This window comes from Streptomyces sp. SYSU D01066-1 (assembly GCF_054956795.1).
The window spans coordinates 1-113,071 of record NZ_JBUDHV010000008.1 but is presented as its reverse complement, the minus strand read 5'-3'; the positions used below and the strand labels follow the sequence as shown (position 1 = coordinate 113,071).

Annotated in this window: 101 protein-coding genes, 2 tRNA genes and 5 pseudogenes (1 of these 108 cut by a window edge); 53 read left to right on the top strand and 55 right to left on the bottom strand. The window is 71.7% G+C overall.

The window, feature by feature from the left end:
• From ACY1JF_RS10745 to ACY1JF_RS10735, 3 genes are all read right to left on the bottom strand, one after another.
• Positions 1–885: the 5' portion of an alpha/beta hydrolase gene (locus ACY1JF_RS10745; protein WP_462704795.1), read on the bottom strand. It extends 108 nt beyond the left edge of the window; only the first 885 of its 993 coding nucleotides appear in the window; it begins with the start codon at positions 883–885; the stop codon falls past the left edge of the window.
• A gap of 174 nt (positions 886–1,059) precedes the next feature.
• Positions 1,060–1,530, bottom strand: coding sequence for a RidA family protein (locus tag ACY1JF_RS10740; protein WP_215167319.1), 471 nt, complete (start codon positions 1,528–1,530; stop codon positions 1,060–1,062).
• Positions 1,527–1,703 carry a DUF4177 domain-containing protein gene (locus tag ACY1JF_RS10735; RefSeq protein WP_462704794.1) on the bottom strand — a complete coding sequence of 59 codons (177 nt, stop codon included), beginning with the start codon at positions 1,701–1,703 and terminating at the stop codon, positions 1,527–1,529. Before ACY1JF_RS10735 ends, ACY1JF_RS10740 begins: the two co-directional genes overlap by 4 nt.
• A 25-nt stretch (positions 1,704–1,728) precedes the next feature.
• Here ACY1JF_RS10735 and ACY1JF_RS10730 point away from each other — a divergent pair, with 25 nt between their 5' ends.
• The gene (locus tag ACY1JF_RS10730) at positions 1,729–3,429 is read left to right on the top strand and encodes a recombinase family protein (protein ID WP_462704793.1); all 1,701 of its coding nucleotides are present in this window, start codon (positions 1,729–1,731) and stop codon (positions 3,427–3,429) included.
• A 71-nt stretch (positions 3,430–3,500) separates the two neighbouring features.
• On the opposite strand, the gene ACY1JF_RS10725 is transcribed toward ACY1JF_RS10730, so the two are convergent.
• Both ACY1JF_RS10725 and ACY1JF_RS10720 read right to left on the bottom strand, forming a co-directional pair.
• Positions 3,501–3,836, bottom strand: a complete 336-nt coding sequence (locus ACY1JF_RS10725; protein ID WP_462704792.1) for a hypothetical protein — start codon at positions 3,834–3,836, stop codon at positions 3,501–3,503.
• Between the two features lie 257 nt (positions 3,837–4,093).
• A complete protein-coding gene (locus ACY1JF_RS10720; protein WP_462704791.1) occupies positions 4,094–4,570 on the bottom strand; it encodes a transposase family protein in 477 nt (158 codons plus the stop codon).
• Positions 4,571–5,401: 831 nt separating this feature from the next.
• On the opposite strand from ACY1JF_RS10720, the gene ACY1JF_RS10715 reads away from it, so the two are divergent.
• Both ACY1JF_RS10715 and ACY1JF_RS10710 read left to right on the top strand, forming a co-directional pair.
• Positions 5,402–6,379, top strand: a complete 978-nt coding sequence (locus tag ACY1JF_RS10715; RefSeq protein WP_462704790.1) for an ArsA family ATPase — start codon at positions 5,402–5,404, stop codon at positions 6,377–6,379.
• Positions 6,376–7,878 (top strand): ArsA family ATPase, encoded by a 1,503-nt coding sequence (locus ACY1JF_RS10710; protein ID WP_462704789.1) that lies wholly within the window; start codon positions 6,376–6,378, stop codon positions 7,876–7,878. Before ACY1JF_RS10715 ends, ACY1JF_RS10710 begins: the two co-directional genes overlap by 4 nt.
• Positions 7,879–7,893: 15 nt before the next feature.
• Here ACY1JF_RS10710 and wblA read toward each other — a convergent pair whose 3' ends face one another.
• Entirely contained in the window at positions 7,894–8,232 is a 339-nt protein-coding gene (gene wblA / locus ACY1JF_RS10705; protein WP_462704788.1) for a transcriptional regulator WblA, read from the bottom strand.
• A 573-nt stretch (positions 8,233–8,805) separates the two neighbouring features.
• On the opposite strand from wblA, the gene ACY1JF_RS10700 reads away from it, so the two are divergent.
• Positions 8,806–11,118 (top strand): transglycosylase domain-containing protein, encoded by a 2,313-nt coding sequence (locus ACY1JF_RS10700; protein WP_462704786.1) that lies wholly within the window; start codon positions 8,806–8,808, stop codon positions 11,116–11,118.
• Between the two features lie 151 nt (positions 11,119–11,269).
• On the opposite strand, the gene ACY1JF_RS10695 is transcribed toward ACY1JF_RS10700, so the two are convergent.
• Complete coding sequence (locus tag ACY1JF_RS10695; protein WP_462704785.1) at positions 11,270–11,734, bottom strand: GatB/YqeY domain-containing protein; 465 nt, start codon at positions 11,732–11,734, stop codon at positions 11,270–11,272.
• Positions 11,735–11,867: 133 nt separating this feature from the next.
• Between ACY1JF_RS10695 and ACY1JF_RS10690 the strand changes: the two genes are divergently transcribed.
• The 8 genes from ACY1JF_RS10690 (at position 11,868) to ACY1JF_RS10655 (ending at position 20,123) form a co-directional block, all read left to right on the top strand.
• Entirely contained in the window at positions 11,868–12,794 is a 927-nt protein-coding gene (locus ACY1JF_RS10690) for a metallophosphoesterase (RefSeq protein ID WP_215167325.1), read from the top strand.
• A gap of 169 nt (positions 12,795–12,963) precedes the next feature.
• On the top strand, positions 12,964–13,710 hold the full coding sequence (locus ACY1JF_RS10685) for a Pr6Pr family membrane protein (protein WP_462704784.1): 747 nt from the start codon (positions 12,964–12,966) through the stop codon (positions 13,708–13,710).
• A gap of 66 nt (positions 13,711–13,776) precedes the next feature.
• Positions 13,777–13,850: transfer RNA gene (locus tag ACY1JF_RS10680), tRNA-Pro, on the top strand.
• Positions 13,851–14,691: 841 nt separating this feature from the next.
• Entirely contained in the window at positions 14,692–16,023 is a 1,332-nt protein-coding gene (locus ACY1JF_RS10675) for a sensor histidine kinase (RefSeq protein ID WP_462704783.1), read from the top strand.
• Positions 16,020–16,685: a response regulator gene (locus tag ACY1JF_RS10670; RefSeq protein WP_462704782.1), complete on the top strand. Its 666-nt coding sequence runs from the start codon at positions 16,020–16,022 to the stop codon at positions 16,683–16,685. Before ACY1JF_RS10675 ends, ACY1JF_RS10670 begins: the two co-directional genes overlap by 4 nt.
• Positions 16,686–17,600: 915 nt before the next feature.
• Positions 17,601–17,789 carry a DUF397 domain-containing protein gene (locus ACY1JF_RS10665; protein ID WP_462704781.1) on the top strand — a complete coding sequence of 63 codons (189 nt, stop codon included), beginning with the start codon at positions 17,601–17,603 and terminating at the stop codon, positions 17,787–17,789.
• Positions 17,790–17,985: 196 nt separating this feature from the next.
• Positions 17,986–18,831, top strand: a complete 846-nt coding sequence (locus tag ACY1JF_RS10660) for a hypothetical protein (RefSeq protein WP_462704780.1) — start codon at positions 17,986–17,988, stop codon at positions 18,829–18,831.
• A gap of 68 nt (positions 18,832–18,899) precedes the next feature.
• Positions 18,900–20,123, top strand: a complete 1,224-nt coding sequence (locus tag ACY1JF_RS10655; protein WP_462704779.1) for a cytochrome P450 — start codon at positions 18,900–18,902, stop codon at positions 20,121–20,123.
• A 370-nt stretch (positions 20,124–20,493) separates the two neighbouring features.
• Here ACY1JF_RS10655 and ACY1JF_RS10650 read toward each other — a convergent pair whose 3' ends face one another.
• Together ACY1JF_RS10650 and ACY1JF_RS10645 are read right to left on the bottom strand one after the other, a co-directional pair.
• A complete protein-coding gene (locus tag ACY1JF_RS10650) occupies positions 20,494–22,080 on the bottom strand; it encodes an ABC transporter permease (protein ID WP_462704778.1) in 1,587 nt (528 codons plus the stop codon).
• Positions 22,077–22,973, bottom strand: coding sequence for an ABC transporter ATP-binding protein (locus ACY1JF_RS10645; RefSeq protein WP_462704777.1), 897 nt, complete (start codon positions 22,971–22,973; stop codon positions 22,077–22,079). The genes ACY1JF_RS10650 and ACY1JF_RS10645 overlap by 4 nt, the downstream gene beginning before the upstream one ends.
• An 81-nt stretch (positions 22,974–23,054) precedes the next feature.
• Here ACY1JF_RS10645 and ACY1JF_RS10640 point away from each other — a divergent pair, with 81 nt between their 5' ends.
• Positions 23,055–23,552, top strand: a complete 498-nt coding sequence (locus ACY1JF_RS10640) for a GbsR/MarR family transcriptional regulator (protein ID WP_462704776.1) — start codon at positions 23,055–23,057, stop codon at positions 23,550–23,552.
• A gap of 63 nt (positions 23,553–23,615) precedes the next feature.
• A pseudogene (locus ACY1JF_RS10635) lies at positions 23,616–24,205 on the top strand (Uma2 family endonuclease).
• 15 nt (positions 24,206–24,220) lie between these two features.
• On the opposite strand, the gene ACY1JF_RS10630 reads toward ACY1JF_RS10635, so the two are convergent.
• On the bottom strand, positions 24,221–25,180 hold the full coding sequence (locus tag ACY1JF_RS10630) for a diacylglycerol kinase family protein (protein WP_462704775.1): 960 nt from the start codon (positions 25,178–25,180) through the stop codon (positions 24,221–24,223).
• Between the two features lie 207 nt (positions 25,181–25,387).
• On the opposite strand from ACY1JF_RS10630, the gene ACY1JF_RS10625 reads away from it, so the two are divergent.
• From ACY1JF_RS10625 to ACY1JF_RS10615, 3 genes are all read left to right on the top strand, one after another.
• Positions 25,388–26,671, top strand: coding sequence for an adenylosuccinate synthase (locus tag ACY1JF_RS10625; RefSeq protein WP_462704774.1), 1,284 nt, complete (start codon positions 25,388–25,390; stop codon positions 26,669–26,671).
• A gap of 89 nt (positions 26,672–26,760) precedes the next feature.
• Positions 26,761–26,946, top strand: a complete 186-nt coding sequence (locus ACY1JF_RS10620; protein WP_462704773.1) for a hypothetical protein — start codon at positions 26,761–26,763, stop codon at positions 26,944–26,946.
• 69 nt (positions 26,947–27,015) lie between these two features.
• On the top strand, positions 27,016–27,324 hold the full coding sequence (locus ACY1JF_RS10615; protein ID WP_462704772.1) for a hypothetical protein: 309 nt from the start codon (positions 27,016–27,018) through the stop codon (positions 27,322–27,324).
• On the opposite strand, the gene ACY1JF_RS10610 is transcribed toward ACY1JF_RS10615, so the two are convergent.
• From ACY1JF_RS10610 to ACY1JF_RS10600, 3 genes are all read right to left on the bottom strand, one after another.
• On the bottom strand, positions 27,317–27,967 hold the full coding sequence (locus tag ACY1JF_RS10610; protein ID WP_462704771.1) for a hypothetical protein: 651 nt from the start codon (positions 27,965–27,967) through the stop codon (positions 27,317–27,319). The two genes, ACY1JF_RS10615 and ACY1JF_RS10610, sit on opposite strands and share 8 nt — an antisense overlap.
• Before the next feature lie 131 nt (positions 27,968–28,098).
• Entirely contained in the window at positions 28,099–28,800 is a 702-nt protein-coding gene (locus ACY1JF_RS10605; RefSeq protein ID WP_462704770.1) for a GntR family transcriptional regulator, read from the bottom strand.
• 164 nt (positions 28,801–28,964) lie between these two features.
• Entirely contained in the window at positions 28,965–30,338 is a 1,374-nt protein-coding gene (locus tag ACY1JF_RS10600; protein WP_462704769.1) for an aminotransferase class III-fold pyridoxal phosphate-dependent enzyme, read from the bottom strand.
• A gap of 434 nt (positions 30,339–30,772) precedes the next feature.
• Between ACY1JF_RS10600 and ACY1JF_RS10595 the strand changes: the two genes are divergently transcribed.
• Positions 30,773–31,186 (top strand): serine-threonine protein kinase, encoded by a 414-nt coding sequence (locus tag ACY1JF_RS10595; protein ID WP_462704768.1) that lies wholly within the window; start codon positions 30,773–30,775, stop codon positions 31,184–31,186.
• A gap of 172 nt (positions 31,187–31,358) precedes the next feature.
• Entirely contained in the window at positions 31,359–32,900 is a 1,542-nt protein-coding gene (locus ACY1JF_RS10590; RefSeq protein ID WP_462704767.1) for a substrate-binding domain-containing protein, read from the top strand.
• Between the two features lie 160 nt (positions 32,901–33,060).
• On the opposite strand, the gene ACY1JF_RS10585 is transcribed toward ACY1JF_RS10590, so the two are convergent.
• Positions 33,061–33,753, bottom strand: coding sequence for an SLATT domain-containing protein (locus ACY1JF_RS10585; RefSeq protein ID WP_462704766.1), 693 nt, complete (start codon positions 33,751–33,753; stop codon positions 33,061–33,063).
• A 291-nt stretch (positions 33,754–34,044) separates the two neighbouring features.
• On the opposite strand from ACY1JF_RS10585, the gene ACY1JF_RS10580 reads away from it, so the two are divergent.
• From ACY1JF_RS10580 to ACY1JF_RS10570, 3 genes are read left to right on the top strand one after another with little or no spacing between them, the layout of a single operon-like run.
• Positions 34,045–34,389: a YbaB/EbfC family nucleoid-associated protein gene (locus ACY1JF_RS10580; protein ID WP_462704765.1), complete on the top strand. Its 345-nt coding sequence runs from the start codon at positions 34,045–34,047 to the stop codon at positions 34,387–34,389.
• Positions 34,390–34,448: 59 nt separating this feature from the next.
• Positions 34,449–35,048, top strand: coding sequence for a recombination mediator RecR (gene recR / locus ACY1JF_RS10575; protein WP_462704764.1), 600 nt, complete (start codon positions 34,449–34,451; stop codon positions 35,046–35,048).
• Positions 35,041–35,700, top strand: a complete 660-nt coding sequence (locus ACY1JF_RS10570; RefSeq protein ID WP_462704763.1) for a DUF5063 domain-containing protein — start codon at positions 35,041–35,043, stop codon at positions 35,698–35,700. Before recR ends, ACY1JF_RS10570 begins: the two co-directional genes overlap by 8 nt.
• A 5-nt stretch (positions 35,701–35,705) precedes the next feature.
• Here ACY1JF_RS10570 and ACY1JF_RS10565 read toward each other — a convergent pair whose 3' ends face one another.
• Positions 35,706–36,101, bottom strand: coding sequence for a hypothetical protein (locus ACY1JF_RS10565; RefSeq protein ID WP_462704762.1), 396 nt, complete (start codon positions 36,099–36,101; stop codon positions 35,706–35,708).
• Between the two features lie 82 nt (positions 36,102–36,183).
• Between ACY1JF_RS10565 and ACY1JF_RS10560 the strand changes: the two genes are divergently transcribed.
• The 8 genes from ACY1JF_RS10560 to ACY1JF_RS10525 all read left to right on the top strand — a co-directional run bounded on the left by ACY1JF_RS10560 (position 36,184) and on the right by ACY1JF_RS10525 (position 44,226).
• Positions 36,184–36,978 (top strand): helix-turn-helix domain-containing protein, encoded by a 795-nt coding sequence (locus tag ACY1JF_RS10560; RefSeq protein WP_462704761.1) that lies wholly within the window; start codon positions 36,184–36,186, stop codon positions 36,976–36,978.
• On the top strand, positions 36,975–37,157 hold the full coding sequence (locus ACY1JF_RS10555) for a DUF397 domain-containing protein (RefSeq protein WP_462704760.1): 183 nt from the start codon (positions 36,975–36,977) through the stop codon (positions 37,155–37,157). Before ACY1JF_RS10560 ends, ACY1JF_RS10555 begins: the two co-directional genes overlap by 4 nt.
• A gap of 235 nt (positions 37,158–37,392) precedes the next feature.
• Positions 37,393–38,511: a hypothetical protein gene (locus ACY1JF_RS10550; protein ID WP_462704759.1), complete on the top strand. Its 1,119-nt coding sequence runs from the start codon at positions 37,393–37,395 to the stop codon at positions 38,509–38,511.
• 83 nt (positions 38,512–38,594) lie between these two features.
• A complete protein-coding gene (locus tag ACY1JF_RS10545) occupies positions 38,595–39,173 on the top strand; it encodes a Uma2 family endonuclease (protein ID WP_462704889.1) in 579 nt (192 codons plus the stop codon).
• Between the two features lie 205 nt (positions 39,174–39,378).
• Positions 39,379–40,656 carry an aspartate kinase gene (locus tag ACY1JF_RS10540; protein WP_462704758.1) on the top strand — a complete coding sequence of 426 codons (1,278 nt, stop codon included), beginning with the start codon at positions 39,379–39,381 and terminating at the stop codon, positions 40,654–40,656.
• Positions 40,656–41,813, top strand: a complete 1,158-nt coding sequence (locus tag ACY1JF_RS10535; protein ID WP_462704757.1) for an aspartate-semialdehyde dehydrogenase — start codon at positions 40,656–40,658, stop codon at positions 41,811–41,813. Before ACY1JF_RS10540 ends, ACY1JF_RS10535 begins: the two co-directional genes overlap by 1 nt.
• A 491-nt stretch (positions 41,814–42,304) precedes the next feature.
• Entirely contained in the window at positions 42,305–42,880 is a 576-nt protein-coding gene (locus ACY1JF_RS10530; RefSeq protein ID WP_215168685.1) for a SigE family RNA polymerase sigma factor, read from the top strand.
• A 299-nt stretch (positions 42,881–43,179) separates the two neighbouring features.
• Complete coding sequence (locus tag ACY1JF_RS10525; RefSeq protein ID WP_462704756.1) at positions 43,180–44,226, top strand: hypothetical protein; 1,047 nt, start codon at positions 43,180–43,182, stop codon at positions 44,224–44,226.
• Between the two features lie 165 nt (positions 44,227–44,391).
• On the opposite strand, the gene ACY1JF_RS10520 is transcribed toward ACY1JF_RS10525, so the two are convergent.
• A complete protein-coding gene (locus ACY1JF_RS10520) occupies positions 44,392–45,216 on the bottom strand; it encodes an SURF1 family protein (protein WP_462704755.1) in 825 nt (274 codons plus the stop codon).
• Positions 45,217–45,324: 108 nt separating this feature from the next.
• Here ACY1JF_RS10520 and ACY1JF_RS10515 point away from each other — a divergent pair, with 108 nt between their 5' ends.
• A complete protein-coding gene (locus ACY1JF_RS10515) occupies positions 45,325–47,121 on the top strand; it encodes a S9 family peptidase (protein WP_462704754.1) in 1,797 nt (598 codons plus the stop codon).
• A 393-nt stretch (positions 47,122–47,514) separates the two neighbouring features.
• Here ACY1JF_RS10515 and ACY1JF_RS10510 read toward each other — a convergent pair whose 3' ends face one another.
• Positions 47,515–49,557, bottom strand: a complete 2,043-nt coding sequence (locus tag ACY1JF_RS10510) for an NAD-binding protein (protein WP_462704888.1) — start codon at positions 49,555–49,557, stop codon at positions 47,515–47,517.
• 269 nt (positions 49,558–49,826) lie between these two features.
• Between ACY1JF_RS10510 and ACY1JF_RS10505 the strand changes: the two genes are divergently transcribed.
• The 6 genes from ACY1JF_RS10505 to ACY1JF_RS10480 all read left to right on the top strand — a co-directional run bounded on the left by ACY1JF_RS10505 (position 49,827) and on the right by ACY1JF_RS10480 (position 56,431).
• A complete protein-coding gene (locus tag ACY1JF_RS10505; RefSeq protein ID WP_462704753.1) occupies positions 49,827–50,348 on the top strand; it encodes a hypothetical protein in 522 nt (173 codons plus the stop codon).
• Between the two features lie 47 nt (positions 50,349–50,395).
• The gene (locus ACY1JF_RS10500; RefSeq protein WP_462704752.1) at positions 50,396–51,919 is read left to right on the top strand and encodes a flotillin family protein; all 1,524 of its coding nucleotides are present in this window, start codon (positions 50,396–50,398) and stop codon (positions 51,917–51,919) included.
• A gap of 38 nt (positions 51,920–51,957) precedes the next feature.
• Positions 51,958–53,058 carry a PucR family transcriptional regulator gene (locus ACY1JF_RS10495; protein ID WP_462704751.1) on the top strand — a complete coding sequence of 367 codons (1,101 nt, stop codon included), beginning with the start codon at positions 51,958–51,960 and terminating at the stop codon, positions 53,056–53,058.
• A 26-nt stretch (positions 53,059–53,084) separates the two neighbouring features.
• The gene (locus tag ACY1JF_RS10490) at positions 53,085–53,312 is read left to right on the top strand and encodes a hypothetical protein (RefSeq protein ID WP_462704750.1); all 228 of its coding nucleotides are present in this window, start codon (positions 53,085–53,087) and stop codon (positions 53,310–53,312) included.
• Between the two features lie 195 nt (positions 53,313–53,507).
• On the top strand, positions 53,508–55,676 hold the full coding sequence (locus ACY1JF_RS10485; RefSeq protein WP_462704749.1) for a peptidoglycan recognition protein family protein: 2,169 nt from the start codon (positions 53,508–53,510) through the stop codon (positions 55,674–55,676).
• A gap of 74 nt (positions 55,677–55,750) precedes the next feature.
• Positions 55,751–56,431: a hypothetical protein gene (locus tag ACY1JF_RS10480; RefSeq protein ID WP_462704748.1), complete on the top strand. Its 681-nt coding sequence runs from the start codon at positions 55,751–55,753 to the stop codon at positions 56,429–56,431.
• A 606-nt stretch (positions 56,432–57,037) separates the two neighbouring features.
• On the opposite strand, the gene ACY1JF_RS10475 is transcribed toward ACY1JF_RS10480, so the two are convergent.
• The 11 genes from ACY1JF_RS10475 to ACY1JF_RS10425 form a co-directional block, all read right to left on the bottom strand.
• Positions 57,038–57,913, bottom strand: a complete 876-nt coding sequence (locus tag ACY1JF_RS10475) for an alpha/beta hydrolase (RefSeq protein ID WP_462704747.1) — start codon at positions 57,911–57,913, stop codon at positions 57,038–57,040.
• Between the two features lie 105 nt (positions 57,914–58,018).
• On the bottom strand, positions 58,019–59,230 hold the full coding sequence (gene kynU / locus ACY1JF_RS10470) for a kynureninase (RefSeq protein WP_462704746.1): 1,212 nt from the start codon (positions 59,228–59,230) through the stop codon (positions 58,019–58,021).
• Positions 59,223–60,038, bottom strand: coding sequence for a tryptophan 2,3-dioxygenase family protein (locus ACY1JF_RS10465; RefSeq protein WP_462704745.1), 816 nt, complete (start codon positions 60,036–60,038; stop codon positions 59,223–59,225). Before ACY1JF_RS10465 ends, kynU begins: the two co-directional genes overlap by 8 nt.
• A gap of 148 nt (positions 60,039–60,186) precedes the next feature.
• Positions 60,187–60,600 (bottom strand): DUF3151 domain-containing protein, encoded by a 414-nt coding sequence (locus ACY1JF_RS10460; protein ID WP_462704744.1) that lies wholly within the window; start codon positions 60,598–60,600, stop codon positions 60,187–60,189.
• Positions 60,601–60,668: 68 nt separating this feature from the next.
• Positions 60,669–61,700, bottom strand: coding sequence for a class II fructose-bisphosphate aldolase (fbaA, locus tag ACY1JF_RS10455; protein ID WP_462704743.1), 1,032 nt, complete (start codon positions 61,698–61,700; stop codon positions 60,669–60,671).
• A 102-nt stretch (positions 61,701–61,802) separates the two neighbouring features.
• Positions 61,803–62,351, bottom strand: coding sequence for an orotate phosphoribosyltransferase (pyrE, locus tag ACY1JF_RS10450; protein ID WP_462704742.1), 549 nt, complete (start codon positions 62,349–62,351; stop codon positions 61,803–61,805).
• A gap of 10 nt (positions 62,352–62,361) precedes the next feature.
• Positions 62,362–63,150, bottom strand: a complete 789-nt coding sequence (locus ACY1JF_RS10445) for an aldose epimerase family protein (protein ID WP_462704741.1) — start codon at positions 63,148–63,150, stop codon at positions 62,362–62,364.
• A 33-nt stretch (positions 63,151–63,183) separates the two neighbouring features.
• The gene (locus ACY1JF_RS10440) at positions 63,184–64,254 is read right to left on the bottom strand and encodes an SRPBCC family protein (RefSeq protein WP_462704740.1); all 1,071 of its coding nucleotides are present in this window, start codon (positions 64,252–64,254) and stop codon (positions 63,184–63,186) included.
• Between the two features lie 279 nt (positions 64,255–64,533).
• Positions 64,534–66,162, bottom strand: a complete 1,629-nt coding sequence (locus tag ACY1JF_RS10435; protein WP_462704739.1) for a polyamine aminopropyltransferase — start codon at positions 66,160–66,162, stop codon at positions 64,534–64,536.
• Positions 66,163–66,188: 26 nt separating this feature from the next.
• Complete coding sequence (locus tag ACY1JF_RS10430; RefSeq protein ID WP_462704738.1) at positions 66,189–66,833, bottom strand: DUF2617 family protein; 645 nt, start codon at positions 66,831–66,833, stop codon at positions 66,189–66,191.
• A gap of 422 nt (positions 66,834–67,255) precedes the next feature.
• Positions 67,256–67,570: a hypothetical protein gene (locus ACY1JF_RS10425; RefSeq protein WP_462704737.1), complete on the bottom strand. Its 315-nt coding sequence runs from the start codon at positions 67,568–67,570 to the stop codon at positions 67,256–67,258.
• 341 nt (positions 67,571–67,911) lie between these two features.
• On the opposite strand from ACY1JF_RS10425, the gene ACY1JF_RS10420 reads away from it, so the two are divergent.
• Both ACY1JF_RS10420 and ACY1JF_RS10415 read left to right on the top strand, forming a co-directional pair.
• Positions 67,912–68,217, top strand: a complete 306-nt coding sequence (locus ACY1JF_RS10420; RefSeq protein ID WP_462704736.1) for a WGxxGxxG family protein — start codon at positions 67,912–67,914, stop codon at positions 68,215–68,217.
• An 80-nt stretch (positions 68,218–68,297) separates the two neighbouring features.
• The gene (locus ACY1JF_RS10415; RefSeq protein WP_462704735.1) at positions 68,298–69,482 is read left to right on the top strand and encodes a pyridoxal phosphate-dependent aminotransferase; all 1,185 of its coding nucleotides are present in this window, start codon (positions 68,298–68,300) and stop codon (positions 69,480–69,482) included.
• A gap of 159 nt (positions 69,483–69,641) precedes the next feature.
• Here the strand turns inward: ACY1JF_RS10415 and ACY1JF_RS10410 are convergent, their stop codons facing one another.
• Both ACY1JF_RS10410 and clpB read right to left on the bottom strand, forming a co-directional pair.
• Positions 69,642–70,172: a YbjN domain-containing protein gene (locus ACY1JF_RS10410; protein WP_462704734.1), complete on the bottom strand. Its 531-nt coding sequence runs from the start codon at positions 70,170–70,172 to the stop codon at positions 69,642–69,644.
• Positions 70,173–70,555: 383 nt separating this feature from the next.
• The gene (gene clpB / locus ACY1JF_RS10405; protein ID WP_462704733.1) at positions 70,556–73,153 is read right to left on the bottom strand and encodes an ATP-dependent chaperone ClpB; all 2,598 of its coding nucleotides are present in this window, start codon (positions 73,151–73,153) and stop codon (positions 70,556–70,558) included.
• Positions 73,154–73,432: 279 nt separating this feature from the next.
• Between clpB and ACY1JF_RS10400 the strand changes: the two genes are divergently transcribed.
• Positions 73,433–73,609, top strand: coding sequence for a hypothetical protein (locus ACY1JF_RS10400; RefSeq protein WP_462704732.1), 177 nt, complete (start codon positions 73,433–73,435; stop codon positions 73,607–73,609).
• A 418-nt stretch (positions 73,610–74,027) separates the two neighbouring features.
• On the opposite strand, the gene ACY1JF_RS10395 is transcribed toward ACY1JF_RS10400, so the two are convergent.
• Positions 74,028–74,363, bottom strand: a complete 336-nt coding sequence (locus ACY1JF_RS10395; protein WP_462704731.1) for a hypothetical protein — start codon at positions 74,361–74,363, stop codon at positions 74,028–74,030.
• A 360-nt stretch (positions 74,364–74,723) separates the two neighbouring features.
• On the opposite strand from ACY1JF_RS10395, the gene ACY1JF_RS10390 reads away from it, so the two are divergent.
• Complete coding sequence (locus ACY1JF_RS10390) at positions 74,724–75,695, top strand: helix-turn-helix transcriptional regulator (RefSeq protein ID WP_462704730.1); 972 nt, start codon at positions 74,724–74,726, stop codon at positions 75,693–75,695.
• A 464-nt stretch (positions 75,696–76,159) separates the two neighbouring features.
• On the opposite strand, the gene ACY1JF_RS10385 is transcribed toward ACY1JF_RS10390, so the two are convergent.
• Entirely contained in the window at positions 76,160–77,203 is a 1,044-nt protein-coding gene (locus ACY1JF_RS10385) for a helix-turn-helix transcriptional regulator (RefSeq protein WP_462704729.1), read from the bottom strand.
• An 80-nt stretch (positions 77,204–77,283) separates the two neighbouring features.
• Positions 77,284–78,387 carry a substrate-binding domain-containing protein gene (locus ACY1JF_RS10380; RefSeq protein WP_462704728.1) on the bottom strand — a complete coding sequence of 368 codons (1,104 nt, stop codon included), beginning with the start codon at positions 78,385–78,387 and terminating at the stop codon, positions 77,284–77,286.
• 293 nt (positions 78,388–78,680) lie between these two features.
• Between ACY1JF_RS10380 and ACY1JF_RS10375 the strand changes: the two genes are divergently transcribed.
• Complete coding sequence (locus tag ACY1JF_RS10375) at positions 78,681–80,717, top strand: fibronectin type III domain-containing protein (protein ID WP_462704727.1); 2,037 nt, start codon at positions 78,681–78,683, stop codon at positions 80,715–80,717.
• Between the two features lie 81 nt (positions 80,718–80,798).
• On the opposite strand, the pseudogene ACY1JF_RS10370 reads toward ACY1JF_RS10375, so the two are convergent.
• The 4 genes and pseudogenes from ACY1JF_RS10370 to dnaK form a co-directional block, all read right to left on the bottom strand.
• Positions 80,799–81,245 (bottom strand): annotated as a pseudogene (locus ACY1JF_RS10370) (heat shock protein transcriptional repressor HspR); the annotation flags it as partial.
• Positions 81,246–81,250: 5 nt separating this feature from the next.
• Complete coding sequence (gene dnaJ, locus ACY1JF_RS10365; RefSeq protein ID WP_462704726.1) at positions 81,251–82,426, bottom strand: molecular chaperone DnaJ; 1,176 nt, start codon at positions 82,424–82,426, stop codon at positions 81,251–81,253.
• A 33-nt stretch (positions 82,427–82,459) separates the two neighbouring features.
• The gene (gene grpE / locus ACY1JF_RS10360; protein ID WP_462704725.1) at positions 82,460–83,134 is read right to left on the bottom strand and encodes a nucleotide exchange factor GrpE; all 675 of its coding nucleotides are present in this window, start codon (positions 83,132–83,134) and stop codon (positions 82,460–82,462) included.
• Entirely contained in the window at positions 83,131–84,981 is a 1,851-nt protein-coding gene (gene dnaK / locus ACY1JF_RS10355; protein WP_462704724.1) for a molecular chaperone DnaK, read from the bottom strand. The genes grpE and dnaK overlap by 4 nt, the downstream gene beginning before the upstream one ends.
• Positions 84,982–85,671: 690 nt before the next feature.
• Between dnaK and ACY1JF_RS10350 the strand changes: the two genes are divergently transcribed.
• Both ACY1JF_RS10350 and ACY1JF_RS10345 read left to right on the top strand, forming a co-directional pair.
• Positions 85,672–87,963, top strand: coding sequence for a (Fe-S)-binding protein (locus tag ACY1JF_RS10350; RefSeq protein WP_462704723.1), 2,292 nt, complete (start codon positions 85,672–85,674; stop codon positions 87,961–87,963).
• Between the two features lie 509 nt (positions 87,964–88,472).
• A complete protein-coding gene (locus ACY1JF_RS10345; RefSeq protein WP_462704722.1) occupies positions 88,473–89,510 on the top strand; it encodes a Yip1 family protein in 1,038 nt (345 codons plus the stop codon).
• Positions 89,511–89,592: 82 nt separating this feature from the next.
• Here the strand turns inward: ACY1JF_RS10345 and ACY1JF_RS10340 are convergent, their stop codons facing one another.
• The 3 genes from ACY1JF_RS10340 to ACY1JF_RS10330 form a co-directional block, all read right to left on the bottom strand.
• Entirely contained in the window at positions 89,593–90,090 is a 498-nt protein-coding gene (locus tag ACY1JF_RS10340) for a phosphoribosyltransferase (RefSeq protein WP_462704721.1), read from the bottom strand.
• Positions 90,091–90,112: 22 nt separating this feature from the next.
• Positions 90,113–90,688, bottom strand: coding sequence for a dCTP deaminase (gene dcd, locus ACY1JF_RS10335; protein ID WP_462704720.1), 576 nt, complete (start codon positions 90,686–90,688; stop codon positions 90,113–90,115).
• Between the two features lie 71 nt (positions 90,689–90,759).
• Positions 90,760–90,930: a hypothetical protein gene (locus tag ACY1JF_RS10330; RefSeq protein WP_462704893.1), complete on the bottom strand. Its 171-nt coding sequence runs from the start codon at positions 90,928–90,930 to the stop codon at positions 90,760–90,762.
• A 289-nt stretch (positions 90,931–91,219) separates the two neighbouring features.
• Between ACY1JF_RS10330 and ACY1JF_RS10325 the strand changes: the two genes are divergently transcribed.
• Positions 91,220–91,293: transfer RNA gene (locus ACY1JF_RS10325), tRNA-Gly, on the top strand.
• Positions 91,294–91,382: 89 nt separating this feature from the next.
• Here ACY1JF_RS10325 and ACY1JF_RS10320 read toward each other — a convergent pair.
• The 4 genes and pseudogenes from ACY1JF_RS10320 to ACY1JF_RS10305 all read right to left on the bottom strand — a co-directional run.
• A pseudogene (locus ACY1JF_RS10320) lies at positions 91,383–91,722 on the bottom strand (tyrosine-type recombinase/integrase); the annotation flags it as partial.
• Positions 91,723–91,760: 38 nt separating this feature from the next.
• Positions 91,761–92,345, bottom strand: coding sequence for a GntR family transcriptional regulator (locus ACY1JF_RS10315; RefSeq protein WP_462704719.1), 585 nt, complete (start codon positions 92,343–92,345; stop codon positions 91,761–91,763).
• An 87-nt stretch (positions 92,346–92,432) separates the two neighbouring features.
• The gene (locus ACY1JF_RS10310; protein WP_462704718.1) at positions 92,433–92,870 is read right to left on the bottom strand and encodes an ATP-binding protein; all 438 of its coding nucleotides are present in this window, start codon (positions 92,868–92,870) and stop codon (positions 92,433–92,435) included.
• 281 nt (positions 92,871–93,151) lie between these two features.
• Complete coding sequence (locus tag ACY1JF_RS10305; RefSeq protein ID WP_462704717.1) at positions 93,152–93,892, bottom strand: GntR family transcriptional regulator; 741 nt, start codon at positions 93,890–93,892, stop codon at positions 93,152–93,154.
• 81 nt (positions 93,893–93,973) lie between these two features.
• Here ACY1JF_RS10305 and ACY1JF_RS10300 point away from each other — a divergent pair, with 81 nt between their 5' ends.
• Entirely contained in the window at positions 93,974–95,068 is a 1,095-nt protein-coding gene (locus tag ACY1JF_RS10300; RefSeq protein WP_462704716.1) for a DUF1152 domain-containing protein, read from the top strand.
• A 278-nt stretch (positions 95,069–95,346) separates the two neighbouring features.
• On the opposite strand, the gene ACY1JF_RS10295 is transcribed toward ACY1JF_RS10300, so the two are convergent.
• Positions 95,347–95,730, bottom strand: a complete 384-nt coding sequence (locus ACY1JF_RS10295; RefSeq protein WP_462704715.1) for a restriction endonuclease — start codon at positions 95,728–95,730, stop codon at positions 95,347–95,349.
• 9 nt (positions 95,731–95,739) lie between these two features.
• Between ACY1JF_RS10295 and ACY1JF_RS10290 the strand changes: the two genes are divergently transcribed.
• Positions 95,740–95,925: a hypothetical protein gene (locus ACY1JF_RS10290; RefSeq protein WP_462704714.1), complete on the top strand. Its 186-nt coding sequence runs from the start codon at positions 95,740–95,742 to the stop codon at positions 95,923–95,925.
• Positions 95,926–96,310: 385 nt separating this feature from the next.
• Here ACY1JF_RS10290 and ACY1JF_RS10285 read toward each other — a convergent pair whose 3' ends face one another.
• Positions 96,311–96,640 (bottom strand): hypothetical protein, encoded by a 330-nt coding sequence (locus ACY1JF_RS10285; protein WP_462704713.1) that lies wholly within the window; start codon positions 96,638–96,640, stop codon positions 96,311–96,313.
• Between the two features lie 256 nt (positions 96,641–96,896).
• On the opposite strand from ACY1JF_RS10285, the gene ACY1JF_RS10280 reads away from it, so the two are divergent.
• A complete protein-coding gene (locus ACY1JF_RS10280; protein ID WP_462704712.1) occupies positions 96,897–97,250 on the top strand; it encodes a hypothetical protein in 354 nt (117 codons plus the stop codon).
• Between the two features lie 515 nt (positions 97,251–97,765).
• Here the strand turns inward: ACY1JF_RS10280 and ACY1JF_RS10275 are convergent.
• The 6 genes and pseudogenes from ACY1JF_RS10275 to ACY1JF_RS10250 form a co-directional block, all read right to left on the bottom strand.
• Positions 97,766–98,176, bottom strand: a complete 411-nt coding sequence (locus ACY1JF_RS10275) for a PIN domain-containing protein (RefSeq protein ID WP_462704711.1) — start codon at positions 98,174–98,176, stop codon at positions 97,766–97,768.
• The gene (locus tag ACY1JF_RS10270) at positions 98,173–98,394 is read right to left on the bottom strand and encodes a type II toxin-antitoxin system VapB family antitoxin (RefSeq protein WP_462704710.1); all 222 of its coding nucleotides are present in this window, start codon (positions 98,392–98,394) and stop codon (positions 98,173–98,175) included. Before ACY1JF_RS10270 ends, ACY1JF_RS10275 begins: the two co-directional genes overlap by 4 nt.
• Before the next feature lie 409 nt (positions 98,395–98,803).
• Positions 98,804–99,498, bottom strand: a pseudogene (locus ACY1JF_RS10265) (tyrosine-type recombinase/integrase); the annotation flags it as partial.
• Positions 99,499–99,653: 155 nt separating this feature from the next.
• Positions 99,654–103,028 (bottom strand): S8 family peptidase, encoded by a 3,375-nt coding sequence (locus ACY1JF_RS10260; protein WP_462704709.1) that lies wholly within the window; start codon positions 103,026–103,028, stop codon positions 99,654–99,656.
• Positions 103,029–104,108, bottom strand: a complete 1,080-nt coding sequence (locus ACY1JF_RS10255; RefSeq protein WP_462704708.1) for a CU044_5270 family protein — start codon at positions 104,106–104,108, stop codon at positions 103,029–103,031. It lies immediately after the preceding gene.
• Entirely contained in the window at positions 104,105–104,749 is a 645-nt protein-coding gene (locus tag ACY1JF_RS10250) for an RNA polymerase sigma factor (RefSeq protein ID WP_462704707.1), read from the bottom strand. Before ACY1JF_RS10250 ends, ACY1JF_RS10255 begins: the two co-directional genes overlap by 4 nt.
• 263 nt (positions 104,750–105,012) lie before the next feature.
• On the opposite strand from ACY1JF_RS10250, the pseudogene ACY1JF_RS10245 reads away from it, so the two are divergent.
• Positions 105,013–105,294 (top strand): annotated as a pseudogene (locus ACY1JF_RS10245) (transcriptional regulator); the annotation flags it as partial.
• Between the two features lie 174 nt (positions 105,295–105,468).
• On the opposite strand, the gene ACY1JF_RS10240 reads toward ACY1JF_RS10245, so the two are convergent.
• Together ACY1JF_RS10240 and ACY1JF_RS10235 are read right to left on the bottom strand one after the other, a co-directional pair.
• Positions 105,469–105,912 (bottom strand): PIN domain-containing protein, encoded by a 444-nt coding sequence (locus ACY1JF_RS10240; protein ID WP_462704706.1) that lies wholly within the window; start codon positions 105,910–105,912, stop codon positions 105,469–105,471.
• On the bottom strand, positions 105,909–106,175 hold the full coding sequence (locus ACY1JF_RS10235) for a ribbon-helix-helix domain-containing protein (protein ID WP_462704705.1): 267 nt from the start codon (positions 106,173–106,175) through the stop codon (positions 105,909–105,911). Before ACY1JF_RS10235 ends, ACY1JF_RS10240 begins: the two co-directional genes overlap by 4 nt.
• Positions 106,176–107,009: 834 nt before the next feature.
• Here ACY1JF_RS10235 and ACY1JF_RS10230 point away from each other — a divergent pair.
• The 4 genes from ACY1JF_RS10230 (at position 107,010) to ACY1JF_RS10215 (ending at position 110,688) form a co-directional block, all read left to right on the top strand.
• Positions 107,010–107,387 (top strand): hypothetical protein, encoded by a 378-nt coding sequence (locus tag ACY1JF_RS10230; protein WP_462704704.1) that lies wholly within the window; start codon positions 107,010–107,012, stop codon positions 107,385–107,387.
• 886 nt (positions 107,388–108,273) lie between these two features.
• The gene (locus ACY1JF_RS10225) at positions 108,274–108,882 is read left to right on the top strand and encodes a hypothetical protein (protein ID WP_462704703.1); all 609 of its coding nucleotides are present in this window, start codon (positions 108,274–108,276) and stop codon (positions 108,880–108,882) included.
• 647 nt (positions 108,883–109,529) lie between these two features.
• On the top strand, positions 109,530–110,099 hold the full coding sequence (locus ACY1JF_RS10220; RefSeq protein WP_462704702.1) for a hypothetical protein: 570 nt from the start codon (positions 109,530–109,532) through the stop codon (positions 110,097–110,099).
• Between the two features lie 130 nt (positions 110,100–110,229).
• Positions 110,230–110,688 (top strand): DUF4383 domain-containing protein, encoded by a 459-nt coding sequence (locus tag ACY1JF_RS10215; RefSeq protein ID WP_462704701.1) that lies wholly within the window; start codon positions 110,230–110,232, stop codon positions 110,686–110,688.
• Between the two features lie 812 nt (positions 110,689–111,500).
• Here ACY1JF_RS10215 and ACY1JF_RS10210 read toward each other — a convergent pair.
• Positions 111,501–112,196: a hemerythrin domain-containing protein gene (locus ACY1JF_RS10210; protein WP_462704700.1), complete on the bottom strand. Its 696-nt coding sequence runs from the start codon at positions 112,194–112,196 to the stop codon at positions 111,501–111,503.
• Between the last annotated feature and the right edge of the window lie 875 nt (positions 112,197–113,071).

The following is a 113,071-nucleotide window of genomic DNA, read 5'->3' as shown; positions in this document are numbered from 1 at the left end:
GCCGGGCAGGGTCTCGGGGTAGGCGGCGATGGCGTCGGACAGCCAGGTGGTGGAGGCGTCCAGGGCGCCGCCCAGGAACAGGGCGGGCTGCTTGACGGGGGCGCCGTGGTGTCCGGCGAGGTCGGCCCAGTCGCGGTCCATGTTCCGGTACCGGTTCAGGGCGCCGGTGAGGCCGGTCCGCTCGAACTCCCCGGCGTAGACGTCGAGGTCCGCCTCGGTCAGCCAGGCGGGCCGCCGCCCGGTGGGGAAGCGGTCGCGCAGGGTGCCGCCCCGGGCGACGAAGTGCGGGTCGGGGGCGCCGGGCGCGGGCATGGTGTCGCCGGACAGGGCGGCGTAGAAACCGGCGAGCCAGCCCCGTACGTCGGGCTCGATCTCCGCCTCGGCGCGGCCGGGCTCCTGGAAGTACGAGACGTAGAACTCCTGCCCGGCCTCCGGGCCGCCCATCGAGGCGAAGACCTCGCTCGGCCGGGGCCCGCCCGGCGGCGTGTACGGGACGCTGAGCAGGCCGACCGCCCGGAAGACGTCGGGCCGCAGCAGCGCGGAGACGGCGGCGATGGTCGCGCCCCAGTCGTGGCCGACGATCACCGCCTCCCGCCCGCCCAGCGCCTCCACCACGGCGACGTTGTCGGCCACCAGGTCGAGCATCCGGTACGCCGCCGGATCGGCGGGCCGCGAGGAGCGCCCGTAGCCGCGCACGTCGAGCGCGGCGGCACGGAACCCGGCGGCGGCCAGGGCGGGCAGCTGACGGCGCCAGGAGTACCAGGACTCCGGGAAACCGTGCACCAGGAGGACCAGCGGGCCGGTGCCCTGCTCGACCAGGTGGACGCGGCCGGCCGGGCCGGGCACGAGGCGGTGGACGGGGGCGGTCGGGGGCTGCTCGGGCATGGGTCCTCCCGGACGTGCGGAGATCGCTGTCAGGAGCCCTGTACCGGGCTCCCGGCAGCGATCCTGTGACGCCGGCCACGGGCCCGGCCAGGTTTGTTGCCGAACTGGCAACAACCCGCGCGGTACTACGGCTGCCCGGTGCTGCGCCTGCTCGGATGCCACACCCGCGCGGTCCTACGCCCCCTCGGCCAGCTCCACCTGGATCTCGACCTCCACGGGCGCGTCCAGCGGCAGCACCGCCACGCCGACCGCGCTGCGCGCGTGCACGCCCTTGTCGCCGAAGACCTCGCCGAGCAGCTCGCTGGCACCGTTGAGCACGGCGGGCTGTCCGGTGAAGTCGGGGGCGGAGGCGACGAAGCCGACGACCTTCACCACGCGCGCGACGCGGTCGAGGTCACCGGCGACGGACTTCACGGCGGCCAGGGCGTTCAGCGCGCAGGTGCGCGCCAGCTCCTTGGCCTCCTCGGGCGTGACCTCACCGCCCACCTTGCCGGTCACCGGCAGCGCGCCGTCCACCATCGGCAGCTGCCCGGCGGTGAAGACGTACGCCCCCGACCGCACGGCCGGCTGGTAGGCGGCCAGCGGCGGCACGACCTCCGGCAGCGTGATGCCCAGCTCCGCGAGTTTCGCCTCGACGGCACTCACGCCTGCTTCTCCCGCTTCAGGTAGGCCACCAGCTGCTCGGGGTTGTTCGGCCCGGGAACGACCTGGACGAGTTCCCAGCCGTCCTCGCCCCAGGTGTCCAGAATCTGCTTCGTGGCGTGGACGAGCAGCGGTACGGTCGCGTATTCCCATGAACGACGGTACGGTTCCGGCATGAAAACTCCAGAGGTGATAACAGGTATGAACTTGCATGTCGCAGGCTATACGCGCCAGTCCTACGGGCGGGCCAACGGCAGTGAGACCAGTCCTGCCAACCAGCGCGCTGCCAACCATGCCCGGTTTGAACTGTTCGCCAAGGAGTCGGCACACCAGGGCCGCGAGACCGTGTGGTGCGGTCACTACGAAGACGTAGGTGTCAGCGCCTACAGCGGAACGGAGCGCCCGGACTTTGAGCGCCTGCTGCGTGACTGCCGCATGGGGCGCGTGAACGTCGTCATCGTCTACAACATCAGCCGGTTGTCTCGGCTCGAACCGCGCGACGCTATCCCCGTCGTCAATGAGTTGCTGTCGCTGGGCGTATCCATCGTGTCCACCACCGAGGGTGTCTTCCGGCCCGGCGACACCATGGACCTGATCCACCTGATTTTCCGGCTGGACGCAGCGCACCAGGAGTCGAAGAACAAGAGCACTGCCGTTCGTGACGCTGCGGCGCTGGCCCGTTCGCTGGGCGGCTATGTCGGGGGCAAGGCACCTTACGGCAGGAAGCTGCGGCAGGAGATCAGAACTACTTCCGAGGGCAAGCCTGTTGCCGTCCAGTTGCTTGATGTGGAGCCAGCGCAGGCAGACGTCATCCGGCGAATCTGGAAGATGATCCAAGAGGGTGCAGGCAGCGCGACCAGCGGCAAGGAGGTTCCTGGCTCCATCGGTGCCGTATGCCGCGTGTTGAACGCCGATGGTGTCCCGACGCTGGGCGCAGCGCGCGGCAAGAAGTCGGCCAACAGCGCATGGCACCCCAAGACACTCATCCGGATGCTGCGCCACCCCCACCTTGCAGGGTTCGACTCCGACGCCGTTTACAACGCCCAGGGACGCGTGACCGGACAGCGCATCCGGCGCGATACCGAGGGCCGCCCTGTGGCCTCCTACGAACCGATCCTGCCGCCGTCTGAGTGGTTCGCCCTGCAAGAGTGGCTGGACGCGCGCCCCGTTCGTTCCAATGCACCGCGCAGTACTGCCCTGCTGTCCAGTCAGGGGATCATGTCCTGCGCATGCGGCTACACGATGTCAGCGAACAATTCAGCACGCCCCAGCTACTTCTGTAACCGTCCGCAGGGCAAACCTTTGAGCGCGAATCCTGGTGACCACACGGGGCGCAGCTACATCAGCCGCAGCGCGCTGGATGACTACGTAGTGCGCAGCATCTTTGAACTGATCGCGGCAGCGGAGCATGACGCCGACAGCCGCGAGATCCTGGAGCGTGTCGCAGCGCACTACGCTGAGGTAAACGAGACAGCGGAAACGGCGCAGGAACGGCGCACGGTCATGCGGGAACGGGCTGACGCCACCCGCGCGCTGACGCAGCTCTATGACGACGCAGACCTGTACCGAGGTGATGAGGTCGGCCGCGAGCGCTGGGCGAACGATGTCCGGACACAACAGGCGCGCGTATCCGCTGCTGACACCAGACTCGAAGCGCTGGGGCGTGAAGGCACGCTGACGCTGCCTGTTCATGAGTGGTGCGCCAGCGATGACCCGGAGTGGAACGGTGACCCGCTGGGCGCTGGCACATGGTGGGACAGCGCAGATCTTGAAGAGCGCCGCAGCTTCGTCGCCCTGTTCGTGAAGCGGATAACGGTGCGCAAGGCACTGCCCAGCGAAAAGAGCCGGGGCAATAAGGCTGTGGCTGTGGTCGAACCGCGAGTGATCATTGAATGGGTCTGAGTCGCTACTGCGGCGTTCGCCGCTCAATCGCGTGACCAGGGCCTTTGGAAGTGATCTTGTGTCCGGGTTCGTCATGCCGGCCCGAGTGCGGTGAGGGGCCGCAGGTGGCCTCGGGCGGTGTGGCGGAGGGCGGCTGCGATGTTGGTGTGGCCGTCCTGGCGGTGGGCGCCGACGGCGAGGTTGCGCAGGCCGGCCATGGCGCGGGGCAGGTGCCGGGTGCGGATGTGCGAGGCGTCCTCGTGGAAGGTGAGGTCGCGGACGTGGTGGAGCTGGTTCTCGATGCGCCAGTGGCCGCGGATCCAAGCAGCGAGTTCGCTGCCGTCGGCCGCGCCGGGCGGCAGGTTCGTGACCAGTTGGACGCGTTCGACCGAGAGCTTGCCCGTGCCCAGGGCCCTTCTGCGGCGCACGACTTGGAGGTCTGGCGGGCGTGCGGGTGGTCGAGGTGGGCGAACGCGGCCGTCTTCGGACGGCGGACCTCGTCGCGGTGGTGGCCCCGGCCGCGTTCGTAGTGGTCCAGGCGGACGTCACGCCAGGGCGGGCGGCGGACCTTTTCGTACGGTCCGGGTGATTCCTCTTGATCACGGCCAGGTAGTGCGCCCCGCGTTTACGCAGGCAGGTGGCGTGGTCGTGCTGGGTGTGCAGGGCTTCCGCGGTGATCACCGCGTCAGTCAGGTCGATGCCGTCGAGGAGCGGGGCGAAGGCCGGGAATTTCGTTGCTCTTGCCGTCGACCTGCCGTTGGGCGAGGACATGGCCGCGGTGGGTCATCGCGGTGATCAGAGCGATGGCCGGCCGCCTGGCGGTGCGAGAACCGCGGAATGTCTTGCCGACGACAGCGATGACCTTGCGTCCGGAGGCCGGGGCCTTGCGTCTCTGAAGGAAGTCACCGATGGCGCGGTCGAGGGCGTCACCGTCCACGGCGGCCAGGACGAGACGGATGGTCGTGGCGTGGGGCGGGCGGATCAAGCCGGTCAGCGGGTCGGGGCGGAAGCCGAGCAGGGACAGGACGCGCTGCGGGGCGTCGGCGACCCACTCTCCGATCGCCGTGATCGAGGCGGCGCCGGCCGCAACGGCGGCGGCCGCAGCGGTGAGCAGGGCCGCCCACGGGTGAAAGATGCCGCGACGGGCCCGTGGGTCAGGCACCGCGGCCAAGTAACTCCGCAGGTCAGTGGCCGTCTCCAGCGGGACAGGGGCGGAGGCGTCCCCCAGTTTCCGGAGGCGTGACTGCATGCGGGAAGACGGGTGCGCAGGCATGGACTCGCTCGGTGTTCATACGGACTCGACACCCACATGATCACCAGTGGCCATGCCTGTTCTGCGTCCAGGGGCGCTGCCGACAGAAGTCGACAAGCCATCACATCCAGCGCTCAGCAGGCGAACCGCCCACCTCGAGACTTCTCGAAGACCCTGATCCTGAGGGACACGGGTGACAACGGCCCCGGAGAGGTCACGTACGGCCCACGGACGGCCCGCTGCGGAATCCTCGGCCCCCGCGCCCTGTCACCCCAAACCTCGCGCCGGACGGACCGGAGGAGAGGAACCCTGGTCGCTCCGGAAATGGGGTGACCTTTGCGGCTGCCGCGCGGGTCAGCGTGCCATCTGGTGTGACGGCTGCTGCGGGTTTACCGGCTGTGCGCTGTGCGGGTGGACGTATAAGCGTCCGTGCCCGCTGCGTGTCGGGGGCAATGCGGAACCCGTCCGCTGGTGAGCGCCTCGTGGCGCCCCTGGAAATGTTCGGGAGCCACTACGGGGCCTGCGGTGCTCAGCGTCCGCCCAGAGCAGCGCGCAAGGCTTCCCCTGGTGCCTCCGCTACCGACGTGCTGAGCCATGAACCCCTGGTCGGCGCCCTATCTGGACGTGCCATTGCCCGTGGCGCAAGGCTCTCGTATTCCCGCTTGGTCATGGGTCGACTGTATCCGCTGTTATCCACAGCCCTCCGCGTAGGCCGGGCCCGGACTGGTTACGCTCGAATACGTGAGCAGGCTCCAGGTCGTCAGCGGCAAGGGCGGAACCGGCAAGACCACGGTGGCCGCCGCCCTAGCGCTGGCCCTGGCCACGGAGGGGAAGCGGACGCTCCTCGTCGAGGTCGAGGGCCGGCAGGGCATCGCGCAGCTCTTCGAGACCGAAGCGCTGCCTTATGAGGAGCGGAAGATCGCCGTCGCTCCCGGGGGCGGGGAGGTGTACGCCCTCGCCATCGACCCCGAGCAGGCCCTTCTGGACTACCTCCAGATGTTCTACAAACTGGGCGGCGCCGGCCGGGCCCTGAAGAAGCTCGGCGCCATCGACTTCGCGACCACCATCGCGCCCGGGGTGCGGGACGTCCTGCTGACCGGCAAGGCGTGCGAGGCGGTCCGCCGGAAGGACCGCGCCGGACGGTTCGTGTACGACTACGTCGTCATGGACGCGCCCCCGACCGGCCGCATCGCCCGCTTCCTCAACGTCAACGACGAGGTGGCCGGGCTGGCGAAGATCGGCCCGATACACAATCAGGCGCAGGCGGTGATGCGGGTCCTGAAGTCCCGCGAGACGGCCGTGCACCTGGTGACGCTGCTGGAGGAGATGCCGGTCCAGGAGACCGTCGACGGCATCGCCGAGCTGCGTGCCGCCCGGCTGCCGGTGGGCCGGATCATCGTCAACATGGTGCGCCCGGAGGTGCTGGACGCCGAGGACCTGGAGCTCGTACGGGCCCTTCCGCGTTCCTCCCTCGCCCAGGCCCTGTCCGCCGCCGGGCTCGGCGGGGCGCGGCGCGGCGGGCACGCCGAGCGGCTGGTGGACCCGCTCCTCGACCAGGCCGGGCAGTACGCCGCGCGGTACGAGCTGGAGCAGGAGCAGCGGGCCGCCCTCGGTGAGCTGGACCTGCCGCTGCACGAGCTGCCGCTGTTCGTCGAGGGCATGGACCTGGCGGGCCTGTACGAACTCGCCACCGAGCTGCGGAAGCAGGGGATCGCATGAGCCCGAGCCGACCGGAAGCGGACCGCGCCCCCGCGCAGGAGGGCGCGCGGCGGCTGTCCCCCACGCGCGCGCTGCGGATCGATCCGCTGCTGGAGGACCCGGCGACCCGGATCGTGGTGTGCTGCGGTTCGGGCGGCGTCGGCAAGACGACGACGGCGGCGGCACTGGGTCTCAGGGCGGCCGAGCGGGGCCGCAAGGTGGTCGTGCTCACCATCGACCCGGCCCGCCGGCTCGCCCAGTCGATGGGCATCGACTCGCTGGACAACGTGCCGCGCCGGGTGAAGGGCATCGACGACACGGCCGGCGGCGAGCTGCACGCGATGATGCTCGACATGAAGCGCACCTTCGACGAGATCGTCGAGGCGCACGCGGACGCCGGGCGGGCGCGGGCGATCCTGTCGAACCCCTTCTACCAGTCGCTCTCGGCGGGCTTCGCGGGCACGCAGGAGTACATGGCGATGGAGAAGCTGGGGCAGCTGCGCTCGCGCGACGAGTGGGACCTGATCGTCGTCGACACCCCGCCGTCCCGCTCCGCCCTGGACTTCCTGGACGCGCCCAAGCGCCTGGGGTCCTTCCTGGACGGCAAGCTGATCCGCGTCCTGCTGGCCCCGGCGAAGGTGGGCGGCCGGGCCGGCATGAAGTTCCTCAACGTCGGCATGTCGATGATGACGGGCGTGCTGGGGAAGGTGCTCGGCGGACAGTTCCTGAAGGACGTGCAGACGTTCGTGGCGGCGATGGACTCGATGTTCGGCGGCTTCCGCACCCGCGCGGACGCCACGTACAAGCTGCTCCAGGCCCCCGGTACGGCGTTCCTGGTGGTCGCGGCCCCGGAGCGGGACGCGCTGCGCGAGGCCGCGTACTTCGTCCAGCGGCTGGCGGCCGAGGACATGCCGCTCGCCGGTCTGGTCCTCAACCGGGTCCACGGCAGCGGGGCCGACCTGCTGTCCGCCGAGCGGGCACTCGCCGCCGCGGAAAATCTTGAGGACACCGGCATTGTGGATCAGCGCGAGGGGAAAGCTGGAGTTCGTAACTCTCCCGAAACACACGGCAGTTCCGGCTCCCCCGCGGCTGAAGATCCCGCCGGGCGGACTGTCGGCACGACCGCCGCGGAGACCGTCAGCGCGACCGCCGCGGAGACCGGGGACGCCGACCACACCGAGGACACCGGGGACGCCGAGGGTGGAGACACCACCGAGGGCGGAGACGGCACCGGATTCGACGCGGACGGCACGGGAACGGACACGGACACGGACGCAGGCACGGACCCGGCACGCTCCGTCGACCGGCTCACCGCGGGCCTGCTCCGCCTGCACGCCGACCGTATGCGGCTGCTCTCCCGCGAGCAGCGCACGCGTGACCGCTTCACCGCGCTCCACCCCGAGGTGGCGGTGACCGAAGTGGCCGCGCTCCCCGGCGACGTGCACGACCTCGCGGGGCTGCGGGACATCGGCGACCGTCTCGCGGCGGACCGGCCCGAGCTGCCCGACGCGCGGGTGTGAGGGCGGCGACGCGCCTCAGCCCACGGCCGCGTAGTCCTCGTAGATCTCGTCGTCGTCGAGGGGCATGATGCCGGCTCCTCGCTCGTACTCCGTACGCGCCGTCTCCAGGAGCCGGCGCCAGGAGGTGACGGTGGGCCGCCTGCGCAGCAGCGCGCGGCGCTCCCGCTCCGTCATGCCTCCCCACACGCCGAACTCGACGCGGTTGTCCAGCGCGTCGGCCAGGCACTCGGTCCGCACCGGGCATCCGGTGCACACCGCCTTGGCCCTGTTCTGCGCTGCTCCCTGAACGAACAGTTCATCCGGATCGGTAGTGCGGCAGGCGGCCTGCGCACTCCAGTCGGTAACCCAGCCCATACCGGCGCCGTCCTCTCCCGAATCGAGGCTCCCCCACGGCGGCAGCGGCATATTCACCGCCGCCAGTTGAGGACGTTACGGAAGGTGGGCACAGCGCAACACCCCCAGCGGGCCCAATCTTGAATGGCCCGAACGGACTATGGGGAAGCGGCAGATCACCCGGGGGAGTGAGGTGACGACATACGGGGCGAACCCGGCATCGAGGTCGTTTACGCCGCGCCACAACGGACACCATTCACCACACAAGGCCAATTCGGACACGCGCCGCACCCGCTCCGGCACGCGCCGGTACGCCCCGAATGCTCCAACCTCTCCGAACGCTCCGAACGCTCCGACAGGCCCCACCGGGTCGCCCACCACGGGCTGCCGACGGACACCGGCGGGTCGCCGGCGCGGCATCACGGGTGACCCCACCGGCGCCCCGTCGAGCCGCTGCCGGAAAAGTCGAGCGGAGGCGGAACGATCCGGCGCCACCAGGCGTATTGATACATGGCCGCGCTGCTGTGACAGTTGAGAGCAGCTTAGGCCAAGGCATATACGCGTGTCCGGCGAATGAGAACGTAGGCTGCCTCCATGGCAAAGAAGCGCTCGGGCGGTGGTCTGTCACCTGCGCAGCAGGCCGCCAAGTTCCTCGGTGTCAGTGTGCTCGCGGGAGCCGTCCTGGCGGGCATCGCGCTGCCCGCCGTGGGTGCGCTGGGGCTCGCCGCGAAGGGCTCGGTCGAGAGCTTCGACGAGCTGCCCGCCAACATGAAGACTCCCCCGCTGAGTCAGCGCACCACCATCCTCGACTCCGAGGGCGGCACCATCGCGACGGTCTACTCACGCGACCGCACGGTGGTGAGCCTGAAGAACATCTCGCCCTACATGCAGAAGGCGATCGTCGCGATCGAGGACTCGCGCTTCTACCAGCACGGGGCGGTCGACCTGAAGGGCGTGCTGCGCGCGGTCAACAAGAACGCCCGCAGCGGCGGCGTCTCCGAGGGCGCCTCCACCCTCACCCAGCAGTACGTGAAGAACGTCTTCGTCGAGGAGGCCGGCGACGACCCGACCAAGGTCGCCCAGGCCACCCAGCAGACCATCGGCCGCAAGATCCGCGAGCTGAAGTACGCGATCCAGGTCGAGGAGGAGCTGGGCAAGAAGAAGATCCTCGAGAACTACCTGAACATCACCTTCTTCGGCCAGCAGGCGTACGGCGTCGAGGCCGCCTCCCAGCGCTACTTCTCCAAGCACGCCAAGGACCTCACTCTCCCCGAGTCCGCCCTGCTGGCCGGCATCGTCCAGTCGCCCAGCCGGTACGACCCGGTCAACGACGAGGCGGAGGCCACCAAGCGGCGCAACGTGGTGCTCGCCCGGATGGCCGAGGTCGGTGACATCTCCGAGGCGGAGGCCGCCGAGGCGCAGGAGGCACCGCTCGGCCTGAAGGTCAGCACGCCGAAGAACGGCTGCATCACGGCCGTGGACGGCGCGGGCTTCTTCTGCGACTACGTGCGCGAGGTCTTCCTGAGCGACCCGGTCTTCGGCGAGACCAAGGAGGCCCGGGCCAAGATCTGGAACCAGGGCGGCCTGACCATCCGCACCACCCTCGACCCGAAGGCGCAGGAGTCGGCGCAGGCGTCGATCAAGGAGCACGTCTACAAGGACGACGAGGTGGCGACCGCCGCCACCATCGTCGAGCCCGGCACCGGCAAGATCCTGGCGATGGGCCAGTCGCGTCCGTACGGCTTCGGCAAGAACGAGACGCAGATGAACCTCTCGGTGGACCAGGCCATGGGCGGCGGCCTCGGCTACCAGCCCGGTTCGACGTTCAAGCCGATCGTCGCGGCGGCGGCCATCGAGGGCGGCACCCCGGCGACGAAGTCGTACTCCTCGCCGTACGAGATGGAGTACCCGAGCCCGATCGCCGCCTGCGACGGCAAGACCTGGCAGAACGACCCCGCCAACCCGGCGAAGCTGGAGAACGAGAACGAGTCCGAGGTCGGCCCGTACAGCATGAAGGAGGCGACCGCGAAGTCGGTCAACACCTACTACGTGCAGCTGATCAGCGACATCGGCATCTGCCCGGTGACCGAGATGGCGCAGAAGATGGGCGTCGAGCGGGCCGACGGCGGCACGATGCAGCAGGCGCCGTCCATCGCCCTGGGCACCCAGGAGATGTCCCCGCTGACCATGGCGAACGCGTACGCGACCTTCGCCTCGCGCGGCATGTACTGCACGCCGGTCGCCATCGAGTCGATCACCCAGCGCGTCGGCCAGCGGAACAAGTCGCTCGAGGTCCCGAAGTCGACCTGCTCCCGCGCCATGTCGGAGACGACCGCCGACACCATCAACACGCTGCTGCGCGGCGTGGTGGAGGACGGTACGGGTACGGAGGCCGGCCTCGGCAGCCGTCCCAGCGCCGGCAAGACCGGTACGACGGACTTCCGTTACGCGGCCTGGTTCGTCGGCTACACGCCGGACATGGCGGGCGCCGTCTGGGTCGGCGACCCGGCGCACGAACGGCAGATGGTCGACATCACGATCGGCGGCGTCCCGCACGACAAGGTGTTCGGCGGTGAGGTCCCCGGCCCGATCTGGCGCGACATGATGTCCGGCGCGCTGGAGGGCAAGCCCGCGACCGACTTCTCCTACGTCGACATCCCCGACGCCGCCGGCCAGGACAGGGGCGGCGACGACGGCGGCAACGGCGACGACGGGGCCGACAACGGGAACGGCGACGGGAACGGCGGCACCGATGGCGGCGGCACGGCGGACGGCGGCACGGGCGACGGCGGCACGGCGGACGGCGGCACGGGCGACGACGACGTGAACCTCATCGGCGACCTGACCAACGGCGGCAACTGGGGCGACATCTTCCAGGGCCAGGGCAACGGCGGAGGACGCGGCTGAGGCACCGCGCGGACGGCCGACGGCCCCTTCACCTTCCGGTTCTCGGGAGGTGAAGGGGCCGTCGGCTGTCTGCCTGTCTGTCCTGTACGCCTGTCCTACAGGTCCGTACGTCCGCCTGCTCCCGGCGGACCGTCCGCCGTCCGCCGTCCGCTCAGCCGGCCAGCAGCTTCTTGACCGCGGCGGCGACCCGGCCGCCCTCGGCCAGCCCGGCCACCTTCGGATTCACGATCTTCATGACCGCGCCCATGGCCCGCGGCCCCTCGGCACCGGCCGCCTTCGCCTCCTCGACGGCCTGCGCGACGATCGCGTTCAACTCGTCGTCACCGAGCTGCTTGGGCAGGTAGGCGGCGAGCACCTCCCCCTCCGCCTTCTCCCGCTCGGCGCTCTCGGCCCGGCCGCCCTGCGCGAAGGCCTCCGCGGCCTCCCGCCGCTTCTTCGCCTCCCGGGCGATGACCTTCTGCACCTCGTCATCGGAGAGCTCACGCTTGGTGGTTCCCGCGACCTCTTCCTTGGTGATCGCGGAGAGGGTCAGCCGCAGCGTGGAGGAGCGCAGCTCGTCACGCTCCTTGATCGCGGCGTTGAGGTCGTCCTGCAGCTTCGACTTGAGGGTGGTCATGCCGTCGATTGTCGCAGGTACGGCGGCCTGGGCGCCTGTCTGTTTACCGCGTGGAAGACGGCGGGGCCGGGCGGCGGACGGAAGTTGTCCACAGGGGGCGTGACTCCCCTCCGGCATCTGACACGATGGTCGCATGCGCGCGCGATACGGAGTGCCCTTGTCCATCGCGGCGGCTGGCGCCGCCGGTCTGGTCTACGCCGCGGGCTTCGAGGCCCGCTCCTTCCGCCTCCGAAGGGTGACGGTCCCCGTCCTGCCCTCCGGCATGCGTCCCCTCCGCGTGCTCCAGGTCTCCGACATCCACATGGTCCGTGACCAGCGCAAGAAGCAGCGCTGGCTGCGCTCGCTGGCCGGCCTGCGCCCCGACTTCGTGATCAACACCGGGGACAACCTCTCCGACCCCGAGGGCGTCCCCGAGGTCCTGGACGCGCTCGGCCCCCTGATGGAGTTCCCCGGCGCGTACGTCTTCGGCTCCAACGACTACTACGGCCCCGCGCTCCGCAACCCCGCCCGGTACCTGCTGGAGAAGCTCCAGGGCCGTCACGGCCTCAACGGCAACCCGCCGGCCGCCAACGTCGTCCACAACCCCTGGGAGGACCTCCGCGACACCTTCGACGCCGCGGGCTGGCTGGACCTCACCAACACCCGGGGCACGCTCAAGGTGGACGGCGTGTCGATCGAGCTGACCGGCCTGGACGACCCGCACATCAAGCGGGACCGGTACGCGGAGGTGGCCGGCGGCCCGTCCGGCTCCGCGGACTTCTCGATGGGCGTGGTCCACGCGCCCTACCTGCGCGTGCTCGACGCCTTCACCGCCGACGACTACCCCCTGATCCTCGCCGGCCACACCCACGGCGGCCAGCTGTGCATCCCCTTCTACGGCGCCCTGGTCACCAACTGCGACCTGGACACGGACCGCGTCAAGGGCCTCTCCACGCACACGGCCGAGGGCCGTACGTCCTACCTCCACGTCTCGGCGGGCTGCGGCACCAACCGCTACACGCCGGTCCGCTTCGCCTGCCCCCCGGAGGCGACGCTGCTGACGCTGGTGGGCCGCGAGTAGGACCGCCAGGCGCCGGGGCGGTGCGGGCGCCGCCCCGGGGCCAGGGGTGTTACAGGCACCACGGGCATTACGGGCGCCATGGCCGATGCGGGCGCTACGCCCCGGAACGCCGTAACCCACACAGCCCACCCGCATCGCCCCCTTCGCCCTCCTTCCCTACGTTGAGGGCATGACCGCACCGATACCCAGGGACATCCCGGACCTGCCCGCGGTCCCGGGCCCGCCCGCGCTGCTGCCCGCACCGGTCCCCGCCACGGCCGTGGTGACCCCGGTACGCCGCCCCTTGGTGGCCGCCTTCCGCCTGCTGACGGCCGCCCTGGCCGCGGCGGGCGTCACGATCGAACTCTCCCTCGCCGGCCCCTCCACCCCGGCCCTGAGCCACTTCACGGTGCAGAGCGGCGTCCTGCTGGCCGTCGTCCTCACCCTCTCGGCCCGCCGAGCCTGGACGGCCGCCCGCCCCCTGTCACCCGCCCTGACCGGAGCGGCCCTGCTCTACACCGCGGCCTCGGCCCTGGTGCACCACACCCTCCTCGCCAACCCCGCCAGCCCCTTCGCCCTTGCCGACGCCCCCACCGGCCGGCACGCCGTCGCCACCCACCTCCTGTACACCGCCCTCCCCCTCGCCGCCACCGCCGACTGGCTCCTCCTGACCGTCCCCGGCCGCCTCCGCCTGCGCCACACCGCCGGCTGGATGCTCTACCCCCTGGCCTACCTGGCCTTCTCCCTGGGCCGCGGCGAGCTGCTCATCCCCGACAGCACGGCCCGCTACCTCTACCCCTTCCTCGACGTCGACCAGCACGGCTACAAGGGGGTCCTCGGCAACGCCCTCCTCCTGGGCCTGTCCCTCTACGCCCTGGCCACCCTCCTCGTGGCCCTGGACCACGCCCGCCCGAACCCCCTCCGCCGGCCCTGCTGAATCGGATTTCGTCTCCGGCTCACGGTGGGCTAAAGTAAACGACGTCGCCGCGACAGCGACGACACTCGGGGTGTGGCGCAGCTTGGCAGCGCGCTTCGTTCGGGACGAAGAGGTCGTGGGTTCAAATCCCGCCACCCCGACAGAGAAGTACCAGGTCAGGGGCCTGATCCGCTTAGCGGGTCGGGCCCCTGAGTGGTTGTGGGGGCGTTTTGGGAGCCGATCGGGAGAGGCTCGGAGTCGGTTGCCGAGTACCACTCCGCAAGGCCGGGCGCCGGGTGGACACGCGCTGCCCGGCAGAACGGGTTGTCGCCTTCGTCGGGCTCAGCGGGTCGTGGCACGGGCGCGGTGGCGACGCCGCCGGTCCAGCCGCCACGACCCGCCACGGTTCCGTACGGAGGAACGGAGGGGAGGAGCCGCTCCGCGGTCCACGGCAGGATCGTGTGCGGAAGGGCGGCGATGAGGAGGGGCGGGGCGGGGGGGAGGAGCAGGGCAGGGACAGAGGGCGGTGCCAAGGGTGTGGCACCAGGTACCGGTTCTGGTACTTGTCTTGGCCAAAGCTCTGTCCGCGTCGTCGGCGTCACCGGCTTCAGCCCGTACGCCGAGACGGCCGACCGCACCCGGTCGCGCGGCGCGTCCAGCCCCGTCGGCGGCCGCCCCCACGGGCCTCGGACGCGCAGCTCGCGCCGGACATCGCCCGGTGGTCGGTCATCGCGTTCCCCCGGCCGGACGAGTGTCCGCGCGGGGCCCGTCCGACGCGGAGGTCGCCGGCCCGGTCGTCGCCGGGCAGACGGTGGGACCCAGGTGGGCCGCGTCCTGGCCGAGTCGGGCCCGCGCGACCGTACGCGGGCGGCGGTGTCCGCGCACGGGAGCGGGCTGGTGCGCCCGTCGGGCTGCTGACGCCGGTAGTACTTGAGGAGGACCCACGAGGACCCCTCTCGCTACGGACGACGCCCCGGTCCCGCTCCCCCTACGGTTCTGTACGTGACCGAGACGACCCAGATACCGCATTCCACGCCCGGCAGCCCGGAGGTCCGGCTCGCCGCGAACGCCCTGCGCGGGCTCAGGCAGGACCTGGTCCAGGACGCCTTCGCCTACCGGCCGCTGCCCCGGATGCGCGTCGACGGCCCGCTGACCCGGCGGCTGCCCGGACGGCTGCGGGAGTACGTGGGATGGGCGCCGCACGCCGCGCTGCTGGCGGCCGGACTGCTGGCCATGGCCATCGCCGGCACCGAGGTCCACGGCCACGACAACCCGCGCCGGATGCTGAACGGCGCCCTCGCCCTGGTCCCGGTCCTGCTGCTCCTGGTCCGCCCGGTCGGCGCCTTCTGGTGCTCCCTGATCGCCGCGCCGCTCACCGTCCTGTTCGCCGAGCGGTGGGAGATGTGGCCGTGGGCACCCGGCAGCTTCGCCGCCCACCTGATCGTGCTGACGGTGGTGGCGCTGCGGACCCGGCCGCGCACGGCGGCGTGGATGTGGGTCCTGACCGCCGTGTACAGCCTCGGCGCGGACACTTTGCTCGGCGGGGACTACTACAACTCCAACACCGGCCCGCTGCTGGTCGTCACCGCGCTGGTCCTGCTGGCGGTCGCCGTCCGGCACGTCCGCCGCGAGGCCCAGCAGGAGGTGTCCGCCCAGCAGACGGTGACGGCCCACGAACGCTCCCGGCGTACGTTGCTGGAGGAGCGCACCACCATCGCCCGCGAGCTGCACGACGTGGTCGCCCACCACATGTCGGTGGTCGCCATCCAGGCCGAGGCGGCGCCCTACCGGGTGGAGAACCCGCCGGAGGAGCTGGAGCGGGCCTTCGCCACGATCCGTGAGAACGCGGTGGCCGCCCTCACGGAACTCCGCCGCGTCCTGGGGGTGGTCCGCGCCGAGGACTACGAGGCCCCGGACGCCCCGCAGCCCACCCTGGCCGACCTGGACGCGTTGCTGGCCAACGTGCGCGACACCGGCCTCGACGTCTCGAAGGCGGTGACCGGGGCGGTGCGCGAACTGCCGCCCGGCGTCGAGCTGTCGGCGTACCGGATCGTCCAGGAGGCCCTGAGCAACACGCTGCGGCACGCGCCGGGGGCGAGCGCCCGCGTGGAGGTGTCCTACGTCCTGGGCGGCCTGGGCCTGCGGGTCGTCAACGGCCCGGTGCCCACGACGTCCCTGGTCAAGCCGTCCCCCGGTGCCGGGCACGGGGTGACCGGCATGCGGGAGCGGGTGTCGATGCTGAACGGCGAGATGACGGCCGGCCCGACCGACGAGGGCGGCTACGAGGTGACGGTCTTCCTCCCGGTCACGGTCACGAGCGAGGACGACGTATGACCATCCGGGTGCTGATCGCCGACGACCAGATGATGGTGCGGGAGGGCTTCTCGGTCCTGCTGAACGCGATGCCGGACATCGAGGTCACCGGCGAGGCGGTCAACGGCCGCGAGGCGGTCGCCAAGGTCCGGGAACTGGTGCCCGACGTCGTGTTGATGGACATCCGCATGCCCGAGCTGAACGGCATCGAGGCGACCCGCGAGATCGTCGCGTCCGACACGGCGTCGAAGGTGCTGGTCCTGACCACCTTCGACCTGGACGAGTACGTGTACCAGGCCCTGCGCGCCGGTGCGTCCGGCTTCCTGCTGAAGGACGCGTCGGCCCGTCAACTGGCGGACGGCGTACGGGTGGTGGCGTCCGGCGAGGCGCTCCTCGCCCCGTCCGTCACCCGTCGCCTGATCACCGAGTTCTCCAAGCTCTCCCAGGCCCCGCGCATGACGCCGTCGGCCCACGCGGCCTACGGCGACCTGACCGAACGGGAGACGGAGGTGCTGGTTCTGATCGCGCAGGGCCTGTCGAACTCGGAGATCGCCGGGCGCCTGGTCGTCGCCGAGTCGACCATCAAGACCCACGTCAGCCGCATCCTGGTCAAACTGGGGCTGCGGGACCGTACCCAGGCGGCGGTCTTCGCCTACGAGGCCCGGCTGGTGACGCCGGGGTGACGTGACGTCGGCGGAAAAGCGTGAGCGTTGCGCCTGTTGATGTCATTTGGTTGCTCAGATGAGCGATGGGATGACATGGGAGGGGGATGTGCTCACGGTTTTTCGTGGCTGACCCGGCCGGCGCCGGACATGCTCTCCCTGGTCCCCGGGCCGGGAGAGGGGCTGCCGGTCCCCGGGTGCGCGGCACAGCGTCGGTGACCGGCTCGGCCGCGAGCGACTCCGCGACATCGACGAGCCCGGTCAGGCCGTGCGTGGTGAGGATCAGCCGGAGAGGAGACGTTCGTCCCGCGTGTCCACGCGTCGGACCGCCGCGCCTCGCGCGAGCGACTCCGCTTTTCCCTCGGCGAGATCGAGGCGGGGCGGGGCGGGTGACCGTGCGCGTCGTCCCCGTCGGCCCCGTCGGGTTCGCCGGTGCCGGAACCTCGATGACATCCCGGGCGGTCCGGTGTCCCGTCTGGACACCGGACCGCGTGCCTCGCCCACCGGCATCGGTCTCTGCGACGCGGGCGCGCAGGCGCGCGGGGACGCGGGCGCGCGGGGACGCAGAGACACGGGCGCGCGGAGACGCGGAGACGCGGACACTCGGGCGCGGAGACGCAGAGACGCGAGTGCGCGAAGGCACAGGGACGCGGAGACGCGGGCGCACGGGGACGCAGAGACACGGAGACGCGGGTGTGCGAAGGCACAGGGACGCGGAGACACGGGCGCGCGGAGACGCGGACACTCGGGCGCGAAGACACGGAGACACGGGCGCGGAGACACGGGCGCGAAGACACGGAGACACGGGCGCGCGAAGACACGGGCGCGCGGAGACGCGGCTGGAGAAGCTCCGCACGCTGTCCTCCGAGGTGAGGAGCGCGGCGCTGGACCCTGTCGCGTCTCGGGACTTCATCACCGGCTGACGAGGGAGCCGCAGTGAACTGGCGGAAGTCGACGTACTCCAGTGGCGGTGACGGAGACACCCGCGTCGAGACCTCCGAGTCGCAGACCCACATATCCATCCGCGACTCCAAAACACCGGCCTGCGCCACCCCGACCGTGCCCGCCCGTTCCTCCGCCGCCTTCACCGACGCACTCAGACGCGGCTCCTGGCCGGAGCCGTGAAGCCCGGCCCGAAGGGATGCGAATACCTCTGGAGCTGCCCTCCGGTACCTCCTCCGTCACCGCCGCCGCTCCTAGGCTCGGGCTCGGCGACATCGAGAGGAAGGACGGGCAAAGCGTGCGCGAACACCGAAGGGCCACGGAAACGCGGACGGCTCCGCACCCCGCCCCCGGGCGAGGGGCGCCGCCCCTGACGGGGATGGCCGCGTTACAGCAGCGGGCGGGAAACGCGGCGGCGACCCGCTGGGTGCAGCGCGAGACGGACCCCCTGAAGGAGCACTACGCCACGAGGCCCACGGAGCATCCCGAGTGGGCGACGTACCAGGCGCTGACGAAGGCCGCGGGCATCCCCGCCGACGAGGCCGACGCCGCCTGGCAGCTCCTGCTCGGCGGGGTCGACTCGCAGGGCGCGCTGAACGCCGAGGCCGCGGCGCGGACGAGTGACCGCCAGGAGCAGCGCGAGATCCGGGCCACGAACACGTGGTACCAGGAGTCCATCAAGCTCATGACCGAGTACCTGCGGCCCGGGACACCCACCATGGCCCTGTGGGCCGGCGGTTTCGACGTCAGCGAGTACGCGCACCGGAAAGGCCACACACCGCTGGCGAACACCCGGATCGGCAGCGTGCTCAACGCCCTGAAACTGCACGCGAACTCGAAGCTGACAGGGCCGATGTGGTACATCGTGTCCAAGGCCTTCGTGTCCCTCGCGACCGGCCCCGTGCACATCTTCGTACGGGGCTACGACCCCGAGAGCATCCTCATCAGGCTGGAGGTCCCCCACCTCCACGAGGTCCAGCGGCTGAACCCGGGCGTGCGGATGATCTGGCACCCCCTGTACACCGGTCCGGACGGGGTGACGCGGGAGATCTCCAGAGACTTCCAGCTCGTGGACGAGGCGGAGTACGACAAGCGCGACACGTGCGTGAGCGTCCTCGTCCAGTACCTCAGGCTCCACCACGACCAGAGCAACAAGCACGCCCAGCCCGGTTACGAGAGCACGAAGACGCTGCTCGCCGCGAACGGCCACAAGGACGGCATCTGAGGCAGCGGCCCGGGGCACCGGGCGGGCAGCTCTGGGCAGCGGTGCGGCCGGCGCCGTATCGTCCGTCCATGACGGCTCAGTCCGACCTCGCGTTCGATCCGTGGAACCCGGCGTTCGTCGCCGACCCCTACCCCGCCTACGCCGAGCTGCGCGCCCGGGGACGGGTCCTCCACTACGGCCCCACCGACCAGTGGCTGGTCGCGCACCACGCGGACGTCTCCGCGCTGCTGAGGGACCGGCGGCTGGGACGGACATACCGGCACCGCTTCTCGCACGAGGACTTCGGCCGCACGCCGCCCCCGCCGGAACACGAGCCGTTCCACACCCTCAACGACCACGGCATGCTGGACCTGGAGCCGCCGGACCACACCCGTGTCCGGCGGCTGGTGTCGAAGGCGTTCACGCCGCGCACGGTCGCGCGGCTGAAGCCGTACGTGCACGGCCTGGCGGAGGACCTGGTGGCCCGGCTCGTCGAGGCCGGCGGCGGCGATCTGCTCACCGACGTCGCCGAGCCGCTGCCCGTCGCCGTGATCGCCGAGATGCTCGGCATCCCGGAGGCGGACCGCGCCCCGCTGCGCCCCTGGTCGGCCGACATCTGCGGGATGTACGAGCTGAACCCGTCGCGGGAGACGGCGCAGAGGGCGACGCGCGCGTCGGTGGAGTTCTCCGACTACCTGCGTGAGCTGATCGCGGCCCGTCGCGAGGCACCCGGTGACGACCTGATCTCGGGCCTGATCGCCGCGCACGACGAGGACGAGGACCGCCTCACCGAGCAGGAGATGATCTCGACCTGCGTCCTGCTGCTGAACGCCGGCCACGAGGCCACGGTGAACGCCACCGTCAACGGATGGCACGCCCTGTTCCGCAACCCCGGCCAGCTGGCCGCCCTCCGCGCGGACCACTCCCTGGTCCCCACGGCCGTGGAGGAGCTGATGCGCTACGACACCCCGCTCCAGCTCTTCGAGCGGTGGGTGCTGGACGAGATCGAGATCGACGGGACGGTGATCCCGCGCGGCGCGGAGGTCGCGCTGCTCTTCGGCTCCGCCAACCACGACCCGGCGGTCTTCGCCGACCCCGGGCGGCTCGACCTGACCCGCCGCGACAACCCCCACATCTCCTTCAGCGCCGGCGTCCACTACTGCATCGGCGCCCCCCTGGCCCGCATCGAACTGGCCGCCTCCCTCACCGCCCTCCTCGAACAGGCCCCCACCCTCACCCTCGCCGCCGAACCGGAACGCAAGCCGAACTTCGTCATCCGGGGGCTGCGGGGCCTGCGCGTGGAGGTCGCGTGACCCGTGGGCGGGCTCACCCGTTCGAATGAGCCCGTGACGACTGAGCCCGTGACGACCGTGACCTCGGCGCACCCGCCGCTCGGCACCCTGGCCGTGGCCCGGGAGGAGGGGGCACCATGACGGTCATGGCAGGGCCCGCGTCACGGGCGTCGCGGATGCCGGTGGAGGAGTTCGGCCGGATCGCGGACTTCGCGGCCGAGGAGGCCGACGACGCCGTCGGGTCCGGGTCCATCGGCGGACGGACCGGGGTCAGGTCGGGGTCAGCTCGGGGTCAAGGAGGTGCCGGAGGGCGACCGCGCCACCGTCCTGCTGTGGCCGGCGCGGCGTCGCACGCGGGCCAGGCCCGGTCCCGGCCTGGACCGCGGCGTCCTCAGCTCATCGCGTCCCGTCGCCGCAGTGCCGCCAGTCCCGCCCCCACCAGCACCGCCGTGATGCCGAGGAGGGTGGTGACCGGGGCCCAGGCCAGGGGGGCGCCCGGGAGCTTGGGGAGGTGGCCGTAGGGGGAGAGGTCCAGGACGGCGGCCGGTACGTTCAGCGCCGGGCCGACCCAGCCGAGCAGCAGCACCGCCCCGGCCACGGCCCAGGCCGCCGGTGCCGCGCGCGGCAGCAGCCCGTGCAGCAGGACCGCCGCGCCGCCGGTCACCCACACCGCCGGGACCTGCACCAGGCACGCCGCCAGGACCGGGCCGGGGTCGTGGCCGTAGCCGAGGGCGTAGCCGAGACCCGCGAGCAGCAGGACGAGCACCGCGCCGCCGAAGGCGATCACCAGGTGGCCGGCGGCCCACCGCAGCCGTCCCACGGCCCCGGCGAGCACGGGTTCCGCCCGGCCGGAGGCCTCCTCGCCGTGCAGCCGCAGCACCGAGGAGACCACGTACACCGCGGCGACCAGGCCCAGGACCCCGGTCATCGCGGCGATGAACGTGTCGGTCAGCGCGCCCTGCCCGCCCATCCGTTCGAGGATCTCGCGGCTTCCCTCGTTGTCGGTGAGGAGATCCGCCGCCCCTTCGGTCATACCGCCGAAGACCACCCCGGCGGCGAGGAAGCCGGTGCTCCACCCCAGTAGGCCGCCTCGCTGGAGCCGCCAGGCCAGCGCGCCCGCCGTGCCGAGGCGGCCGTACGCCGGTCCCGGCCGGGTGGGCAGGAAGCCCATGCCGACGTCCCGGCGGGCGGTCAGTCCGTACGCCACCGCAGCCTGGGCCAGTGCCGCGCCGGTGATCAGTGCCGGCACCCACCAGCGTTCACCCGCGAACGCGCGCAGGTTCTCCAGCCAGCCCAGGGGTGAGACCCAGGTCAGCGGCGACGAGCCGTCCGCCGTGGCCGAGTCGCCGGCGGCGCGGAGGACGAAGGCCGCGCCGAGAGCCGCCGCCGTCAGCCCCCGGGCCAGCCGCGCGCTCTCGGTGAGCTGCGCGGCGATCGCCGCCGTCGCCGCGAAGACCATGCCGGTGCCCGCGACGCCCAGCGCGAAGGCGACCGCGCCCGCCGCGCCCTGCCCGGCCAGTCCGGCCGCCAGCAGCAGGGCGAGGACGGCGTTGGCGACCGCCGCCGCCAGCAGGGCCGCCGTCAGCGGGGCGCGGCGGCCCACCGTCCCGGCCCGCAGCAGCTCGTCCCGGCCGCTCTCCTCCTCGTCCCGGGTGTGCCGGACCACGATCAGCAGGCTCATCACGGCCGCGACCACGCCGGCGTACACGCCGACCCGCCAGGCCGTCAGCGCGCCGAGCGAGTCGCCGAAGAGGGGGCCGACCATGGCGCGCAGGGAGGAGTTGGCCGCCAGCTGGACGGCCAGGTCGGCGCGTTCGGCCGGGGTCGGGTACATGCTGTCGAGGGTGCGGGGCATGGAGAGGGCCATCAGGGCGTCCACGCCGGCCCAGAGGGGGATCAGGGCGCGGTCCCGGCGCAGGGCGAAGCGCAGCAGGGTGCCGGTGCCGGTGAGGGAGCCCGCGGGACGCGGCGCCGTCATCGGGCCGCCGCCTCGTCCTGGTAGTGGCGCAGGAAGAGTTCCTCCAGCGTGGGCGGCGTCGAGGTCAGCGAGCGCACGCCGGACTCGCCGAGCGAGCGGAGTACGGCGTCGAGGTGGCCGGTGTCGACCTGGAGCCGTACCCGGCGGCCCTGGACGTCGAGGCCGTGCACGCCGGGGAGCGCGGACAGTCCGTTCGGCGGGCCCGCCAGCTCGGCGGTGACACTGGTCCGGGTCAGGTGCCGCAGGTCGGACAGCGAACCGCTCTCCACCGTCCGGCCCCTGCGGATGATGCTGACCCGGTCGCACAGCTCCTCGACCTCGCTGAGGATGTGGGAGGAGAGCAGGACCGTGCGCCCCCGGTCCCGTTCCTCGCGCACGCACCGCTGGAAGACCTCCTCCATCAGCGGGTCGAGCCCGCTGGTCGGCTCGTCCAGGATCAGCAGGTCGACGTCCGAGGCGAACGCGGCGACCAGGGCGACCTTCTGCCGGTTGCCCTTGGAGTACGTACGGCCCTTCCTGGTCGGGTCCAGCTCGAAGCGCTCGGTCAGCTCCGCGCGGCGCCGCTTGTCGAGGCCGCCGCGCAGCCGGCCGTACAGGTCGATGACCTCGCCGCCGGAGAGGTTGCGCCACAGGGTCACGTCGCCGGGGACGTACGCGATCCGGCGGTGCGCCTCCACCGCCTCCGACCACGGGTCGCGGCCGAGGACGCGGGCGGTGCCGGAGTCGGCGCGGAGCAGGCCGAGCAGGACCCGGATGGCGGTGGACTTGCCGGCGCCGTTGGGGCCGAGGAAGCCGTGCACCTCGCCGGTGGCGACGTCCAGGTCGAGACCGTCGAGCGCGTGCGTGCGCCCGAAGGACTTGTGGAGCCCCGCGACGCTGATCGCCTTCGTCATACTTCAGAAGGTACGCTTCTTTCAGAAAATTGTGAAGTTAAGAAACCGTCAAGACTGTCGGACATGCGAGATGATCGAGAGATGACGGAAGAATCCCCGGGAGGAGAGGGCCGCGACCCCGAGGCCGTGTCACGGTTCGTGGAGGGCTTCGCCGCGCAGCTCGTCGAGGCCGGCATGCAGCGGATGCCGGCCCGGATCTTCGCCGCGCTGCTGGCCTCCGACACGGGCATGCTGACCTCGGCGGAACTCGGCGAGCAGCTCAAGGTCAGTCCGGCCGCCGTCTCCGGTGGCGTGCGCTACCTCGCCCAGCAGCACATGGTGTCGCGCGAGCGCGAGCCCGGCTCACGGCGGGAGCGGTACCGGGTGCGCGGCGACCAGTGGTACGAGGCGCTCACCAACCGCGAGGCCGTCATCAAGCGGTGGCAGGCCGCCCTCGGGGAGGGCGTCGCCGGCCTCGGCGCCGACACCCCGGCGGGGCGGCGGCTGGCGGAGACGCTGGCCTTCTTCGAGTTCGTCGACGGGGAGATCGCGGCGATGATGGAGCGGTGGCGGGCGCACCGGGAGGAACGGTTCGGGTGACGGGGCTGTGACCGTCCGGATACGCCGAGTCGCGACTGGTTCGCGTCAAGGGGAGGGCGCATCATGACTGTCATGGCGGAGCGACCGACGATGAGCGGTACCGAGTCCCAGAGCTTCGGGGAACTGCTGGTTGCCCTCGACGACCTGGATGTACCCGACGGCTTCAGGGCCGAGATCATCAGGGGGAACATCGTCGTGTCGCCGTGGTCCAAGGCGTATTACCTCGACGTCATGGAGCTGGTCTGTGAGCAGCTGAGGCCTCATCTCCCCGAGGCGCATCGGATCAGCTACGGCCCGTTCCTGTTCGTGTTTCCGCACGCGGAACGGGCGTACGGACCCGACATCCACGTGACGCCTCGGAGAGCCAGCCGGACTGGTGACAACCACCTGGACGGTGAGTCCCTGTCCTTCGTCGCCGAGCTGACCTCCCCCAGTACCCGGGACGACGACCTGGTCACAAGGCAGCGGTCTACGGTCGGGCCGGTGTCCCCATCTACCTGGTCCTCGACATGCAGGAGGAGCAGGCCACGGTCCTGTGGACGCCGTCCGCCAAGGGGTACGACTCGCGCATCACCCGGCCGTTCGGCGAGAAACTCCCCCTCCCCGCCCCGTTCGACTGCCTGCTGGACACGGCCGGCTTCACGGCTCCCTGACCTGCCTCGCCTCCCTCACCGCGCCGGCAGCGTCAGCCCCCAGGCCCCCTCCCGTACCGTCCACGTCCGCGTCCCCACCGGCCCCGACTCCACCGCGTCCGCCCGGTACCGGAAGTGCGCCCCCGACACGGTCACCGTCCGCCCCCGCGCCGTCAGCGGGGACGCCGCCGCGCCGACCGACACCGGCCGCACCTCCACCTCGGCCGTCCCCGGGGCGCCCGGCGTCAGCGACACCCCCTCCACCGGCTGGTCCAGGTCCACCAGCGTCACCCCGTCGACCTCCACCCGCAGCCGCGCCGGACCGCTCCCCGGCACCGACGCGGCCCGCGCCGGACGCGGATGGGCCAGCGTTCGTACGAAGGACTGGCAGGTCCGCAGCCAGGGCAGCCGCGCCGCCGCCCCGTCGGCCGGACGGCCGTCCGCCGTCCGGCCGTCCGCCGCCCAGGCGTCCTGGGGCGGCGCCACCGGCGGGCGCGTCGGGCGGGCCGGACGCGACGTGCCCGCCGGGCGCGGCGGCAGCGGCGGGATGCCCACCGCCCCCAGCACCACCCCGTCGCTGTCGTCGACCAGCAGGTCCAGCCGCCGTTCCACCCCGTCCAGCACCGTCCGCGCCGCCGCCACCGCCCCCGACGGCACCCCGAGCGAACGGGACAGCTCCAGCTCCGGGCCGACCGGCACCAGCGACAGCGCGCATCCGGCCAGCTCGCGGCCCCGGTGCAGCAGGGCCACCGTGCGCAGCAGCGTCCGGTCGTCGCCGATCACCACCGGCCGCCGCGACCCCCGCCGTCCCAGCACCCGGGCGAACTCCTCCCAATCGTCCGGCAGACACACCTTCGTATGCGCCGAACCCGCTCTGAGCACGTCTTTCGCGATCCGGACGGACTCGCCGTCGGTCTGCCGGGCAACCGGATCGATGACCACCAGGAGCTGATCGGGCGTCGCGGACGCTCGCGCGGAAGTCGCCACCTCGGCCATGCCTCGCTTCCTCGGGTAGCATCTTTGTGCAAGAGCCCCTTGCGCGATTGCGCCAGGGGCTTCGTCTATTCCGGGGCATCCGGTCCGACGGGTCGCGGCCGACGAAGGCCGCCGGTGTACGAGCCATGAGCCGTGTCTACGAGGCACGAGCCGTGGCACGTACGCCCCCGACCTTGGACATGCCCCGCCCGGAAGGGGTGTACGCGCGTGCCCGCACTTGTGCTGCTCGGTGCTCAGTGGGGTGACGAAGGCAAGGGAAAGGCGACGGACCTGCTCGGTGGATCCGTCGACTATGTGGTGCGCTACCAGGGCGGCAACAACGCCGGCCACACGGTAGTCGTGGGTGATCAGAAGTACGCCCTCCACCTGCTCCCTTCCGGGATCCTCTCCCCCGGCTGCACGCCGGTCATCGGCAACGGCGTCGTCGTCGACCCGTCGGTCCTGCTCTCCGAGCTGAGCGGTCTGAACGAGCGTGGCGTCGACACGTCCAAGCTCCTGATCAGCGGCAACGCTCACATCATCACGCCGTACAACGTCACCGTCGACAAGGTGACCGAGCGCTTCCTCGGCAAGCGCAAGATCGGCACCACCGGCCGCGGCATCGGCCCGACCTACGCCGACAAGATCAACCGCGTCGGCATCCGCGTCCAGGACCTCTACGACGAGTCGATCCTCACCCAGAAGGTCGAGGCCGCGCTCGAGGTCAAGAACCAGGTGCTCACCAAGCTCTACAACCGGCGCGCGATCACCGCCGACCAGGTCGTCGAGGAGCTGCTGGGCTACGCGGACAAGCTCCGCCCGTACGTCGCCGACACCGTCCTGGTCCTCAACCAGGCGCTGGAGGACGACAAGGTGGTCCTCTTCGAGGGCGGCCAGGGCACCCTGCTCGACATCGACCACGGCACGTACCCCTTCGTCACCTCCTCCAACCCGACCGCCGGCGGTGCCTGCACCGGCGCCGGCGTGGGCCCGACGAAGATCAGCCGGGTCATCGGCATCCTCAAGGCGTACACCACCCGCGTCGGCGCCGGCCCGTTCCCGACCGAGCTGTTCGACGAGGACGGCGAGGCGCTGCGCCGCATCGGCGGCGAGCGGGGCGTGACGACCGGGCGTGACCGGCGCTGCGGCTGGTTCGACGCGGTGATCGCCCGCTACGCGACCCGGGTCAACGGCCTGACCGACTTCTTCCTCACCAAGCTCGACGTCCTCACCGGCTGGGAGCGGATCCCGGTCTGCGTGGCGTACGAGATCGACGGCAGGCGGGTCGAGGAGCTGCCCTACTCGCAGTCCGACTTCCACCACGCCAAGCCGGTCTACGAGACGCTGCCCGGCTGGTCCGAGGACATCACCAAGGCCAAGTCCTTCGACGACCTGCCGAAGAACGCGCAGAACTACGTCAAGGCGCTGGAGGAGATGTCCGGCGCCCCGGTCTCCGCGATCGGCGTGGGTCCGGGCCGGGACGAGACGATCCAGGTCAACTCGTTCCTGTAGGCCCCCGGCTCCGCCCCGTACCGTCACCGCGACCGCTGTTCGGCCCCCTTCGAGGGGCGCCGGACGCGGTCGCGGTGTCGTATAGGAGCATGACCCCCGCCTGTCAGGGTCCCCACGGCGCCGAGGGCGACCCCGGCGACTGCGCGGACCTGGCCCGTTTCGAGGTCGCCCGGCACGGCCTCCCGCCGCTGCGGGTGTGCCCCGTGCACCTGGGCCCGTCACTGCTGCTGGCGGCCGGGGTGCTGTGGCCGCCGGGCATCTCGCTGATCGGATGACGGGCATGGCGGTGCCGGGCATAGCCTTGAGGAAGGGCCGCGTGTCGACGACAGAAGAAGGTGAGTGCGATGCGCGTGATGCTCAAGGCGACGCTGGACACGGAGAAGGCGAACGAGGCCATCCGCAGCGGCAAGATGCCCGAACTGATCGAGGACGCCCTCGACCGCCTCCGGCCCGAGGCGGCCTACTTCGGTCCCCTGGGCGGCCGGCGGACCGCCCTGCTGGTCTTCGACATGGCGGACAGCTCCGACCTGCCCGCCACCGGTGAACCGTTCTTCACCCAGTTCAACGCCGAGGTCGAGGTGTGTCCGGTCATGAACGGGGAGGACCTGCGGAAGGGGCTGGCCCAGCTCGGCCGGGACTCCGGCGTCAGCTGAAGACGATCATCGACCCCTGGGCCAGGCTCCGGGTGGCCGCCGCGTGCAGCCCCAGCCACACGTGCCGCTCCCGCGCGAACGGGCTGGGATCGTACGGGGCCGGTGTCGCCGGCTCCTCCAGCCCGGTCGGCCCGGCGGGCGGCAGCGGGGCCGCCGGGGGATTGGCCGGGTCGATGCCGAGGGCCGGTGCGACGGACTCCAGTTCCCGCAGCAGGGCGTGCGAGGAACCGAGCGGGCCGCCGCCGGCCAGCAGTTCGTCGTTGGCGAGGGGGTGGGGGAAGTCGACGGGGACGTAGGCGCCGGCGTGGTCGTAGTGCCAGACCAGGTGCGACTCCCGGGCCGTGGCCTCGAACATCTCCAGCAACTGCTCGTAGTCGCCACCGAGTTCGTCCACCGGCGTCACCGGCAGTCCGCAGAGCCGCAGCAGGTGGGCGCGGCGCAGGAAGTGCAGGGCGTCGTAGTCGAAACCGGCCACCGGGGCGACCTCCCCGGTCAGTCCCGGCATGTACGCGAACACCGGCACCGGCGGCAGCCCGGCCTCGGCCAGCACCTTGTCGTACTGCGCGAGTTCCTCGGCGAAGGGATTGTCCGGGGTGTGGCACAACACGTCGACGAGCGGTACCAGCCACAGGTCACAGGCCAAAAGAGGGCTCCTCACACAGCACGGTGGTGCAGGGCAGGGTAGTCGGTGCGGCCGGAGGGCGGCTCCCCGGGCGGGGGGCCTCGTGCTCCTCACCTACCCAGGTGCGCGCCCCCCACCCCGCGACACCGTGGTCATCCGGCGGCGAGCCGCTCCACCAGCGTGAGCGCGTGCGTGTTGTACGCCGTGACGAGCGAGCGCGCGGCCTCGGCGTCCCGGCGGACCAGCGCGTCGACCAGCTCCGTGTGACCGGACCACAGGGTGCCCCGCAGATCGCTGAGCCGGCGCAGGTGCTGCACCGTGCACACCCAGCTCTGCACGCGCAGCCGGTGCAGGAAGTCGGCGAGGTACGGGTTGCCGTACAGGGCCGCCAGTTCCCGCCAGAACCGCAGGTCGTAGCCGACGAGCACGGTGAGGTCCCCGGCGGTGGCGGCGCGCTGGGCCTCCTCGCCGCGGCGCCGTACCCCCGCCAGGGCGGCGGTCAGCCGCTGCTCCTCGCCGGGCGCCGCGTCCCGGCGGCCGGCGGCGCAGGTCTGGAACATCCCGTCGCTGACCAGGCGCCGGGCCTCGACCATGCCGCGGAAGTCGTCGACCGAGTACTCGTGGACCCGGAAGCCGCGGTGCTGGTCGGCCTCCAGCAGTCCCTGCGCGGACAGGTCGACCAGCGCCTCGCGCACGGGCGTCGCGGAGACCCCGTACTGCTCGGCTATCTCCTTGACGGTGAACTCCTGCCCCGGCTGGAGCCGTCCGGCCAGCACCTCGTCGCGGAGCGCGTCGGCGATCTGCTGCCGCAGGGTGCTGCGCGTCACGGCACCGTTGCCGCTGGGGCCGGGCATGGTCGGACGTCTCCTCATCGCGTCGGGTGGCGTGCGCGTACCACGTGCACGCGCAGCGTGCGCGCGCGTGCAGCATGCGCGCCCAGCGTGCAGCGTGCAGTATTCACGCACACGTGTTCGCGTATATGTGTACGAGCACGCCACCTTACGCGTTCACGGGCGCCTCACGCGGTGTACGTGTCCGCGACCGACAGCGCCGCGTCCAGTGCCGCCAGACCCTCCTTCAGCTCCGCCTCGCCCACGTTGCAGGGCGGCACCACATGGGTGCGGTTCATGTTCACGAAGGGCCACAGCCCGTGCGCCTTCGCGGCGGCGGCGAACGCGGCCATCGGGGTGGCCGCCTGCCCGGTCGCGTTGTACGGCACCAGCGGCTCGCGCGTCTCCTTGTCCCTCACCAGCTCCAGCGCCCAGAACATGCCGGTGCCGCGCACGTCGCCCACGCTCGGGTGCCGGGCGGCCAGCTCCCGCAGGGCCGGCCCGACGACCTCGGCGCCGAGCCGGGCGGCGTGCTCGACGACGCCCTCCTCGGCCATCACGCCGATCGTGGCGACGGCGGCGGCGCAGGCCAGCGGGTGCCCGGAGTAGGTCAGGCCGCCCGGGTAGGGCCGCTCGGCGAAGGTCTCGGCGATCGCGGGGGAGATCGCCACGCCGCCGAGCGGCACGTACCCGCTGTTCACGCCCTTGGCGAAGGTCATCAGGTCCGGTACGACGCCGAACAGGTCGGCCGCGAACCACGTCCCGGTCCGCCCGAACCCGGCCATCACCTCGTCCAGCACGAACACGATCCCGTACTTGTCGCATATCTCGCGGACTCCGGCCAGGTAACCGGCGGGCGGCACCATGATCCCCGCCGTCCCCGGGATCGTCTCCAGGACGACCGCGGCGACGGTGCCGGGCCCCTCGAAGGCGATCGTCGTCTCCAGGTGCTCCAGTGCCCGCGCGCACTCCTGCTCCTCGGTCTCGGCGTAGAAGCGCGAGCGGTACGGGAACGGCGCCCAGAAGTGCACGACCCCCGCCGTGCCGCTGTCGGACGCCCACCGCCGGGGGTCGCCGGTGACGTTGACCGCCTGCTGGGTGCCGCCGTGGTAGGAGCGGTACGCGGAGAGCACCTTGGGCCGGCCCGTGTGCAGCCGCGCCATCCGCAGCGCGTGCTCGACGGCGTCCGCGCCGCCGTTGGTGAAGAAGATCTTGTCGAGGTCGCCGGGGGTCCGCTCGGCGATCAGCCGCGCCGCCTCCGAACGGGCCTCGACGGCGAAGGCGGGCGCGAACGTCGTCATCCGCGCCGCCTGCTCCTGGATCGCGGCGACGACCTTCGGGTGCTGGTAGCCGATGTTGGTGAAGACGAGGCCGCTGGTGAAGTCCAGGTAGCGCTTGCCGTCGTAGTCCCAGAAGTACGGACCCTCCGCGCCGGCGACGGCGAGCGGGTCGATGAGTTCCTGCGCGGACCAGGAGTGGAAGACGTGCGCGCGGTCGGCCGCCTTGACGGCGGCGCCGGTGCGGGGGTCGGGCCGGCCGGACCGGTGGTTCTGAGGGGTCATGCGGCCGAGGCTAGGCGGCCGGGGGCCGGTGACGGTATCGGCGTCGTGTCTGCCCGCCGGGCCGTTGTGCGACAGGGTGCCGACGACCTTCCGTCTCCGGGTCCGTACCGTCCGTCACGCACCCGTCGGCACCGTGCGGCCGACTCGGCCGCCGACTCCGCGCTGTCCCCGGCTTGTTGCTCATGTACGGGGGTCCGGGGGAAGGCGGCGCGACGGTGGAGGGGCTCGCGGAGGGGGACCCGCGGCGCATCTGCGCCTACCGGCTGCTGGCACGGCTCGGCGCGGGGGCATGGGCCGGGTCCACGCGGCCCGGTCGGGCCGGGGCCGTACGGTCGCGGTGGAGCCGGTGCGCCGGGAACCGGCGGCGCCGGCGCCGTGCCGGGCGGTTCCGTACCGGGCGAGTCCCCTCGGGGGGGGCGGCCGGGGACGGTGCCGTGCCCGGCGCGTCCGACGCCGGCGGGCCGTCGGCCGACGCCGAACGGCCGACCTCCCCGGTGGCGCGGGACGGGGCGGTCCCGGCGGAGTACCTGGGCGCCTGGACCACGGTCATCGGCAACGCCACGGGCCTCCACCTGCGGCGGCTGACCATCCAGCAGGGCGAGGTGGGCGACACCACGCTGTCCGTGGTCGCCGACGGCGGCTCGCACCACTGTGTGTTCCAGGCCGAGCCGGCGGCCGATCCCGACGGTGACGGGCCGCTGCGGTGCGGGCCGTCCGAGGCGACGGTCGGCGAGCCGGGCACGTCCCGCGCCCCGGGTCCGTCCTCCGAGGTCATCCTGCTGCCGGACGGCAGGCTGGAGCGCGTACTCACCGGCGGCGGGGAGAAGCCCACCTTCTCCCGCGAGTGAGCAACAACGCCGCCTCTGCTCACACCCCGCTCAAAAGAGCGGCCGGTGAACAACGGGCGAATTGTTGCTCACGGGCGTGAACAACGTACGACGTGCCCGGGCGGAGCCCCTCGCACAGCCGTACGGTGACCGGACGATCGCATCGGACGACGCTCAACGGCGGGGGCCAGGAGTGCAGTGGCTGAGCGCGGAAAACCTGATCGCCGTGGCCACGGCGGTCCTCGGCATCGTCGCCTCGGGCGTCATGCTGTGGTTCGAACGGCGGGTGCCGCGCCGCAAGCGGATCGGCTACCGCGTCCAGATGGACAACCCGATCGGTGACGACGCCCGCTCCGGCCGCCTCAACCGCCGCCTCGGCCTGTTCGACGAGACCCCGGGGATGACGGACGCCACCCTCGTCCTGCTCCGCGTCGAGAACGACGGCTCCCAGGGCATCGACCGCGACGACTACACCGGCCCCGAACCGCACGGGCTCACCGCGGTCTTCACCGACCGCACCATCCGCGGCGTCTCGGTCACCCAGCCCTCCGGCACCGGTCACCTGATGGACCACTTCACCGCCGGCCGCGGCTTCGGCTACGAGGGCAACACCCTGCGCGTCCCCCGCGTCCCCCTCAACCGCGGCGACCACTTCAAGCTGCTCGTCCTGCTCTCCGGCGGCGCCGTCGGCAACGAGATCCGGCTGACCGGCGGCCTGCGGGACGGCGAGGTCCACCCCAACCGCAGCGCGACCCCGGACGACACCCCGCCGCTGTTCGGCCGCGCCGCCCGGCTGGTCACCATCGTGCTCACCGTGTGCGTGGTCACGCTGGCCGCGATCGTCGTCGCCCAGGACGACACCCGCCCTCCGATCGGCTGCGAGAGCGGCCGGCTGACCCTCATCGGCTCCACGGCCTTCGCCCCCGTCCTGCGGGAGGCGGCCGACAAGTACGAACGGGACTGCGCCGAGGACGAGACCGAGATCGTGGTGGACACCCACGGTTCCACCTCGGGCGTACGGGAGCTGGCGGCGGCCGGCGAGCAGGCGGAGAACGGCTCCCCGCCGGTGGTGGCCCTCTCCGACGGTCCCAAACCGAGCGGCATGCCGGAACTGCGGGAGAACCGGGTGGCGGTCTCGGTCTTCGCCCTGGTCGTCAACGACAGCGTGCGGCTGCCCGGCGACAACCTCTCCACGGCCGGCGTACGCCGCCTGTTCAGCGGCGAGGTCACCAACTGGCGCGAGCTGGGCGGCCCGGACCTGCAGGTGCGGCTGGTCAGCCGGGACGCCGACTCGGGCACCAGGCAGGTCCTCCAGCGCCGGGTGCTGGGCCGGGGCGAGATCGCCAACTCCTCCCTGGACTGCGTCCACAAGGACGACCCGTCGACCGACTTCGTCCGCTGCGAACTCGACTCCACCGACCAGGTCCTGTCGACCGTCGCCGAACTCCCCGGCGCGATCGGCTACAGCGAACTCAACCTGGCCGGCCGCGTCGAGGGCGTACGCCGCCTCAGCCTCGACGGCGACCCGCCCTCCGTCGACGCCATCGAACACGGCACGAACGACTACCCGTACCGCGAGATCGAGTACGCCTACACCTACGGCCGTCCCCCGGCCGACTCCCTGGCCTCCAGCTTCCTGACCTATCTGACCAGGGGAAACGGCCAGGACGTCACCCGCACCCACGGCCACGTCCCCTGCTACACCTCCGAGGGCCTGACCCTCTGCGCCGATTAGAGCCGCCGCCCGGACCGACCCACCACCCGCATCAGACCGCCCGCCCGGACCGACCCACCACCCGCATCAAGTCGTCACCCGCATCAGGCCGCCCCGCGGATTGGCCCGCCACCCGCATCAGACCGCCGCCCGGATCAAGCCGCCGGGCATCCGCGGTGCGTCACCGCGCCTCCGGCGGTCGCTGGCGGGGCATGTTCGGCCGCGCGCCGGCCGGCGGCACCCCGAACCGCCCCGGCACCACCGCCCCCTCCGCGGCCCGTCCTCCCGCGGCCCCGCCCGCCTGGATGCCCAGCGGCGCGGACCCCGTCCGGAACTCCACCATCCAGTCCGCCGTCTCCGCCCGCACCAGCTCCGTCACGTCCTCGGAGAACCGCCGCAGTACCAGCAGACACCGCTCCGCCGCCTCCCCGGCCGTCCCCTCCGCGGGACCGAGCACCTCCCGCACGCTCTCCGACGCCCAGTCGAACTGCAGCACCTGGAGCCGCCGCTGCACCGCCTGCGCCGTGGCCACGTCCCGCATCCAGCCGGACGTCACGCCGAAGTACCGGTCCGCGGCCACGCACGCCACCCCCAGCAGCAGCGCCAGATACCCCCAGGCCGCGACCCCGCCCACCACTCCCGTCATGTCCAGCAGCGGCAGCGCCGCCCCCGCGACCGCCCCCGTCGCCGCCCCGCCCCGCAGCGCCCGTGCCCCCCGCCGCTTCCACGTCCGGTCCGCGAGATACCACGCCGCCGTCTCCAGCGCTCCCCGCTCCACCCACCGGTACAGCTCGTCCAGGCGCTCGGCCGGCCGCTCCCAGTCCCCGAGCGGAAAGGCCCGTCCCGTCAGGTCACCCGGTTCACCTTGACCCACCCGGCACTCCCCACTGATCAAACGCCACTGTTCGGACAAGCACTCCGCGTGACGACTCCGACGCGCCGGACCCTTCCTACCCCCCCGGGGATGGCGAAAGCCCCGGTATCACCGCTTTCCGCCCGGAAGAGGCCGCTGATCAGGGACAGGGGTCACCACCTCTCACTCGAAAGAGTGCTGGGGCGAGGGCCGCCCGGACCACGTAGGCTCGTGCCGAACGGAAAAGCCCACAGCGAGAACCGCACAGCGAGAACCGCAGAGCGAGAACCGCAGCGACGACAGGAGCTGATCGTGATCCCCGGTGGTGGCCAGCCCAACATGCAGCAGCTGCTCCAGCAGGCCCAGAAGATGCAGCAGGACCTGGCCAAGGCGCAGGAGGAACTGGCGAGGACGGAGGTCGACGGCCAGGCCGGCGGCGGCCTGGTGAAGGCCACCGTCACCGGCTCGGGCGAGCTGCGCGGCCTCGTCATCGCCCCCGAGGCGGTGGACCCGGAGGACACCGAGACCCTCGCCGACCTGATCGTCGCCGCGGTCCAGGCGGCGAACGAGAACGCCCAGACGCTCCAGCAGCAGAAGCTCGGTCCACTGGCCCAGGGCCTCGGCGGGGGCTCCGGCATCCCGGGTCTGCCTTTCTAAGACGGCCCCCGGCCCCTTACCGTACGTACTGAAGGAACCCCAGGAAGGACGGCAGTCCGTTGTACGAAGGCGTGGTCCAGGACCTCATCGACGAACTGGGGCGGCTGCCCGGCGTCGGTCCCAAGAGCGCGCAGCGGATCGCCTTCCACATCCTCCAGGCGGAACCGACGGACGTACGGCGTCTCGCGCACGCCCTGATGGAGGTCAAGGCGAAGGTCCGCTTCTGCGCGACCTGCGGCAACGTCGCGCAGGAGGAGCACTGCGCCATCTGCCGCGACGTCCGCCGCGACCCCGCCGTCATCTGTGTGGTCGAGGAACCGAAGGACGTCGTGGCCATCGAGCGCACGCGTGAGTTCCGCGGCCGGTACCACGTGCTCGGCGGCGCGATCAGCCCGATCGACGGCGTGGGCCCCGACGACCTGCGCATACGGGAACTCCTCGCGCGGCTGGCCGACGGCACGGTCACGGAGCTGATCCTGGCCACGGACCCGAATCTGGAAGGCGAGGCCACGGCGACGTACCTCGCCCGCATGATCAAGCCCATGGGCCTCAAGGTCACCCGCCTGGCCAGCGGCCTCCCGGTGGGCGGCGACCTGGAATACGCGGACGAGGTGACCCTCGGCCGCGCCTTCGAGGGGAGACGACTCCTAGATGTCTGACGCCACGCTGCACGCGACCGGCCAGAACCCGGACGACTTCGCGGTCCAGATCGCCGACCAGGTGGAGAGTTTCCTGGTCGCCGTCACGGAGGTCGCCAAGGGCGACGAACCGGCCTCCGCCGTCCCCTTCCTCCTCCTCGAGGTCTCCCAGCTCCTGCTGGCCGGCGGTCGCCTGGGCGCCCACGAGGACATCGTCCCGGACGAGCGCTACGAGCCCGACCCGGGTCCGGAGCTGGACGTGGACGAACTCCGCGAGAACCTCGCCCGCCTCCTGGAGCCCATCGACGTCTACTCCGAGGTCTTTGACCCCTACGAGCCCCGCAAGGCCCCCGTCCCGGCCCGCATCTCGGACGACCTCACCGACGTCATCACCGACCTGCGCCACGGCATGGTCCACTACCGGGCCGGCCGCACCACGGAGGCCCTGTGGTGGTGGCAGTTCTCCTACTTCTCCAACTGGGGCTCCACCGCGTCGGCGACCCTGCGCGCCCTCCAGTCGGTCGTCGCCCACGTCCGCCTCGACCAGCCCCTGGCCGCCCTCGACGGCCTCGACACCGACCAGGACCTCGGCGACGAGGCGCTGGAGGCGGAGGCCGGGCGGGTCATGGTGGAGGAGATCGCGGGGCCCCTGGGCCTGCGCCCGGTGCAGTAAGCCGGTCACCCCAGCGCCTCCCGCAGCCGGACGGGACACACGTGGGGCGCGGTCGCCGTGGGCCCGCTGTACCAGCGCAGCGGCCAGGTGTTGCCCGCGAGCGCGGGAACGCCGACGTAGGTCACGGTCCCCGTCCCCGTCCCGCCCAGCAGCTGCACCCCCAGCGGCCAGTCCCGCCCCGCCAGCGCCCCCGGCGGCACCAGGAAGTACACCCACCGCCCGCCGCTCGCCTCGCACACGATCGGCCCCGCGTCCTCGTCGGTGGCGTCGATCAGCCAGTCGGCGACCAGCTCCCCGCGGATGCCGTCGATCCGCACGGCGTCGAAGTACACGCCGGCCATGTGGAGCCGGAGCCCGGTGAGGGGGACCCAGGCGGGCCGGGGGTGAATCGCTTTCATCATGCTCACACCCTGCCCATCACCCGCCTACGCTCGGTAGTGACGTGAGGGTTACACGCCGTGGTGTACCGAGGAGGTGTGTGCTGTGTCCCAGCCGCCTGTCATGTGGCGCTTCACCGGAAACCAGCTGAAGCGTTGGCGCACGAGGGCGAACATCAGCCGAGTCCAACTGGCCGCCGCGTCCCACTACTCACCGGACACCATCAAGGCGATGGAGCAGGGAGTGCGCATGCCGACGGCCCGCGTCCTGGACGTGGCCGACGAACTGTGCGACGCGGGCGAGCTGTTGAGCGCGGCGAAGGAGTATCTGGCCAAGTCCAGCGAGAAGTTCCCGGCGCGGGCCCAGGAGTACATGGAGCGTGAGCGGGAGGCGATCAGTATCTGGTGGTACGAGATCGCGCTGATTCCCGGTCTGTTGCAGACCGAGCGGTACGCGCGGACGCTGATCGAACAGCGCAACCCTCCGCTCGACGACGAGACCATCGAGGAGCGGATCACGGCCCGGATGGAGCGTCAGGCGATCATGACGGAGACCAGTCCGCCGGTCGCTTTGAGTTTCGTGCTGTACGAGGCGGTGTTGCGCAGCCCGCTCGTCGACGCCGAGCAGTTGGTCCGGCTGCTGGAGTTCTCGCAGCTCCGCAACGTCGCGTTGCAAGTGCTGACCTTCGAGCGTGCCGTCCCCGCGGCGCTCCTGGGCTCCACAGTGCTCCTGGAAACGAAGGCGTACGAGCGTTTCGCCTTCTCCGAAGGTCCCATCGCCAGCGAATTGTCGGCCGACCCAGGGGTTGTCAACCGTGTGTCGGAGCGGCTTAGCATGATCCGCACCGAAGCACTCAGCGTTGACGAATCGGCCCGCTTCATCGAGGGGATGGTGCCATGAGCGATCAGCTGAAGTGGTCGAAGTCCAGCCACAGCGATGACGAGGGCGGCGCCTGCGTAGAGGTCGCCCGTTCGACCGCCGTCCACATCCGCGACTCCAAGAACCGGCCCGGCCCCGAACTCCGCTTCGCGGCCCCCGCCTGGGCGGCGTTCATCGCCGCAGTTCAGCCCGGAGCTTGAGCCCCGGGCTCCGAGCCCCTCCATGGGTTATGTGGGTTGGTTTGACATACCCAACCCACCATGTCTGAACGTCAATGAGGGCGCCGTAGCTCGTAAGAGTGACGTTCCGTGGTCAGCTTGCGCCAGTGTGTGACGGCGCTCTAGGTTCACGACATCTGACCAGCACATGAGTCGGCCCCGCGGTGCGCCAACACCAAACGGGGCCTGACCGACGGAACGAAACGCGAGTTCGCCCGTGGCTTACGCCAACCCTATTCCCGTCCTGCCCTCCCCGTCCCACCCGATGGCCAATCCGGGTTACGGGAAGCGCCTCGCCGGTGACGAAGACCCGCACGCGGACGCGGACTTCGCACACCTGAGCCTCCGCGACCGCGAGATGGCCGTCTTCATCGACCACCTCGACACGGGCCACGCGATGGGACACAAGGTCATCGCGGCGGAACACCCCGGCTTCGGCCAGCAGGCCACGCGCTCGTCGCTGGCTCGCATCACCGAGGCCGGCCACCTGCGCTGGATCAAGGAACACCTCACCGTCGAGGACAACACCATGCGGTGGGTCACGCGGACGTACTGGTCACGGACGCGCAGGTCCCCGGAGTGGTGGGCGCGGTTCGCGCGGGAGCGGCACGGCACGGACGTGACCCGGGGCGTCCAGCCGGGCCTGGCCCGCGTGGAGGAGATCATCGTGCGGCCGGTGCCGGCGGAGGCCGGACCGACGGCTCCCGAGTCCGCCCCCGGGTCCGCGCCCGAGCCCCAGCCCACCCCCGAGTCCGAGTCCGAGCCGGAGAGCACCGCGTACCGCGTGCTCTCCGCGCTGCGCTCCGCCGACGCACGCCTGCCGCTCACCGAGAACGACTGCCGTTCCCTCGCCCCGCTCGCCGACGCGTGGCTGTCCCGTGGGGCGACGCCGAAGGACATCACCCGAGCCCTGACCGACGGGCTGCCGCCCTCGGTCGCCAACCCGGGCGGATTCGCCCGCCGACGACTGGAGACGAAGATGCCCCCGCAGCAGCGCGAACCGCGCGCCAAGGTGACCCGTGTGCTCATGGCCTGTGCCACCTGCGACGCGGACGAACGCACGGTGAGGATCGACCGGGGCGTGTGCGTGAACTGCCGTGAGGAGATGGCAGCCGACCCGATGACCGACGAGGACCTCATCAAGGGATTCGCGGACATCGCCGACGTGGGCACCAAGTCCGCGTACTTCCTGAAGAAGAAGCTGGAGCGGCGTACGGGCGGCCCCGTCCCCGACACGTTCCGCGCGGCCCCCATCGAGGACCGCGTCTTCTACCACTACCGCGACAACCGCGACCGCATCGCGAACGGCCTCCCGCCGAGGCGCTGGAACCCGTAGCCCGCCGAAGGCGGAGAAGGAGGGCGCTCATGAGCGTGCAGGACGTGCCGGTCGGGGCACCATGGTGTCGAGGAGGCGACGCCATGACCCCCAGGACCGGACACCGGCCGCAGATGTCCGTCGAGGAGTTCGAGCAGCTGGAACGCCATGCCCCGGAGACCGTGCGGCTGGAGTTCGTGAGCGGGAAGTTTCGGGTCAAGGCAGTGACCGACGGCAACCACGACCAGATCATCGCCTGGTTGCAGAGGTTGTGCATGCAGCACCGTCCCGAACTGTGGCTCTACGGAGACCGGGGCCTGAAAGTGGAGACCTACCGCAAGGGGCGGGCCCGCCCGGACGGTGTGCTGGCGCCGTTCGGTTTCCCGGCGGGGCACGGCAACTGGTCGGATGCGCAAGGGGTGCTCATGGCTGTGGAAGTCACGTCGTACGACGATGACACCCATCAGTGTGATCGGATCGACAAGCCCGACGCTTACGCGGCCGTGGGCATCCCCGTGTACCTCTTGATCGACCGGGACGACGGCACGGTCACGGTGTTCACGTGCCCGGAAGCCGGCCGCTATCGCCAACAGGTGAACAAGCCGTTCGGAGCAGAGGTCAAGATCCCGCACCCCGTCGGCATCACCCTCGACACCGGCCCCCTCAAGGAGCTGGCCGACTGACCCGCTCCGCTTGTGAACGTGTGACCCACGGCACGTTCCGAGTGGCTCGCCACGGCGTTGGGCATGAGCCTGCCTGGACGACCGGGCGGACGACAGGTCTCACCATGCGATATCGCAGGGGCCAAAACCGGACGCTCGTTAGACTGAGCCGACCGCAGTACATACATGTACGTGCGGAAAGAGACGGATTGAGCGAGGAGCGCACGTGGGCCTTGTCGTGCAGAAGTACGGAGGCTCCTCCGTAGCCGATGCCGAGGGCATCAAGCGCGTCGCCAAGCGGATCGTGGAAGCGAAGAAGAACGGCAACCAGGTGGTCGCCGTCGTTTCCGCGATGGGCGACACGACGGACGAGCTGATCGATCTCGCCGAGCAGGTTTCCCCGATGCCTGCCGGGCGTGAGCTCGACATGCTGCTGACCGCCGGAGAGCGGATCTCCATGGCCCTGCTGGCGATGGCGATCAAAAACCTGGGTCACGAGGCCCAGTCGTTCACCGGCAGCCAGGCGGGTGTCATCACCGACTCGGTCCACAACAAAGCCCGGATCATCGACGTCACGCCGGGCCGCATCCGCACCTCGGTGGACAAGGGCAACATCGCCATCGTGGCCGGCTTCCAGGGCGTCAGCCAGGACAGCAAGGACATCACCACGCTGGGGCGCGGCGGCTCCGACACCACGGCCGTGGCGCTGGCCGCCGCGCTCGACGCGGACGTCTGCGAGATCTACACCGACGTCGACGGCGTGTTCACCGCCGACCCGCGCGTGGTGAGCAAGGCGAAGAAGATCGACTGGATCTCCTTCGAGGACATGCTGGAGCTGGCCGCCAACGGTTCGAAGGTGCTGCTCCACCGGTGCGTCGAGTACGCCCGCCGGTACGACATCCCGATCCACGTCCGGTCCAGTTTCAGCGGGCTCCAGGGCACCTGGGTCAGCAGCGAGCCGATCAAGCAAGGGGACAAGCAGGTGGAGCAGGCCATGATCTCCGGTGTCGCGCACGACACCTCCGAGGCCAAGATCACGGTCGTCGGCGTGCCCGACAAGCCGGGCGAGGCGGCCACGATCTTCCGCACGATCGCCGACGCCCAGATCAACATCGACATGATCGTGCAGAACGTGTCCGCCGCCTCCACCGGCCTGACGGACATCTCCTTCACCCTGCCGGAGACCGAGGGCCGCAAGGCCATCGACGCCCTGGAGAACAACCGCTCCGGGATCGGCTTCGAGTCGCTGCGCTACGACGACCAGATCGGCAAGATCTCGCTGGTCGGGGCCGGGATGAAGACCAACCCGGGCGTGACCGCCGACTTCTTCAAGGCGCTCAGCGACGCGGGCGTGAACATCGAGCTGATCTCGACCTCCGAGATCCGCATCTCGGTCGTCACCCGCAAGGACGCCGTCAACGACGCCGTGCGCGCCGTGCACACCGCCTTCGGCCTGGACTCCGAGAGCGACGAGGCCGTGGTCTACGGAGGCACCGGCCGCTGATGGCCGGAACCGAACGGTCCCCGCGGGCCGGACGGGCCGAACGGTCCCCGTGGACCGGACGGGCCGAACGGTCCCCGTGGACCGGACGGGCCGAACAGTCCCCACGATCCGGGAAGCCGACGCTCGCCGTCGTCGGCGCGACCGGGGTCGTGGGGTCGGTCATGCTCCGGATCCTGTCCCAGCACGCGGACATCTGGGGCGAGATCCGCCTGATCGCCTCCCCGCGCTCGGCCGGCCGCAAGCTGGCCGTGCGCGGCGAGGAGGTCGAGGTCGTCGCGCTCACCGAGGACGCCTTCGACGGGGTCGACGTCGCCATGTTCGACGTACCCGACGAGGTCGCCGAGCGGTGGGCGCCGATCGCCGCGGCCAAGGGCGTGGTCGTGGTCGACAATTCGAGCGCCTTCCGGATGGACCCGGACGTGCCGCTCGTGGTGCCCGAGGTCAACGCGCACGCGGTGCGGATGCGCCCGCGCGGCATCATCGCCAACCCGAACTGCACGACGCTGTCCATGATCGTGGCGCTGGGCGCGCTGCACGCCGAGTTCGGCCTGCGCGAGCTGGTGGTCTCCTCGTACCAGGCGGTGAGCGGGGCCGGGCGGGACGGCGTCGAGACGCTGCGCCGCCAGCTCTCCCTGGTGGCCGGTACGGAGCTGGGGACCAACCCCGGTGACCTGCGGCGGGCCGTCGGCGACGACACCGGCCCGTTCCCGGAACCGGTCGCGCTGAACGTCGTACCGTGGGTCGGGTCGGCGCGGGAGGACGGCTGGTCCTCGGAGGAGATGAAGGTGCGGGACGAGTCCCGCAAGATCCTCGGGCTGCCGCAGCTCCCCGTGGCGGTGACGTGCGTACGGGTGCCCGTGGTCACCACCCATTCGCTGACCGTGCACGCCCGCTTCGAAGGTGAGGTCACCGTCGCCCGGGCCCGCGAGATCCTGGCCACCGCGCCGGGTGTCGTCCTCTTCGACAACCCCGCCGCCGGTGAGTTCCCCACGCCCGCCGACGCGGTCGGCACCGACCCGACCTGGGTCGGCCGGGTGCGCCGGGCCCTGGACGATCCCACCGCGCTCGAACTCTTCGTGTGCGGGGACAACCTGCGCAAGGGCGCGGCGCTGAACACCACGCAGATCGCGGAGCTGGTCGCCGCCGAGCCGGCGTGAGACGCACCCGTGGGGGGCGGGAAAACACCGATCGGTTTCACGTGAAACGTTTGTAGGATCTGTGTTAGCGATGTGATCCGGTCGTTGGTCCGGATCTATTGATCAATGACCGGGTGCCGTCAGAGGATTTCCTCCCCGCCGTCCGCAACCACGCGGACGGCGGGGAGCGTCTTTGCGGGCACCCCATCCGGGGCGCGGGGGCGCCGAGGCGCGGGCGTGGGGACGTCCGTGCCGTAGGGACACAGGGGAGCAGCGGGACGCATGACGGCGAACGAGACACCATCGGGGGCACAGCCGGACGCGAGAGCGGACGAGGCTAACAAGGCGATCGGCGCGTACAACCCTCATGGGGCGACGCGTGTCCAACTGGCGTGGCAGAGGTACTCGACTTGTCCCCCAAGCTCTTCGAGCAGGGGACGCCCCCAGCGGCGGCACGCGGCACGGCCCTCCGGCCGCCCCGTCGGCTCGCGCGTGCCCGCGCGGCCGGTGGCATGCCGGTGATCGCGCCCATGCCCGCAGCCCAGCCCGCACCCCTGCCGGCGCAGCGAGACGGTGCCGAGGACGTCGCGGCGGCGGGCACCACCGTCGACCACCTCACCGAGACGTACCGCACCCACTACCGGTCGCTGCTCGGCCTGGCCGCGCTCCTGCTCGACGACACCGCCTCCTGCGAGGACGTCGTACAGGAGGCGTTCATCCGCGTGCACTCGGCGCGCAAGCGGGTCCGTGACCCCCAGAAGACGCTGGCGTACCTGCGCCAGACGGTCGTCAACCTGTCGCGGTCGGCCCTGCGCCGCCGGATCATCGGCCTGAAGCTGCTGTCGAAGCCGATGCCCGACATGGCGAGCGCGGAGGAGGGCGCCTACGACCAGCTGGAGCGCGACTCCCTGATCAAGGCGATGAAGGGCCTCCAGCGCCGCCAGCGCGAAGTGCTGGTCCTGCGGTACTTCGCCGACATGACCGAGGCGCAGGTGGCCGAGACGCTCGGCATATCGCTGGGCTCGGTCAAGGCGTACGGTTCGCGTGGCATCGCCGCCCTCAGGCTGGCCATGGGGGAGCCGGCATGAGCGACGGCACCGGTGTGTCGCACGGACCGGACGGACAAGAACGGAAGCACTCGCACACTGGGAACGGAACTGTGAACCACGGCCCCCACGAACTCGACAACGGGCAGGAACCTGCGCCCGGGGACGGGACAGCGGCCGGAGCGGGGACCAAGGCGGAGGCCGGCGCGGAGGCCGGCACGGCAGCCGGGGCAGAGACCGGAGCGGCAGCCGGGGCGGCGGCTGGGACAGAGGCCGCCTCGGCAGCCGGAGCGACGGCCGGGACAGAGACCGGAGCGGCGGCCGGAGGAGAGGCCGGGGCGGTGGCCGGAGGAGAGGCCGGGGCGGTGGCCGGTGGCGGGCTCGCGCCGGACGAGCTGGCCCTGCGCCGGCTGTTCCACGAGGCCGTCCGGGAAGTGGAGCCCCGCGAGGGCGCCCTGGAGCAGCTGCGCCGCGCGGTCCCCGCCCGACGCGCCCGCAAGCGGCAGGCCGCCGTGGGCATGGCCGCCGCCGCCCTCTTCATCGGCACCGCCGTCCCCGCCCTGATCCACGTCTCCGGCACCGCCGGCCCGGGCGCCGACCCGTCCGTGGCCGGCAACGCCTCCCAGGCGCAGGGCGGCGCCGGCCAGGGCGAGGACCCGGCCGGCGGGCAGAGCTCCGCCGTCGGCTCCCCCGAGAGCGGCGAGGACAAGGGGGAGCCCGGCCAGAAGGAGGAGGAGAAGGGCGAGGAGACCGCCGCCGACGGCGGCGGAGCGGCCACCGGCACCGGCCCCGCGACCAGCAGCGGCACCGCCACGGCCGACTGTACGGCGGACCAGTTGGGCGCCGCCGTGGGCTCCAGCGCCGCCCCGGACTCGACCGGCGTGGTCTACGGCTCCTTCCGGGTCAGCAACGTCTCCTCGGCCGGCTGTACCGTCGGCGGCCCCGGCTCGGTGAGCGTGACCGCCCAGGGCGCGGCGGACCCCGCCGCGATCGGCACCGCGCGGCACGCGGCCGGGGACCCGGCGACCGGGCTGCCCGACCCCTCCTTGGAGGCCGGACAGCTGCTGCTGGAGCCGGGCGCCGCGTACGAGGTGAAGTTCGCCTGGGTGCCCTCGGAGACCTGCCCGACCACCGGCGGGGGAACGGACGGCGGCACCGTGGAGCCCTCACCGGACCCGTCGCCCACCGAGACCACGGGCACCGGCACCACCGACAACGCGAGCACCACCACCGGCACCGCGACCCAGCTGATCACGGTGGACGCCCCGGCCGACGGCAGCGTGGCCGTGACGTACACGGCGCAGACGGGCGCGGGCGCGGCGACGGCCACGGTGGCCAACGCCTGCGCCGGGACGGTGTACTGGACGGGCGTGCTGGCGGGGTCCTAGAGGTCTCCGGCGGGCCGGTGCCTGGAGGGTCCCCGCAGGCAGGCCGGTACCAGGCCGGTGCCTGGAGGGTCCCCGCAGGCGGGCCGGTACCAGGCCGGTGCCCGGAGGGCCCCCGCAGGCCGGTGCCTGGGGGTTTTCCGTAGGCCGCCGGTACCGGGCCGGTGCCTAGAGGGTCCCCGCGGGCTGTGTGCGCTGCTCGTCGGCTTCCGGCCCGTCCGGTGCGGGCTGGTCCGCCGGGGCCAGCCCCAGCTCCGCGTCCCGGGCCAGCTCCACCTCGCGGCGCAGCAGCCGGAACCACATGAAGACCACGAAGCCCACGAACGCGAACCACTCGGCGGTGTAGCCGAGGTTCTGGAACGCCTTCAGGTCCAGGCCGGAGTCCTGTGCCTGGCTCAGTGGCACGGCCCGCATCCCGGAGTCGCCCTTGTCGAGGGTGACGTAGGCGTCGTACACGTCGTACGGCACGAGGTTCACCAGCGAGGCCGCGCTGATCACGGCGGTCTGGCCGTCGGGGAGGCCGCCGCGGGCGCTGACCCCGTTGTCGCCCGGTGTCTCGGACGCCTGGAGCGCGCCGGTGACCGTGACCTCGCCGGTGGGCGGGGCCGGGGCCTTCGCCGGGTCCGCTTCACCGGGCAGCCAGCCGCGTACGACGGGCAGCGCCTGGCCGGAGTCGGTGCGCAGCATCGTCAGGACGTAGTAGCCCTCGCGGTCGTCCAGGGCGCGGTCGGGGACGAGGAGCTGGTCGGCGTAGCGGCCGGTGACGGTGGTCCGGTGGTTGACGGTCGCCTTGTCCACCGGCAGCAGGTCGGCCAGCGGCCGGGCGGCCTGGGTCTGGGCCGACTCGGCCAGCCGGTCCGCGGCGTGGTGGTCGTCGACCCGGTCCTCGAACCGGCTCAGCTGCCAGGAGCCCATGAAGACGCAGAACGGGATCGCGAGCACGACGAAGACGTTGATCCCCCACCAGCGGGGCGTCAGCAGGAACCGGTACACGCCTCAACGGTACGGGTCCAGACGCGCGAACCGGCCGCGGGGTCGGAGTTGTCCACAGGCTGGGGGCCGGATCTGCGCGAAGTCCGTCCGGCCGGGCAGTATGGGGCCATGAGTGAGAGCAACGGGTCCATGCCCGACTGGGAGAAGCGGTTCCGGGCGCCGAGGGTGTCCCTGCCGGACTGGGCGGAGGACGCGCCGGACCGCTCCCTGTTCGTGTCGAACGTGACGGGGACGTACGAGCTGTACGCCTGGGACCGGTCCACCGGTGAGCAGCGGCAGGCCACCGACCGTCCCAACGGCACGACGGACGGAGTGCTCTCGCCGGACGGCGCGTGGATCTGGTGGTTCGACGACAAGGACGGCGACGAGTTCGGCGTCTGGCGCCGCCAGCCCTTCACGGGCGGCGAGGACGAGCCGGCGGTGCCGGGCCTCGCCCCCTCCTACCCGGCGGGCCTCGCCCTCGGCCGCGACGGCCGCACGGCGGTGATCGGCCGCTCCACGGACGAGGACGGTACGACGATCCACCTGGCGCGCGGTGACGACGCCCCGGTGGAGATCTACCGGCACCGCGAGTCGGCGGGCGTCGGCGACCTCTCCCACGACGGTTCGCTGATCGCCGTGGAGCACACCGAGCACGGCGACGCGATGCACTCGGCGCTGCGCGTGCTGCGCCCCGACGGCACGCGGGTCGCCGAGCTGGACGACACCAAGGGCGGCACCGAGGAGCTGGGCCTGGAGGTGCTGGGCTTCGCCCCCGTCGACGGCGACACCCGCCTGCTCATCGGGCACCAGCGGCGGGGCCGCTGGGAGCCGCTGGTCTGGGACGTGGTGACGGGCGAGGAGACCGACCTCGCGCTGGAGCTGCCGGGCGACGTGAGCGCCGAGTGGTTCCCCGACGGCTCGGGCCTGCTGATCGCGCACAGCTTCGAGGCCCGCAGCGAGCTGTTCCGCTACGACCTGGCGGCGCGCGAGCTGATCGAGATCCCGACCCCGGCCGGCACGGTCTCGGGGGCGACGGCCCGCCCCGACGGCAGCGTGGAGTACCTGTGGTCCTCGGCCGCCGAGCCCCCGGCGGTCCGCTCCACCTCCGGCCGCGTCGTCCTGGACCCCCCGGGCATGAAGTCGCCGGGCTCGGTGCCGGTGGAGGACGTGTGGGTGGAGGGCCCCGGCGGGCGCGTCCACGCCCTGGTGCAGAAGCCGGCGGGCGCGAGCGGCCCGCTGCCGACGGTCTTCGACATCCACGGCGGCCCGACGTACCACGACAGCGACTCCTTCGCCGCGGGCCCGGCGGCCTGGGTCGACCACGGCTACGCGGTGGTCCGGGTCAACTACCGGGGCTCCACCGGTTACGGCCGTGCCTGGACGGACGCCCTGAAGCACCGGGTCGGCCTCATCGAGCTGGAGGACATCGCCGCGGTCCGCGAGTGGGCGATCGCCTCCGGCCTCGCCGACCCCGCCCGGCTGATCCTCACCGGCGGCTCCTGGGGCGGCTACCTCACGCTGCTCGGCGTCGGCACCCAGCCGGACGCCTGGGCGCTGGGCATCGCGGCGGTCCCGGTCGCCGACTACGTCACCGCGTACCACGACGAGATGGAGGCGCTGAAGGCCCTCGACCGCACGCTGCTGGGCGGCACCCCGGAGGAGGTCCCCGACCGCTTCGAGGCGTCCTCCCCCCTGACGTACGTCGACGACGTGAAGGTGCCGGTCTACATCTCGGCGGGTGTCAACGACCCCCGCTGCCCGATCCGCCAGATCGACAACTACGTCAAGCGCCTGGAGGCCAGAGGAGCCGTCCACGAGGTCTACCGCTACGACGCCGGTCACGGCTCGCTGGTGGTCGACGAACGCATCAAGCAGCTCAAGCTGGAACTGGACTTCGCGGAACGGCACTTGCCCCGGCCCTGAGTGGCTTCGGGGTCCTGAGTGCCCTGAGGGCCCCGAGGGCCCCGAGTGACTTCGGGGCCCCGAGTGACTTCGGGGTCCCGAGTACCCCGAGGGTCCCGAGTACCCCGAGGGTCCCGAGTACCCCGAGGGTCCCGAGTACCCCGAGGGTCCCAAGTGCCCTGAAGGCCCCGAGTGACTTCGGGGCCCGAGTGCCTTGAGGGTTCCAAGTGACTTGAGGGTCCCGAGGGTCCTCAGGGCTCTGAAGGGAGCCTGTCGAAGGGCCGGGTCGCGCGTGGCGGCTGCCGCGGCTCGTCGGGGGACCTCTCGGCGGACCGAGCCGCGTGCGTGGTGGGCGGGCAGGCCGGCGGCCAGGGGGCTGAGCCCCCTGGAGGAGGTGCGTGAGGGCGCCCAGCCCTACACGTCCGCCCCCCGCCGCGCCCCCCGCCGCCCCAGCAAGTCCGCCAGTCCCCGCCGAGTGGCCGCCAGCACCACCCGGTCCGACCCCCGCAGCACATACGTATCGGGCAGGTCCCACACCAGCCCCGCACCGGCACCAGCCCCCGACCTCGACCCTGACCCGGCCCCCGACCTCGACCCCGGCCCCGGCCCTGCCCCCGGCCCCGGCTCCGGGGCGTCCGCCCCCGCCCCCTGGGCGTCCCCCGCCCCCTGGCCGTCGGAGGCCTCCGTGTCCAGCGCCAGCACCCGCCACGCGCCGGCCCGGAACGCCTCCCCCACCGTCCGCCCCTCCAGCTGCGGATGCCCCGCCACCCGCACCGCCGCGAACAGCAGCACCCGCCGCTCGACCGGGATCGCCCCCAGGATCTGCCGCCCCATCATCGCCCCGGCGAACGCCGGCGCCGCCAGGTGCGTCACGCTCCGGCTCCGCGTCAGCGCGCCGGGATGCGCCGCGCGCAGCGTCCGGTACACCGCCGTCGCGAAGTCGTCGTCGTACAGCCGCAGCACCACCCGCAGGTCGGCCCGTACCGACCGGGCGTACAGCACCGCCTCCAGGTTGGTCGTGTCCACACTGGTCAGCGCCAGCAGCGCGTGCGCCCGGTGGATCTTCGCCGCCTCCAGCACCCCCTCCTGCGTGACGTCTCCCAGCACCACCGGCACCCGCAGCCGCCGCGCCGTCGCCATGCCGCGCGCCTCGGGATCGGACTCCACGCACACCACCGGGATGTGCAGCTCCCGCAACCGGGTCAGCACCCGCGTACCGATCTTGCCGAGTCCCAGCAGCACCACGTGCCCGCCGAGCCCGCGCGGCGGCTTCCGCAGCGCCGTCGCCGTACGCAGCGTGCCCAGCGCCTCCAGCACCGCGGCCAGCAGCACCGGCAGCAGCAGCAACCCCATCAGCCCGGTGAGGAGTTGCAGCACCTGCTCCCCGGCCGACCCCTCCAGCGCCGGCTCGTTGATGGCGAACAGGTCGAGCAGCGTCACGTACGTGGCGTGCAGCGGATGCTCCCCGGTCACCAGCGTCAGCGCCACCGCCAGCGCGACCACACAGGCCGCCAGCCCCGCGATCGACCACCGCAGCCGCCGCGAGAACAGCGAGGCGAACGGCGGCACCACCCCGCCCCGCGCGGGCAGCGCGGGCCCGGAGTACGACACCTGCTCCAGCACGACGGTGCCCCGCCCGGTCGCCCGGGCCACCTCCGCCGCGTCGGGCAGCAGCCGCGGCCCCTGGTCGCCGCTCCCCTCCGAACCGTCCGTCCCGGCGGGGTCGTTGCTGGTCGCGGAGAGCAGCGCCAGCGTGCACAGCCCCGGGTCGGCCACCTCTCCGGGCCGCGGCGGCTGCCGTTCCACCGCGCGCAGCAGCAGCCCGTCCGTCTCCACGACCTTGCTGGTGCCGACCAGCGCGGTCGCGGCCAGCGCGGGCGCGGCGGTGTCGGCGTCCGAGAGCACGGTCGTGGAGGCGTCGAACCCGGACGCCGACCGGGCCTCACCCGTGGCCAGCCCCGTGGCCAGCGCGGCGGCCTGGTCGAGGAGCGCCTCTATGTGCTGGCCGAGACGCCGGTTGTACAGGCGCAGCACCAGCCGCAGCCGGGGGTTGAGCCGGCGGGCGGTGAGGGCGGCGCGGATGTTGGTCTCGTCGTCGTCGTAGACCAGGGCCAGCGCGGCGGCCCGCGCCACGCCCGCCTCGGCGAGGACGTCCTCGGTCGGCTCCCCGGCCTCGATCTCCTGGCCCCCGCCGCCACCGCCGTCGGCGCCACCACCGCCCCCTCCCCCGCTGCCGCCGGTGCCGGCGCCGGCGTCGGCGTCGGCGTTGCCCGTGCGGTTGACGGCCGCGTTCACCAGGTCCAGCAGCGCGGCGGAGGCGGCGCGGGCGCGGCCCACCACCGGCTGGCGCACCCGGCGCCCGGAGGGCGGCACGACGAGGGTGACCCGCTCGCCGTAGACACCGCGCAGTTCGGCGGCGAGCCGGTGCGCCAGCCCGTCGTCGCCGCAGACCACCATGTGCGCGGCGGGCGTTCCCTGCTGACTCTGGTTCGGAAGGCTAGGCATAGGCACGAGGGAACAGACTGCCTGCTCGGGACGCGTGGTGCCACCACGCACACCGGGCGGCCGGGTGCCGGGGCGCTCCGCGAAGGGCGTCAAGAACGCGTCAAGGCCCGGCATGGAAGAGACGGTGACATTGCCGGGATCCGGCAATGACGGCCCGCGCCGCCGGATGCCAGAATCCGTCGCACCGGAGGTCGGCGACGGGGCGAGAGGGGGCGGCACGCATGGCCTGGTTTCTCGGCCTTGGCATCACGGGGGTCGTGCTGCTCGCCCTGTCGCTGATCTTCGGCGGTGTACTCGAGGGCGCCCTCGACGGCGCCCTCGACGGCGCGCTGGGCGGCGTGCTCGACGGCTGGCTGTCGCTGCCGGTCCTCGCCGGTTTCACGTCGATGACCGGTTTCACCGGCGCCATCGTCCTCGGCAGCGGCTGGTCGGGCCCCGGGGGAGCCGCCACCGCCGGGGCCGTCGCCGGAGCGGGCGCGGGCTGGCTGACGTACCGCCTCAGCCGGGCGCTGATGCGGGACCAGACCGCCGTGACGCCCACCGCGGACCATCTGCTGGGCACCCCCGGCAAGGTGGTGACCGCCATCCCCGCCGACGGCTTCGGCGAGGTCCTGCTGCACCTCGGCGGCCAGCCCCTCAAGTGCGCGGCGCGCAGCGCGGCGCCGGTGGCACGCGGCACCCGGGTGTGGGTGGAGGCGGCCCCGACCTCGACGTCGGTGGTCGTCCGCCCGGTGGACAGCTGAACACCCTTCTTCCTCACTACCACTTCCCGCGATACGGGGGCACAGCCATGAGTCCTGTCCTGATCGCGGCACTGGGAGTCGTCGTACTCCTGGTGCTGCTCGCACTGGTCGTCGTCAGCCGGTACAAGGTGGCCGGGCCGAGCGAGGCGTTCATCGTCACCGGCCGGCGCGGCAAGAAGTCCACCGACCCGGAGACCGGCCGGGTGTTCACGGACAACAGCGGCCAGAAGGTCGTGGTCGGCGGCGGTGTCTTCGTCGTGCCGTTCGTGCAGCAGAAGTTCACCCTCGACCTGTCCTCGCGGCACATCCCGGTCGCCGTGCGCGGCGCGGTGACGCTGCGCGGCGTCAAGGCCCACCTCGAAGGCGTCGCCATCGTCAAGGTCGGCGGCACCGAGGACGCGATACGGGCCGCGGCCCAGCGGTTCCTGATGCAGCAGGACGGCATCGTCGGCTTCACCCAGGAGGTGCTGTCCGGCGCGCTGCGGGCGATCGTCGGCCGGATGTCGGTGGAGGACGTCATCCGCGACCGGGCCGCCTTCGCGGGCCAGGTGGCGGAGGAGGCGGAGGCCAGCCTCTCCGGGCAGGGCCTGGTGCTGGACGCCTTCCAGATCCAGGACATCAGCACCGAGGGCTCCTACCTGGAGGACCTCGGCCGTCCCGAGGCCGCCCGGGCCAAGCAGGAGGCCGACATCGCCGAGGCGGTGGCGCGGCGCGCGGCCGAGCAGGCCCGGCTGAAGGCCGAGGAGGAGATCGCGGTCGCCCAGCGGACCCTCTACCTGAAGCAGGCCGAGATCAAGGCCGAGACCGACCAGGCGTCCGCCCGCGCCAACGCCGCGGGCCCGCTCGCGGAGGCCGCCCGGCAGCAGGAGATCCTCGCCGAGCAGGAGAAGGTCGCCGAGCGCCAGGCGGCACTGAAGGACCGCCAGTTGGACACCGAGGTCCGCAAGCCGGCCGACGCCAAGCGGTACGAGGCCGAGCAGGAGGCCGAGGCCCGCCGGGTGGCCCGCGTCAAGCAGGCCGAGGCCGAGCGCGCGGCCGGGATCGCCGCCGCCCAGGCGGAGGCCGAGCGGGCGCGGCTGACCGGTGAGGGCGAGAAGCAGCGCCGTGGCGCGCTGGCCGAGGCGCAGGCCATCGAGGGCCTCAAGCAGGGTGAGGCCGAGCGGTCCCGGCGCGCGGCGATCGCGGAGGCGGTACGGCTGGAGGGCGAGGCGGAGGCCGCGGCGATCGGCGCCAAGGGCGCGGCCGAGGCCGAGGCGATGGAGAAGAAGGCCGACGCCTTCGGCCGGTACGGCGACGCGGCGGTGCTCCAGATGCTGGTCGAGGTGTTGCCGCAGGTGGTGGCGAAGGCGTCCGAGCCGCTGTCCGCCGTCGACAAGATGACGGTGATCTCCACGGACGGCGCGAGCCGCCTGTCCCGCACGGTCGCCGACAACGTCGCCCAGGGGATGGAACTCCTCAACTCCACGACCGGCATGGACCTGGCCGGCCTCCTGAAGGACCTCACCTCCCGCAGGACCGCCGAGGAGCCGGAGCCCGCCGCTCCCCACGGCAAGGTCGAGATCACCGGCTGACCGTGGCCGCCCGTACCCTGAAAGACGCCGGTGACGGCATGAACGTGTCAGGACGGGTGCGGCGGGGGTGGGCGGAGGTGGCGGACCGGCAGGCGGCGCGGGCGTACGTCGAGGGCTACGCGGCCCTCCTCGCGTCCGCCGCCGCCACCGGCCGCCGCCTGACCCGGGAGGAGCTGGACTCGCGCCGCGCCCTGGGGGAGCGCGCCGCGGAGTCCGGCCTGAAGCTGCGGGACCTGGTCGTCGCCCACCTCGACGCCACCCGCGCCGGCTGGCCCACCGGACCGGGCGTCACCCCCGACAGCGTGCTGGCCGTCGCCACCCAGGCCGTGGACGCGCTGGCCGAGGGGTACGAGCGGGCCCAGCGGCTGGCCGTGCGCCAGGAGGAGGCGGCCCGGCGGGAGTTCATCGACGACCTGCTCTACGGCCGCAGCGACCTGGGCCGGGTCGCCGAGCGCGCCGAGCGCTACGGCCTGCGCCTGGCCTACGAGCACGCCGTGGCGGTGGCGCGCGGCCCCATCGCGTACGAGGACGGCGACCCGGTCCCCCGGGAGGTGGAGCGGGCGCTGATCGGCCGCTTCGGCGACCGCCGCATACTCCTCACCACCAAGGACGGGCGCCTGGTGTGCGTCGCCCCCGGCGACCAGCAGGAGATCCTCACCTTCTTCGCCAAGCTGGCGCACACCGCCACCGACGGCGGCCAGGTCGCCGTCGGCCGCTCCCAGCCCGGCGCCGCCGGTGTCGTCCAGTCCTACGAGGAGGCGCTGAACACCCTCGACCTGGCCGAACGCCTGGAACTCGACGAGCCGGTGCTGCGCGCCGCGGACCTCCTCGTCTACCCCGTCCTCACCCGGGACCGCCAGGCCATGGCCGACCTGGTGGCCAGCACCCTCAGCCCGCTGCGCGAGGCCCGCGGCGGCGCCGAGCCGCTCCTCGACACGCTCACCGCGTACTTCGACTCCGGCTGCGTGGCGGCGGAGGCGGCCCGCCGGCTCTCCCTGAGCGTGCGCGCCCTCACCTACCGCCTGGAACGCATCCACCGGATCACCGGCGCCGACCCCTCCGACCCGGTCCACCGCTACACCCTGCAGACCGCGGTGATCGGCGCCCGCCTGCTGGGCTGGCCGGCCAATCCCCTCTGACGGCTCACGACGGGAGAAACGCTCCCGTGGCGAAGAAATCGGTCCGCGCGGCGGTCGGAGACATCTGGATCACCTGCCAGATATGCGGCAGCGAACATTTCCGCGACCGCCCCGTCCTGCTCAACAGCTCCGGCATGGAATTCATGAAACCGGCCTGGGCGAACGGGTCGGCGACCGGCCTGATCCGCCGGCGGTGCGGGTACGTCCAGCTGTTCGCGAACCAGGATCTTCAGCCGTACCGGGGGAACGGTTGACCGACGGGCCGTACGATGTCGATGTTTTGTTCGGTCCGGTGTTTCAAGTGATCCCTGTGATCCCAGTTATCCCTGTGATCTCAGTTATCCCTGTGATCTCAGTGATCTCAGTGATCCCTGCGATCCCAGTGACTTCCCGTGGGGGGGGGCATTCTCGTGAGTCGTCGTACGTCGCACGCGTACAGACCGCTGAACATGAAACGAAGAGCGTGGCTGACGCTCGGCGCGGTCGTCCTGGGCGGCGGCGGTGTGGTGACGTACGCCGCCGCCAGCCCGTCCGCCGGCGAGGGGCCCGAGACCCGGGCCAAGCGGCCGGTGCGGGTCTACGACCTGGCGCTGAAGAACGCCGGGAGCGACCGGCGGCGGCTGCCGCGCACGGAGACCAAGCAGTTCTCGCTGCTCGGCGTCTCCTGGACGGACGCCGACCGGGAGCTGAACGGCAGCGTCCAGGTGCGTACCCGCGACGCCGGGAGCGGCGCGTGGACCGGCTGGCGGGACCTGGAGACGGGCGTCGACCCGGTCGAGGTCCCCGAGGCGGACTCGGAGGAGCGCGGCGCGTCCGAGCCGCTGTGGACCGGCCCGTCCGACGGCGTCGAGGTCCAGGTCGTCCACGACGACGGGTCCACCGACGCGGGCCTGCCGAAGGGGTTCGAGGTCAACCTGGTCGACCCCGGGGTGGTGACGGAGGCGGAGACGAGGACCGAGCCGGCGGCGTTCGCGACGGACGCGTCCGCGCAGCCGACGGCCACGGAGCCGACGACTGCGGATCCGACGGCCACGGCACCGACTGCCACGGAGTCCGCCGACCCCACCGCCACCGCGCCCACGGCCACCGCGCCCGCGTCCACCGTCCCCCAGCCGCCGGTCGTCTCCCGCGCGGGCTGGGGCGCCGACGAGTCGATGAGCCCGGAGGGACCGGAGTACAACGAGGACGTGAAGGCGGTCTTCGTCCACCACACGGCCGGCACCAACGACTACTCCTGCGCCGACTCGGCCGCCCTCGTCCGCGGCATCTACGCGTACCACGTGCAGACCAACGGCTGGAAGGACCTCGGCTACAACTTCCTCGTCGACAAGTGCGGCACCGTCTTCGAGGGCCGCAAGGGCGGCATCGACCTGCCGGTCCTCGGCGCGCACGCCTACGGCTTCAACCGCGAGTCCACCGGCATCGCCGTACTCGGTGACTACACCTCGACCGCCGCGCCCCAGGCGGCCCTGACCTCGATCGCCCGGGTGGCGGCCTGGAAGCTCGGCCAGTACGGCGCCGACCCGTCCTCGACCGTCAAGCTCACCGCGGGCGCGACCCAGAAGAACTACTTCGGCACGAGCTTCACCGCGGGCAGCACGTACGACTTCGGCCGCATCACCGCCCACCGCGACGGCTACAACACCGAGTGCCCCGGCGACTCCCTCTACGCCCAGCTGCCGGCCATCCGCACCCTGGCCGCGGGCCCCGTACAGGACCTGAAGATCACCGCGCTCGACGGTACGGGCCTGAACGGCTCGACGTACTACACCAAGGGCAAGATCACCGTCCGCTGGTCGGCCACCACCCCCGGCACGCTCGTCAAGAACTTCCAGGTCCTGGTCGACGGCAAGACGGTCGCCACCACCGCGGCCACCGCGGCCTCCCAGAGCGTCACCCTCGCCGCGGGCAGCCACACCGTCGCCGTACGGGCGGTGCACCAGTCCGGCAGGACCACGACGACGGGGACCAAGAAGGCCGTCACGGACACCACCGCGCCGACCTTCACCACCAGCCCGAAGCTGACCCTGCGCACCGGCACCGTCGACACCACGGCCGTCCCGGTCACCCTCGGCTGGAAGGCCGCCGACAGCGCCGCGCTGCGCGAGGTGAAGCTGCTGTCCCCGACCGCGGCCACCTTCGGCCCGACGACGACGTCCTCCCAGCGGACCGCCAAGTCCGGCTCGGCCGCCACCTGGTCGATGCGGGCGTACGACTGGGCCGGCAACTACCGCGCCTCCTCGCCCTCCTACACCCCGGTGATCCTCCAGGAGAGCGCCGCCAAGAAGTCCGGCAGCTGGAGCACGCGTTCCTCCTCCAGCTACCTCGGCGGGAAGTCGTACTCCAGCTCCGCCAAGAACGCGAGCCTCACCTGGACGTTCACCGGCCGCTCCGCGGCGTGGGTGGTGTCGCGCGCCTCGTCCTCCGGCCAGGCGTACGTCTACGTCGACGGCAAGAAGGCCGCGACCGTCGATCTGAAGTCGTCCACCGCCAAGTACCGCCAGGCAATCTGGACGAAGTCCTGGTCGAGCAGTGCCAAGCACACGGTCAAGATCGTGGTCGTCGGCACCAGCGGTCGCCCGACCATCACCACGGACGGCCTGGTCCATCTGAAGTGATGCCCGCGGATCCGAACCGCGCGCCTTCCGTTCCCGTCTCCCGGGCTGACGGAGAGGAGTGCCGGAAGGTGTCGATGACGCACAGAGGAAGGCGCGCGGGCTGGATGGCCACGGGCGCGCTCACGGCAGCGGCGGCCATGGGCCTCGCGGGCTGCTCGGACGGATCGGACTCCGCCTCCGCCTCCGCCGGGGACGACAGGCCGACGACGACGGCCTCGTCCACGGCGGCCCCGTCCACGGCGGCCTCGTCCACGGCGGCCCCGTCCACGGCGGCGGGCTCCTCCTCGGCGGCCCCCTCGGCCGCCGAGGGGGCCGCTGCCGGAGGGGCGACCCCCGAGGAGACGGTCGCGGCGTGGGTGGCCGCGGTCGTCAAGGGCGAGGCCAAGGAGGCGTGCCTGCTGATGGGGGAGCCGGCCACCGGCTCGTCACCCGCGGCCACCGGCAGCGAGGAGACCTGTGCCGGGGGCTCGGCGCGGGGCGAGCAGATCCTGGAGAGCATCGGTCAGTTCAAGGAGTCGTTCACCCCCGACCCGCCCACCGAGGACCCGGAGGTCGAGGTCGCCGAGGCCACCGGCGCCTTTGCCGAGCAGGCGGTCTTCCCCGCCGACAGGATCACCGTCGACGGCCGGACCCTGGAAGAGGTCATCATCGCGAACTCCACCGGAGTGGACGCGGGCCGGCTGGACGTGAGGATCGAGTCCACCAGGCTGGGCGGCGCCTGGTACGTGACCGACATGGCCTTCGACATCGGCTGACCGCCCCGCCGCCCCGGCCCCCTGGGACACGTTCACCGAGAACCGGGGCCGGGAACCCGGGACCCTGGAGGAACCCCTGGGAATCCTGGGACCCCGGGGTTCTTGGGGCCTCGGGGTTCTTGAGCCCCCGAGGCCCCAAGAACCCTGGAGGAACCCTGTGGAGGGCGCCTCCCCGGCGAGTGGGCGAAGCCGGGCCAGCACGTCCCGTACCCCCGGTTCGGAGCCGTACCGGCGCCTTCACCCCATGCCTGCTCCGGGTCCGGCCCGCGCGCCACGGCGGCAGGAGGAGACGCGCGGAGGTGCCCCCGCGCCCGCTCCCCGTCGTGTTCCTCACGGCCCTGCGAGAGGACCGCCAGCCGCCGGGCCCACTGGACGGGGAAGCCACGGAGCCTCGCGCCTGACCGGCGTCCCACCGGGAAGCACACCCACCACGCAGCGCCCAGGCCGGAAAACCCACCCACCACGCAGCGCCCAGGCCGGAAAACCCACCCACCACGCAGCGCCCGGGCGGGAAAGCCCACCCACCACGCAGCGCTCAGACGGGAAAGCCCACCCGCCGCACAGCACCCAGGCGGCGGGGAAAGGTACGCCGGATCGGCGGCGGACTCACCACGCCAGCTGCGCGATCTCCTCCGCCACCACCGCGCACGCGTCCGCCGCCGGGTCGATCAGCGGGAAGTGGCCGACGTCCTCCAGCAGCGTCACGCCCACCACCTCCCCGGCCCTGGCCGCCGCGTCGGCGTACGCCTCGGCGACCTCCTGCGGCACGTCCACGTCGGTACGGCCCTGGACGAGGGTGGTGGCGATGCCGGTGGGCAGCAGCAGCGCGGGGTCGGCGTACGGCATCCGTTCCGCGAAGCCGCCGTCGCCGCCCAGGAACTGGCGCACCGCGCCGCCGCACACGTCCAGCTTGTCGGCGACCGTGAAGTCGGCGATCGGGGCGAGGGCGACGACGCCCCGCAGCGGCGCGGGCCGGTCGGTGCGCCAGGGGGCGTCGGCGGGCAGCAGGTGGCGGGCCGCCGCCCACAGCGCCAGGTGGCCGCCCGCCGAGTGCCCGGTGAGCACCGTACGGCGCGGATCGGCGTCCGGCAGGTGCTCCCTGACCAGGGCGGGCAGGGCGTCGAGGGCGGCGGCCACGTCGTCGAGGGTGTCGGGCCAGCGGCCGGCCACGCCCTGCTGGGCCGCCCCCGGGTCCGCCGCGCCCCGCCGGTACTCGACGCTGGCCACGGCGAACCCGCGGCGGGCGAGGAAGGCCGCGAACGGACTGAGGTGCTGCCGGTCGTACGGAGCCCGCCAGGCACCCCCGTGCAGGGCCACCACCACGGGCGCCGGCCCGCCCGGCCCGCCCGGACCGCGCGGCGCGTAGAAGTCGATCACCTGGTCGGGCAGGCCGCCGTACGCGGCGCTGCTGTCGGGATCGACCGCAGGGTGCGAGAAGGCGGACCTCTCCTCCGCGTCGTTGCCCGCAGTGGTCTCCGGCATGCTCCAACCTCTCAGCGGCGTAACGGTGTTGGCCGCCTCCCGGAAACCGGGACCGGCCGTTGGCGGGACGGTATCAGGCCCGTGACGTGCGTGAACACGGGGTTGTCACGCAGGGTGAGGGTGACCGGTCCCCGCGACGACCTCGCCCAGCACCCGCGCCGCCCGCTCCACGTCCGCGAACCCGACGTACAGCGGCGTGAAGCCGAACCGCAGGACGTCCGGGTGCCGGAAGTCACCGACCACCCCGCGCGCGATCAGCGCCTTCATCACGTCACCGGCGCCGTCACAGCGCAGCGCCACCTGGCTGCCCCGCTCGGCGTGCGCGACCGGCGTCAGGTTCTCGACCCGGCCGCCCGGCACGTACGCCTCGACGCAGCGCAGGAAGAAGTCGGTCAGCGCCAGCGACTTGGCCCGCACCGCCTCGACCGGCACCGTGTCCCACACGTCGAGCGCCGCCTCCAGGGCGAGCAGCGACAGGATGTCCGGCGTGCCGACCCGCCCGCGCGCCGCACCGGCGGCCGGGGTGTAGGCGGGGGCCATCCCGAACGGCTCGGCGTGCGAGTTCCACCCCGGCAGCGGCGAGTCGAAGCGGTCCTGCACCCCCTCGCGCACGTACAGGTAGGCGGGCGAACCCGGGCCGCCGTTCAGGTACTTGTAGGTGCAGCCGACGGCCAGGTCGACGCCGTGCTCGTCCAGCCCGACCGGCAGCGCGCCCGCGCTGTGGCACAGGTCCCACACGGCGTACGCCCCCGCCGCGTGCGCGGCGGCGGTGAGCCCGGGCAGGTCGTGCAGCCGGCCGGTGCGGTAGTCGACGTGGTTGAGCAGCACGACGGCGGTCCGGTCACCGAGCGCCGCGGGCACCTCGGCCGGGGTCACCGGCCGCAGCGCGCACCCCGTCAGCCGGGCCGCCGACTGGGCGATGTACCCGTCGGTGGGGAAGGTTCCGGCGTCGACCAGGATCTCGTCCCGCCCCTTTCCCGCCATGCGCACCGCCGCCACGACCGCCTTGAAGACGTTGACGCTGGTGGAGTCACCGACCACGACCTGTCCGGGCGCCGCCCCCAGCAGCGGGGCGATCCGGTCGCCGACCCGCTCGGGCGCGGTCCACCAGCCGCTCTCCTCCCAGGACCGGATGCGCAGCTCGCCCCACTGCCGCCGTACGACGTCGTCGACGCGGTCCGGCACGTGCGCGGGCAGCGCGCCCAGCGAGTTGCCGTCCAGGTAGACCACGTCGTCGCCGAGCACGAACCGCTGCCGCAGCCCGGCCAGCCCGTCCGCCGCGTCCAGCTCCTGCGCGGCGCTCATCAGCTCAGACATACGACCTCGCCGTCCACAGCTCGGGGAACACGTTCTTGCGGGCCCGCTTCTCCAGCCAGGCCACCCCGGCGGAGCCGCCGGTGCCGGTCTTGGCGCCCATCGCCCGGCGGGTGGCGACCAGGTGGTCGTTGCGCCAGCGCCACACCAGCTCGGCGACGTCGCTGAGCGCCTCGCCGAGCCGCACCAGCTCGCCGTCCTGGTCCCCGGAGTACACCGCCGCCCAGGCGGCCTCGACCTCGGGCGACGGCTCGTAGGGCCGGGAGACGTCCCGGCGCAGCACCGCCTCCGGGACGGCGTACCCGCGCCGCGCCAGCAGCCGGACCGCCTCGTCGTACAGGCTCGGCTCGTGCAGCGCCTTCTCCAGCTCGGCGTGGACGCGGGGGGTGCCGCGGTGCGGGACGAGCATGGACGCGGACTTCTCGCCGAGCAGGAACTCCATCCGCCGGTACATGGCCGACTGGAAGCCGGACCCCTCGCCGAGGGCGCCGCGGTAGGAGTTGAACTGGGCCGGGGTGAGCCCCGCGAGGGGCTTCCAGGAGGCGTTGAGCGCCTCCAGTTCCCGCACCGAACGCTTCAGGGCGTCCTTCGCCACGTCGGTGCGGTCCTCGCGCAGGGCGCCGGCCGCGGTCTCCCACTCGTGGACGATGACGGTGAACCACAGCTCCATGACCTGGGTGGTGACCAGGAAGACCATCTCCCCGGGGTCGTCGGAGAGGGTGTGCTGGAGATGGGTGAGCACGTCCGCCTTGACGTAGTCCTCGTACGGCGTGCTGCCCGCGAAGTCGAGGTTCGGGGCGTCGTGGGACATTGCTGTCTCCTGATGGCACTCCGGGTAGCGGTCCGCCCTGCCGTTACCGGCACGGGGCCCCGGTCCCCGAACCAGCATCTTCCGCAATCGTCCCAGGTACGCGCAAGGCCCGCCCCTGGGGACGGGCCCGAAGGGGATCGGCGCGCGGTCAGCCGAGGACGTCGGCCGCCTCCTGCGAGGAGTCGCGCAGGAACTGCGAGCAGCGCTCGTACTCCTCCTTCTCGCCGATCGCCTGCGCGGCGCGGGCGAGGGCGTGCAGGGCGCGCAGGAAGCCGCGGTTCGGCTCGTGCTCCCACGGCACGGGACCGTGGCCCTTCCAGCCGCCCCGGCGCAGCGCGTCCAGGCCCCGGTGGTAGCCGGTCCGGGCGTACGCGTACGACTCGACCACGCCGCCCCGCTCGAAGGCGTCGTCGGCGAGCTGCGCCCAGGCCAGCGAGGACGCCGGGTACCGGGCGGCGACCTCGGCGGGCGGGGTGCCGGCGGCGAGCAGCTCGCGCGGCTCGGGGTCGTCGGGGAGGTGGGTCGGGGGCGGTCCCCCGAGCAGGTTCTCGTGAATGGCCATGCGGTCCAGTCTGCGGCATGACGGGGGCCCGGCGCCGCGAGGGTGCCGGGCCCGTACCGCCGGAGGGGTCACTTGATGCGGGTGCCCGCGGAACGCAGGTGGCCGCAGGCCTCCACGACGCGCGCGGCCATGCCGGCCTCGGCCAGCTTGCCCCAGGTGCGCGGGTCGTAGGTCTTCTTGTTGCCGACCTCGCCGTCGACCTTCAGGACGCCGTCGTAGTTGGCGAACATGTGGCCGGCGACGGGGCGCGTGAAGGCGTACTGGGTGTCGGTGTCGAGGTTCATCTTGACCACGCCGTTGTCCAGCGCGGTGGCGATCTCCTCGGCGGTGGAGCCGGAGCCGCCGTGGAAGACGAAGTCGAAGGGCTTGGAGCCGGCGGGCTGCCCGTACTTGGCGGCGACGCCCTCGTTCAGCTCCTTCAGCAGCTCGGGGCGGAGGACGACGTTGCCCGGCTTGTAGACGCCGTGCACGTTGCCGAAGGACGCGGCGAGCAGGTAGCGGCCCTTCTCGCCCAGGCCCAGGGCCTCGGCGGTGCGCAGGGCGTCGTCGACCGTGGTGTAGAGGGAGTCGTTGATCTCGTGCGAGACGCCGTCCTCCTCGCCGCCGGTCGGGGTGATCTCGACCTCGAGGATGATCCTGGCGGCGCGGGCCTGCTCCAGCAGCTCGGTGGCGATGGAGAGGTTGTCGGCCAGGGTCTCGGCGGAGCCGTCCCACATGTGCGACTGGAACAGCGGGCCCAGGCCGGCCTGGACGCGCTTGGCGGAGAGCGCGAGCAGCGGACGCACGTACGTGTCCAGCTTGTCCTTGGGACAGTGGTCGGTGTGCAGCGCGATGTTCACGTCGTACTTCTCGGCGACGATGTGCGCGAACTCGGCCAGCGCGACCGCGCCGGTCACCATGTCCTTGTTGTGCTGGCCGCCCAGGAACTCGGCGCCGCCGGTCGAGATCTGGACGATGCCGTCGCTCTCCGCCTCCGCGAAACCGCGCAGGGCCGCGTGCAGCGTCTGGGAGGAGGTCACGTTGATGGCCGGGTAGGCGAACTTCCCCGCCTTCGCCCGGTCCAGCATCTCGTTGTAGACCTCGGGAGTTGCGATGGGCATGAGTCCGCTCCTTGATATGTGCGGGTGGGCTGTGTCGTGCGTACGTGCTTACGGCCCTGACCTGGGGGCGACGTCATTGTCGGCCCCATCTTCCCAGACGGCTCAGTCCAGGCCCAGCTCGTCCTTGGAGAAGGCGAAGCGGTACGGCACGCCCGCCCCTTCCCGGATCTTCTCGGCGGCGCCGGTCGCCCGGTCGACGATGGTGGCCACCGCGACCACCTCGGCACCGGCCTCGCGCACCGCCTCGACGGCGGTGAGCGGGGAGCCGCCGGTGGTGGAGGTGTCCTCGACCACCAGGACGCGGCGGCCCGCGATGTCCGGGCCCTCGACGCGGCGCTGCAGGCCGTGCGCCTTGGCGGCCTTGCGGACGACGAACGCGTCCAGGCGCCGGCCGCGCGCGGCGGCGGCGTGCAGCATGCTCGCCGCGACCGGGTCGGCGCCCATGGTGAGCCCGCCCACCGCGTCGAACTCCAGGTCGGCGGTCAGGTCCAGGAGCACCTGCCCGACCAGCGGCGCGGCCTCGCCGTCCAGCGTGATGCGGCGCAGGTCGACGTAGTAGTCCGCCTCCAGGCCGGAGGAGAGCGTCACCTTGCCGTGCACCACGGCCTTGTCCTTGATCTGCTGCAGCAGCGCGCCACGTACGTCACTCATGGTGGCCAGCTTAAAGGCGCCGCCAGCTCCAGGTCGTCGTCGCCTCCAGCGGCTCCAGCGGCGTGACCAGGCGCGGGAGGGTGTTCAGCCCGTCGGGCGGCCCCGTCTGCGGCTCCACGCAGACGGCGGCCTCCTGCTCGTCGTAGACCACGACCCACTGCTCCCGGCTGGTCACCCGCAGCTCCAGGTGTCCGGGCCAGGTGAGGGTGACGTCGACGCCGTCGGGCATGCCGAAGCAGTCGTCCCAGGGGCCGGGGCGGGGGTCGATCCGGTTGCCGGTGGGGAGGTGGTCGGCGCCGCGCTCCTCCTGCCAGGCGGCGTCGAAGGCGATCTCGACGTCGCCTCCCCCCAGGTTCCGGCGGAACCACGGGTGCCAGCCGAGCTGGGCCGGGAAGGAGGAGTCGTACGTCTCCACGGCCAGGGTGAGCGTCAGGGCGTCGGGCGCCAGCGCGATCACCTGGGTGATCCGACCCGGATAGGGCCAGGGGTCGCCCAGGTCGTACGTGAGGACCGCCTCGTCGGCGGTGACCCGGGCGGTGTCCCAGGCGCCGTCGCGGGCCGGGCCGTGGATGGCGTGCGGCGGGGAGTTCAGCGGCATCTGGCGGACGGTGGCGCCGTCGCGGAACCGGCCGTCGCGGATGCGGCCGACCCAGGGGGCCATCGGAAAGCAGCCGTAGCGGTCGCCCTGGCGGAGCAGTTCCGCACCGTCGATCCGGAGCGAACCGATCCGGCCGCCGTTCCCCGGTCGTACGGTCGCCTCCGCGTCGCCCGCGGTCAGAGTGATCTCTTCGTTACTCACGTTCCGACCCTACTGGGCGGGCGTGTCCCCGCCTCAGCGACGTCGGCGCAGCGCGCGGCCGACCACGATGGCCGAGGCGACGACCAGCGCGGCGGCGGGGGCGGCCCAGCGCAGCGGGGTGGCGGTGGTGGCCGTCGGCGGGGCGGGGACGGGGGCGTACCGGCCGCGCGGCGGGGCGTGGTCGACCTCCTCGGCACTGCGGCCGATCATCGTGCGGCGCGCGTGCGCGGCTTCGGCGGGGGGCCGCCCGGGCAGCGGCTCGACGGCACCGGAGCCGACGGGGAACGGCTCGGCGGCGGCCTGGGGTTCCTGGGGGGAGGGGGGCTCGGCGGCGGACTCGGGCTTCTGGGGGGAGGGCGGGGGGACCTCGGTCCCGGATTCCCGGGGGGAAGGCGGCTCGGCGGCGGACTCGGGCATCTGGGGGGAGGACGGAGGTACCTCGGTCCCGGATTCCCGGGAGGAAGGCGGCTCGGCGGCGGCCCCGGATTCCGGGGAGGAAGGCGGCTCGGCGGCGATCCCGGGCTCCTGGGGGGAGGGCGGGGGGACCTCGGTCCCGGGGGCGGGAGGGGGCGCCTCCGCCCCGGCCGGGTCGTCCCGCTGTGCGGTCTGCCCCAGGTTCTCCCCGAACCGGGTCAGCAGCCGCGTCACCGCCGCGGTCACCGCGTCCGGCGGCAGTTCGGCCAGGCGCCCCGCCACCGTCGCCGTCCCGGCGAACGTCAGCGTGGCGCCACCGCCCGTGCCACCGCCCGCACTGCCGTCCGCGCCGCCGTCCGCGCCGCCGTCCGTGTCACCACCCGCACCACCGCCCGCGCCGCCGTCCGCGCCGGCGACCCGCACCGTCAGCGCCAGCGTCACCGTGCCCGTGCCGCGCGCCTCGACGGCCTCGCCCTCGGCGGCGTACGTGCCGTCGTCCCGCGCGGTGAGCCGCACGGTGCCGCGGTAGGTGACGGAGTGGCTGCCGACGCGGACCTTCAGCCGGCCCGTGACGGGCTCGGTGCCGGCCTCCTGCTGAAGCCCGGGCACCGCGCCGGCGACCCGTGCGGGGTCGGCCAGCGCCTCCCTGAGCCGCTCGGCCGGAACCGGAACGAACACCTCATGTTCCATGTCAGCCGAGCCTACCCAGCGGGCGGCGGGAACACGCCCGGCCGACGGGAAGTCACCCACCGCCGGGTGACGTCGGTACGGACAGCGCCCCGTACCGACGGGGACAGCACCCCGCACGGACGGCGACAGCGCCCCGCACGCACCGGAACCGCACTCCGTACGCCCGGCGACAGCGCCCCGCACGCACCGGGACAGCACCCCGTACGCCCGGCGACAGCGCCCCGCACGAACCGGAACCGCACCCCGCACGCACGGAACCGCACCCCGTACCGGCGGACATCAGTACCGGGGATGCACCAGCGTCGACGGTGGTGGCAGGTCCGGCTCCGGTGGTCCGGGGGTGCCGGAGGCGGCGCGGACGGCGCGGGCCAGCGCGCGGGGGGTCAGGGTGACCGGGCGCGGGCCGTGCGGGTCCAGGCGGAGGGAGGGCGGTGTGCGGGCGGCGAGGAGGAAGCCCCAGTCGCCGGCGGGGGAACCGGTCACCCGGTAGGGGACGGTCCGCAGACCGGCCGCGCGCAGGGTCGACTCCACGGTGCGGAACACCCGGGAACTCGCGGCGAACGGCCCGGCGTGCACCACCAGCCGTCCGCCGGGCGCCAGCACCCTGCGGGCCAAGCCGTAGAACTCCTGCGAGTACAGCTTGGTGCCCGCGGTGACGCCCGGATCGGGCAGGTCGGAGACCACCACGTCGTACGCCTCGACGGGCGCCCGGCGCAGCCAGCGGAAGGCGTCGTCCGTCGTCACGCGCACCCGGGGGTCGCCGTAGGCGTGCTCGTTGAGCGCGGACAGGCCGGGGTCGCGGCGGGCCAGCCGGGTCAGCTCCGCGTCCACCTCGACGATCTCCACCCGCCGCACCCCCGGATGCCGCAGCACCTCCCGGGCGGCGAGTCCGTCGCCCCCGCCGAGGATCAGCACGCGCGCGTGGGGGCCGGTCATGGCGGGGTGGACCAGCGCCTCGTGGTAGCGGCGCTCGTCCCCGCCGGTGACCCGGAGCCGGCCGTCCAGGAAGAGGTCGAGGGGGTGGCCGTCGGTGTCGCCGAGGAGGACGACCTCCTGGACGTCGGTGCGCACGGCCACCCGGACGTCCTGGCCGTACATCGCGCGCCGGGCGGCCCGCTCGAAGTCGTCGGCCAGGGCGGCGCTGGTGGCGAGGACGGCGATGACGGCGACGTTGGCGGTCAGCAGCAGCCGGCGGGCCCGGCCGGTCAGGTCGCGCCGGAACAGCCCGAGCACCAGCGCGGCGCCGACCACGGCGTTGACGGTCCCGGTGACCAGGGCCCCCGCCAACTGGCCGAGGAACGGCAGGAGGAGGAAGGGGAAGGCCAGCCCTCCGATGAGCGATCCGGTGTAGTCCGCGGCGAACAGGTCGGCGACGGCACCGCCCACGTCCTGGCGGCGGATGCGCTGGATCAGCTCCATCAGCAGCGGCACCTCGGCGCCGATCAGCAGGCCGATGGTGAGCGAGAAGGCGACCAGCAGGACCCGGGGCGCGTCGGCCCACAGACCGCCCCAGTCACCGGTCCAGGCGAACACGGCGTACAGCATCATGGCGCTGCACCCGCCGACGAGGGCGAGGGCGGTCTCGACCGCGCCGAACCCGGCCGCCCCCAGCCGGCGCAGCCGCTTGGCGACGAGCGACCCGATGCCCATCGCGAACACCATGACCGACAGGACGATGGACGCCTGGGTGACGGAGTCGCCGGTCAGGTAGGAGGCGATGGCGACCAGTTCGAGTTCGTACACCAGCCCGCAGGCGGCGCAGACGAAGACCCCGGCCAGGACCAGGGACCGTCCGGTCCCCGGCCGCACGGGCAGGGCCGGCGCGGCGACGCGGTGGCGGACCGGGCCGCCCGGGCCGCCCCAGGGCGGCGGGGAGCCTGGCGGAGCGGGCGCGTGCGGTTCGATCACGCTAGTGACGTTACGTTACTCTACTGCTACGCTTCGTCACCCACACGTGTGGAACCACCGCTCCCGACGGGGACCGCGGGTCCACCCGGCGCGGACACCGGAACGGCCGTAGGGCAGCACGAGCCGAGGCGGACGCTCCCCTCCGGGCGCCCGCACCGGGCCGCCTCGGCGCAGATCCCGAGCCTGGTCCGGGTGACCACCAGGCGGCCCTCCTGCGGGTAGGCGTGCCAGGTGCGCCAGGACACCTGGCCCACGTGCCCCTGCACCAGCAGCGCCGTGAAGGCGTACGGGCTGCCCGGGAAGACGCCGACGAGTCCGTGCGGATGGTCGGAGACCAGGGCGAGCAGTTCCTGGGCGCGGCCCGCGAACGCGTCGGGCGACAGCAGTTCCACATGGGCGGCGAACTCGTACTCCCAGTCGCCCACCCGCTTGGCGACGCCCAGCGGCAGCGGGGTCCTGCTGCCCGGGATGCACGCGACCGTCTCCGAGCAGATGCCCCGACCCTCTTCCAGGACCACCTGGTGGGAAGCGCCGAGAAGTCTCAACTGCACGTTGACGTCCGCCAGTTCGACTTCGAGGGTGGCCAGAGCCGGCAGCGGCTCCCGCCCGAGGGCCCAGGCGAGGTCGGCCACGCGCGTGTCGGTGTAGGCGGTGTTCAGGGTCGTGAGCATGGATGGGCTCCGCAAGCGCACAGGGAAGAAGGGGCAGGGTCCCGCGTATCCAGGCCGCGCCGGGGGTGCGGCCCTGTCACAGCCCGGTCGACCGGTCAGGAGGGGGCCGCAGGACGCCCGAGAGGCTGCTTGGGCGAATGAGAGGGAATCATGAACAGTGGCGGCACCACAGCGTTTTTACCCAACATCGTGGTATTTCCATCCCTCAGGGGGCTCAACAGCTCACTTGTTCAACCCCCGCGTGCGCCCTGCCCGGTGCGGCGCACGCCGGTACACGAAGGCGTCCGCCGGGCGTACTGCCCGGCGGACGCCCGGTGCGGGACCCGGTGCGGGACCCTGGGAAGGCTCCTGGGAGAGGAGACGCGGCTCCCCTTCTCCCCTTCTCCCCTTCTCCCCTTCTCCGGAGGCTCGACCGCCCCGTGTCAGTCGCCGCCCCCGCCGCCGCAGCCGCCGCCCCCACCGCAGGAGGAACCGCCCCCGCAGGAATGACCCCCCGAGTGACCGCCGGAGTCACCACCCGAGTGACCGCCGCCCGACGACGAGCCGCCGTCCGAGCCCACCCACCAACTGTTACTGCCGCCACCGCCACTGTCGGTCGCGCTCCCGCTGTCGTACGCCCGCCTGCGCCCGCGTGCACGACTGATGCGCGCGCTCCGGCGCGTGACGGCCACGACCTGCGCGACGACCGCGATCACGACCGCGATCATTACCACTGCCAGGATGATGCCGACGACCATGGCGTCACCCTCCTTCCGTTGAGCAACCCCGATGAGCAACCCCCCGTGGGCGCCCCGCTCGTTGCGTGCACCGGAGATGCCCGGTGCCACCGCGCCCCAAAGCGGAGTTGAGCAACTTCTGAGGTCGCCCCGCGGCGAACGGCCCCGAGGCGGGAAAGCGGCGCCCCCCACGCGGGCCGGTTCACCCGTTCGGCCCAATGGCCCGGACGGTCGCGCGGCCCGGGAGACGGGCCCGGACGCGCCTTCGCGGGACCTTCCGCGCACGCCGGAGTTGCGCGACACCCCCGCATCATCCGAGATGGATGGCGGGACCCCGTCCGCGGGTCATCCAAGGAGGAACGATGCGTCGCACGACTACCGGTGCCCTTCTGGCCGCCGCTCTCCTGGCGGGACCCGCCGCGGTCACCGCGGAAGCACAGACGCCGGCGGCGTCCCGGACGACCACCGTGCAAGCCGCCCAGATCCAGCCGCAGGCGCAGGCGAACGACAACGACGACGACGATGACAGCGGAGGCGGCTGGGGCCTGTGGGGCCTCCTCGGTCTGCTCGGTCTGCTCGGCCTCATGCCCCGCCGGCGCAAGACACACGACACCGGGACCCACCGCGGCCCGGGGACCGGCGGCGCGTACCCCCATGACCGTGCCTGAGCCGGATTCCCGGACCGGCCGGGCCGCGCCTCCGGCTTCCGTGAGTTGAAGAGCCCGGGACTCCGGCGCAGGATGGCCGGATGACCTCCCACGCACGCCCCCCGCTCAACCGCCGGCTCGCCGAGTTCGGGACGACGATCTTCGCCGAGATGTCCGCCCTGGCCGTACGGACCGGCGCGATCAACCTCGGGCAGGGCTTCCCGGACACCGACGGCCCCGAGGAGGTCAGGGAGGCGGCGGTACGGGCCCTGCGCGACGGACGCGGCAACCAGTACCCGCCGGGCCCCGGCGTCCCGGAGCTGCGCACCGCCGTCGCCGCCCACCAGCGCCACTGGTACGGCCTGTCCTACGACCCCGACACGGAGGTCCTGGTCACCGCCGGCGCCACCGAGGCGATCGCCGCGTCCCTGCTCGCCCTGGTGGAACCCGGCGACGAGGTGATCGCCCTGGAGCCGTACTACGACTCCTACGCGGCCTGCGTCGCGATGGCCGGCGGCACCCGCGTCCCGGTCACCCTGCGCCCGCGCGAGGGACGGTTCCGCCTCGACCTGGACGAGCTGCGCGACGCGGTCACCGACCGCACCCGCCTGCTCCTGATCAACACCCCGCACAACCCGACGGGCACCGTCCTGACCCGCCCCGAACTGGCGGCCATCGCCGAACTGGCCGTCGAGCGCGACCTCCTGGTCATCACCGACGAGGTCTACGAGCACCTGGTGTACGACGACGCCGAGCACATCCCGCTGGCGTCCTTCCCCGGCATGCGCGAACGCACGGTCACCATCTCGTCGAGCGGCAAGACCTTCTCCTTCACCGGCTGGAAGGTCGGCTGGATCACCGCCGCCCCCGCCCTGCTCACGGCGGTCCGCTCGGCCAAGCAGTACCTGACGTACGTGTCGGCGGGCCCCTTCCAGTACGCGGTCGCCGAGGCCCTCGCCCTCCCCGACTCCTACTTCACCGCCTTCCGCGACGACCTCACCGCCAAGCGGGACCTGCTGTCGGCGGGCCTCGCGGAGGCGGGCTTCGGCGTCCACCGCCCCGTCGGCACGTACTTCGTCACCACCGACATCCGCCCCCTGGGCCACGAGGACGGCTTCGCCTTCTGCCGCGCCCTCCCGGAACGCGCCGGCGTGGTCGCCGTCCCCAACGCGGTCTTCTACGACCACCGCGAGGAGGGCGCCCCGTTCGTCCGGTTCGCGTTCTGCAAGCGGGTGCCCGTCCTGGAGGACGCGGTACGGCGGCTGAAGGCCCTGCCGCGCGCGTAGCGCCGGCCGGCCGGGCACGTCGCACGTCTCGGGCGGCCCACGTCGCAGCCGGTCCGGCGCGCGCCCCCGCACCGGCGTCCGGCGGCGTCCGGTGGTCCGGCGCGCGGGAGCCCGGCCCGGGGGCACGCCCCGGGCCGGGCTCCGGCCCGTGTGACGGGTCTACTCGGCGTCGTCCTCGGGCTTCTCCGCCTCGTCGGCGTCCTGCTCCAGGCCGAGCTGCTCCACCAGCCACCGGTCGAACTCGATGGCGGCGCGCACCCAGCTGACCGTGGAGGAGACGAAGTGCTCCAGGCTCACGCCCGTGCCGATCAGCATCTGGGCCTCGCCGATCAGGCGGACCGTGCCGTCGTCGTGGGTGTGGGAGTACACCTTGGGCCACAGGGTGCGCCGGTTCCAGTCGTCGGCGGACTCCAGCAGCCGCGCCTTGGTCTCGATGTCGTGCGGGCGGTCGTAGAAGGTCCGCACCGAGAAGACCTGCTGCTCGCCCTCGCCGCGGAACATGAAGTACGTACGGAACTGCTCCCACGGCGCCGCGAGGTCACCCTCGTCGTCGACGACGTACTTCAGCTCCATCTGGTCGAGAAGCTGCTTCACGAGGTCCTGATCCGGGACGACGGGGCCCGCCGGGCCCTGGGGCTGCGGCTCGGGCTTGCCCCCGAAGTTGGGAATCGAGGACGGGTCGATAGACATTCTGGGACACTCCTGCGGTCGTCTGACTCGCCCGGCCATAGCTGAGGCCAGACGTACGGCCCACCCTCTCTCGCCCGGGCCGTGCCGGGCAACCTGCCTGGCCGGGAGTCCACCCCGTCGCCACCCCGGCGTCGCCCCGCCGCCACCCCGGCGCGACGTCGCGGCCCCGGGGACCTCTGCCCCGGGGCCGCGCCGGAAGACCCGACGAAGACTCCGGCGGGAGAGCCCGGCGGAGTCTTCGGCGGGAGAGTCCGGCGGAAGACCCCGACGGGAGAATCCGGCGGAGTCTTCGGCGGGAGAGTCCGGCGGAAGACCCCGACGGGAGAATCCGGCGGGGAGAGCCCGGCGGAAGGCCCCGGCGGGAGAGTCCTTCGGCCCGGCGGTTACAAGGTCTTGCCGCTCGCCGGTCCCACGGCCAGGTCGTCGCCGGACCGGTCCACCCGTACCGTGTCCCCGTCCTTGATCTCCCCGGCCAGGATCTCCCGGGCCAGCCGGTCGCCGATGGCCGTCTGGACCAGGCGCCGCAGCGGGCGCGCGCCGTAGGCCGGGTCGTTGCCCTCGTCCGCGAGCCACTCCAGGGCCTCGTCGGTGATCTCCAGGGTCAGCCGGCGCTCGGCCAGGCGCCGCGCCAGCGCGTCGGTCTGGAGGCGGGCGATGCGGCTCAGCTCGTCCTTGGTGAGCGCCGAGAAGACGACCAGGTCGTCGAGGCGGTTGAGGAACTCCGGCTTGAAGGAGGCCCGGACCACCTCCAGGACCTGTTCCTTCTTCTCCGCCTCGGTGGTGAGCGGGTCGACCAGGAACTGGCTGCCCAGGTTGGAGGTGAGCACCAGGATGGTGTTGCGGAAGTCGACGGTCCGGCCCTGGCCGTCGGTCAGGCGTCCGTCGTCCAGCACCTGGAGCAGGATGTCGAAGACCTCGGGGTGGGCCTTCTCCACCTCGTCCAGCAGGACCACGCTGTACGGGCGGCGGCGGACCGCCTCGGTGAGCTGGCCGCCCTCCTCGTAACCGACGTAGCCGGGGGGCGCGCCGACCAGGCGGGCGACGCTGTGCTTCTCGCTGTACTCCGACATGTCGATGCGGACCATCGCCCGCTCGTCGTCGAAGAGGAAGTCGGCCAGCGCCTTGGCCAGCTCGGTCTTGCCGACACCGGTCGGGCCGAGGAAGAGGAAGGAACCGGTGGGACGGTCGGGGTCGGAGATGCCGGCCCGGGAGCGCCGTACCGCGTCCGACACCGCGCGGACCGCCTCCGTCTGGCCGATCAGGCGCTTGCCCAGCTCGTCCTCCATGCGCAGCAGCTTCTGCGTCTCGCCCTCCAGCAGGCGCCCGGCGGGGATGCCGGTCCAGGAGGCGACGACGTCCGCGATGTCGTCGGCGCCGACCTCCTCCTTGACCATGGTGTCCTGCGCGACCTCCTCCTCGGCCTCGGAGGCGGCCTCCAGGTCCCGTTCCAGGGCCGGGATCTCGCCGTAGAGCAGCTTGGAGGCGGTGTCGAAGTCGCCGTCGCGCTGGGCGCGTTCGGCCTGCCCGCGCAGTTCGTCGAGCTTCTCCTTCAGCTCGCCGACCCGGTTGAGGGACTGCTTCTCCTTCTCCCAGCGGGCGTTGAGGCCGCGCAGCTCCTCCTCCTTGTCGGCGAGGTCGCGGCGGAGCTTCTCCAGGCGCTGCAGGGAGGCGGCGTCGGTCTCCTTGCCGATCGCCAGCTCCTCCATCCTCAGCCGGTCGACGGCGCGCTGGAGTTCGTCGATCTCGACCGGGGACGAGTCGATCTCCATGCGGAGCCGGGAGGCCGCCTCGTCGACCAGGTCGATGGCCTTGTCGGGCAGGAAGCGGGAGGTGATGTACCGGTCGGAGAGGGTGGCCGCCGCGACCAGCGCGCTGTCGGCGATCTGGACCTTGTGGTGGGCCTCGTAGCGGCCCTTGAGCCCGCGCAGGATCGCGATGGAGTCCTCGACGGACGGCTCGGCGACCAGCACCTGCTGGAAGCGGCGCTCCAGGGCGGGGTCCTTCTCGATGCGCTCGCGGTACTCGTCGAGCGTGGTCGCGCCGACCATGCGCAGCTCGCCGCGGGCGAGCATCGGCTTGAGCATGTTGCCCGCGTCCATCGCGGAGTCGCCGCCGGCGCCCGCGCCGACGACCGTGTGCAGCTCGTCGATGAAGGTGATGATCTGGCCGTCGGAGTCCTTGATCTCGGCCAGGACGGTCTTGAGCCGCTCCTCGAACTCGCCGCGGTACTTGGCGCCGGCCACCATCGCGCCCAGGTCGAGGGCGACCAGGCGCTTGTTCTTCAGCGACTCGGGCACGTCGCCCTTGACGATGCGCTGGGCGAGCCCCTCGACGACGGCGGTCTTGCCGACGCCCGGCTCACCGATCAGCACCGGGTTGTTCTTCGTACGGCGGGACAGCACCTGCACCACACGCCGGATCTCGATGTCCCGGCCGATGACCGGGTCCAGCTTGCCGTCCCGTGCGGCGGCCGTGAAGTCGGTGCCGAACTTCTCCAGCGCCTTGTACTGGCCCTCCGGGTCCTCGGTGGTCACCCGGCGCCCTCCCCTCGCCTTCTGGAAGGCCTCCTGCAGCTTCCCCGCGGTGGCCCCCTGCCCCTTGAGCACCTCACCGGCCGCCCCGCCCTTGGCGGCGATGCCGATCAGGAGGTGTTCGGTGGAGAGGTACTCGTCGCCGAGTTCCTTGGCCCGGGTCTGGGCGTCGGCGACGACCGCGAGCATCTCACGGCTGGGCTGGGGCGGGGCGACCGTGGACCCGGTCACGCTGGGCAGCCCGGCGAGCACCCGCTCGGCACCGGTGCGGACGGCGGCCTGGCCGGCCTCGACGGCCGCCAGCAGGTCGGTGATGTTCTCGTTCTCCTGCCCTTGGAGCAGGGCCAGGAGCAGGTGGGCGGGGGTGAGGTCCGGGTGTCCCTCGGTCACGGCCCGGTTGCTGGCCGCGTTGATCGCGTCCCGGCTCCGGTTGGTCAGCTCGGCGTCCACGTTCGGGTTCTCCTCTGGTGCCAGTCTCGTGCCTTGTCCACGGCGGTGGTGCTGACTCAATCAACGTACACAAAGTTGAGTCTATTCCACTCAAGTCATGGTTGGGGAGCACCACGGGGAACAAGTGCCCGGCACCCCGGACAGGTTCCCGTCCACGGGCCTCAGCTTCTGGCGGGAACGGCGTCCGCGCACCCCGGCCGCACCCCGCCCGGACGGTTTCGCGCACGTCGGGCCGGCCGGGGCGGCCCGGTCGGCGGGCGCGCGGTGCGGACGGGCGCGGTGCGGGCACTCGCGGTGCGGGCGGGCACGGTGCGGGCGCGCGTGGACCGGGCACTCGCGGTGCGGGCGGGCACGGTGCGGGCGCGCGTGGACCGGGCACTCGCGGTGCGGGCGCTCATGGACCGGGCGGGCGCGAAGGCGCGGCACGCCCCGGCCGCGGGGGCCGGGGTGCCGTAGGGCCCGGGACGCCCACGCCGCCGCAGGTCCCGGGGCGCCCGCGCCGCCGTGGGTCAGGCGGACGGCCGGTGGTGGTCCACGCCGGAGGGGCGGGCCCTCGTACGGGCCGGACCGGAAGCGGTCGCCGAGGCCGGGCGGCGGCACACGGAGCGGTACCGGCCACCCCGGCCGGATCTGGACCGGTCGGTGGCCGGGTGGGGACCGGATGGCGACCGGGCGGCGGCCGGGCGGCGGCCGGGATCGCGGCGGAGCGGCGCGGGACAGCGACCGGAGCCAGGGCGGCACACGTCACCGCGCGAACTCGCCACAAAAGCCCCGTGCGGCACGGAAAACTGCAGCGGCGTCACCGTGTTCAGGTCACGGTGACGCCGCTGCGGGGGGAAGCGCCTGAGCGATCTTTTACGACGGGGGAATCGCGTCAGGCACTGCGGGGGGTGGCTGAGATGGTCCGTGAGGTGGGGGATTCCGGTTCCACCAGCCGATGGTCTCGTCGGTCCAGGTTCACGAAGATCATTCCGTACCGGATGGCACATCGCACGGGCTGCGGCGCCCCCCGGGGCCGCCGCAGGCACCGGTACGCCCGGACCTCGTCGTCATCGTCCCGGGTGACGACGACCGGTTCGCCGAAGACGGTCACCATCAAGGAGTCACCGCCGTGGGGGATTGCGGTGACCAGGTCGATGAAGTGCCATCCGGAGCGATAGGCCGTGGCCATCTCGCGACGGAAGGAGCGGTCGTCGGGTGGGGTGGTCACGTCAACTCCAGGCAGTGTCTGCCGGGAGCATGACCGCGTCGTCACCGTCGGCCGTGCCGACGGCCCCACTCGACCAGGCGGTGTCCTGCTGCACGTCACCCTTCGCTCCGGCGAGGCCACTCGACGTTCCCAGGGCCACAGCGGCGGAGAAGGCGGCAACAAGCACCGAGCGAAGCATTCTCTTACGCATAGTCGGCTTCGTCCTCACTTGAAGGTCCCCTCTTCCCCCGTCGAGTAAGACGATGGCTCATTCAGGCACGTCATGGCCACACGATCGGTGCATCATGTTCCTGCATGTTCAGGACCCTGGGGGGTGGAGATTCTGTGGCTAACGGGACCAAAACGGTACATCCCCATGCCATGACGGAGCTGTGCGCGGAAGGGAGCCGTCTCTACGCGAACGCGCTCCGCTCGGGACGTATCGCCCGCGCGGACGTGGCGTCCGCTCCCTGCCTGATGGAGTTCGCCCTGCTCCAGCCGGATCCGGACGATCCGGACTGGCTGCGCCCGGTCCCTCCGTCGGTGGTCCTGGCCCAGCGGCTGGATCCCATCGAACGCGAGATCACCGAACGCCGGCGGCTCTCGATGGAACTGGCGGACACCTTCGGACGGTTCCTCGGCCTCAGCGCCCCCGTGGGGTCCTCCCACCACTCGATCACCGTGCTGGAGGGACTCGACCGTATCAACGAGGCGCTCGACCTGGCGACGGCCCAGTGCCGCAACGAGGTGATGTCGGTGCAGCCCAGGCACCGGCACCCCGAGAGCCGGCTCGTCGAGGCGCTGGAACGCGACCGGCCGCTGATCGAACGCGGGGTGCGGATCAGGACGCTCTACCAGCACACGGCCCGCTACAGCCCGGAACGGCTGGCCTGGGTGGACCGCTTCCCGGACGGCAAGGCCGAGTACCGCACCATCGACGAACTGGTCGAGCGCCTCATCATCTGCGACGAGACCGTCGCCTTCATCCCCGTGCGGGACGACCGGCAGGTCGCCCTGGAACTGCGCCACCCCGGCCTGGTCCGCTACCTGACCAAGGTCTTCGAGTTCATGTGGGGCCGGGCGGTCCCGCTCAGCGCCGGCGCCCCCTACGAGACCGCCGCCGACGGCATCACCGACATCCAGCACTCCATCGCCAAACTGCTCGTCGAGGGCCACGTGGACGAGGCGATCGCCCGCCGCCTCGGCATGAACGTCCGTACCTGCCGGGCCCACATAGCCAAACTGGCCCAGGCCCTCGGCAGCGGCAGCCGCGCCCAGCTCGGCTACCTCATAGCCCAGTCCGGAATGCTGGACCACGGGGACAGGAGCCCCGAGCCGGAAGGGACGGCATGACGGACGAGACGCACGTCCACTGACCCGACGACCTGCGCGAGGACGGCCCCGTCCTGTGCACTCACGCCCCGCGCGACGGCCCGCGCCCCGCGCGCCCGCTCTCGCCGCCACCCCGGCACCCTGCCCGCGGGCCCTCGCCCCAGAGATCCGGCGCCCCGCCCTCGTCACCTGCCCGGTCACCGTCTTCGACCGGTTTTGGCGGCCGGCCACCCCGGTGTTCCCGCGGGCCGTACGGCGGCCCGCCCTGGACGGCGTCACCCCCGCCGGCGGGTCATCGCCGCGCTGCCCGTCGAGGGCCGCACCGACACCGTCATCGCCGAACGGCCGGGGACGAACGGCCGAGGACGAACATCCGCACGGCCCGCGCGCACGCCGCCGGACTCACCGCCGGACTCGCCACCGCCCTGGCAGCGGCAGCCGGGCGCGGCCCGGCCACCTCATCGCACTCATCGCGCTCATCGCCCTCATCGCGCGCGCGGGAATCCCCGGCCGGACGGCCTGACCGGCGCCGGGGCGTGGGGCGGACCGTCCAGCCCGGCCTGCGCGATCCGCACGCCCAGCTGGGTACGGCTCGCCGCGCCCAGCGTCTCCGACAGCCGGGCGATGTGGGCCCGGCAGGTGCGCACGCTGATCCCCAGCCGCTCGGCGATCACCGCGTCCTGGTGCCCCTCCGCGAGCAGCGCGGCGATGGACCGCTCCCGGTGCGAGATGCCCTCGATGCCGGTGTCGGGCAGCGGCACGGTGATCGGCAGCGCGAGGCGCCACAGCCGTTCGAAGACGGTGACCAGGTACTCCACCAGCGCCGGGTGGCGCAGCTCCAGCGCCATCGTCCGCTCGGCGTTGGCCGGCACGAACGCCACCGTGCGGTCGAAGAGGATCAGCCGGTCGATCACCTCGTCCAGCGTCCGCGCCTCCACCGCGTCGCCCATCAGCTCCATGTAGTGCAGCAGGCCCTGCCCGTGCCGGGCGACGTGCGTGTACAGGTCGCGCATCCGCACGCCGCGCCCGCGCAGCGCCAGTGCCCGGTGCAGCCCCTCGGAGAGTTCGTGCTCGCGCCGGATGCCGCCGGGCTGCACGGTCAGCACCTCGGTGGTGCACGCCTGGGTCGCCTCGTCCATCGCGGCCTGGATCCGGGCCAGCCCGTCCAGCACCCGGATCGCCGTGCCCTCGGCCCCCGCCGACGGCCGCGGCTGCCCGCTCGCGCCGCCCAGACCGGCGTACCGCTCGATGGCGGCCACCGCCGAGCCCACCCGCCGCTGACCGGCGCTGACCTCGTCGTACACCGCGCGCAGCAGCCGGGTCACGACCTCCTGCGGTGCGGTCGGCACCAGCCAGTCCATGGCGTCGGGGTCGGGGTGCAGCAGCGCGAGGTCCAGCAGGCAGGGCGCCGCCTCCGCCTCCCGGCGCGGCACCCGGCCCCGCCGTACGGCCCGGGAGTACACGCGTTCCCCTGCTTCGCACAGTCGGTCAGCACCGTGTGGATGCCCGTCCGTCCCGTGCCCGGCCATCGCCCAGCCCACCCCCGCGTCCCGCCCGTTTCCCGCAGCGCAACTATGCGCGGGCCGGGACCGGCTGTGCAACAAGCGGTCTACTTCAGGCCGATCTCCGCGCACTGCGCCTCGTACGCGGCGGTGCAGATGTCGGAGATCTTGTGGATTCCGTCGGCGACGACGGTCTCCTTGATGTTCTTCCTGTGCAGGGCGGTCACGGGGACCAGCTGGGCGGGGATGCCCCGGTCGGTGGGGCTGTCCACCTGGTCCTCGGTGAGCGCGTCGAACTGGATGTCCTTGCCCTGCACCCGGGTCACGGCCATCTCGGCGGCGCTCTCCGCCTCCAGCGGGTAGGACTTGTACACGCTCATGTACTGCTCGCCGGAGACGATCCGCTGCACCGCCTCCAGTTCCGCGTCCTGGCCGGTGACCGGGGGCAGGTCGGTGACGCCGGCGGCCTTCAGCGCCGCGATGACGCCGCCCGCCATGCCGTCGTTGGCGGAGTACACGCCGTCGATCGCGTCCGCGCCGAGCTTCTGGATCGCCTCGGCCATGTTCTCCTCGGCGTTCTCCGCCTTCCAGTCCGCGGTGTCGTACGTGGCGCCGACCCGCACGTTCCCGGCCAGTTCGGCCAGGGCCCCGGCCTTGAACTGGCCGGCGTTGGGGTCGGTGGGGGAGCCGTGCATCATGACGACGGTGTCGGTGGCGGCGTCGCCGCCGAGCGCCTCCAGCAGCGAGCGGCCCTGGACCTCGCCGACCAGCTCGTTGTCGAAGGAGACGTAGGCGTCGATCGGGCCCTCGGCCAGCCGGTCGTACGCGATCACCGGGATACCGGCGTCCTTGGCCTCGCGCACGCTGTCCGCGATGGCGTGCGAGTCGACCGCGTCCAGCACGATGACGTCGACCCCGTCCTCGACCATCTTCGTCATCTGCTCGGCCTGCTTGCTCGCGCTCGCCTCGGCGTTGGCGTACTGGACCACGCTCTGGCCGTCGGTCAGCGCGTCCACCTTCTTGGTGAAGATGGGCCGGTCGAACTCCTCGTAGCGGGTGTTCTCCCGCTCCGGGAGCAGCAGCCCCACCATGAGGGCGTCGCCCTTGGTCGGGCTCGCCTCGTCGCTGCCGCCCGACACGTTCAGCGCTCCGCAGGCCGTCAGCGAAACGGTCATCGTGGACGCCGCCACGGATATGGCGATACGGCGCATGCAGGAGATCACTTCTGGTGCCTTCCGGACGCGGTGGTCGCTTTGCGACCCAGGTGACTGAAAAGACAACGCTCCCACCCACCTCACCGTCAAGCGTTGCCACTTAACGAGATGGCAACGTCACGCTGCGCAGTCACCCCCCGGACACCCCGCCGCCACCTTCAACTCCCCTTCACCGAACGGCCATCGACTGTCCCCGTACGGCCACGGAAGGTCCGTACAACCAACCCCCTTCCTCACGGGTCGTGATCACGGAGGCACGCCTCACCTCCCCGTTTCGATCAGAGGAACGAATGAACTCAGCCATACGCACGACCACGGCCGTCGCCTCGACGGTCGTCGTGCTCGCCACCGCGGGCGGACTGCTCACCGTCGCAGCCGCGCCCGCCTCCGCAGCCGTGAGCTGCTCCTCCCCCGTCTTCAAGCGGCAGTTCTTCGCGAACACCACGTTCTCCGGAACCCCGAAGAAGACCGACTGCGACTCCGTCATCGACCAGAACTGGGGCACCGGGGCACCGGCCAAGGGACTGCCGGCGAACAACTTCGGCGTCCGCTGGTCGCTCACCCGCGACTTCGGCTCCGGCGGCCCGTTCTCCTTCGCCGCCTCCGCGCAGGACGGCATCCGCGTCTACCTCGACGGCACCCGCGAGGTCGACCTGTGGAAGAACGTGTCGTCGACCCGGAAGAAGACGGTCGACGTCACCGTCCCCAAGGGCAAGCACACCCTCCGGATCGACTTCGTCAACTGGACCGGCAAGGCGGACGTCGAGTTCGTCTACACGCCCAGGACCTCGGCGACCGCCGACAAGGTCGCGCCGCTCGCCCCCACGGGCGCCGCCGCCGTCCACGACCCGGCCACCGGCAGGACGAAGGTCACCTGGTCCAGGAACAAGGAGATGGACCTCGCCGGCTACCGCGTCTACCGCCGCCTGAAGGGCACCGACGACTACCGCCAGGTCAACGGCGGCACCGTGGTCACCGGCACCTCCTTCACCGAGACCCTCGCGCCCACCGGTGCCGCGTACTACTACGAGATCCGGGCCGTGGACAAGGCCGGCAACGAGTCCGCGGGCAGCTCCGACAAGCCCGTCACCACCGTCGACACCACCGCTCCGCTGACCCCCGTGCTGTCCGCGACCGACGACCCCGTCGAAGGCGTCCGGCTGACCTGGCAGGACGACACCTGGGAGGTGACGTACGACGTCTACCGGGCGGCCGCCGCCGACGGGGAGTACACCCGGATCGCCGAGTCGGCCCACGGCTCCGTCTTCATCGACGAGACCGCGCCCTACGGGGAGACCTCGTACTACCGCGTGATCGCGAAGGACCCGGCCGGCAACACCGCCCGGTCACGGGAGCTCGCCCACAGCCGGCCGCTGGCCGTGCCGCTCATCGGGGTCTCCGGCACCGCCGAGGACGACAGCGGCGTCAGCATCCGGTGGAGCACCTCGAAGACCGCGCCCACCCGGTTCCGGGTGTACCGCTGGGAGCGGTCCGCCCAGGCCCCGGTGCCGGTGGAAGTGACCTGCGAGCCGTACCGGGTGGGCAACCCGTCCGACTACGCCCCGCAGTACGCCTGCACCGACCGCTCCGCCGCGGTCGGCACCCCCTACGGTTACCACGTCACCAGCGTCGACGACGCGGGCCGCGAGTCGGCGCCGTCGCTCGCCGCCTACGTGACCCGCGCCGACCGCACCCCGCCGCCCGCCGTCACCGGTCTGACGTACACCAGCACGGAGTACGGCACGGTGCTGGAGTGGGACCCGAGCACCGCCGACGACCTCGCCTCGTACGCCGTGTGGCGCGGGACCGACGCCCGGAACACCTTCACCCACGAGCGGATCGCCACCCTGGCGCCCGGCACCACCCGGTTCGTCGACCCGGACGTGCCCGACGGCGAGAACTGGGTCTACTTCGTCGACGCGATCGACGTCCGGAACAACTCCCTGTACACCACCGCCGGTTACCCGGACACCGTCGTCGCCAACGTGAGCGTCGACGAGCTCGACCTGACCCCGGGCCAGGTGCCGCCGCGGACCACCGCCTGGTCCGTGTCGGCCACGGCGGACGGGGCCGGCCACGCGGCGCTGGCCTGGAACTGCGGCGCGCACTGCCCGGCCGGCGGCTTCCAGGTGTACCGCTGGGACCGTGCGACGCAGACGTTCGTCCGCCTCACCGACGTACCGCTGGCCGCCGGCACGACCGGCTGGACCGACCCCGGCACGCCCGCCGGCACCACCAGCCACTACCTGGTGTCGGGCCTCTCGGCGGACGGTACGGAGAGCTTCTCCTCCCTCGCACCGGTCGTGGTGCCGCCGAGCGGGACCTGACCGCCACCGCCCCGGACACGACGGGGGCCCGGAGGTTCGGCCGAACCTCCGGGCCCCCGCGCCCTCGTGCGGCGCGCGTCCGTCCGACGAGCGCCCCTTCGGCCGCCACACCACCAGCGCGCTGGTCTGCTTGACCTCCTGGTACGGCACCAGGTCCCGGCGGTACGACGCGTGCACCGCCGCCTCGCGCTGGCGCATCGCCGCCGCCGCGCCGTCCAGGGCGGCCTCCATCTCGGCCACCCGGGACTGGAGCGCCGCGACCTGGTTCTCCAGTTCGATGATGCGCTTGATGCCGGCCAGGTTGATGCCCTCGTCCTGCGACAACTGCTGCACCGTGCGCAGCAGTTCGATGTCCCGGGCCGAGTAGCGGCGCCCCCGGCCGGCGGTGCGGTCCGGGGAGACCAGGCCCAGACGGTCGTACTGACGCAGGGTCTGCGGGTGCAGCCCGGACAGCTGGGCCGCCACCGAGATGACGTAGACCGGGGTGTCCTCGGTCAGTTCATACGGATTGCGTCGACGGCCGTCCATCCCCATCAAGCTCCCTTCGCGGCCTGGAACAGCTCCGCCCGCGGATCCTCGCCCGCGGTGGCCTCGCGATACGCCTCCAGCGCTTCACGAGCCTTCCCACTCAGGTCCTTCGGAACACTCACCTCCACGGTGACCAGCAGGTCCCCGCGGGTGCCGTCCTTGCGGACCGCGCCCTTGCCGCGGGCGCGCATGGTCCGCCCGTTGGGCGTGCCGGCCGGCAGCTTCAGCGTGACCGGCGGGCCGCCCAGGGTCGGCACCCGGACCTCCCCGCCGAGCGCCGCCTCCGCGTACGTCACCGGGACGGTGACCGTGAGGTTGTCGCCCTTGCGCCCGAAGACGGCGTGGTCCTTGACGTGCACGACCACGTACAGGTCGCCCGCCGGACCGCCCCGCTCGCCCGGCGTGCCCTTGCCGCGCAGCCGGATGCGCTGCCCGTCCGAGACCCCGGCCGGGACGCGGACCTGCATGGTCCGCGACGACTTGGCGCGTCCGGAGCCCTTGCAGACGTCGCAGGGGTCCTCCGCGATCAGGCCCCGGCCCTTGCAGTCCGGGCAGGGGTCGGTCAGCGAGAACCCGCCGCCCGAGCCCCGCGTCACCTGGCCGGTGCCGACACAGGTCGGGCACACCCGCGGGGTGCCGTTCTTGTCGCCGGTGCCCGAACACGCCTTGCAGGGCGCCTGCGAGGACATCCTGAGCGGGACCGTGGCCCCCTCGATGGCCTCCGTGAAGCTCAGGGTGACCTCGGACTCGATGTCCTGGCCGCGCCTGGGCTGGGTCCGGGCGCCGCCTGCGGCCCCGCGGTTGAACAGGCCCCCGAACACGTCACCGAGTCCGCCGCCGAAGCCGCCGGCCCCCTGTCCGCCCTGTCCGCCGCCGAAGAGGTCGCCCAGGTCGAAGTTGAAGGTGCCGCCGCCCGCGCCGGGCCCGGGGCGGAAGCCCCCGTTGCCGAAGAGCGCGCGGGCGTCGTCGTACTCCTTGCGCTTCTTGGGGTCGCCGAGGACGTCGTTCGCCTCGGAGATCTCCTTGAACCGCTCCTCCGCCTTGGCGTTGCCCTTGTTGGCGTCCGGGTGGTTCTCGCGGGCGAGCTTCCGGTACGCCTTCTTGATCTCGGCGTCGGTGGCGTCCTTGGGGACGCCGAGGACCTTGTAGTAGTCCTTCTCGATGAAGTCCTTGGTGCTCATCCCCGACGTCCCTCCTCCCTGCTGCTCACAAGCTCAGCCCTCGTCCGGGCCACCGCTCTCCTTGTCGTCGGCCTGGTCCGCGCCGCCCGCCTTCTCGCTCTCCTCGGCCGGCTTGACCGTCTGCGCCCCGGGCTGGGGCTCGGCCACGGCCACCCGCGCGGGGCGGATGGTGCGCTCGCCGATCCGGTACCCGGGCTGCAGGATCGCCACGCAGGTCGTCTCGGTGACGTCCGGCGCGTAACTGTGCATCAGGGCCTCGTGGACCGTCGGGTCGAAGGGCTCGCCCTCCTTGCCGAACTGCTGCAGGCCCAGCTTGGCCGCGACCGCCTCGGTCGACTCCGCCACCGACTTGAAGCCGCCGACGAGTTCGCCGTGTTCCCGGGCGCGGCCGATGTCGTCGAGCACCGGGAGCAGCTCGGTCAGGAGGTTCGCGATGGCGATCTCCTTCACGGCGGCCCGGTCCCGCTCGACCCGGCGGCGGTAGTTCTGGTACTCGGCCTGGAGCCGCTGGAGGTCCGCGGTGCGCTCGTTGAGCGCGGTGCGCACCTGGTCCAGCTGGGCCAGCAGGCCCGCGTCCTGGCTCGCGTCCCCGGCCGGGGCCGCCCCCGCCTCCGGAGCGGAGGGGGCGGTCTTCGGCTCGGCGTCTTCGGGGGTGGCGCCGGAGGGGACGTCGGGCTTCTCCTCAAAACCCGGGGTCTCCTCCGTCACGCGGCACCGTCCTTGCGCTCGTCGTCGACGATCTCGGCGTCGACGACGTCGTCGTCGGCCTTGGACTGGCCGGCACCGGCGCCCGGAGCCTCGCCGCCAGCGGCCTGCGCGCCCTGGGCGTCGGCGTACATGGCCTGGCCCAGCTTCTGCGAGACGGCGGCGACCTTCTCGGTGGCGGTGCGGATCTCGGCGATGTCCTCGCCCTTGAGCTTCTCCTTCAGCTCGCCGACGGCGGTCTCCACCTCCGTCTTCACGTCACCCGGGACCTTGTCCTCGTTGTCCTTGAGGAACTTCTCCGTCTGGTAGACGAGCTGCTCGCCCTGGTTGCGGGTCTCGGCGGCCTCGCGACGGCGGTGGTCCTCCTCCGCGTACTGCTCGGCCTCCTGGCGCATCCGGTCGACCTCGTCCTTCGGCAGCGAGGAGCCGCCGGTGACGGTCATCTTCTGCTCCTTGCCCGTGCCCAGGTCCTTCGCGGTCACGTGCATGATGCCGTTGGCGTCGATGTCGAAGGAGACCTCGATCTGCGGGACGCCGCGCGGCGCCGGCGGCAGACCGGTCAGCTCGAACATCCCGAGCTTCTTGTTGTACGCCGCGATCTCGCGCTCGCCCTGGTAGACCTGGATCTGCACGGAGGGCTGGTTGTCCTCGGCGGTGGTGAAGATCTCGGACCGCTTGGTCGGGATCGTCGTGTTCCGCTCGATCAGCTTGGTCATGATGCCGCCCTTGGTCTCGATGCCGAGGGACAGCGGGGTGACGTCGAGGAGCAGGACGTCCTTGACCTCGCCCTTGAGGACACCGGCCTGCAGGGCGGCGCCGATGGCGACGACCTCGTCCGGGTTGACGCCCTTGTTGGCGTCCTTGCCGCCGGTCAGCTCCTTGACCAGCTCGGCGACGGCCGGCATACGGGTGGAGCCACCGACGAGCACGACGTGGTCGATCTCGCCGAGCTGGATGCCCGCGTCCTTGATCACGTTGTGGAACGGCGTCTTGCAGCGCTCCAGCAGGTCCGCGGTCAGCTGCTGGAACTGGGCGCGGGTGAGCTTCTCGTCCAGGTGCAGCGGGCCCTCGGCGGAGGCCGTGATGTAGGGCAGGTTGATCGAGGTCTCGGTGGACGAGGACAGCTCGATCTTCGCCTTCTCGGCGGCCTCGCGCAGGCGCTGCAGCGCCATCTTGTCCTTGCTCAGGTCCACGCCGTGACCGGACTGGAACTGCTTGACCAGGTAGTCGACGACGCGCTGGTCCCAGTCGTCACCACCGAGGTGATTGTCACCGTTGGTGGCCTTCACCTCGACGACGCCGTCGCCGATCTCCAGCAGCGAGACGTCGAACGTACCGCCACCGAGGTCGAAGACGAGGATCGTCTGGTCGTCCTTGTCGAGGCCGTACGCCAGGGCGGCGGCGGTCGGCTCGTTGACGATGCGCAGGACGTTCAGGCCCGCGATCTCGCCGGCCTCCTTGGTGGCCTGGCGCTCCGAGTCGTTGAAGTACGCCGGGACGGTGATGACCGCGTCGGTCACCTTCTCACCCAGGTACGCCTCGGCGTCCCGCTTCAGCTTCTGCAGCACGAAGGCGCTGATCTGCTGCGGGTTGAAGTCCTTGCCGTCCAGGTTGATCTTCCAGTCGGTGCCCATGTGGCGCTTGACCGACCGGATGGTCCTGTCGACGTTCGTGACCGCCTGACGCTTGGCCACCTCGCCGACCAGCACCTCACCGTTCTTGGCGAAGGCGACGACGGACGGCGTGGTCCTGGCGCCCTCGGCGTTGGTGATGACGGTGGGCTCGCCGCCCTCCAGAACGCTGACGACGGAGTTAGTCGTGCCCAGGTCGATGCCGACCGCACGTGCCATGGTTGATTCCTCCAACTGACTTGAGTGGAACAGACTCAAGTGTGCACGACGACTCCCGCCGGGTCAACAGACCTGAGTCGATCGGACTCAACTCTTATCCGCTCCTTACGCGCAACGAGCCGCCGACCTGCGCGAACGCAGGGTGGCACGCCTTCGGCACGGGAAAACCAGTCCCCCGCCGGGGTGTCGGCGGCACCCGTGACACCCCACACCGAGGCGCCAGCCGCTTCTTGTACGAGTTCCTGCACGAGGACGAGGCGGGCCGGGCTCCCCGGGACGGGACCGGCTCGCACCCCCGTACGGCGACGACGACCCACCGGGCGAACGGCCGCAGCAGCGGTGCGAGCAGGGCGGCGAGGAGGAAGGCGGCGGCCGGCGAGGAGGAGGGCGGCGGCAGCGAGGAAGGCGGCGGAGAGGAGGGGACGGAGGCGATCCCGTGGAGCACGGCCTTAAACTAAGCCGAATATCACGATGTGCGATGAATGTCTTGTCCGGTTCGGCGCGGCGGCGCCGGACAGGAGGGAGGCGCCCACTCAGGGTGGCCTCAGCGACACAGATCACCACACGCCCGACTACAGTGCGGCGGAGGATAGGGGTAGTCTCGAACGGACTGCATAAGCTACCGCTCAGTAACACCACTCACCGCTCACCCACCCCCTCGAAACCCTCGCAGGCCCGAGGAGCCCCCAAATGCAACTCGCCGCGATCATCGTGTCGCTGGTCCTGATCGTGGTCGGCGTGGCACTCTTCGCCCGCGCCGTCCTCCAGATCGTCCGCTACCTGCGGCTGGGCCAGCCCGTGCCGGCCGGCACCCGGACCGACCAGCCCGCGCAGCGCACCCTCACGGTGGTCAGGGAGTTCCTCGGCCACACCCGGATGAACCGCTGGGGCGTCGTCGGCGTCGCGCACTGGTTCGTGGCGGTGGGCTTCTTCTCGCTGCTGCTGACCATCGTCAACGCCGTCGGCCAGCTCTTCCGCGCCGACTGGCTGCTGCCGGTGCTGGGCGACTGGGCGCCGTACAACGTCTTCGTCGAGTTCATCGGCACGATGACCGTGCTCGGCATCCTGGTCCTGATCGGCATCCGGCAGCTGAGCCACCCGCGCAAGCCGGGCCGCAAGTCCCGCTTCGCCGGCTCCAACTTCGGCCAGGCGTACTTCGTCGAGGCCGTCATCCTCATCGTCGGCGTCTGCATCTTCATGCTGCACGCCCTCGAAGGCGCCCAGCACCACGTGGACGGCTACGAGGCGTCGTTCTTCATCTCGTACCCGGTGGTGTCCTGGCTGGAGGGCATGGACCTGGCCACCCTCCAGAACCTCACCTACTTCTTCGCCGGCCTGAAGATCGCGACCTCCTTCATCTGGATGATCACGGTCGCCCTGAAGACCGACATGGGCGTGGCCTGGCACCGCTTCCTGGCCTTCCCCAACATCTGGTTCAAGCGCGACGCGAACGGCGGGACCTCCCTGGGCGCCCTGCTGCCGATGACCTCGGGCGGCAAACCGATCGACTTCACCGACCCCGGTGAGGACGACGTCTTCGGCGTCTCCCAGGTCGAGCAGTTCTCCTGGAAGGGCCTGCTGGACTTCTCCACCTGCACGGAGTGCGGCCGCTGCCAGTCCCAGTGCCCGGCCTGGAACACCGGCAAGCCCCTCTCCCCCAAGCTCCTGATCATGAGCCTGCGCGACCACGCGCACGCCAAGGCCCCCTACCTGCTGGCCGGCGGCGGCAAGACGGCGGAGGGCGAGGAGAAGGCGTCCGAGGAGCAGCTGAAGGACGTCCCCGCGGCGGCGCTGGCGGAGGCCGAACGTCCCCTCGTCGGCCCCCTCGAAGCCTCGTCCGACGGCGGCTTCGCCGCGGGCGGCGTCATCGACCCGGACGTCCTGTGGTCCTGCACCACCTGCGGCGCCTGCGTCGAGCAGTGCCCGGTCGACATCGAACACGTCGACCACATCGTCGACATGCGCCGCTACCAGGTCATGATCGAGTCCTCCTTCCCCTCCGAGGCGGGCACGATGCTCAAGAACCTGGAGAAGAAGGGCAACCCCTGGGGCCTGGCCAAGAAGCAGCGCCTGGAGTGGACCAAGGAGGTCGACTTCGAGGTCCCGGTCGTCGGCAAGGACATCGAGGACCTCACCGAGGTCGAGTACCTCTACTGGGTCGGCTGCGCCGGCGCCCTGGAGGACCGCGCCAAGAAGACCACCAAGGCCTTCGCGGAGCTGCTCCACATGGCGGGCGTGAAGTTCGCCATCATGGGCGGCGACGAGAAGTGCACCGGCGACTCCGCCCGCCGCCTGGGCAACGAGCCCCTCTTCCAGGAACTGGGCATGGAGAACGTCGCCTCGCTGAACATGGCCTTCGGCGAGGACGACGAGTCCCCTCAGACCAAGAAGCCCAAGTCGGCGAAGAAGATCGTCGCCACCTGCCCGCACTGCCTCAACACCCTGGGCAACGAGTACCCGCAGCTCGGCGGCGACTACGAGGTCATCCACCACACCCAGCTGCTCCAGCACCTGGTCGACGAGGGCCGGCTGACCCCCGTCACCCCGGTCGAGGGCATCATCACGTACCACGACCCCTGCTACCTGGGCCGCCACAACAAGATCTACACGCCGCCGCGCGAGATCATCGCCGCCGTCCCCGGGGTCCGCAACGAGGAGATGCACCGCCACAAGGAGCGCGGCTTCTGCTGCGGCGCGGGCGGCGCGCGGATGTGGATGGAGGAGCGGATCGGCAAGCGCATCAACAACGAGCGCGTCGACGAGGCGCTCTCCGTCGATCCGGACATCGTCTCCACGGCCTGCCCGTTCTGCCTGGTCATGCTCACCGACTCGGTCAACGGCAAGAAGAACGACGGCAAGGCGAAGGAGTCGATCCAGGTCGTCGACGTGGCCCAGCTCCTGCTGGACTCGGTGAAGACCCCGGCCGACCCGACGGGCGAGTCGGAGCCGAAGACGGCCCCGGAACCGGAGCCGGTGAAGTAACCGCCCGCCTCCCCGACGCCCCGTGTCCGCGAACGGATGACACGGGGCGTCGGTGTGTTCACGCCGCGCTCAATTGAGCGGCTCCGACCACCGCCCCCGGCACCCGGCGCCCCGGAGGACATCACCCCGGAACCCGACCCCGCCCTCCCGCGCCCCTGCTCTCTCTCCCTCTCTCCCTCCCTCTCTCCCGGCCGGTGACGCGGCGACGGGGCTCGCCGCCTCCCGCCGCGCTCCGGGACGACCGGCGGACACGGTCGCCCATGCCCCCGCCCCCGGCCTCGACCTCGCCCGGCCCCCGGGGCGCCAGGCCACCCCGGCCCTCGCGGACCGCGCCGCCGACGGCCGCTGCCCGCGGGCATCCGCGTCCCCTCAGCCGTCGGACCGCCCACCGAGTACGGCATCGCCGCCCCCGAAACGGACCTCGGCTCCTGCGCGACCCGGCGCCCCGGAGGACACCACGCCCGCCCCTTAGGGGACGCCCCGGCCGAGCCGCCCCCCACCCGTAGGGGATGTCACAGCTCGGCCGCAAAGCCGCCTCCAGGGTCCCGGGCCCGGCACGTCACCGTGCGGGACCAGGTACGTTCGGAAGCGTGGCTGGATTCAGGATCGGACGCGGCCGGGACAACGGCGCTCCTCAGACGCGACCGCAACACCCCCCGCACGGGCAGCAGACGCCGCAGGGACAGCCGTACGGCTATCCCCCGGCGCCGCCGCAGCCGTACCCTCCGCAGCCCCCGCACACCGGCGGCCAGTGGCCGCACGCGAACGGCGGCGGCTACGGCGGTCAGGCCGGCGGACACGGTGGACCCGGCGGGCACGACGAACCGGAGTACTTCGGTGACGGCGGCTACCCGCGGGGCGGCCCGCCCGGCGCCACCCCGCACGACCCGTACGCCGCCAACAACCCCGGCCACACCCAGGCCTTCTCGGTCGGCGAGGACCCCTACACCCAGGGCGACACCTACCGCGCCGGCCCGGCGTCCCCGCCGCCCGCCGGCCCGATCGGCCCCCGCCTGCACTGGAAGGACCTGCTGAGGGGCATCTTCACCAGCCCCGACCGGACCTTCCTCCAGATGCGGGACTACACGATGTGGGCCCCCGCCCTCATCGTGTCCTTCCTCTACGGCCTGATCGCGGTGTTCGGCTTCGACGGCGCCCGCGAGGACGCGATCAACGCGACGCTCTCGAACGCCATCCCGATCGTCCTGGTGACGGCCGTCGCCATGGTCCTCTCCGCCTTCGTCCTGGGCGTGGTCACCCACACCCTCGCCCGCCAGCTCGGCGGCGACGGGGCCTGGCAGCCCACGGTCGGCCTCTCCATGCTGATCATGTCGCTGACGGACGCGCCGCGTCTGATCGTCGCCATGTTCGCCGGCGGCGACGCGCCCTTCGTCCAGATCCTGGGCTGGATCACCTGGGTCGCGGCCGGCGCCCTGCTCACCCTGATGGTCAGCCGCTCCCACGACCTGCCCTGGCCGAAGGCGCTGGGCGCCTCCGCGATCCAGCTGGTCGCCCTGCTGTCGATCGTGAAGCTGGGCACGTTCTGAGCCACGCGGGACACGCAGGAAGGGGCTCCCCCGAGAACGGGGGAGCCCCTTCCTGCGTGTCCCGCGTGCACGCACGCGCGGCTCAGGCGTCCAGCACCTGCCCGCTCCGCCGTACCACGGGCTGCTGCGCGGACCACGGGAAGTTGATCCACTCCTCGGTCCGCTTCCACACGTACTCGCACTTCACCAGCGAGTGGGACTTCTCGTAGATCACCGCGCTGCGCACCTCGGCGACGGTCTCGAGGCAGAAGTCCCGCACCAGCTTCAGCGTCTTGCCGGTGTCGGCGACGTCGTCGGCGATGAGGACCTTCTTGTCGGAGAAGTCGATGGCGTTCGGCACGGGAGCCAGCATGACCGGCATCTCCAGCGTGGTCCCCACCCCCGTGTAGAACTCCACGTTCACCAGGTGGATGTTCTTGCAGTCGAGCGCGTACGCGAGCCCACCGGCCACGAACACCCCGCCCCGCGCGATCGACAGCACGATGTCGGGCTCGAACCCGTCGTCCGCCACGGCCTGCGCGAGCTCCCGGACGGCGACGCCGAACTGCTCGTAGCTGAGATTCTCCCGAACGTCACTCATATGTCCTCCGCCTGCCCCGCGCTCACACCTGGGTCCGATGAAAATTGAGGAAGGAGCGGGAGGCGGTCGGCCCCCGCTGCCCTTGGTAACGCGACCCGTACCGCTCGCTGCCGTACGGGTGCTCGGCCGGCGAACTGAGCCGGAACATGCACAACTGCCCGATCTTCATGCCCGGCCAGAGCTTGATGGGCAGCGTGGCCAGATTGCTCAGCTCCAGCGTCACGTGCCCGGAGAACCCGGGGTCGATGAAGCCGGCGGTGGAGTGCGTGACGAGCCCGAGCCGCCCGAGCGAGGACTTCCCCTCCAGCCGCGAGGCCAGGTCGTCCGGGAGCGTGATGATCTCGTACGTACTGGCCAGCACGAACTCACCGGGGTGCAGGATGAACGGCTCGTCCCCGTCCGGCTCGACCAGCCGTGTCAGGTCCGCCTGCTCGACCGAGGGGTCGATGTGGGGATACCGGTGATTCTCGAACACCCGGAAGAACCGGTCGAGACGCACGTCGACACTGGACGGCTGCACCATCGAATCGTCGTAGGGATCGATCCGTACCCGTCCGGCGTCGATCTCGGCCCGGATGTCCTTGTCTGAGAGAAGCACGTCCCGAGGATACGCAAGGCGCGCAGAGCGACCGCAATCGGCCACTCCGCGCGCCCGGAGCCTTCCTGCTGCTACCGCTTCTCGTAGCTCACCGGCACGACGCTGCGCAGCCGCGCACACCTCGGACACCGGACGAGCCGCCCGGGACCGAGCCGCTCGGCCTGCTGCATCGGGAACGAAGAGGTGCTGAACACGTGCCCATCGGCACAGCGGACGACGGTGCGCTCCATCAAGTCCTTCAAGTCTTCAAGTCCCTTCCCCAAGAGCCGCGTCTGACCAGGTCCCCCTGGCGACAAAAGCCACAGTACGGGATGAAAGGAACGACGCTCCAGGCGGCACTCCGCCCCGCCCGACCCCTCTCCGAAGTCCCCACCGTACGCCCCAACTCCGGTTCCCCGCAGTCCCGTCCTCCCCTCCCCCCTCCCCGCACGGAACGACGACAGGCCCCACGGCACGAACACCGGGAGCCTGTCATGAGGTAGAGTGAGCGAGCACCGGGACACCGGCTCCGACCGGCGGTCCGCTGCTTACGCGGGTGTAGTTTAATGGTAGAACATCAGCTTCCCAAGCTGAGAGCGCGAGTTCGATTCTCGTCACCCGCTCCACGACAAACCCCCAGGTCATCGACCCGGGGGTTGTTTGTTGTCTGGACCAGTGAGCGGGCCGCGCACCACAACCGCACCATAGGGACGCGCTACCCGTCGGCGGCCTTGTCGTTGTGGTGCGGCTTGTCGCCGGTGTGGTTCTTCGCACGCTCGGCACGGACCATCGTGTCCTTGAGAGTGGTGCCGGAACGGGTCGAGAGCGTGTGCCCGGTGTGCCGGAGATCGTAGAACCGGAAGCCGTCGGGAAGACCGGCGACCGTGCGCGCCCGCCGCCACTTCCGCCCGAACGAGGTGCGCCGGAAGGGCGCCCCCCTTCTCCCCGACGAAGACCAGCCCGTCCGGCCCCTTCTCGGCGAACCAGGCGAGATGCTGCCACACCTCCTTGTGCAGGAAGGCCGGGAGGACGACGGCCCGTACGCCCGCAGACGATGATCAGCACCGGTACGCCGTCCGGCAGGTCCAGCGGCTCACGTTCGGTCGCGTCGGACGGGCGAGCGGAGACGCGCTCCGTCACGTGGTCGAAGCGAACCTTCTTGCGCGTCTCCAGGTGCGCGCGTACCGGACTCCAGCACCTCGGGACTCGCCAGGTCGGTGCCGTCGACCAGACCGGCAGAGAAGTAGGAGGAGACCAGCTCGACGACCTCCCCGTCCTCCTCGACCAGGAGGCGACGCACGAGCGCCTTGGCCCGCTTGGGTAGCCCGAGGGCCGAAGCCACCCGGGCCGGTACCGTCACTTCGCCGACCCGCACGAGCCGCCCGACCGTCTGCGACTCATCACACGTGAGGACGTCACGGCTGCGTCGTTCCCGCTCCTCGGCGCCCGCAGGACGACCGTGCACGATCGTCCCGTACCCCTGCTGAGACTCCAGCCAGCCGTCATGCTTCAGCGGCTCCGGGGCCCGCACGACCGTGGGCCGGAACATCCCGAACGCCTGCACAAGCTGGTTCTCGCTGGGGACGCGGGTTCCGGGCGGATACGTTCCGCCCTCGATGCGACCTTGCAGGGTCTGCGCGGGGCACACGCACTTGGGGGCCTCCGCCTCATATCCCATGAACGCCGCCCGTCATGATTGGCCAAGTCAACTGTCACCAGACCAGCGACAATCCCTGAGCAGATGTAGAAGCGGGGCACTCCTCCCTCAGGAAGGCCAGGCATCAGCCATCACGAAGGAGACCACCGTCCCGCCGAAGCGACTGGGCCCGGAGTGCCACGACTCGGCCATGGCGTCGACCAACAGCAGCCCGCGCCCGTGCGCGTCATTCGCGTCCGGCCGGCGCATGCGCACGTTCGCCGGGAAGCCGGGGTTGTGCACCTCCACGCGGAGCGAGGTCTCCTCCCGGAACCACTCCACGCGCACGCGCCACTCCTCGTCCGCCCGTCCGTACAGGATGGCGTTGGTCACCAGCTCCGAGATCATCAGCGCACAGTCGTCGACCGAGCAGGCCGGGTTGTACGGGGCGATGAACTTCCGGAACCAGCGTCGAGCCCGAGGGACGGACTCCGGAACCGGGTGCAGGGTCATCGCCCCGAGCCACGGTGATTCCTCGCTGGGGAAGCGGTTGAACCGGTAGGTCATCCGCGCTCACTCCTTGCCGCTGCCGTCGCAGTCGAGGCAGCGCCGCTTCGACGTGGCACGGGTGTGGTCGTTGGCGGCGGCGAGGACCACCGACGTACGCGAAGCGACGCGCTTCCAACCGCGTCCCCGGCATCCCCGGCATGCTGCGCGCGTGCCCTGATCCGGCCGCCGACCTGTCACACCCTGCCCCCTTCCAAGTAAGTGGCCTTAGCCACTTACTGGATAGTGGCATTAGCCACTCGCGCCGCGCAAGCGGTTCACCTAACTGACGATCCGTCATGTCACACCAGCGGATAGCCCTGTTCGAACGCCCAGCGGTGCGGCGGGTAGGTCGCCTCGGCGAACTCCAACGGCCGGTCCTGCATGTCGTAGACGACGTGGTGAACGATCAACACGGCGGAGCCCGGTGGCAGCTCCAGGTCAGCGGCCTCTTCCTCGGTGGCGCTCCGGGCACACATCCGGTCCTCGGCATAACTCCCCTGCCGACCGGTCATGTTCTCGACGTACATCAGGGTCCCCTCCTGGATTCGCCCAGGGTCCGTGAGCTTGGGCGCCCGCTGCCCGACGTCCGGGGCGAACCATGAGGTCGACAACGTGATGGGACCGTCCTGGTTGTTGGTCACGCGCCGGCGGTGCACGGCCCGGCGGTCCTTCACCAGCCCGAGAGCCTCAGCCACGTGGTCCGGTGCGTCCATCCACCCGGCCGACGTGATCACCGCGTACTCACCGGGCGTGTAGATCTTCCCGGTCTGACGCGCCCGGCCGTACAACTCCCGCGCCCGCCGGTTGACTTCCAAGCTGCGCACATACGTCCCCGAGCCCTGCCGCTTCTCGACGAGCCCCTGATGACTGAGCGCCTCCAGAGCACGGTCCGCAGTCGGACGTGACACCTTCCAGTCCGCCGCCAACTGCCGCTCCGACGGCACCTCGTCACCCGCTCGCAGGTCGCCCCGAAGGATCTGATCGCGGATGTGGTGAGCGATCTGGAGATACTTCGGTTGCGCCTCCTCGATCTGCGGCACGTCCCCTCCTCGTCCAAGTGGCTATGGCCTCTGGCCACTATAGGGTGAGTGGTAAATACCAGAACCCGTAATGTTGACCACATGACGCGGTTGATCGTCGCAGCAGGAGGAGGGGGCGACGCAGTCGCCGCCGCAATGCTTCACGCCGCCCTGTACGGCGACGAGGACCAGGCGGTGATCCTCACGTACGCGTGGGACCGCCTGTTGGTCGACCCGGTACCGGGCCCGCGCGGCGCGCACGACTTCACCGGCCTGGAAGCCGTCACCCCGTCCGTGTGGTCCGTGCCGGCGACCGCCCGCCCAGTCCCTCCGGCAGGATCGACGCTCCCCCGCCTCGCGTCCGAACTTCCACAGACACTCGCCCTGCTGGACCCCTCCCACGGAGTCGAGGGCGTGACGCGCCAGCTGGAAGAGCTGCTGGCCCACCTGGCGCCCGAGTCGATCGACCTCCTGGACGTCGGCGGAGACATCCTCGCCCGCGGCGACGAACCGACCCTGAAGAGCCCGCTCGCCGACGCAGTGACGCTTGCCGCGTGCTGCCAGGTGAATGCCCCGGTACGGCTCCTGGTCGCTGGCCCCGGTCTCGACGGCGAGCTGTCGGCGGAGGATCTCCGTCCGCTACTGGGCCCTGTCGTCCACACCCTCACGGCGCAGGACGTGGCCCCGGTCGACACCGTCCTGGAATGGCACCCGTCCGAAGCCACGGGAATGCTCGCGGCGACGGCCCGGGGAACGCGCGGCATCTGCGAGGTACGCGACGCCGGCCTACCGGTGCCGCTCACGGACAAAAGCCCGCGTGTCCACGAAGTCGACCTGGACGAGGCCCTGAGCCACAACACCCTCGCCCGAGCCATCACGGCGACGACGACCCTGGACGAGGCCGAGACCCACAGCCGCGAAGTGTGCGGCTTCTCGGAGATCGACTACGAGCGCAACAAGGCCCTGTGGTTGAAGGACCAGCCACCGGCCCCGCTCGACGAGGGGGCGGTACTGCGCCAGGTCGACGAGTTCGAGTCGGAAGCCCGCACCCGCGGAGTCACACACACGACGTTCCGCCACCTCACCGAGGTTCTGAACCTCAACGGCTCCCAGCGCAGCGACCTGCGCCAACTACTGCTCACCAGACGCCCAGAGCAGTACACAGCCCCACTCTGGCACATCCCAGACGCCACCTGAGTTACAACCTTCTCTACTGGTTCAAGGCGGCTCGCTCCGCTCACCGCGCGCGGCCCGGCCCCCGGCCGGGCCTGCGCTCCTGTCTCCGCCCCGCTCCAGCCCGGCCGGGGGCCGTACCGCGCTCACGAGAATCAGCCGCCTGACTCCAGAGAGGGGAGACATTGCGGCTGGGCCGGTCGCCACCGAACGCCCCAAAGAGCTGGAATTGTCGTGCCGAGTGGCAACCTTGGAATTTTTTGAGGCATTGAAGCAACGGTCGATGCCTTCCGACGGCAATCCTACCGCAAATCCTGATACTGCCGGTAAAGAATTGCGCGCCCAGATGATATCCACTTTCTATATTCTGCCGTGCGATTGGCGCCGACAATCAAATCCAAGTGCGCCTCTAGCGAATTTCTCGCAGCGTGAGATATCCATTCTGGAACTCTCTGCATTGCATGTAAATCATGATGACCGGTGGTCGTAGGCTCGGCGTTCGGAGCAAGAAGTACACACCCAACCGCCGGATTACGAGCGTTGCTCGCGCGTGAGAGCGCCCCATCTGTAAAGCCACCAGCCGCATACAGCACGCCGCGGTCACAGCCAACATCGAGCATTTTTCCGATGAACTCATCAACAGTGCCGATACTTACGCTGCGCCGGTAAAGCTTCGCCTCGATCACGATACTTACGTGCTGCCCAGCGAGGCGTCCCTCCACCACCGCATCGAGCTGCCGCCGCACTCCGCTTACGCGCCCTATGACGTATCGGTTGTGCTGAACCGCCGTACCCGCATCGAGACTATCAACGAGCGTAGCGACTTCCTGCTCGTATTCTCGCCAGCGGCGGCGCTCGTTTCGCGGACGCCTACGTCCTGAATTTCCCTCAGTGATCACGCACGCATTCTAGGCCGTCTTCCGCCAGTTGCACTATTGATCACGGCTTTCCGAGTTGAGGACTTGAAAGCAGGCACCGCTACCACGGGCCGGCCGTCGCGGCTTGCTCCGGTTGACGACACCGGTAGCGTGGCTGAGACCGGTGGAGGTACAGCGAGGCATACGCGTGCGCGGTCGGTCGACGCACCCGCCGTCGTGGCTGGCTTTCGTCGGCTGAGGTTCGTGCCACTACCGTGCCACATGCAGGAGTCAGTCACGGTCAACGCCGGTGCTTCGCGGTCGAGGAGCCGCCCGCTTCCTCGGCCGGCGAAGCCGCAGCTCAGCCCGCAGATCACCCCGCCCCTCTCCTAAGGCGGTGCTCCCCGCCTCAAAGCGAGGCTGTGAAGCCGGCGGACTGGTCGAGGTGGAACGCGGAGCCCGGAACCGTCGGAGTCCAACCCTGACGCAGGGCAACTCGCACAGCCGCGGCAACGCGGGACGGCAATACCGGCTCAGCCTCGTGACCGATCCAGTTGCTCGGATGCGGCTGGTCGGTGGTGACCACGAGCGCCATGCCCGGGGTGTCCGCATGCTCGACCGCGAACGTGCACGGCGACCAGGCCAGGCCCTGGAAGTACGTCGGTCTGCCTCGCAGCCGCCAGCGGTAGGCCGTGCCGTCGACAACGATCCGTCGTGATCCCTTGCGGACCAATGCCATGACTCCCCCCTTCAACAGCGCAGATGCTAGCGAGCCCGGTCCCGCCGTCCGTCTCAGTTTCCGTCTCATTCAGCGCCGTTCGCGGGCGTTCAGACGGGACCGAAGCCCGTAACCGCTCCGGCGACCAGCCGACCGTGAACGCAGGTGAACAGCCCTGTACGCGGCCCCGTGAGGCACCAACACAGTTGGAAAGCGTGTGGGCCCCATGGCGACGCCGACCCACGACACCACCAGTCGAGGCGGCTAGGTTGAGGGCGTGGACGAGGAAGCGATCACCATCAAGCTCACGCGCGATCAAGCGTTCGTGCTGTCCGACTGGCTCTATCAAGTCATGTTCCAGTCCGACGACCTTGAGGGAATTGTGCACGACCGAGCCGTCTGGTCGCCGATCTATGCGATCTCCGGAACGCTGGACAAGACGCTGAGCGAGATCTTCATGGCTGACTACGGCCCACGCCTTGAAGCGGCCAAGGAGCGTCTCCGCGCCGATCTGTACGGGGGAGCAGACGAGCCGACGACGCCAGGCCAGGACACGACCGACGCACCACAAGCGCACCAGATCGAGCGGGGAACAGCGGGGAACCACGGTGAAAGCGACCGAGGGCGATGAGACCCGGTGCCGGGTGACAGCCCAGTTCAGCAGCCATGCCAGCCCCAAATACCCGCAGCTTCCCAAGCTGAGAGCGCGAGTTCGATTCTCGTCACCCGCTCTTCTTGAAGCCCCAGGTCAGCGGCCTGGGGCTTGTGCATTGGCGGGGATTTTTGCGCAGGATCCGCCCCGAGGCGCGCGAAGATGGGGCACGTGGAGGGCACGAGTTCTCGGCGGCCGTGGTCGGCTCCCCGGCCCTGGCATCGCACGGTACCTGTGACCTGCGGTTTCGCTGTATCAACCACATCGGTCACACGTGTGAGCCCTCAGCATGCCCGTCCCCTCGGAGAGACGAATGGCGTTTGCGGACACCGCAGCACTATCCCGTTGCCGCCTCCTGTCGAGGAGACAGGACTTCAACGAGTGCGCCGCAGTGGACACGAACGGACCCGGCGGCACCGAGGTGATGCCCCGCCATCTCCGGTATGACGACGCGGGCCTCCACCCTCGCCTGACGCAGGCTCGACGGAAATCCCTCAGGCGATGTCGTGGACGTTGTGCTCGGTCAAATCGGATGCGTGCCGAGCGACGGCACGGTAGTCGGCATCGTCATGGAGGACAGTCAGGTCATGGTGAGCCGCGGTGGCAGCGATGACGAGGTCGACCGCTGAGGCGCTGCGATGCTCCCCGGCCCGGGCCATGCGGTGCTGCACCGCGCCGATCCAGCGCCCCGCGTTCTTCGGCACCGACACATCTGGGTAGAGGCCGGTGAACATCTCCATGATCTCGTCGTACTCGCGACCGTTCCGAGCGCTGTGAAGAAACTCGGCGCGTTGCACGTAGCAGGATGCGATGGCCCCGGCATCGATCGCGTCGTACCAGGCCGCTTGCAGTTTGGGATCACGGAGCAGCCGCACCAGGCCGGACGTGTCGAGCAAGTAGATCACCGGCTGCGCTTCTCCGCCTCGTGCAGGCGCTCGGCGTCCTCGACGGCACCCCACTCACGCGCACGCTTGAAGTGACGGCTGATGCGCGCCGCACGCTCCTGCTGCTCGGCGTAGAAGTGCAGAGCGAGATTGACCGCCTCTTTCTTGGTCCTGACCTTTGACAGGGCCATGGCGCGCTCCAGGGCGTCGTCGTCGATGTCGATCTGGGTCACTGACATCCGGCACCTCCCGCTCGCATGTTGGTGATGTACATAGAAGGATACGCCACCAACATTCACAGGTCCACGTCCGTATGCCGAATCGATGTATGCGCAGTGGCGACGGACGCTCCAGATCAGCCTGCGAGACGCTGCGGTTCGGTCGGCGCAAGCGTCACCCGCCCGTATCGCCCGACTGCTCGTGGCGCCGTGCCCACAGTGTGCCCGTAAGAGCGGACAACCAGGGTCAACAGCGGCGTCACCAAGCACTCACGCCGACGGTGAAGCAACGCATCCAAGCAGGTCAGCGGCCAAGTGAGCACCCAAGCGCCGTCGCTTCTCAAACTGAGAGCGCGAGTTCGATTCTCGTCACCCGCTCCATGGAGAAGGCCCAGGTCAGAGACCCGGGCCTTCTTACTGTGTGCGGTTGTCAGTCGTCGCGTGCCAGATGCGTGCCAGAAGGCCCGGCGGGCGGTCCGCCGGTCGCCGCGGCTCTGGCCTTCCCAACGGTGGCGTCGAGGCCGGCGGCGACCTCTTCCTGCCGCTCGTCGTCGGAGTGCTGGTAGATCAGCGCGGCCTTCTCGGACGACTGGCCGGCGCGGACCATCGTGTCCTTCAGGGTCGCGCCGGAGCGGGTGGAGAGCGTGTGCCCGGTGTGCCGGAGGTCGTAGAAGCGGAAGTCGTCAGGCATGCCTGCTGTTTCCCGAGCCTTCCGCCGCTTCCGCCGAAGCTGCTGCGCCGGAAGGGCGCCCCCTTCTCCCCCACGAAGAGCAGCCCGTCCGGGCCCGGCTCGGCGTAGCTCTCCAGGTGCCAGCGGAGCTCCCGGTGGAGGAACGCGGGAAGAATCACAGTCCGGGTTCCGGCCTCCGACTTGGTGCTGCCTTGGACGCGGCGCCCGTCCATCCGCTCCGGCTCGGCGAGGCGGACGCGGACGCGGAGGGTGTCGACGTCGACGTCCCGGCGGCGGAGGCCGGCCAGTTGCTCCGGACGCGTCGGGCCGTAGGCGCCGAGGCAGACCATGAGCCGCCAGCGCATCCCCACGGGGTCGGCGAGCGCGTCGACCTGGGCGACGGTGGCGATGCGCCGCTCTGCCGCCTTCTCCTTGCCAGCGCCCTTGATACGGCACCGGACGCAAACGCTGGACCATGCGCTGGAAGGCCGCACTCCAAGCCTTCGACATCACCTTCGACGGCCGGCTCACCGCCGGACGCCGCTGAAGAAATCCGACCGAGTTCCACCGTTTGCTACACGGACCCGCGTCGAGGAGTGTCTGGACCACGTCAGGTCAGGAGGTATGCCTCCAGGATCGTCACCGCGTAGGTGTTGCCGGTGGTGTCGGTCAGGGTGGATCCGAGGGAGACCGAGCGGGCGTTTTCCGGGTGGGTCAGGGTGAGGATCCTCTTGCCGTGGGTGGTGGTCACCGGGGCGGGGGACCAGGTCTTGCCGGCGTCGTAGGAGACCTTCACCGTCAGGGATTTCAGGCCGGTGGCCGCCGGGCCCTGGAGGGAGAGGGGGATCGTGGTGCGGCGGCCTGCGGAGGCCGTGCCGGTCGGGGTCAGCTTCGGGTGGAAGCGGACCGTGGAGAGGGGCAGGGAGGCGGAGTCGGACGGGCTGGACGTGAAGGTCCAGGCCGCTGTCAGGCGGCTCGTGGTCGTGGCCACGCCTGGCGGGCGGGTCAGGTCCGTTCGGATCGTGTAGCGGGCCGGGACGGACGGGAGCTTCTCCACGGTCTGACAGAGGTCGCCGTCGTTGTCGAGCAGGGTGCTGCCGTCCGCGGTGACCGTGGTGTGGCGTTTCGCTGTGGAGGAGGCGGGGTGTCCGCTCCCGTCGGCGAGGTCGGGGACGCACAGGTCGAGGGTGTCGCCGTCGCGCCGTGCGCCGTACGGGCCCCCGGTGATCGGGCTGAAGACGCCGACGTTGTACGTCGCTGCGTAGGTCCGGCCCGCTCGGTACGACCTCGCGCTCTGCGTGCCGTAGAAGACGTCATCGTCGTCCCCGGAGGCGTTTCGCTGGCCCAGGTCGGCCGTCCACTTGAATCCCTTGGGCGTGGTGACGTAGATCTTCGCGGTCGTCGGCAGCGGGAAGGGGGCGCTCACCGTGCCCAGCGACAGGGTGGGGCCGCTCCACAGGACGTTGACGATGCCCTTGCGGTGGGCGACCGACGAGCCGAAGTCGCGCTTCAGCAGGGCCAGTTCGCTCATACGCGTGGTGTGCCGACAGCCGGTGGGGAAGCGGTCGGGCAGGTTGTGGAGCAGGTGGTAGGTGGTGCTGCCCTTCTGCCACAGGCCGCCGAGCTGCGTGCTGAGCCTCCCGGCCGGAGCGGCCGGTCCCAGGGTCGCGGTGCGCAGGTTCCCGAACGTTCCCCAGAACAGGGTGCTGTTGTGCGGTTCGCTTGCGGTGTCCCCGGTGCCCACGGCGAGGTTGAGCTGGCCGTCGGACATCTTCGCGCCCTGCGGCGCGGTGATCTGGACCGGCTTCGCCCTGCGCGCGTCGAAGACGACCGTGGTGTCCCCGGTCAGCGAGAGCCGCGGCCGGACCAGCGCGGAGGCGCCCCCGGGGTCGTCCATCACGGTGTCCACGACGTAGTCGCCGCGCGGGACCCGCACCCGGTACACGCCCTTGGAGATCTGCTCGGAGTCCCTGAGGCTGGTGGTCCAGTACGCGCCCGAGTACCCGAGGATCTCGGTCAGCGGAGCGCTCACGGGCTTGCCGCCGCGGTCGAGGAACTCCAGGTTGAGGTCGTATGACTCGGCCTCGCGTACGACGCCGAAGGCGGTCCGTACGGCAGCGGGGCCGGCGCCGTTGCGCGCGGTGGCGACCAGCGTGCCCGAGTAGGCGCCGTCCGCCGCCTCGACGCGGGTGTCCGCGGTGAGGTCGACGCCGGCGGTGCCGCCCGCCGGGACGGTGAGCCGTGTGGTGCTCAGCGTGAACATGCCTTCGGGGGCCGTGCTGCCTCCGGGGCCGGTCACGGTGGCCGTCAGGTCCAGGGTGACGGGGTGGTCGCCGTCGTTGCGGTAGGTGATGTGCCGGGTGGCCGGCCGGTCGTCGGTGTGGGGCCACAGCTGCTTGCCGAAGGACACGGAGGTCTGTTCGCTCGCCACCGCCCCCTGAAGTGCCCGGGACACGTCGAGCCGGCCCGTCCCCTGCTGGTAGCCGGTCGCGCCGGTGGTCGGGGTGGTGGACGCGGTGAGCGCCTGCTTGATCCGTGCGCCGGTCCAGTCGGGGTGCCACTGGGCGAGGATCGCGGCCGCCCCCGCCGCATGCGGTGTCGCCATCGACGTACCGGACATGGAGACATAGCCGTCGGCCGCCGGGTCGCCCAGGTGGCCGTGCGCCGCCTTCGCCGAGACGATGTCCACGCCCGGCGCCGTGAGGTCCGGTTTCAGCGCGCTGTCGGCGGTCGGGCCGGTGCTGGAGAAGTCGGCGAGCCGGTCCTCGCCGTCGACGGCGCCCACGGTGAGCGCCGATTCCGCGGCCCCCGGGGAGCCGACGGTTCCCGCGTCGGGGCCCTCGTTGCCGGCCGCGGCGACGGTGAGCATGCCGGTGCTCCTCGAGAGGGCGTTCACCGCCGCCTCGACCGGGTCCTCCCCCGGGGTGTCCTCCTGGCCCAGGCTGAGGTTGGCCACCCTGGCGCCCTGCCCGGCGGCCCACTCCAGGCCGGCGATGACGCTGGAGTCGCTGCCCTCGCCGCTGTCGTCCAGCACCTTGGCATTGAGGATCCCGGCACCGGGCGCGACGCCCTTGTACCGGCCGTCGGACCGTGCGCCCGAGCCCGCCAGCGTCGCTGCGACATGCGTGCCGTGGCCGACCCTGTCGTCGGTGCTGCCACTGCCGGTGAAGTCCTTCGACACCGTCACCGCCGAGGCGAGGTCCGGGTGTGTGGTGTCGACGCCGGTGTCCAGGACGGCGACCTTGACGCCCTTGCCGTCGTATCCGGCCGCCCAGGCGGCCGGGGCGCCGATCCGCGCGACGCCGCCGCCCGCCTTCCCGGCCCTTGCGCCGGCTGTGTCCGCCGGCGCCTTGAACCGGCCGTCCAGCCAGACCCGCGCGACTCCCTGCTCCTCGGTGAGGTCCTGCCACATGTCGTCGGCCCCGGCCTTGGGCACGGTGATCGCGGCGCCCGCCACGCTGGGCAGCTCCCGGCGCACGGTGGCGTCCGCGTCCGCGACCAGCGACCTCTGCGTACTCCTGCGCTGGGCGGGCTTGCCCTCGTACGACACGATCAGCGGGAGCGTGCCGCGCCGGGTGTCGTCGTAGCCGGCCCGTGTCAGGCCGCTGACGTCGAACAGCCGCATGTCCAGGACGCCTTGGCCGATCAGGGCGGCGGCGTCGGCGGGAACGACGTACTGATCGCCCCCGGCGCCGCGCACGGACACCGGGACGTGCTCACGGCCCGGTGCCCGCCGTACGCCCGTCACCCGGCCCCGGGCGTCCAGCCGGACCCGGTCGCCGGTGAGGAGGGTGACGTACCGGCCGGCCGCGGAGGCGGAGCCGGCGGTCCGCGCGCCGAGGGCGGAGCCGCCGGGCGCCGCGACGGTGGCGGTGTCCTGCGTCCGTACGCCGGGGCCGGAGCCCGTGGCCGCCACCGAGACGCCCGTCATCAGTCCCGCCACCAGCAGGGCGGCCGGCGAGGCGCTTGTGGTTCTGTGGCGCATTCAGCTCGCCTGCCCCGGGAGCTGCTTGTTGGCGTCGACGACCGCGCGCTCGGTGATCGCGCTGGTGTGCGTGACGGTACCGACCTTGAGGGGATCGCCCGCCGTGGCCTTGATCACCACGATGCGCTGGCCGAGGAACCGCAGGGTCTTCTTGTCGAAGATCCACTCGACGCGCTCGCCGTCGTTCTCCCGCGCGATCGCGACCCCGTGCCGGCCCGTGGCGTCGACCGCGTCGTTCACCGAGACGACGCCGGGGATCTTGGCCGCGGCCTTGTAGAGGGCGGCGCCGACCTCGGCGGGCGGGTAGCTCTCGAGCAGCAGATCGCCGATCGCGACGAAGGCGGCCTGGTCGCGCGGGACTTCGGGGTCCCGGACGGCGTCCGACTCGCGGTAGATCCGCTGGAGCAGCGTGTCGGGGTCGGTCGGCAGCTCGGCCAGGGCGTTGTAGGCGCCGGTGGACGGGGTGTCGCCCTTCAGGGTGATGCCCTTGTCGCTCGTCTTGCCGGCCTCGATCAGCCAGCCGTCCTTGCCGTCGAGGGAGTTCCAGACCTGGCGGGAGTGCAGCTCGTCGCTGACCGCCTCGCTCTTGTCGCCGACGGTCTTGATGTAGGTGTCGGCCACCTTCGAGGCGATGTAGACGTACTGGCCCTTGCGCGGGGCGGGCGCCGAGGTGTCGGCGGCGGCCAGGGAGATGCGTTCGAGGAGCCGGGGGGCGCCCTTGGGGTCGGCGACGCCGATGCTGGTGGTCAGTGCCGGGCCGGTGGCCAGGGCGGTCTTGCCGCCGTCGGTTTCGCCGCCGGTGAGGGCGAGGCCGCCCACGACCGCGCCGGCCAGGGCGAAGGCCGCGGCGGGCAGGAGGATCGTACGGCGCAGGAACGGGTTGGAGCGCTTGACGGGCGCGACCGGAGAGGTAGCGGACGTACGGGAGGAGGTGCGGAGGTCTTCGTGGATCCGGGCCATCATCTGCTCCTTGTGGAACTGGTGGCGGCCCGCCGGCAGATCCCGCTCGGCGGAGGGCAGCAGACTCTGCGTCTCCGTCCACTCGGCCGGGTGGGGCCGGTGGGAGGGGCTGGCGTTCATCGGTTTCCTTCCTGTGCGGACCGGACCGCGTATCCGCGATCACCTGTCATCTGCCGGTTCGTGCGAGGGGGTTCCCGTTTTTCTCCGAGCAGTTGCGCGTCGGCGAGCTTGCGCAGCTTGGCGCGGGCGCGGGAGAGGCGGGAGCGGACGGTGCCGACCGCAACGCCGAGGGCGCGGGCCGCCTCGGCGTACTCCATCCCCTCCCACAGGCACAGCGTCAGGACCTCACGCTCGGGGCGTTTGAGCAGGCTGAGGGCGGCGAGCGTGGCGTTGATACGGCGCCGGTCGTCCAGGCGCCCGGCGGTCTCCTCGGCGTGGTCCTCGACCCGTTCCTCGGCGGCGTGCGCGGCGGCCGCAGCGCTCGCCGCGTTGCGGTAGCGGCGGTTGCTGCGGTGGTGGGAGCGGGCGACGTTGGTGGCGATGCCCAGGAGCCACGGCCGCAGCGAGCCGCCTTCGGCCTCGACCGAGGCCCGGCGCCGCCACGCCTCCATGAAGGTCGTCGACATCACGTCCTCGGCCAGCGACCAGTCGGCGGTCAGCCGGAAGGCGTGGTTGTACACCGCGCGGGCGCACTCGTCGAAGAGTTCCGCGAAGGCGTGCGGATCTCCGTTTCGCACCCGGGTTCGCATATCTGTGGTCACGTCTTGAACTGACGTGCGGTGCGGGCGAGTTCCGGTGAGACATGTCACAACCGTCGTACAGGTCACCGGCGCGGTGACCGCTTCCGCGAGGACGTTCGGGGGCAGACCGTCGGGTGCGGTCATCGTGCTGATCTCCTTCGAGGCTTCGACACTTCGAAAGGTCAGCCGGTGGCCGTTCGCATATCCGGACCCTCACCCCGACGCCGGGCCAAACACCCGGATCAGGCGGGAACCCGTACACCACTTCCCAGGACGCAACCGCCCTCTCCGAGCTCGCCGGCCCTCAGCACGGCACAGTGACCTTGCCGCTGCGTCCGGCGTGGCCGGGGCCGACCACGTTCGATCTCGATCAGCCGCGGCCGTGGATGGACTACCACCGGATCGTCCTGGCCGAGGGAGCGCAGGACGATCTGGTCCGGTTCCTCAGTCGTGACCTTCTGGTCAGCCCATGGCCCACACTGCGCACACTGGTCAGCCGTGATGTCCGGGAGGTGGGGGAGAGCTCCTTCGACGAGCTGGCTCACGAAGCCCAGGCCACTGCGTGAACCTCACGGAAGTGAGGCCGACGTAACGCGGACAGCAGGGTGGAGACACGACTGCGTGTGTTCTCAGCGACCGTTCCCACTCTGCTGCACGACATCCGTGCGTACCAGAGCCGCACGAGTTGCCCAAGCACCGTCACCTCCCGAGCGGATAGCGCGAGTTCGGCTCTCGTCGTATCAGAGCGGGAGATCGTCGGGGAGTACCCGAAACGCCTTGTGGTGGCCCAAGGGGCGTACGGCCCGGAAGTCACGTCGGTCGAGGGTGAGGATCGCGTCCGTGTCGTAGTCGGCGGCAAGCGCCACGTTGACCGCGTCAGCGAGGTCGAGGTCCAGCGCGCGGTAGCGGACACGGACGGACTGGGCGGCACCCAGGTGGTCCTCCGTGATCTCCGGCATGACGACACGCCCCCGGCCCATCCAGCGCCGGAGGTCGTCGACCGCACCGAGGGCGGCCGCCCTGCCGAACTCGCGCGTGGCGACGTGATCCAGCTCGGCCAGCAGCAATGGGGACATGACCAGGAGGCCGGCCGCCATGATCGCCTCGTTCGCCGCCCGGTGTTCCGGGTGAGCCGAGTCCAGGGCCGCCAAGAGACCGGACGTGTCGGCGATGACAATGATCACGCGGCGGTTCCGGAATCCGAGTCGGTCTCACGGCGGACAGCGTCGGCGACCGCGTCACGGACCTCCGACCTGGAGGGCGTGCGACCCGTCCCCTCGAAGGTGCGCGAGAACAGCGGCTCGTCCCAGACCCTGTTCGCCATGGCCGCGAGGTGAATGCCCTGACGGATGATCTCGGCCTCGCTTATCCCCCGACGCTTCGCGGCCTCCTTGATGATCGCCAGGTCCTCGGGGTCGGCGTAGACGTTCGTGCGCTTCATGGACATGTACCAAGGTTAGTCCATGTACCGGATTGACACACGTAGGTACCTCCTTCTTCGGATCATCGGATGCCGCGGTCGCAGACGACGGAACTGGCCGCGCCCACCATGGGCGTGCGGCATGGGGCTGTGGCACCGCAACGTGCTCGCCGCCTCGTGCGCCGAACCACTTCTCGTGGAGATCGAAGTCCGTAGGGGCGATCCCACAGTCCGTGATCTCCCGAGCCGAGGCGAGGGCCCGGCTGCCGTATGCGACCGCGACTGCCGCGCTCAGTCGCTCCGCGCCTCCCCAGGCCCGCACACCGAGCAATCCACATCAGCGAAGTGGTCGTCCACATCGCGGTGTCGTGCCCACGGCGTGCCCTTCGGAGCGGACGCCTACGGTCGACAGCGGTGCCACAGGACGCTCACGCCTACCGCAGCACATTGGATCCACGCAGGTCAGCAGCTGCACGCTCGCGCAAGCGCCGTCGTTTTCCAAGCTGAGAGCGCGAGTTCGGTCCTCGTCATCGGCTGCATGAAGCAGGTCCAGTTCGGGGAACCGGCCTACTTCGTCGCCGAGGCTTTTGCTGCCTGCACGGGTGCTTCCACGGGTTCCGCGATGCGCTGAAGAGCTACCCGTGCCGGGCGGGCAGGAGCAGTGGACTGCTCAGGTCACGGCGTACTCCGCGTCTCCGCGTCCGCGACTGCGACCGCGACCGCACGTAGTCGGCCTCCGGAGGTGTCCCCTCACGGAGCTAAATTGGCGGGTACATGACCACAGTAGCCGACTCCGCGTTGGTTAACGTCTCTCGCGCCAGATGTACCGGCAGACCACGCCACACAGGGGGAACAACCACCATGCGCATGCGAACCAAGGCACTGACGACCATCGCGGCCGGCATGCTCGCCACCGCGGCCATGGCCGCGCCCGCCGTCGCGGCCTCCGACCCCGGCCGGACGGACACCCAGAGAACGCTGTCCGAGTCGACCGTCCAGGCGACCGTCACCACCTGGACCGACGCGAACGTCCGCAGCTGCGCGTCCACGAACTGCGGCATCGTCTACTCCGTGAGCGCCAACACCACCCTCAACGCCGTGTGCTGGGACTACGGCCAGTACGTCAACCAGAACGGCATCGCCCACGACAAGTGGGTCCAGCTCCTTTCCGGCAACTGGATCTGGGGCGGTCTGCTGAAGGGCAACGAGACGGGCAACATCTCCACGAAGTGTTCCTGAACGACCAGGTCGCGCAGCGGGGCCGCAGGGGCACGGAAGGAACGTGACCCCGCGGATCGCGTACGGCGCGGAGCCCGGGGTGCCGCCCACCACGGGGTCCGGACCCTGAGCGGAAACACGGAAGTGCCTTCTGAAACTGGGGCGATGAGGCCTGTCCAAGGTCTCCGTCGTTCCAGCAGGAAGGCACTTTCCGCGTGCGCACCACCGGGTCGCGTCCCAGGTCCGCCGTCTCGTCGCAGTGCCGCGCAGTGGTCGAACTCCTGACGCGGTGGTCACGCCTACCGGCGACGCCGGATGTACCAATCCCACCACCAGCACGACCAGAAGCGACAGCAGGAACGCCCAAAAGGTCGTTGCCGCGTCATAGGACCGGTACGTGATAGCCAGCACGCGAGGACGGATACCCGGCATGCGGCGTGGCAGCCCCGCGCCGCGAGCGCACCAGACCGGCTGTCCGCCGCTCGACGGCTCCTCGGACACGGACGAGGCCAGGGGCCAGCGGCCAGCGGCCAGCGGCCAGCGGCCAGGCAGCTTCGGACCAATCGTGTCCGCCGTCAATTCGGGGTGACTCGAGATGCGCGACGAATGGAGTGCCTCACCTCGCCGCCACCTCCCCGAAGTCCATATGGGTGATATCTACCGTAAACTCTCTCTTAGTTCCTCCGTGCTACCCAACGCACCGAAATGCAACCGCCAGTTGATCCCCAACACCATGACGAGAGACACTATCCGGCAGAAGCGTGTTCCCAACCGAGTGGCACTCGCTTCAGCATCCTCCCGCGCAGGTCATCGAAGGTTATTCAGCCGGAGATTACTGGGCAGTTGACCTCAGGGTTTCGTGGTAGCGTAATTGTTCGGAGGGACAGTGCAACCTGAAAGGGAAATCGTGAACACGGAGAAGATCGCCGCTCGCCGCCTCTCATTGGAAGAGGTGACGAAGCTCGGCGTCAAGGACAGGGTCTTCGTCTCCGCCGACACGACAGAACTCAAACTTCCCGACTGCTATGTCCCCGCTTTCCTGACCAAGCCCGGAGAGAATTTCGAGGGCGGCTCGATAACGGCGCGAACCATATTCCAGGAAGAGGTTTCCTGCCTTCCCGACGACGAGAACGAAGCCGGGGTCTACGTGGCCGACGAGAGCGGCCCGGCGACCATCGAGGTCCTCCAGTCCGCCGGTGTCGTGCTGGACCTGGCGCTCTTCGTCCCCGGTGGGGACAAGGGGGCCCTCTCGGCCCTCTACGCCGCGGCCCGGCAGGCGTTCGGCGCCGACATCGTGCAGATCTGGCGTCAGCACCTCAAGGAGGTCCCCGACGTGAAGGTCGACATCTTCGAGGAGCAGATTCCCCGGGGGCGCAAGAGCAGCGACAGCCCCAAGCGTGACCGCCGCGCGATCGACACCTACCCCACCCGTGCGGACTTCATCGAGTTCTCCGCGGGGTGGAAGCCGGTCGTCGAGATCCACAAGCCGGTCGTCGACGACACCCCGACCATCTGAGGAGGCGTCACCTCCCGGCTCCGGCCGGGAGAACGCCGACAACGCCGAGAACGCTGTGCCGGACCCGGTCGCGACCACTGAGCGGCCCGGGGAGACGCCGGAGGACAGCCCGCGAACGCCGAAACGCCGTTCCGCTCGACGGTCTCGCGGGACAGCCCGTCTGAGCGGGACCGTGGCCCGAAGTCGTTCCGCGACAGCCCCCAGGACTCCGGCGCAGCCGAGTGACGTCCCCCTCGTGTTCGGGCGAGGCCGAGGAGCGTAAGGGGCCGGCGGGTTTCACGCGCGCTGTGCGACGGGCGACCGGAGGCGGTGGTCTCCGCGCCGTTCGGTCACGGGGCGCCGGCCGCGGGGACGCGCCGGGTCGCCACGGCGCGGGGTGCGCTGTCGGTCCGCCGCCCCGCGCACGCGGTCAGGGCGAGGACGAACGCCCCGTACGCCCGTCCCGCCCCGTCCCTGTGCGGACGTACGCCGTGTCCGCCCCCCGGAGCCGGCCGGGGCGGGCTTCCGCCGCGCCGGAAGGCGCCGTTCCGCCGTGCCGGGGGCGTGGGACACCCGTCCGGCCCAGCCACGATGGCGGCACCGTCCGGATGGGATGAGGGTGGGACGTGCTGTATCCAGCTCGTCCGCCCGCCCGAAGGAGCGTCGTCATGTCCGAACGCAACACCCTCATCCGCAGCCTGCACGACGTGGGTCTGGCCGCCTGGTTCGGCGGCTCGCTCATGGGCGCGATCGGCCTGAACGGCGCGGCCGCGGACGAGTCCGGCTCGGAAGCCACCAGGGACCGGATCTCCTCGTCGGGCTGGGCGAAGTGGACCCCGGTCAACGCCGTCGCGATCGGGGCGCATCTGTTCGGCGGCGGCGGGCTGCTCGCCGCGAACGCCCACCGCGTCGCCACCCAGCAGGGGGTGGCCGCCTCCACCGCGGTCAAGACCGCCGTCACCGCCGCCGCGCTGGCCGCCACCGCCTACGCCCGCGTCCTGGGCAAGAAGGTCGAGCTCGCCTCGTCCACCGACCCCGCCGACGCCGACAAGGCCCGCCAGCACCCCGTCGACCTGGACAAGGCACGGCGGCAGCTGGCCTGCGCCCAGTGGGCGGTGCCGGCGCTGACCGGGTGCCTGGTGGTGCTCAACGCCCTGCACGGCGAACAGCAGCGTCCGGTCGAGCAGGTTCCCGGCATGTGGCAGCGGGCCCGCTCGGCGACCCACTTCATGTCGTAGGACACGCGCGGACCAGCGCGACGACGGCTGTGCCCGGCCGGGTCCCATGACATGTCCGGGCAGCCGATGGCGGACCGGGCACCCGGATCTGCCGCCGAATTCCGATACGGGGTCCCGATACGGAGCTTCCATGTCCACACACGCACGCGCCGCCCGCGCCGGGCGGACACCGGTCCAGCAGGCCGCCCTGGCCGTGGGAGTGGTCTTCCTCCTGGTCGGTGTGCTCGGCTTCATCCCGGGCATCACCACGCACTACGACACCATGAAGTTCGCCGCTCACCACTCCGAGGCCAAGCTGCTCGGCCTCTTCCAGGTGTCCATCCTGCACAACCTCGTGCATCTGGCCTTCGGCATCGCCGGGATCGCGCTGTCGCGGGCCGCGGCACCGGCGCGGTCCTACCTGCTGATCGGCGGCATCGTCTACCTGGTGCTGTGGCTGTACGGCATGGTCATCGACCACGACAGCGCCGCGAACTTCGTCCCCGTCAACACCGCCGACAACTGGCTGCACCTGCTGCTCGGTCTCGGCATGATCGCGCTGGGCGTGCTGCTCACCCGCGGGCGCCGTTCCACCCGGCCCTCCACGTAGTACCGGCCGCGCCGGAGCGCCGCGGACGGCGGCCGGCTCCCCGCCCTCGGGGAGCCGGCCGCCGGGGCCGGCGGCCGGCTCCCCGTCGACGGCGCACGTGTGACCGCGCGGCCCGCCGCACGCGGCGGAACGGCAGAGCGGCCGAGCGGCAGCGGGCCGCGCGACGGCCGGAGCCACCGGACCGGTACTGCGAAGACCTCGACGGCCGGGGCCACCAGGCCGGTACTGCGAAAACCCCGACGGCCGGGGCCACCAGGCCGGTACTGCGAAAACCCCGACGGCCGGGGCCACCAGGCCGGTACTGCGAAGACCCCGACGGCCGGTGACCGGGTCGCGTACGCGGCCACGTACCACCAGGGCCGTGTCCCGGTCCCGGACGCGCGGGCCCGGTCCCCGGCCTCCTGATGCCATGCTCCGGGGCGCACGCGTCACGGACGGCCCGGAAGGACCACCGGCGCTCCTCAGGGGCCGACGACTCCTCCGAGCGGACCGTCCAGGGCCCGCGCCCCGGCCTCGCGACGACCGCCGTACCCGCCGGCGCCGCCACCCGCCGTCACATACCCCGGCCCCGCGCGCTGGACCACCCGGGCGTGGCCGCCCCCGTCCGCCGGGACGACTCCGGGTGCCGTACGGCGGCTCCCCGAGCGGGACCCGGTCATGGCACCCGGACGCGTTCGTCGCCCGGGTCCAGCGGGTGTCCGCGGCGGTACGGGGCGGTGGGGGGCGGTACGGGGCGGTACAGGGTGTCCGTCCCGGGCCGCGGCACGGTGTACGGCGGCGACACGCGCCCCGCGGGTGCGCAGCGGGCGTCTTCAGCCACGGCGACGGCGGGCCGCGCGCCGTATCCGGCCCGCGGCGTGGGCCGCGAGCAGGACCGTGAGCAGGACCGTTCCGGCGGTCGTCGCCGCGCGGCGCGCGGCCGGGCCCGTCGTCGGCAGGGCGTCGCGCAGCCGGTCGACGGCGCTCAGGGGCACGCCCGCGAGCGCGTTGCCGGGTGGCCGTCGGGGAACGGCCGGATGCGGACGTGTGGGGGCGGTGCGGCGCACGGCCTCCCAGGCGGCTCCGACCCGGCGCAGCCGCCGGTCGTCCAAGGCGTCGCGCAGCCGGGGCAGGAGTTCGTCCTCCTCGTCCCGGATGTCCTGCCGTACGAGCCGGAACGCTTCCTCGATCCAGGCCTGGCGCTCGGGGGCGTCCGGGTTCCGCTCGACCCGGGCGAGCAGGTCGTTGACGGCCTGGTGCTCCTCCTCGACCCGGGTGGTGAGGTCCTCACCGTCCGGGGCGAGGCGCCGCAGCAGGGGCCACAGGACGGTCTCCTCCGCGAAGGCGTGGCTGAAGACGAGCTGCGCGAAGTCCCGCCAGATCCGTTCCCGGTCGGTGTCGCGGGCGTCGGGTGCCCGGTAGGCGTTCATCAGCCGGTCGAGTTCGGCGTGGTCACGGCGCTGGCGGAACAGCAGGCTGCCCGGCCCGCCCAGCTCCGTGACGCTCTGCTCGGCGATCGAGACGGTCACGGCGTCCCCCCGGTCCGCTCCGCGCGCGCCTCGGACGGCGGTCGGCCCCGGTACCGCTTTGGGCGGACGTCGGGTGCGGCGGCGGTCCGCTCCGGCGGACTCGTGTCCCGGTCGTTCTGCTCGAACATCGTGGTCTCCCTGGGGACGGTCCGGTCCGGTCCGCTCTGTCCGGCGGCACCGGGCGGGTACCCGGTGCCGCCGGGTCTACCCTGCGGGCACCGGTCACGGCCCTCGCCGTCCGGCGTGCGCGCCGAGCGGTCGCCGGGCGCCCGGCTCGGCGTCCCTGACCGGAGGGCGTCGCCTCGGAGGCGCCCGGTCAGCCGTGGCCGGGTCCTCGCGCACCGGTCGGGCGGGCCGCCGCCGGTCCCCGTGCGACCGGTCCCCGTGCGACGTGCGCTCCGGTCACTCTCGCCATCACCGCTCTCCAGCCCCTCCCGGCCCCTTGGTCTCTCTCGTCCCTCCCGCGCCCCTTCCGTCCCTCCGGTCTCCCCGCCCTTCTCATCCCTCCCCGCTCCTCCCGCTCCTCCCGCTCCTCCCGCCATCACCGTCCCCGAGCCCCGCCGGAGCCCTCGAAGGGATGGATTCGGGCGCTCATTCGGCGCAATGGCGGACAACGGGAACGGGGGGTGGGACTAACTTCCTCGCGACTGGATACGCATGCCTGTCCGTAGCGCATCGCCTCGAACCGCTGCGCCCATGGCTCCGACTAGGAATGTGATGGCGACTCACACCACTGAACCCGTCTCCCCGGTTCCGGCCGCGGAGGGACGCCGCGGCCGGGGCCGGGTGATCGTGTCCTGGCTGACGACCACCGACCACAAGAAGATCGGCCATCTCTACCTGATCACGTCGTTCGGCTTCTTCGTCGTCGCCGG

Coding starts and splice junctions, on each gene's coding strand:
- ACY1JF_RS10485 (WP_462704749.1), top strand. CDS start 53,508: ATGAAACGAAGAGCGTGGCTGACGCTCGGCGCGGTCGTCCTGGGCGGC.
- ACY1JF_RS10430 (WP_462704738.1), bottom strand. CDS start 66,833: ATGCTCACGACCCTGAACACCGCCTACACCGACACGCGCGTGGCCGAC.
- ACY1JF_RS10730 (WP_462704793.1), top strand. CDS start 1,729: ATGAACTTGCATGTCGCAGGCTATACGCGCCAGTCCTACGGGCGGGCC.
- ACY1JF_RS10505 (WP_462704753.1), top strand. CDS start 49,827: ATGGCCTGGTTTCTCGGCCTTGGCATCACGGGGGTCGTGCTGCTCGCC.
- ACY1JF_RS10260 (WP_462704709.1), bottom strand. CDS start 103,028: ATGCGCCACAGAACCACAAGCGCCTCGCCGGCCGCCCTGCTGGTGGCG.
- ACY1JF_RS10500 (WP_462704752.1), top strand. CDS start 50,396: ATGAGTCCTGTCCTGATCGCGGCACTGGGAGTCGTCGTACTCCTGGTG.
- ACY1JF_RS10315 (WP_462704719.1), bottom strand. CDS start 92,345: ATGGGATATGAGGCGGAGGCCCCCAAGTGCGTGTGCCCCGCGCAGACC.
- ACY1JF_RS10410 (WP_462704734.1), bottom strand. CDS start 70,172: ATGTCTATCGACCCGTCCTCGATTCCCAACTTCGGGGGCAAGCCCGAG.
- ACY1JF_RS10300 (WP_462704716.1), top strand. CDS start 93,974: ATGACGCGGTTGATCGTCGCAGCAGGAGGAGGGGGCGACGCAGTCGCC.
- ACY1JF_RS10440 (WP_462704740.1), bottom strand. CDS start 64,254: ATGGAACATGAGGTGTTCGTTCCGGTTCCGGCCGAGCGGCTCAGGGAG.
- ACY1JF_RS10375 (WP_462704727.1), top strand. CDS start 78,681: ATGAACTCAGCCATACGCACGACCACGGCCGTCGCCTCGACGGTCGTC.
- fbaA (WP_462704743.1), bottom strand. CDS start 61,700: ATGCCCATCGCAACTCCCGAGGTCTACAACGAGATGCTGGACCGGGCG.
- ACY1JF_RS10345 (WP_462704722.1), top strand. CDS start 88,473: ATGTCACAGCTCGGCCGCAAAGCCGCCTCCAGGGTCCCGGGCCCGGCA.
- kynU (WP_462704746.1), bottom strand. CDS start 59,230: ATGTCTGAGCTGATGAGCGCCGCGCAGGAGCTGGACGCGGCGGACGGG.
- ACY1JF_RS10390 (WP_462704730.1), top strand. CDS start 74,724: ATGACGGAGCTGTGCGCGGAAGGGAGCCGTCTCTACGCGAACGCGCTC.
- ACY1JF_RS10630 (WP_462704775.1), bottom strand. CDS start 25,180: ATGGCCGAGGTGGCGACTTCCGCGCGAGCGTCCGCGACGCCCGATCAG.
- ACY1JF_RS10380 (WP_462704728.1), bottom strand. CDS start 78,387: ATGCGCCGTATCGCCATATCCGTGGCGGCGTCCACGATGACCGTTTCG.
- ACY1JF_RS10415 (WP_462704735.1), top strand. CDS start 68,298: ATGACCTCCCACGCACGCCCCCCGCTCAACCGCCGGCTCGCCGAGTTC.
- ACY1JF_RS10495 (WP_462704751.1), top strand. CDS start 51,958: ATGAACGTGTCAGGACGGGTGCGGCGGGGGTGGGCGGAGGTGGCGGAC.
- ACY1JF_RS10640 (WP_462704776.1), top strand. CDS start 23,055: ATGACGGAAGAATCCCCGGGAGGAGAGGGCCGCGACCCCGAGGCCGTG.
- ACY1JF_RS10570 (WP_462704763.1), top strand. CDS start 35,041: ATGTCTGACGCCACGCTGCACGCGACCGGCCAGAACCCGGACGACTTC.
- ACY1JF_RS10475 (WP_462704747.1), bottom strand. CDS start 57,913: ATGCCGGAGACCACTGCGGGCAACGACGCGGAGGAGAGGTCCGCCTTC.
- ACY1JF_RS10255 (WP_462704708.1), bottom strand. CDS start 104,108: ATGAACGCCAGCCCCTCCCACCGGCCCCACCCGGCCGAGTGGACGGAG.
- dnaK (WP_462704724.1), bottom strand. CDS start 84,981: ATGGCACGTGCGGTCGGCATCGACCTGGGCACGACTAACTCCGTCGTC.
- ACY1JF_RS10685 (WP_462704784.1), top strand. CDS start 12,964: ATGACCGCACCGATACCCAGGGACATCCCGGACCTGCCCGCGGTCCCG.
- ACY1JF_RS10695 (WP_462704785.1), bottom strand. CDS start 11,734: ATGACCACCCTCAAGTCGAAGCTGCAGGACGACCTCAACGCCGCGATC.
- ACY1JF_RS10285 (WP_462704713.1), bottom strand. CDS start 96,640: ATGGCATTGGTCCGCAAGGGATCACGACGGATCGTTGTCGACGGCACG.
- ACY1JF_RS10660 (WP_462704780.1), top strand. CDS start 17,986: ATGGCCGCGTTACAGCAGCGGGCGGGAAACGCGGCGGCGACCCGCTGG.
- ACY1JF_RS10515 (WP_462704754.1), top strand. CDS start 45,325: ATGAGTGAGAGCAACGGGTCCATGCCCGACTGGGAGAAGCGGTTCCGG.
- ACY1JF_RS10710 (WP_462704789.1), top strand. CDS start 6,376: ATGAGCCCGAGCCGACCGGAAGCGGACCGCGCCCCCGCGCAGGAGGGC.
- ACY1JF_RS10615 (WP_462704772.1), top strand. CDS start 27,016: ATGCGCGTGATGCTCAAGGCGACGCTGGACACGGAGAAGGCGAACGAG.
- ACY1JF_RS10340 (WP_462704721.1), bottom strand. CDS start 90,090: ATGAGTGACGTTCGGGAGAATCTCAGCTACGAGCAGTTCGGCGTCGCC.
- ACY1JF_RS10220 (WP_462704702.1), top strand. CDS start 109,530: ATGTCCGAACGCAACACCCTCATCCGCAGCCTGCACGACGTGGGTCTG.
- ACY1JF_RS10530 (WP_215168685.1), top strand. CDS start 42,305: ATGCCGGTGATCGCGCCCATGCCCGCAGCCCAGCCCGCACCCCTGCCG.
- wblA (WP_462704788.1), bottom strand. CDS start 8,232: ATGGGCTGGGTTACCGACTGGAGTGCGCAGGCCGCCTGCCGCACTACC.
- ACY1JF_RS10690 (WP_215167325.1), top strand. CDS start 11,868: ATGCGCGCGCGATACGGAGTGCCCTTGTCCATCGCGGCGGCTGGCGCC.
- ACY1JF_RS10670 (WP_462704782.1), top strand. CDS start 16,020: ATGACCATCCGGGTGCTGATCGCCGACGACCAGATGATGGTGCGGGAG.
- ACY1JF_RS10310 (WP_462704718.1), bottom strand. CDS start 92,870: ATGACCTACCGGTTCAACCGCTTCCCCAGCGAGGAATCACCGTGGCTC.
- ACY1JF_RS10425 (WP_462704737.1), bottom strand. CDS start 67,570: ATGGTCGTCGGCATCATCCTGGCAGTGGTAATGATCGCGGTCGTGATC.
- dnaJ (WP_462704726.1), bottom strand. CDS start 82,426: ATGAGCACCAAGGACTTCATCGAGAAGGACTACTACAAGGTCCTCGGC.
- ACY1JF_RS10655 (WP_462704779.1), top strand. CDS start 18,900: ATGACGGCTCAGTCCGACCTCGCGTTCGATCCGTGGAACCCGGCGTTC.
- ACY1JF_RS10235 (WP_462704705.1), bottom strand. CDS start 106,175: ATGTCCATGAAGCGCACGAACGTCTACGCCGACCCCGAGGACCTGGCG.
- ACY1JF_RS10565 (WP_462704762.1), bottom strand. CDS start 36,101: ATGATGAAAGCGATTCACCCCCGGCCCGCCTGGGTCCCCCTCACCGGG.
- ACY1JF_RS10270 (WP_462704710.1), bottom strand. CDS start 98,394: ATGTCAGTGACCCAGATCGACATCGACGACGACGCCCTGGAGCGCGCC.
- ACY1JF_RS10650 (WP_462704778.1), bottom strand. CDS start 22,080: ATGACGGCGCCGCGTCCCGCGGGCTCCCTCACCGGCACCGGCACCCTG.
- ACY1JF_RS10230 (WP_462704704.1), top strand. CDS start 107,010: ATGCGCATGCGAACCAAGGCACTGACGACCATCGCGGCCGGCATGCTC.
- ACY1JF_RS10465 (WP_462704745.1), bottom strand. CDS start 60,038: ATGTCCCACGACGCCCCGAACCTCGACTTCGCGGGCAGCACGCCGTAC.
- ACY1JF_RS10545 (WP_462704889.1), top strand. CDS start 38,595: ATGACCCCCAGGACCGGACACCGGCCGCAGATGTCCGTCGAGGAGTTC.
- ACY1JF_RS10700 (WP_462704786.1), top strand. CDS start 8,806: ATGGCAAAGAAGCGCTCGGGCGGTGGTCTGTCACCTGCGCAGCAGGCC.
- ACY1JF_RS10645 (WP_462704777.1), bottom strand. CDS start 22,973: ATGACGAAGGCGATCAGCGTCGCGGGGCTCCACAAGTCCTTCGGGCGC.
- ACY1JF_RS10735 (WP_462704794.1), bottom strand. CDS start 1,703: ATGCCGGAACCGTACCGTCGTTCATGGGAATACGCGACCGTACCGCTG.
- ACY1JF_RS10460 (WP_462704744.1), bottom strand. CDS start 60,600: ATGGCCATTCACGAGAACCTGCTCGGGGGACCGCCCCCGACCCACCTC.
- ACY1JF_RS10605 (WP_462704770.1), bottom strand. CDS start 28,800: ATGCCCGGCCCCAGCGGCAACGGTGCCGTGACGCGCAGCACCCTGCGG.
- ACY1JF_RS10600 (WP_462704769.1), bottom strand. CDS start 30,338: ATGACCCCTCAGAACCACCGGTCCGGCCGGCCCGACCCCCGCACCGGC.
- ACY1JF_RS10620 (WP_462704773.1), top strand. CDS start 26,761: ATGACCCCCGCCTGTCAGGGTCCCCACGGCGCCGAGGGCGACCCCGGC.
- ACY1JF_RS10480 (WP_462704748.1), top strand. CDS start 55,751: ATGACGCACAGAGGAAGGCGCGCGGGCTGGATGGCCACGGGCGCGCTC.
- ACY1JF_RS10385 (WP_462704729.1), bottom strand. CDS start 77,203: ATGGCCGGGCACGGGACGGACGGGCATCCACACGGTGCTGACCGACTG.
- pyrE (WP_462704742.1), bottom strand. CDS start 62,351: ATGAGTGACGTACGTGGCGCGCTGCTGCAGCAGATCAAGGACAAGGCC.
- ACY1JF_RS10510 (WP_462704888.1), bottom strand. CDS start 49,557: ATGGTGGTCTGCGGCGACGACGGGCTGGCGCACCGGCTCGCCGCCGAA.
- ACY1JF_RS10420 (WP_462704736.1), top strand. CDS start 67,912: ATGCGTCGCACGACTACCGGTGCCCTTCTGGCCGCCGCTCTCCTGGCG.
- ACY1JF_RS10215 (WP_462704701.1), top strand. CDS start 110,230: ATGTCCACACACGCACGCGCCGCCCGCGCCGGGCGGACACCGGTCCAG.
- ACY1JF_RS10555 (WP_462704760.1), top strand. CDS start 36,975: ATGAGCGATCAGCTGAAGTGGTCGAAGTCCAGCCACAGCGATGACGAG.
- ACY1JF_RS10535 (WP_462704757.1), top strand. CDS start 40,656: ATGGCCGGAACCGAACGGTCCCCGCGGGCCGGACGGGCCGAACGGTCC.
- ACY1JF_RS10350 (WP_462704723.1), top strand. CDS start 85,672: ATGCAACTCGCCGCGATCATCGTGTCGCTGGTCCTGATCGTGGTCGGC.